The sequence below is a fragment of the Polyangiaceae bacterium genome, from assembly GCA_016715885.1.
In the GTDB taxonomy this organism is placed as follows: Bacteria; Myxococcota_A; Polyangia; order Polyangiales; family Polyangiaceae; genus Polyangium.
The window spans coordinates 692,058-807,400 of sequence record JADJXL010000020.1; the positions used below are offsets into that span (position 1 = coordinate 692,058).

99 protein-coding genes, 1 tRNA gene and 1 pseudogene (1 of these 101 only partly in view) are annotated in these 115,343 nt (G+C 61.4%); 58 read left to right on the top strand and 43 right to left on the bottom strand.

Translation table 11 applies throughout. The features are described 5' to 3' along the window. The first annotated feature begins 155 nt into the window (after nt 1–155). The 3 genes from IPM54_28175 (at nt 156) to IPM54_28185 (ending at nt 2,336) form a co-directional block, all read left to right on the top strand. The gene (locus IPM54_28175) at nt 156–836 is read left to right on the top strand and encodes a hypothetical protein (GenBank protein MBK9263667.1); all 681 of its coding nucleotides are present in this window, start codon (nt 156–158) and stop codon (nt 834–836) included. 688 nt (nt 837–1,524) lie between these two features. Then, nucleotides 1,525–1,881 (top strand): hypothetical protein, encoded by a 357-nt coding sequence (locus IPM54_28180; protein ID MBK9263668.1) that lies wholly within the window; start codon nt 1,525–1,527, stop codon nt 1,879–1,881. Nucleotides 1,882–1,907: 26 nt separating this feature from the next. Then, nucleotides 1,908–2,336: a hypothetical protein gene (locus IPM54_28185; protein MBK9263669.1), complete on the top strand. Its 429-nt coding sequence runs from the start codon at nt 1,908–1,910 to the stop codon at nt 2,334–2,336. Here the strand turns inward: IPM54_28185 and IPM54_28190 are convergent. Then, a complete protein-coding gene (locus IPM54_28190) occupies nt 2,278–3,651 on the bottom strand; it encodes a hypothetical protein (GenBank protein MBK9263670.1) in 1,374 nt (457 codons plus the stop codon). The genes IPM54_28185 and IPM54_28190 overlap by 59 nt on opposite strands. A gap of 124 nt (nt 3,652–3,775) precedes the next feature. Continuing rightward, a complete protein-coding gene (locus IPM54_28195) occupies nt 3,776–4,723 on the bottom strand; it encodes a hypothetical protein (GenBank protein MBK9263671.1) in 948 nt (315 codons plus the stop codon). A gap of 93 nt (nt 4,724–4,816) precedes the next feature. Between IPM54_28195 and IPM54_28200 the strand changes: the two genes are divergently transcribed. Continuing rightward, nucleotides 4,817–5,932, top strand: coding sequence for a hypothetical protein (locus IPM54_28200; GenBank protein ID MBK9263672.1), 1,116 nt, complete (start codon nt 4,817–4,819; stop codon nt 5,930–5,932). A gap of 33 nt (nt 5,933–5,965) precedes the next feature. Here IPM54_28200 and IPM54_28205 read toward each other — a convergent pair whose 3' ends face one another. Genes IPM54_28205 through IPM54_28215 form a run of 3 tightly spaced genes read right to left on the bottom strand, consistent with a single transcriptional unit; the run spans nt 5,966 to nt 9,881 of the window. Further along, complete coding sequence (locus IPM54_28205) at nt 5,966–7,279, bottom strand: hypothetical protein (GenBank protein ID MBK9263673.1); 1,314 nt, start codon at nt 7,277–7,279, stop codon at nt 5,966–5,968. Further along, on the bottom strand, nt 7,279–8,301 hold the full coding sequence (locus IPM54_28210) for a tetratricopeptide repeat protein (GenBank protein MBK9263674.1): 1,023 nt from the start codon (nt 8,299–8,301) through the stop codon (nt 7,279–7,281). The genes IPM54_28205 and IPM54_28210 overlap by 1 nt, the downstream gene beginning before the upstream one ends. Next, complete coding sequence (locus IPM54_28215; protein MBK9263675.1) at nt 8,298–9,881, bottom strand: serine/threonine protein kinase; 1,584 nt, start codon at nt 9,879–9,881, stop codon at nt 8,298–8,300. The genes IPM54_28210 and IPM54_28215 overlap by 4 nt, the downstream gene beginning before the upstream one ends. Before the next feature lie 234 nt (nt 9,882–10,115). On the opposite strand from IPM54_28215, the gene IPM54_28220 reads away from it, so the two are divergent. The 4 genes from IPM54_28220 to IPM54_28235 all read left to right on the top strand — a co-directional run bounded on the left by IPM54_28220 (nt 10,116) and on the right by IPM54_28235 (nt 15,255). Beyond that, a complete protein-coding gene (locus IPM54_28220; GenBank protein MBK9263676.1) occupies nt 10,116–11,273 on the top strand; it encodes a PAS domain S-box protein in 1,158 nt (385 codons plus the stop codon). A 144-nt stretch (nt 11,274–11,417) separates the two neighbouring features. Beyond that, nucleotides 11,418–12,731 (top strand): hypothetical protein, encoded by a 1,314-nt coding sequence (locus IPM54_28225; protein MBK9263677.1) that lies wholly within the window; start codon nt 11,418–11,420, stop codon nt 12,729–12,731. Next, nucleotides 12,728–14,299, top strand: a complete 1,572-nt coding sequence (locus tag IPM54_28230) for a tetratricopeptide repeat protein (protein ID MBK9263678.1) — start codon at nt 12,728–12,730, stop codon at nt 14,297–14,299. Before IPM54_28225 ends, IPM54_28230 begins: the two co-directional genes overlap by 4 nt. Nucleotides 14,300–14,436: 137 nt before the next feature. Beyond that, nucleotides 14,437–15,255 (top strand): hypothetical protein, encoded by an 819-nt coding sequence (locus tag IPM54_28235; GenBank protein MBK9263679.1) that lies wholly within the window; start codon nt 14,437–14,439, stop codon nt 15,253–15,255. A gap of 503 nt (nt 15,256–15,758) precedes the next feature. On the opposite strand, the gene IPM54_28240 is transcribed toward IPM54_28235, so the two are convergent. The 3 genes from IPM54_28240 to IPM54_28250 form a co-directional block, all read right to left on the bottom strand. After that, on the bottom strand, nt 15,759–20,102 hold the full coding sequence (locus tag IPM54_28240) for a CHAT domain-containing protein (GenBank protein MBK9263680.1): 4,344 nt from the start codon (nt 20,100–20,102) through the stop codon (nt 15,759–15,761). Between the two features lie 119 nt (nt 20,103–20,221). Then, nucleotides 20,222–20,575, bottom strand: a complete 354-nt coding sequence (locus tag IPM54_28245; GenBank protein MBK9263681.1) for a hypothetical protein — start codon at nt 20,573–20,575, stop codon at nt 20,222–20,224. Then, nucleotides 20,572–22,083 (bottom strand): hypothetical protein, encoded by a 1,512-nt coding sequence (locus IPM54_28250; protein ID MBK9263682.1) that lies wholly within the window; start codon nt 22,081–22,083, stop codon nt 20,572–20,574. Before IPM54_28250 ends, IPM54_28245 begins: the two co-directional genes overlap by 4 nt. Nucleotides 22,084–22,276: 193 nt before the next feature. Here IPM54_28250 and IPM54_28255 point away from each other — a divergent pair, with 193 nt between their 5' ends. Genes IPM54_28255 through IPM54_28285 form a run of 7 tightly spaced genes read left to right on the top strand, consistent with a single transcriptional unit; the run spans nt 22,277 to nt 27,467 of the window. Continuing rightward, the gene (locus IPM54_28255; protein ID MBK9263683.1) at nt 22,277–23,752 is read left to right on the top strand and encodes a YHS domain-containing protein; all 1,476 of its coding nucleotides are present in this window, start codon (nt 22,277–22,279) and stop codon (nt 23,750–23,752) included. After that, entirely contained in the window at nt 23,728–23,985 is a 258-nt protein-coding gene (locus IPM54_28260) for a hypothetical protein (GenBank protein ID MBK9263684.1), read from the top strand. Before IPM54_28255 ends, IPM54_28260 begins: the two co-directional genes overlap by 25 nt. Beyond that, nucleotides 23,982–24,290, top strand: coding sequence for a Rieske 2Fe-2S domain-containing protein (locus tag IPM54_28265; protein MBK9263685.1), 309 nt, complete (start codon nt 23,982–23,984; stop codon nt 24,288–24,290). Before IPM54_28260 ends, IPM54_28265 begins: the two co-directional genes overlap by 4 nt. Continuing rightward, the gene (locus tag IPM54_28270; protein ID MBK9263686.1) at nt 24,283–24,597 is read left to right on the top strand and encodes an MmoB/DmpM family protein; all 315 of its coding nucleotides are present in this window, start codon (nt 24,283–24,285) and stop codon (nt 24,595–24,597) included. Before IPM54_28265 ends, IPM54_28270 begins: the two co-directional genes overlap by 8 nt. Beyond that, nucleotides 24,594–25,568, top strand: coding sequence for a toluene monooxygenase (locus IPM54_28275; GenBank protein MBK9263687.1), 975 nt, complete (start codon nt 24,594–24,596; stop codon nt 25,566–25,568). The genes IPM54_28270 and IPM54_28275 overlap by 4 nt, the downstream gene beginning before the upstream one ends. Next, complete coding sequence (locus tag IPM54_28280; protein MBK9263688.1) at nt 25,565–27,067, top strand: PAS domain-containing sensor histidine kinase; 1,503 nt, start codon at nt 25,565–25,567, stop codon at nt 27,065–27,067. The genes IPM54_28275 and IPM54_28280 overlap by 4 nt, the downstream gene beginning before the upstream one ends. Nucleotides 27,068–27,089: 22 nt before the next feature. Then, complete coding sequence (locus IPM54_28285) at nt 27,090–27,467, top strand: response regulator (GenBank protein ID MBK9263689.1); 378 nt, start codon at nt 27,090–27,092, stop codon at nt 27,465–27,467. 24 nt (nt 27,468–27,491) lie between these two features. On the opposite strand, the gene IPM54_28290 is transcribed toward IPM54_28285, so the two are convergent. Next, a complete protein-coding gene (locus IPM54_28290) occupies nt 27,492–28,652 on the bottom strand; it encodes a matrixin family metalloprotease (protein MBK9263690.1) in 1,161 nt (386 codons plus the stop codon). Nucleotide 28,653: 1 nt separating this feature from the next. After that, nucleotides 28,654–29,208: a hypothetical protein gene (locus IPM54_28295; protein ID MBK9263691.1), complete on the bottom strand. Its 555-nt coding sequence runs from the start codon at nt 29,206–29,208 to the stop codon at nt 28,654–28,656. A gap of 232 nt (nt 29,209–29,440) precedes the next feature. Between IPM54_28295 and IPM54_28300 the strand changes: the two genes are divergently transcribed. The 5 genes from IPM54_28300 to IPM54_28320 all read left to right on the top strand — a co-directional run bounded on the left by IPM54_28300 (nt 29,441) and on the right by IPM54_28320 (nt 34,136). Then, nucleotides 29,441–31,297: a DUF885 domain-containing protein gene (locus tag IPM54_28300; GenBank protein ID MBK9263692.1), complete on the top strand. Its 1,857-nt coding sequence runs from the start codon at nt 29,441–29,443 to the stop codon at nt 31,295–31,297. Between the two features lie 103 nt (nt 31,298–31,400). Next, a complete protein-coding gene (locus IPM54_28305) occupies nt 31,401–31,799 on the top strand; it encodes a hypothetical protein (GenBank protein MBK9263693.1) in 399 nt (132 codons plus the stop codon). Beyond that, a complete protein-coding gene (locus IPM54_28310; protein ID MBK9263694.1) occupies nt 31,796–32,938 on the top strand; it encodes a collagen-like protein in 1,143 nt (380 codons plus the stop codon). The genes IPM54_28305 and IPM54_28310 overlap by 4 nt, the downstream gene beginning before the upstream one ends. Nucleotides 32,939–33,060: 122 nt before the next feature. Continuing rightward, complete coding sequence (gene tam, locus IPM54_28315; protein ID MBK9263695.1) at nt 33,061–33,831, top strand: trans-aconitate 2-methyltransferase; 771 nt, start codon at nt 33,061–33,063, stop codon at nt 33,829–33,831. Between the two features lie 128 nt (nt 33,832–33,959). Beyond that, nucleotides 33,960–34,136 (top strand): hypothetical protein, encoded by a 177-nt coding sequence (locus IPM54_28320; GenBank protein ID MBK9263696.1) that lies wholly within the window; start codon nt 33,960–33,962, stop codon nt 34,134–34,136. Nucleotides 34,137–34,254: 118 nt separating this feature from the next. On the opposite strand, the gene IPM54_28325 is transcribed toward IPM54_28320, so the two are convergent. Genes IPM54_28325 through IPM54_28335 form a run of 3 tightly spaced genes read right to left on the bottom strand, consistent with a single transcriptional unit; the run spans nt 34,255 to nt 36,988 of the window. After that, nucleotides 34,255–34,986 carry a hypothetical protein gene (locus tag IPM54_28325; GenBank protein ID MBK9263697.1) on the bottom strand — a complete coding sequence of 244 codons (732 nt, stop codon included), beginning with the start codon at nt 34,984–34,986 and terminating at the stop codon, nt 34,255–34,257. A gap of 50 nt (nt 34,987–35,036) precedes the next feature. Beyond that, nucleotides 35,037–36,221, bottom strand: a complete 1,185-nt coding sequence (locus tag IPM54_28330; GenBank protein MBK9263698.1) for a hypothetical protein — start codon at nt 36,219–36,221, stop codon at nt 35,037–35,039. Next, nucleotides 36,218–36,988 carry a hypothetical protein gene (locus tag IPM54_28335; GenBank protein ID MBK9263699.1) on the bottom strand — a complete coding sequence of 257 codons (771 nt, stop codon included), beginning with the start codon at nt 36,986–36,988 and terminating at the stop codon, nt 36,218–36,220. The genes IPM54_28330 and IPM54_28335 overlap by 4 nt, the downstream gene beginning before the upstream one ends. A gap of 158 nt (nt 36,989–37,146) precedes the next feature. Between IPM54_28335 and IPM54_28340 the strand changes: the two genes are divergently transcribed. The 5 genes from IPM54_28340 (at nt 37,147) to IPM54_28360 (ending at nt 41,757) form a co-directional block, all read left to right on the top strand. Then, nucleotides 37,147–37,773, top strand: coding sequence for an SIS domain-containing protein (locus tag IPM54_28340; protein ID MBK9263700.1), 627 nt, complete (start codon nt 37,147–37,149; stop codon nt 37,771–37,773). Further along, nucleotides 37,770–38,390, top strand: coding sequence for an HAD-IIIA family hydrolase (locus IPM54_28345; protein ID MBK9263701.1), 621 nt, complete (start codon nt 37,770–37,772; stop codon nt 38,388–38,390). The genes IPM54_28340 and IPM54_28345 overlap by 4 nt, the downstream gene beginning before the upstream one ends. A 254-nt stretch (nt 38,391–38,644) precedes the next feature. Continuing rightward, nucleotides 38,645–39,487 (top strand): Uma2 family endonuclease, encoded by an 843-nt coding sequence (locus IPM54_28350; GenBank protein MBK9263702.1) that lies wholly within the window; start codon nt 38,645–38,647, stop codon nt 39,485–39,487. Between the two features lie 137 nt (nt 39,488–39,624). Next, on the top strand, nt 39,625–40,275 hold the full coding sequence (locus IPM54_28355; GenBank protein MBK9263703.1) for a transaldolase: 651 nt from the start codon (nt 39,625–39,627) through the stop codon (nt 40,273–40,275). A 6-nt stretch (nt 40,276–40,281) separates the two neighbouring features. Continuing rightward, nucleotides 40,282–41,757 (top strand): methyltransferase domain-containing protein, encoded by a 1,476-nt coding sequence (locus tag IPM54_28360; protein MBK9263704.1) that lies wholly within the window; start codon nt 40,282–40,284, stop codon nt 41,755–41,757. On the opposite strand, the gene IPM54_28365 is transcribed toward IPM54_28360, so the two are convergent. From IPM54_28365 to IPM54_28380, 4 genes are all read right to left on the bottom strand, one after another. Continuing rightward, entirely contained in the window at nt 41,754–42,836 is a 1,083-nt protein-coding gene (locus tag IPM54_28365) for a serine/threonine protein kinase (GenBank protein MBK9263705.1), read from the bottom strand. The genes IPM54_28360 and IPM54_28365 overlap by 4 nt on opposite strands. 137 nt (nt 42,837–42,973) lie before the next feature. Then, nucleotides 42,974–44,068, bottom strand: a complete 1,095-nt coding sequence (locus tag IPM54_28370; GenBank protein MBK9263706.1) for a hypothetical protein — start codon at nt 44,066–44,068, stop codon at nt 42,974–42,976. Between the two features lie 13 nt (nt 44,069–44,081). Next, entirely contained in the window at nt 44,082–45,461 is a 1,380-nt protein-coding gene (locus IPM54_28375) for a hypothetical protein (GenBank protein ID MBK9263707.1), read from the bottom strand. After that, a complete protein-coding gene (locus IPM54_28380) occupies nt 45,461–46,756 on the bottom strand; it encodes a hypothetical protein (GenBank protein ID MBK9263708.1) in 1,296 nt (431 codons plus the stop codon). The genes IPM54_28375 and IPM54_28380 overlap by 1 nt, the downstream gene beginning before the upstream one ends. A 66-nt stretch (nt 46,757–46,822) precedes the next feature. Between IPM54_28380 and IPM54_28385 the strand changes: the two genes are divergently transcribed. The 3 genes from IPM54_28385 to tatC are packed head-to-tail and all read left to right on the top strand — an operon-like array spanning nt 46,823 to nt 49,434. Beyond that, a complete protein-coding gene (locus IPM54_28385; GenBank protein MBK9263709.1) occupies nt 46,823–47,989 on the top strand; it encodes a radical SAM protein in 1,167 nt (388 codons plus the stop codon). Between the two features lie 9 nt (nt 47,990–47,998). Further along, complete coding sequence (locus tag IPM54_28390) at nt 47,999–48,565, top strand: hypothetical protein (protein MBK9263710.1); 567 nt, start codon at nt 47,999–48,001, stop codon at nt 48,563–48,565. Further along, nucleotides 48,562–49,434, top strand: a complete 873-nt coding sequence (gene tatC / locus IPM54_28395; GenBank protein MBK9263711.1) for a twin-arginine translocase subunit TatC — start codon at nt 48,562–48,564, stop codon at nt 49,432–49,434. The genes IPM54_28390 and tatC overlap by 4 nt, the downstream gene beginning before the upstream one ends. Nucleotides 49,435–49,894: 460 nt before the next feature. On the opposite strand, the gene IPM54_28400 is transcribed toward tatC, so the two are convergent. From IPM54_28400 to IPM54_28410, 3 genes are all read right to left on the bottom strand, one after another. Further along, complete coding sequence (locus IPM54_28400) at nt 49,895–50,332, bottom strand: 23S rRNA (pseudouridine(1915)-N(3))-methyltransferase RlmH (protein MBK9263712.1); 438 nt, start codon at nt 50,330–50,332, stop codon at nt 49,895–49,897. A gap of 3 nt (nt 50,333–50,335) precedes the next feature. After that, on the bottom strand, nt 50,336–50,818 hold the full coding sequence (rsfS, locus tag IPM54_28405) for a ribosome silencing factor (GenBank protein ID MBK9263713.1): 483 nt from the start codon (nt 50,816–50,818) through the stop codon (nt 50,336–50,338). A 313-nt stretch (nt 50,819–51,131) separates the two neighbouring features. Then, nucleotides 51,132–52,403: a glutamate-5-semialdehyde dehydrogenase gene (locus IPM54_28410; protein MBK9263714.1), complete on the bottom strand. Its 1,272-nt coding sequence runs from the start codon at nt 52,401–52,403 to the stop codon at nt 51,132–51,134. A gap of 58 nt (nt 52,404–52,461) precedes the next feature. Between IPM54_28410 and IPM54_28415 the strand changes: the two genes are divergently transcribed. The 6 genes from IPM54_28415 (at nt 52,462) to IPM54_28440 (ending at nt 55,751) form a co-directional block, all read left to right on the top strand. Next, nucleotides 52,462–52,797, top strand: a complete 336-nt coding sequence (locus IPM54_28415) for a hypothetical protein (protein ID MBK9263715.1) — start codon at nt 52,462–52,464, stop codon at nt 52,795–52,797. Continuing rightward, the gene (locus tag IPM54_28420) at nt 52,794–53,015 is read left to right on the top strand and encodes a hypothetical protein (GenBank protein MBK9263716.1); all 222 of its coding nucleotides are present in this window, start codon (nt 52,794–52,796) and stop codon (nt 53,013–53,015) included. Before IPM54_28415 ends, IPM54_28420 begins: the two co-directional genes overlap by 4 nt. A 22-nt stretch (nt 53,016–53,037) precedes the next feature. Beyond that, entirely contained in the window at nt 53,038–53,553 is a 516-nt protein-coding gene (locus tag IPM54_28425) for a hypothetical protein (GenBank protein ID MBK9263717.1), read from the top strand. A gap of 39 nt (nt 53,554–53,592) precedes the next feature. Next, nucleotides 53,593–55,152, top strand: a complete 1,560-nt coding sequence (gene guaA, locus IPM54_28430; GenBank protein MBK9263718.1) for a glutamine-hydrolyzing GMP synthase — start codon at nt 53,593–53,595, stop codon at nt 55,150–55,152. Further along, the gene (locus IPM54_28435) at nt 55,149–55,505 is read left to right on the top strand and encodes a PEGA domain-containing protein (protein MBK9263719.1); all 357 of its coding nucleotides are present in this window, start codon (nt 55,149–55,151) and stop codon (nt 55,503–55,505) included. Before guaA ends, IPM54_28435 begins: the two co-directional genes overlap by 4 nt. A 78-nt stretch (nt 55,506–55,583) precedes the next feature. Then, nucleotides 55,584–55,751, top strand: coding sequence for a hypothetical protein (locus tag IPM54_28440; protein ID MBK9263720.1), 168 nt, complete (start codon nt 55,584–55,586; stop codon nt 55,749–55,751). A gap of 130 nt (nt 55,752–55,881) precedes the next feature. Here IPM54_28440 and IPM54_28445 read toward each other — a convergent pair whose 3' ends face one another. Further along, a complete protein-coding gene (locus IPM54_28445; protein MBK9263721.1) occupies nt 55,882–57,192 on the bottom strand; it encodes a hypothetical protein in 1,311 nt (436 codons plus the stop codon). A gap of 146 nt (nt 57,193–57,338) precedes the next feature. Here IPM54_28445 and IPM54_28450 point away from each other — a divergent pair, with 146 nt between their 5' ends. The 7 genes from IPM54_28450 (at nt 57,339) to IPM54_28480 (ending at nt 67,996) form a co-directional block, all read left to right on the top strand. Beyond that, on the top strand, nt 57,339–57,986 hold the full coding sequence (locus tag IPM54_28450) for a hypothetical protein (protein ID MBK9263722.1): 648 nt from the start codon (nt 57,339–57,341) through the stop codon (nt 57,984–57,986). 122 nt (nt 57,987–58,108) lie between these two features. After that, entirely contained in the window at nt 58,109–59,755 is a 1,647-nt protein-coding gene (locus IPM54_28455) for a serine/threonine protein kinase (GenBank protein ID MBK9263723.1), read from the top strand. Nucleotides 59,756–59,767: 12 nt separating this feature from the next. After that, complete coding sequence (locus IPM54_28460) at nt 59,768–60,742, top strand: hypothetical protein (protein ID MBK9263724.1); 975 nt, start codon at nt 59,768–59,770, stop codon at nt 60,740–60,742. Nucleotides 60,743–60,757: 15 nt separating this feature from the next. Then, the gene (locus tag IPM54_28465) at nt 60,758–61,957 is read left to right on the top strand and encodes an alanyl-tRNA editing protein (GenBank protein ID MBK9263725.1); all 1,200 of its coding nucleotides are present in this window, start codon (nt 60,758–60,760) and stop codon (nt 61,955–61,957) included. A gap of 85 nt (nt 61,958–62,042) precedes the next feature. Next, nucleotides 62,043–63,167, top strand: a complete 1,125-nt coding sequence (locus tag IPM54_28470; protein MBK9263726.1) for a hypothetical protein — start codon at nt 62,043–62,045, stop codon at nt 63,165–63,167. A 199-nt stretch (nt 63,168–63,366) separates the two neighbouring features. Further along, complete coding sequence (gene gyrA, locus IPM54_28475) at nt 63,367–66,003, top strand: DNA gyrase subunit A (GenBank protein MBK9263727.1); 2,637 nt, start codon at nt 63,367–63,369, stop codon at nt 66,001–66,003. 619 nt (nt 66,004–66,622) lie between these two features. Further along, complete coding sequence (locus IPM54_28480) at nt 66,623–67,996, top strand: TIGR03013 family PEP-CTERM/XrtA system glycosyltransferase (GenBank protein MBK9263728.1); 1,374 nt, start codon at nt 66,623–66,625, stop codon at nt 67,994–67,996. Nucleotides 67,997–68,042: 46 nt separating this feature from the next. On the opposite strand, the gene IPM54_28485 is transcribed toward IPM54_28480, so the two are convergent. From IPM54_28485 to IPM54_28510, 6 genes are all read right to left on the bottom strand, one after another. Further along, complete coding sequence (locus tag IPM54_28485) at nt 68,043–69,485, bottom strand: protein kinase (protein MBK9263729.1); 1,443 nt, start codon at nt 69,483–69,485, stop codon at nt 68,043–68,045. 188 nt (nt 69,486–69,673) lie between these two features. Next, nucleotides 69,674–71,005 carry a hypothetical protein gene (locus IPM54_28490; protein MBK9263730.1) on the bottom strand — a complete coding sequence of 444 codons (1,332 nt, stop codon included), beginning with the start codon at nt 71,003–71,005 and terminating at the stop codon, nt 69,674–69,676. Nucleotides 71,006–71,053: 48 nt separating this feature from the next. After that, nucleotides 71,054–73,108, bottom strand: a complete 2,055-nt coding sequence (locus IPM54_28495) for a hypothetical protein (GenBank protein MBK9263731.1) — start codon at nt 73,106–73,108, stop codon at nt 71,054–71,056. Further along, complete coding sequence (locus tag IPM54_28500) at nt 73,108–74,127, bottom strand: hypothetical protein (GenBank protein MBK9263732.1); 1,020 nt, start codon at nt 74,125–74,127, stop codon at nt 73,108–73,110. The genes IPM54_28495 and IPM54_28500 overlap by 1 nt, the downstream gene beginning before the upstream one ends. A 50-nt stretch (nt 74,128–74,177) precedes the next feature. Beyond that, complete coding sequence (locus tag IPM54_28505; GenBank protein ID MBK9263733.1) at nt 74,178–75,560, bottom strand: hypothetical protein; 1,383 nt, start codon at nt 75,558–75,560, stop codon at nt 74,178–74,180. A gap of 6 nt (nt 75,561–75,566) precedes the next feature. Further along, the gene (locus IPM54_28510; protein ID MBK9263734.1) at nt 75,567–76,643 is read right to left on the bottom strand and encodes a glycosyltransferase family 2 protein; all 1,077 of its coding nucleotides are present in this window, start codon (nt 76,641–76,643) and stop codon (nt 75,567–75,569) included. A gap of 415 nt (nt 76,644–77,058) precedes the next feature. Here IPM54_28510 and IPM54_28515 point away from each other — a divergent pair, with 415 nt between their 5' ends. The 5 genes from IPM54_28515 to mutM all read left to right on the top strand — a co-directional run bounded on the left by IPM54_28515 (nt 77,059) and on the right by mutM (nt 83,344). Further along, nucleotides 77,059–78,306 (top strand): glycosyltransferase family 4 protein, encoded by a 1,248-nt coding sequence (locus IPM54_28515; protein MBK9263735.1) that lies wholly within the window; start codon nt 77,059–77,061, stop codon nt 78,304–78,306. A gap of 112 nt (nt 78,307–78,418) precedes the next feature. Beyond that, nucleotides 78,419–80,557 carry a DUF4215 domain-containing protein gene (locus IPM54_28520; protein MBK9263736.1) on the top strand — a complete coding sequence of 713 codons (2,139 nt, stop codon included), beginning with the start codon at nt 78,419–78,421 and terminating at the stop codon, nt 80,555–80,557. A gap of 120 nt (nt 80,558–80,677) precedes the next feature. Further along, the gene (locus IPM54_28525; GenBank protein MBK9263737.1) at nt 80,678–81,550 is read left to right on the top strand and encodes an ABC transporter permease; all 873 of its coding nucleotides are present in this window, start codon (nt 80,678–80,680) and stop codon (nt 81,548–81,550) included. A 10-nt stretch (nt 81,551–81,560) separates the two neighbouring features. Beyond that, complete coding sequence (locus tag IPM54_28530; GenBank protein MBK9263738.1) at nt 81,561–82,412, top strand: ABC transporter permease; 852 nt, start codon at nt 81,561–81,563, stop codon at nt 82,410–82,412. Nucleotides 82,413–82,429: 17 nt separating this feature from the next. Then, nucleotides 82,430–83,344, top strand: coding sequence for a bifunctional DNA-formamidopyrimidine glycosylase/DNA-(apurinic or apyrimidinic site) lyase (gene mutM / locus IPM54_28535; GenBank protein MBK9263739.1), 915 nt, complete (start codon nt 82,430–82,432; stop codon nt 83,342–83,344). On the opposite strand, the gene IPM54_28540 is transcribed toward mutM, so the two are convergent. Further along, nucleotides 83,310–84,050 carry an ATP-binding cassette domain-containing protein gene (locus IPM54_28540; protein MBK9263740.1) on the bottom strand — a complete coding sequence of 247 codons (741 nt, stop codon included), beginning with the start codon at nt 84,048–84,050 and terminating at the stop codon, nt 83,310–83,312. The two genes, mutM and IPM54_28540, sit on opposite strands and share 35 nt — an antisense overlap. Nucleotides 84,051–84,119: 69 nt before the next feature. On the opposite strand from IPM54_28540, the gene IPM54_28545 reads away from it, so the two are divergent. After that, entirely contained in the window at nt 84,120–85,142 is a 1,023-nt protein-coding gene (locus IPM54_28545) for an MCE family protein (GenBank protein MBK9263741.1), read from the top strand. 19 nt (nt 85,143–85,161) lie between these two features. Here the strand turns inward: IPM54_28545 and IPM54_28550 are convergent, their stop codons facing one another. Then, complete coding sequence (locus tag IPM54_28550; GenBank protein MBK9263742.1) at nt 85,162–85,374, bottom strand: biotin/lipoyl-binding carrier protein; 213 nt, start codon at nt 85,372–85,374, stop codon at nt 85,162–85,164. 335 nt (nt 85,375–85,709) lie between these two features. On the opposite strand from IPM54_28550, the gene IPM54_28555 reads away from it, so the two are divergent. The 3 genes from IPM54_28555 (at nt 85,710) to rlmB (ending at nt 88,064) form a co-directional block, all read left to right on the top strand. Further along, complete coding sequence (locus tag IPM54_28555) at nt 85,710–86,459, top strand: hypothetical protein (protein MBK9263743.1); 750 nt, start codon at nt 85,710–85,712, stop codon at nt 86,457–86,459. Nucleotides 86,460–86,607: 148 nt separating this feature from the next. Further along, nucleotides 86,608–87,345, top strand: a complete 738-nt coding sequence (pyrF, locus tag IPM54_28560; GenBank protein ID MBK9263744.1) for an orotidine-5'-phosphate decarboxylase — start codon at nt 86,608–86,610, stop codon at nt 87,343–87,345. Beyond that, complete coding sequence (gene rlmB / locus IPM54_28565; GenBank protein ID MBK9263745.1) at nt 87,342–88,064, top strand: 23S rRNA (guanosine(2251)-2'-O)-methyltransferase RlmB; 723 nt, start codon at nt 87,342–87,344, stop codon at nt 88,062–88,064. Before pyrF ends, rlmB begins: the two co-directional genes overlap by 4 nt. A 604-nt stretch (nt 88,065–88,668) precedes the next feature. Here rlmB and IPM54_28570 read toward each other — a convergent pair. Continuing rightward, nucleotides 88,669–89,877, bottom strand: a complete 1,209-nt coding sequence (locus IPM54_28570; protein ID MBK9263746.1) for a cysteine desulfurase — start codon at nt 89,875–89,877, stop codon at nt 88,669–88,671. Next, nucleotides 89,850–91,085, bottom strand: coding sequence for a hybrid sensor histidine kinase/response regulator (locus tag IPM54_28575; GenBank protein ID MBK9263747.1), 1,236 nt, complete (start codon nt 91,083–91,085; stop codon nt 89,850–89,852). Before IPM54_28575 ends, IPM54_28570 begins: the two co-directional genes overlap by 28 nt. A 74-nt stretch (nt 91,086–91,159) precedes the next feature. Here IPM54_28575 and IPM54_28580 point away from each other — a divergent pair, with 74 nt between their 5' ends. Beyond that, nucleotides 91,160–91,744 carry a peptidyl-prolyl cis-trans isomerase gene (locus IPM54_28580; protein MBK9263748.1) on the top strand — a complete coding sequence of 195 codons (585 nt, stop codon included), beginning with the start codon at nt 91,160–91,162 and terminating at the stop codon, nt 91,742–91,744. 101 nt (nt 91,745–91,845) lie between these two features. Here IPM54_28580 and IPM54_28585 read toward each other — a convergent pair whose 3' ends face one another. Beyond that, the gene (locus IPM54_28585) at nt 91,846–93,408 is read right to left on the bottom strand and encodes a proline--tRNA ligase (protein MBK9263749.1); all 1,563 of its coding nucleotides are present in this window, start codon (nt 93,406–93,408) and stop codon (nt 91,846–91,848) included. A gap of 260 nt (nt 93,409–93,668) precedes the next feature. Between IPM54_28585 and IPM54_28590 the strand changes: the two genes are divergently transcribed. The 4 genes from IPM54_28590 (at nt 93,669) to IPM54_28605 (ending at nt 100,350) form a co-directional block, all read left to right on the top strand. After that, complete coding sequence (locus IPM54_28590) at nt 93,669–94,595, top strand: cyanophycinase (GenBank protein MBK9263750.1); 927 nt, start codon at nt 93,669–93,671, stop codon at nt 94,593–94,595. Then, complete coding sequence (gene cphA, locus IPM54_28595; GenBank protein ID MBK9263751.1) at nt 94,592–97,258, top strand: cyanophycin synthetase; 2,667 nt, start codon at nt 94,592–94,594, stop codon at nt 97,256–97,258. The genes IPM54_28590 and cphA overlap by 4 nt, the downstream gene beginning before the upstream one ends. Before the next feature lies 1 nt (nt 97,259). Next, the gene (locus IPM54_28600) at nt 97,260–98,153 is read left to right on the top strand and encodes an isoaspartyl peptidase/L-asparaginase (GenBank protein ID MBK9263752.1); all 894 of its coding nucleotides are present in this window, start codon (nt 97,260–97,262) and stop codon (nt 98,151–98,153) included. Nucleotides 98,154–98,349: 196 nt separating this feature from the next. Continuing rightward, nucleotides 98,350–100,350 carry a S9 family peptidase gene (locus tag IPM54_28605; protein MBK9263753.1) on the top strand — a complete coding sequence of 667 codons (2,001 nt, stop codon included), beginning with the start codon at nt 98,350–98,352 and terminating at the stop codon, nt 100,348–100,350. 30 nt (nt 100,351–100,380) lie between these two features. On the opposite strand, the gene IPM54_28610 is transcribed toward IPM54_28605, so the two are convergent. The 3 genes from IPM54_28610 to IPM54_28620 all read right to left on the bottom strand — a co-directional run bounded on the left by IPM54_28610 (nt 100,381) and on the right by IPM54_28620 (nt 103,466). Continuing rightward, on the bottom strand, nt 100,381–101,769 hold the full coding sequence (locus IPM54_28610; GenBank protein ID MBK9263754.1) for a DUF4215 domain-containing protein: 1,389 nt from the start codon (nt 101,767–101,769) through the stop codon (nt 100,381–100,383). A 263-nt stretch (nt 101,770–102,032) separates the two neighbouring features. Beyond that, on the bottom strand, nt 102,033–102,962 hold the full coding sequence (locus IPM54_28615) for an MBL fold metallo-hydrolase (protein MBK9263755.1): 930 nt from the start codon (nt 102,960–102,962) through the stop codon (nt 102,033–102,035). Nucleotides 102,963–103,016: 54 nt separating this feature from the next. Beyond that, nucleotides 103,017–103,466 (bottom strand): hypothetical protein, encoded by a 450-nt coding sequence (locus IPM54_28620; GenBank protein MBK9263756.1) that lies wholly within the window; start codon nt 103,464–103,466, stop codon nt 103,017–103,019. Between the two features lie 306 nt (nt 103,467–103,772). Here IPM54_28620 and IPM54_28625 point away from each other — a divergent pair, with 306 nt between their 5' ends. After that, entirely contained in the window at nt 103,773–104,495 is a 723-nt protein-coding gene (locus tag IPM54_28625) for a VOC family protein (GenBank protein ID MBK9263757.1), read from the top strand. 57 nt (nt 104,496–104,552) lie between these two features. Here IPM54_28625 and IPM54_28630 read toward each other — a convergent pair whose 3' ends face one another. The 3 genes from IPM54_28630 to IPM54_28640 form a co-directional block, all read right to left on the bottom strand. Continuing rightward, on the bottom strand, nt 104,553–105,245 hold the full coding sequence (locus IPM54_28630; GenBank protein ID MBK9263758.1) for an ankyrin repeat domain-containing protein: 693 nt from the start codon (nt 105,243–105,245) through the stop codon (nt 104,553–104,555). A gap of 8 nt (nt 105,246–105,253) precedes the next feature. After that, nucleotides 105,254–106,150, bottom strand: coding sequence for a hypothetical protein (locus IPM54_28635; GenBank protein ID MBK9263759.1), 897 nt, complete (start codon nt 106,148–106,150; stop codon nt 105,254–105,256). 231 nt (nt 106,151–106,381) lie between these two features. Continuing rightward, nucleotides 106,382–106,633: a hypothetical protein gene (locus IPM54_28640; protein MBK9263760.1), complete on the bottom strand. Its 252-nt coding sequence runs from the start codon at nt 106,631–106,633 to the stop codon at nt 106,382–106,384. Nucleotides 106,634–106,945: 312 nt separating this feature from the next. Here IPM54_28640 and IPM54_28645 point away from each other — a divergent pair, with 312 nt between their 5' ends. Further along, nucleotides 106,946–107,806, top strand: a complete 861-nt coding sequence (locus IPM54_28645; protein ID MBK9263761.1) for a hypothetical protein — start codon at nt 106,946–106,948, stop codon at nt 107,804–107,806. 9 nt (nt 107,807–107,815) lie between these two features. Here IPM54_28645 and tkt read toward each other — a convergent pair whose 3' ends face one another. From tkt to IPM54_28660, 3 genes and pseudogenes are all read right to left on the bottom strand, one after another. Further along, complete coding sequence (tkt, locus tag IPM54_28650) at nt 107,816–109,810, bottom strand: transketolase (GenBank protein ID MBK9263762.1); 1,995 nt, start codon at nt 109,808–109,810, stop codon at nt 107,816–107,818. A gap of 192 nt (nt 109,811–110,002) precedes the next feature. Further along, nucleotides 110,003–110,854, bottom strand: a pseudogene (locus tag IPM54_28655) (hypothetical protein). 165 nt (nt 110,855–111,019) lie between these two features. Further along, nucleotides 111,020–112,525 (bottom strand): hypothetical protein, encoded by a 1,506-nt coding sequence (locus tag IPM54_28660; protein MBK9263763.1) that lies wholly within the window; start codon nt 112,523–112,525, stop codon nt 111,020–111,022. A gap of 429 nt (nt 112,526–112,954) precedes the next feature. Here IPM54_28660 and IPM54_28665 point away from each other — a divergent pair, with 429 nt between their 5' ends. Then, on the top strand, nt 112,955–114,463 hold the full coding sequence (locus IPM54_28665; GenBank protein ID MBK9263764.1) for a L,D-transpeptidase: 1,509 nt from the start codon (nt 112,955–112,957) through the stop codon (nt 114,461–114,463). A 67-nt stretch (nt 114,464–114,530) separates the two neighbouring features. Here the strand turns inward: IPM54_28665 and IPM54_28670 are convergent. Both IPM54_28670 and IPM54_28675 read right to left on the bottom strand, forming a co-directional pair. Beyond that, a tRNA-Met gene (locus IPM54_28670) sits at nt 114,531–114,604 on the bottom strand. Nucleotides 114,605–114,721: 117 nt separating this feature from the next. Further along, a protein-coding gene (locus tag IPM54_28675) for a TonB family protein (protein ID MBK9263765.1) crosses the window boundary here: on the bottom strand, nt 114,722–115,343 show its 3' portion. The gene runs 704 nt beyond the window's last position; the window shows 622 of its 1,326 coding nt (coding positions 705–1,326); its start codon lies off the right edge, out of view; the stop codon is at nt 114,722–114,724.

Here is a 115,343-nt window from a genome sequence, read left to right on the forward strand (position 1 = left end):
AGGTGCCAGCCACTTTGGAGCCCGTTGGCCGGGTCACCCGTTCCCAAAGGTGCCAACCACTTTGGATCGTCCCTACCACCTTTGGCGCCCCCTGCCGTCCCGATCCTCCACAAAATACTTGCCTTCGTCAATCGTTCGCTGTTACCCTCCACCCCATGCGTAAACTCGTTCTAAGCCGTAGCCTTCTCTACTTCCTGGAGGAAGTCGAATACACCGAAGCGGCCCTTCGCGCCGATTCCGATGCCGAGTCACTCGCGCCCGCATTTGAGGACGCCATCGCCGATTGGGAAGCCCTTTTCAAGCGCGAGCGCGATGCGCGCCGCAACGTCGTCCGCACCGAAGCCGTCGTCGCCGTCCGCAATCAGCAAATCGACCGCTTGACCATGAAGTTCGGCACGCTCGTCCGCGCCGTCGCCCCCGCTTTCATGGACCGCGTGTTCAAAGTCGCCCCGCATGCCTTCGTTCGCGCCAATCTGCGCAAGCAATGCGAAGCCACGAAAAACGTCATCGTCGCCGAAGTCGCCAAGCTCGAAGCCGAACACCCGCTCAAGTCTTTCGGCGCATTGCTCGATACGCTTGCCACCGCGACGATCACGGCGCTCGATGACCGCGGCGCTCGAAAAGGCGCCTCGCAGATCGTCGCCAACGATGTGCTCGAATGGAAAGAGGGCATCAACAATTTGCGCACGACGACGTACGCCGACCTCTTGAAGATTGCGACGGCCAAGGGATACCCTCGCACTTGGGTGGAATCGTTCTTCCGCGCTGCCGCGAACGACGAAGAAGAAGCCGAAACGGAAGTCGCCCCGGAATCCGTACCCGCCTCGCCCACGTGACGCTCGCCCACCCCGCGGGCGTCCGCCGGCGCCAAAAAACGTCAACATGGTGCTTGCAGCGGCTGTCAGCGGCATGTTGACGTGCAACTCGCCGCATGCAGGCGCTGCATGGGGCGAGTTTACGCATCAACGAAGGCTTTTCAGAAGTGGTTGGCACCTTGTTGACGGCTCGACACGGTCCTGACAGGGCCTGCACGGACCGAGTTGACGTTTCAACTTGGTGGAAGCAGAGCCAGCATGGACCAAGTTGACGGATGAACAGGGGTCGTGCGGGGGCTGATCGGGGTGGGTTGAGGCGGGGTGGCACGTCGTGCCTCCGTCGCGCGAATGCGGTTGCACCAACCTTTCATCTGAGGATACCTTGGCATTCTCTCTGACGTGCGAGTGCCAGATGACAAGCGGCAAGTGGACGATAGCTCGACTCGGCTTTTGCGTGAGCGCGTCGCTGTTCGGGGGATGCACGAGCACCGTGACCGTGCCGGCATCCGAGCTGCCGCAGCTCAGCACGCAAACGGTCCGCGCCTCGTCGGAGTGGCCTACGGTTCACGCGTTCGAAGGTGAGCGCATCCCAATCGTTGGGCCCATTGAACGCATCGACATCCACAGTGCCCAGAGCACCGTGCCGCTGTACCCGCGGTTTGCTGCGCGCATTCATGGGCCGTACTTGGAAGTGACCAGCGCGAGCGGAATGCGTGGCATCTCGCTCGAAGGCAATCCCACAATCACCATCCAATACGAGAACCTGACGAGGAAGCGCAACATTCTCGGAAGCATACTGATCGTGGCGGGCGCGCCATTTCTGATGGGTGGCGGGGTTTTTATCGTCAACGCAGCGAGAAACCGCGATGCGATCTTCGAAGGGAGCCTCGAACGAACAAGCTCCCTGTTTATTGGGATTCCTTTCGCAGCGGCAGGACTGGGCTTAGCCATTCCCGGTATCATCTTCGTCGCAACGAATCCTAAGAAACGCGCTCACGTCTCGGCAGCGCTTCAGCCAAGGTTGCAGGTCGGACCCGGCGGCGTGGGCATGATGATGGCGTTCTGAGATGCTCGATGTGATATGCTGCACCCATGCACAACGTGTCGCTCATGGGGTTTGCATTGACAGTCATTACGTTCGTCGCAGCGTGTGGCTCGTCGGATGAACGCGTGACGGTCGGGACGAGCGCAGGAACGGGGGGAGCCGCAGGCCAAGCCGGGCAAGACGCCGGAGTGGATATGGGAGAACAAGGCGCTTCGCCGCACATCGCGCCAACTTGGGTCAAGATCCTGCCCGACATCGACGCTGTCGATCTCGCTGCAGACACGACCAATCATCTTCTGTTCGTTGGGTATGGCGGCGCGGATGCAAGCACGTACGCTTGCAGAAACGACGGAATGGCAATGGTCGCCTTGGCCTCGTTGCCATCCGGGCGAAACAGCGCATGCGCAAGGCCGAAAGTCAGGCTTTGGAATTGCGTTCCATCATGCGCTGCTGAATCCTCGGTTCCTCGCGGATGATCGGGTGCACGTCGTACCATTCGTCCCCACTTGGGTAGGTCAAGATCAACCGTTTTTCATAAAGACGCGCAAAAGCCGCCATCTTGCCGCCCGAATCTTGCGGAGGCTCGCGGGCCGTCGCAACCTCGGCCAATACATCCAGGTCCGTTCCGAGGAGCGTGTGTACGTATTCTTGTTTCACGCGGGCAATGGTTCGATCCACGAAATCGGCGCTGACCGGAAAGTCCTTGCCCATGAGGACGATGTCCCGCACCAAACGCACGAGGTCGCGAAGATACCCGCCCGACGCGCGGACGAGCTTGCGCACGCTTTCCGACGAGGCCGAACCAAACACGGCATCCAGATCGATACGACGCTGCAGGACGTCCGTGAGCGCTCGGATACCGTCTTCATGATCCTTCTGCGTGTGCCTGTCGCAGACTTTCACCATGGGAAGCACGAGCGGCGGCGCATCGTAGGCATTCCACATCGCGAAACGATACTTGAGCCACAGAGGAAACGTGTATACGACATGGCAAGGAATTCGCAATTGCGATGCCTGCGTCACGTACAACAGCTCGATGCTTTTTTCAATCGTGTCTCGATCGCGTTCTTGAATCGGCTGAATCTTGTCGAGCCCATCGACGAGCACCACGACGCGCAGATACTTGTTCTTCTTCGCCTTGCGCATTCGCTCGATCGATTGCGTCATGCTGGCCCGCGCAAGATCCAAAAATGCCTGCCCTCGCCGAGCAACGGCCTCGCGGGCAGCATCCCGAAACGAGGGCGAATTTTTGATTTCCAGCATCAGATTGACGCCACCGCCGAGGTATTGTCCGAAATCGATTTTGCCCAAAAAGTCGACCTTGGTGTTCTCGAGAAAAGCGACGAATAGCGGCAAGAAGCCTTTTTTCGGGTCGGGCTTGCCCGTTTCGATGATATTCGCCTCCTCGTCCATGCGGAAGGCAATGACGCGCAAGATGTCTGCAATGCCAACGGGATTGTACAGATCGAAAAATTGCTCCCCGTCGACGAACACGACCGCGGTCGGATACGGATCGTCATCCGGCTTTTTGACAGCAGGATCGACAGTCCGCTCGAGGCGTTCCCGAAGCCGGTTCAGCTCGGTGGTTTTGCCGCTGCCGGGGAACCCTGAAAAGAGGACACAGGCTTCTTCGGTGTTGACCAACGAACGCCAAAGAACGTCCGTGCTCGCGGCACCATCGTCCCCACGAACGGCATCCAGCGGTACATACATGCGATCGTTGGAGCCGTCGACGGGCGTGGTCTTGAGAGCCCTCAGAAAATCAGACGTCTGCTGGCGGGACAAAGACATCGCGGCTCGGCTAACATGGTGCCAGAGCCGGGTCAAGTTTCACGTTTGGGTCGGTGACGGCCTCGCCTCCCAAAGGTGCCAGCCACTTTGGAGCGCGTTGGCCGGGTCACCCCGGCGCTTCTCCTCATCCATCGACCGGCTTCGTCAAGCGAATAGCTCGCTCGATCGCCGCCTCCATTCCTTCCATTCCCTCGCCGAAATCGACGCCCGTGAAAAGATACCACCGCTCCTCGTGCTCGGCCCATCCGCCAGGCGTTATGCGCACGAGCGGACTCAATGTCTCGAGCTCGAGCATGTCGGCATTGGTGAACGTCTCGGTGTTGCACCCAAAATCAGCATGCGGACCTGGCAAAACAGCGTATCGCTTCACGAAAAGCACGTCCTCGCGCCGATAAGCAATCCATCCCTCTTCGCTGTAAAATCCAATCTTCTGCGGCGCTGTGGCTTCGGGATCCTGACGCAACAAGAATAGACGATCCCCGAACGTCCATCGCGGGTCGTGAAGACGCGTGTAAGGCCATAAAACGAGCGGCCGGACTGGCGTGAGTCGCTCCGTATGCGGCTGAAATGGCGCCTGCGGAAAAATCCCCATGCCCAAAGGAGCCATGACCGTGAGCGCCCATAATGCAAGCTCCACGTCGAATGCACCGCAATTCTCCATTCGGTGCACGACCCGAACCTCGCTGCCGCGCGCTCCAAGCGTCACGCGCATCGATTTTCGTAAGCGCGTGTTGTCCTCGATGCCCTGAACCAGCGTGACCGTGTCCCCGTCCGTGGTGACCTCGATCGGTCGATTGTCGGGATAATACGTGCGCTCAGGATGCTCGGGCGCGTGCCATAACCGATGCCCGCCATACGCATGCCATGGCTCGCCGAAAGGCGTTGGTTGGCCTTGGCCGGGCGGCAATTCCGCGAGAATGTTGTCGCCACCAAGCGGCGCATACCGAATGATGCGCGGGCCATAGTCGGTGCTGAGCAAAAGCTCGACCGCGTCGCTCGCCAGACGCACATGGTTGGGAAAACCGAGGTACGATACGTGCAGGTCCATGGTTTGACTCGGAGTGTTGGGCATCGAGCGGCTCGCTGCAAGCCTTCGAGCGGCGCTCGACGCATGCGCACGATTTTTGTTCGGTCACGCAGCCGCCCGTGGTAGAAGCCGCGCGTCATGAATTACGAGCAGCTCGTCGATCAAGGTGATTACAAGGGCGCACTGGATCTCCTTCGCCAAGCCACATCGGGGCCTCGAGCGGATCCGGCACAGCTTCTTTCGCGATTCAGCATGGAAGTGCGCCTGCAAGATTTCGACGCTGCGGAAAGCACGATGCAGCGGCTTTGCGCGGCGGCTCCCGATGTTGCGCCGGTCATGAGCCAACTGGGGCTCGCAGCACGCGCCGAACGTCTTGCGATTCAGCGTCTGAAAGACCCCGCGCTGGCAACGAAACGGGCAACGCCGGGAATTCCGCCGCCTCATGCGCTGGCGCTCGTCAAAGTGGCCCTTGCGCATGCCCAAGGTGACGTGACGAATGCCAAAGCGGCGCTCGCGGAAGCTCGGTCGATGACGCCCGCCACGTCGGGAACGCTCGTGCGAAAAAACGGCGCCACCATTGCATTCACCGACATCACGGATACGGACGACCTCACAGGCGCGTCACTGCCGTGTTACGAAGGCTCGCAACTGCTGGACATCGCCTACAGCGAATTGCGAAGCATCACGTTTCAGGAGCCCAAGACGTCCTTCGACGTGATGTGGCCGCGGGCAGAAGTGGTTCTCGTCACGGGTGAAGCCCTTCGAGTTCGCGTGCCGGCGCTTTATCCAGGCAGCGGATGCGCTGAAGACAGCTTCGTTCGCACCGGGCAAATGACGACGTGGACCCGCGACAAGGGCTACGCCGAAGGCCACGGCCAGCGCGATCTCTCGCTGACGACGGCCGAAGGCAATGCGATCGTGGGCCTCAATAGCATTGCGTCGATTACGTTCGACAATGCAATGCGCGCAGCACCCGGCCGAGGTGGGCAAGCGATAACGACGCAGGAGCGCCCCTGGTCCGCGGCCGAACGGGGCGTTGCATGGGCAGTCGGCATTCTGGGCGCCCTCATGGTGCTTCGCCCGAGCCTGCTTCTGTTCAGTTTCGGAGACGATCCCCGCATTCCCGCCATCGTATTCGGGCTCATCCTATGTGGCGGCGTCGGTTGGGTCACTGCACAGCGCTCGACGAAAGCCATGGCGGCGGTGGCGGTGGTGATCACATTCGTGGTGACGACGCTCAAGTGGGTGTTGTAATGCGCTGATACGACGAAGCGAGCAAAAGCTGACTCAATCTACCGGCTCGTCCGTCCACCCCTCGAATTCCGGACACGTCGCGCCGCATGCGCCAACGAAATTGACCGGCTCGAAAAAGCCATCATCCGGCGGCGCGGCGGCGCCAGATAACCCCGGCGCGCCGTCCACGAGCGAAAAATCGAGCGCCCCCGGCGTGAGCGAGCGAATCCCATGTTTGCCCTCGGGTAGCGCTCGGTTCATGCGCGTCGGGTCTTCGGTCATCAGCCACGTTTGCGCCTGCCACGCACCGGACAACGTCCGCGGATCGAAGTTGACGGGGTTCGAAAAAATCGAATTGCGTACGTCGAGCGTCCCCGCAACCGCATTGTCCTTCGTCGCGTCCAGCTCGATCGATACGCCATAATCGAAGAAATTGGCTACCAAGACATTGTAAAACTTGCCCTGGATCCCCGACTCCAAATTGAGCCCGATGCTGCCCGTGTTCGGATCACCCACGAGCGTCGCATTGTAAATCATAGCATTGGACGGCATATCGTCATTGGGACTCTTGTCGAGCGCATCCATCTCATCCGCGCCACCCTCGAACCCGTCGTCCGAGCTCCACGCTGCCACGAACTGCGCCTTGCCTCGCCAACCATATGCCCAATCGAAAGCATCCTCGAGCCCCCGCGTCACCAGCACGTACTTGAGCTGCACGGTGCCGCCAAACATGACGACCGCATCATCCACCGTCGCATGCACCTGCACGTGATCGACGACCGTTCCACTGCCAACGCCCGCCAGCTCGAGCCCCGCAGATGCCCCGCCCCACGGATTCTCCGCACCCGTGAACTCGATCCGCACGAATCGCACTTCGCCGCTGGAATCCTCCGAAATGTCTCCCCCACACCGGTCCTCTTCCGGCACTTGGCCCTCCCCTTGGTAGCTGGGTATCGTATCCGGCGTGTAACCCGTCGAAGGCACTCCATTGATGGGCGCTCGCCCGCAAAGATACACGCCGTGCCAATCACCGGGCGCCCGCGAGCTCGCCGCGCTCGTAAATACGATGGGCTTTTCCTTCGTCCCGCGAGCAACGAGCTTTCCGCCGCGACGCACATACAAGGCCGCTCCCTTCTTCGCAACGATGCGCGTACCCTCTTCGATGGTCAACGTGGCGCCCGAGTCCACGTACACAATCCCCTCGAGCGTCGTCACTTGATCTGCTTTCCACGTCGCGTCTTTCGACAAGACACCCGATACCGTGCGAATCGGATCGAGCTGTCCCGGATCCATGCCGAGAACGACGTCACAACCCGACGCGCCCAAAAGACCAAGCAGCCCGATCGTGCAACTCTGGTAGGTCTTCATCAGAACGTACCTCGCAATGATACCGCAGCCGGACCAAAACCGACCTGCAACGCCGTCTTCGCAGGCTCGACCGCTTTGCCTCGGGGAGCCACGACGAACATCACCACCCCAGCAGCCGTCGCAATGGCTCCCCCAATGAACACACCCGTCCCAATCTTCGCTTGCCCGATCGCATCAGCTCGAATGGCAAGCCCATCCGGTTGGCACACATTCCCATTGCAAAACGCGTCCGATTCATCGTAACGACTTCGCGCATCGAGTCCCACGCCGACCGATGCGCCCATTGCAACGATTCCCAGCGCTCCCACGACGATACCCCCAATCGCCAGGCCTGGCATTTTCGCTGGAGGCGGCGGCGGTGGTGGCGGTGGCGGCGGTGGCGGCGGTGGTGGCGGTGGTGGCGGTGGTGGCGGTGGCGGCGGCGGCGGTGGTGGCGGCACTTCCTCGAGCTTCTGCACGATGACGGTTTGCGTTTGCCCATCGGGAGCAACTTCGACGGACGTTTTCCACGCAATCCTTCCAGGCGCAGACGCCTCGATTTCGTGTTTGCCGGGGTCGATCGGCAAGGGTCGCCTCCATGAAACCCGCCCGACCTCTTGGCCATCGCGACGAACCACGAGCCCCTCGATCGCTGCATCCGGTGGCACGTCGATGATCAGCTTGGATAGCTTCCCCTCGACATCGGTCGCTTTTTTCCTGGCCGTCTTTTCGCGATCCGACTGCTTTTGTTGCTGTGCCGTATCGGCAGCTTGCGTGTACGCAGCCCATGCCGACGCGGTTTTACCAACCTTGATATAACAATCCCCCAAATGCATCAGCGTGCCATAGCCCGGATCGAGCTTTTGGCTTTCGGCGAGCCGCGGACAAGCCTCGTCGTATTGGCGCTTCGCCATGAGATCGAGCGCCTCGCGAAAGAGTTGCTCGGCTGCGGCGGCATTGTCGTCCGTCGCGTGACTCACTGCCGGAGAAAGCATCGTGAGCGTTAGGAAAAACCCTGCGGCTCGAAGCCCCGTCCATTTCATTTTCGACCACCGTAGTTTGGCAAAACGTCGCGATCACCGGATTTCGAGGGACTTGGCTGCGGCGCTGGCATTTTGGGAACGTGCACCGCCGGGCTCGATGATGGAGCCACCACCGCGGGCATAGCCGACTCGCTCGCGGAAGGAGCCGGCGCAGCCGACGGTGGATGCGTCGGAACCGGCGCTGCCACGGCCGACGCAACGGCCGGTGGCTGCGGCGCGCGCGAAGTTCCATGCAAATACAGCGCAACCACGACACCTCCACAAGCACCGGCGATGACATACGGCGCCCAACGCCGTGCAGCCGATGGCCGCTTGCCCGATCGGCTCTTGGCCCACGTTTCATGCGTTTTCGCAAGTGGCTGCGCGTCTACGTCGCTTGCGGGAGGCGTCGGGGCCTTTTGCGACGGCAGCGTCTTGGAAGACTGCGCCGATCCCACGCTCTTTTCCCCCTCTCCACGGAGCATCACATCGTGATGCGTCGTTGGAGATGGGGCTAGGGGGTGAGGTGCGAGAGCGCTTCGATCCGTGCTCATGTTGGCGCTCTTGGAAGTTGGGTTTGAAGCGCTACGCTCCGAAGGCGCCACGACCGTTCGGTCGAGCGCTTCCAAGAGAGCCGTTCCGCGCTTCGTCGGCATCGTCACGTGGCAATTGGCCGCAATGCGATCCAGGAGCACCTGGCATCGCGCCGGAGCAAACGGTGCGAGCGCCACGGCCAGCTCGAACGTGTTCTGGTATCGATCCGCCGGCTGCCGCTGAAGGCACTTCAATATCGCATTTCCGAGCGCCACGGGAATGTCGGGCCGCGCGGTGGACGGCGATTCGGCATCGTTGTCCATGATCATCATGACCAATTCGGCCAAGTTGTCCGCTTCGAACGGGGGTTTTCCCGTGAGCGCCTGATAAAGCGCCGCGCCAAGCGACCATATATCGCTGCGAACATCGGCCCTTCGCGCAGATTCGAACTGCTCGGGCGACATGTAATCCGGTGACCCCATCATCGCGCCGGTCTCCGTGAGCCCTTTTTCATCGAGCGATCCGGCTTCGGCCTTTTTTTTCGCAATGCCAAAATCCAACACCTTGGTGCAAGGACTCCCATCGGCACGACGCGTGATGAACATATTCGCGGGCTTGATGTCACGATGCACGATTCCAAGGCCGTGCGCCTCCGAAAGCGCCTCGCACGCCTGAATCCCCACCTCACACACTTCGGCAATGTCGAGCGGCGACGCGTCGCGAATCATCCGCTCGAGATCCTGCCCTTCGAGCAATTCCATCACCAAGTACGGGACGCTTTGCGTGTTGGGAATGCTCTGCTCGATCGTACCGAAATCGAGCACCTTCGGAATGTGCTCGCTGTGCAGTTTGCTCGCCGCTCGCGCTTCGTGCATGAACCGTTCGAGGTTCGCTGCATGATCGGCGACCTCGGGAAGCATGAACTTCATCGCAACGCGCCGTTCGAGCCCCAGGTGCGTGGCTTCGACCACGGCCCCCATGCCGCCGGCGCCGAGAATACGCTCGATGCGATACTTGCCGAACAGCACGTCACCGGGATGGATCGGAAGATCGGGGTGCAAAGTCATCGTGGGCCGCGTGCGGATGAACCGGCCCGACCGTATCGAACTTGGCGCCGGATTGCAAAGCAAAGATGATGACGCGTCGCACGGCAGACATGTGAAGCGGTCCACGTTCGTACATCGGGACAGAGTGTGCCTGCATCTTGACATCGTCAAACGTCTGGCGTTTCATGTCGCACCATGCCAAGCGCGCCAGACTCTTCATCCACACCAGACTCGGTGACCTCTACGGAAAGCGCGTTGTTGCGTTTCTCGAACCACGAGCGCTTCCTTCGCGCACTCTTCGACGACGCACCCTATGGCGTTTTCGTGACTCGACCCGATGGTCGCATTGCCGCGTGCAATCGGCACGTCGCCGACATGCTCGGGTACGCGAAGGAGGAGCTCGTCGATCATCATTTCAATGACTTCACCTATCCCGAGGATCGCTCCGTTGGCATCGATGCCCTCCGGGCGCTTCTTGCTGGGCAATTGACGCACGTGATGCTCGAAAAGCGGTACGTACGTCGAAATGGGGACGTCCTCTCGATTCATATCACTATCGGGGTGATTCGCGACGACAACGGAGCGCTCGAGTATTTCATCACGACATTCGACGATGTCACCAAGGAGCGGCAACAAACCCAAGCCTTGCTCGAAAGCGAACAGCGCATCAAAGGGCTTTTGGAGGCCATTCCGTACGCGCTATTTTGTGTGAACTTGGAGGGGTTGTGTGTCTATCACAAGCCGGCGCGAGATCGGGTGCATGACGCGTCCAGGGGTTGCGTAGGCAAAAGGCTCGATGAAATGCTACCGGCCGATGTGACCGAGACCATTCTGGATACGGTCGCGGCCGTATTGTCCAAGAATGAAGCATTCGCCGTGGATTATCAGATTTCGGACGGCGAAAGCATTCGGTATTATGAAGCGCATGTGGCGCCGTACGGAGCGAACGAGGCCATTGTCCTATCGCTCGACGTGACCGATCGAATGGAAGCCGAACGTGATCGGGCCGAGGCGCAAGCGGCGATCATCGAGGGGCAACGCGAAGTATTGCGGCAAATATCGACGCCGCTCATGCCCATTGCCGAAGGTGTCATTGCGATGCCGCTCGTTGGCCCGGTCGATCGGGAACGTGCGCAGCAGATGTTATCCATTCTCATGGATGGCGTGACGTCGCACGCGGCGCGCACGGTCATCATCGACATTGCTGGTGTGCCGAAGGTCGATACGGAGGTCGCCGAGCTCTTGGCGCGCGTCACGCAAGTGGTCAAGCTGCTCGGCGCAGAAGCGCTCTTTGCAGGCGTAAGGCCGGACGTTGCGCGGAACATCATTGCGCTGGGTATCGACTTGACCACCTTTCGGAGCGCAGGCAGTTTCCAAAGCGCCATTGCGATGGCTCTGCGCAGCGGTCGATGAGGCGCTCGTGGCTTGGGCGCAGGCGACGTGGGGGTTGAGAAGGCGGGGGCAAAAGGCGCGGTTGTTCCGAACAGCTTTGTTCCGACGGCAAGTAAAACTTTTAGCTTGCGTGCCTCATGTGCTAACCTCGCGCCCCGCACACACATGACCGCGATCATCCCTCCCTCGCCGCCGCAGATCACGCCCGCTCGGACGCTTCGAGAACTCATCCACAACTGCGACAAAGATGCGCCGCTTCTGAGTGGCGATCCGCGGTTCGAGGACCTATCGCCCGGACGAGGCGATCGCGTCACCGAGATGATCGCGCGGGACATCGAGGGCCAACGTCCGCGCGAGTTCGTCCACATCGCCTTCGTCAGCCATCGCGGTGCAGGCAAGAGCACCGAAATCCGGCGCATCGAAAGCCTCACGGCCGGGCATTGTCAGGCGGTCTATTTGGAAGCGACCGTCGAGATGGATCCCATGCGCATCGAAGCCGAGGATCTTTTGCTCAACATGGCGTTGGCCGTCGAGCGCGAAATGCGCCGCATCGGAAAACCGCTTCCGAAAGATCTGCTGGACCGCGTGGAAAAGTGGTTTGCCGACGCCGTGAAAACCACGAATTGGGCCACCAACTACAATGCGGAGATCGCCGCCGGGGCCGAAGGCAAGATCGAAATCCCGTTTCTTGGCAGCTTGTTCGCGCAAACGAGAGCTTTGCTCAAGCACGAAAGCGATTATCGAGCCGAAGTCAAGCAGGTGCTGAAGAAGTATCCGGGCACGTTGCTCCAAAGCGTCAACGAGTTGCTCGACGCCGCACATCGCTTGCTCGGGGATCGGCGCATTTTGATCATCGTCGACAACTTGGATCGATACGACCCATCGATCATCGACAACCTGCTCGTCGTCGGCGCGGATCGCATTCGCGCCATGCGTTGTCACCTCATTTTGACGCCGCCGATCAGCCTCTTGCTCCAGCCACGTTCCGCGCAGCTCGAAGAATGTTACGATTGTTATGACCTGTTCACGGTGCGCTTGCGCCGTCCTGATCAACGCTACGACGAATTCGATGGTCCGGGACGTGATTTGCTGGAAAAGACATTGGCCAAGCGGATCGATTTGGGCGTCATGATCCCTGACAACGAAATTCGCGACCGCTTGATTGCAGCAAGTGGTGGGGGCATTCGCGAGCTGCTCGAATTGGTGCAGTCGTCGGCGCGGTATGCATCGGGCGAAGTGATTGGCGAAGCCGACGCGGAGCGGGCCATTTCGCGTCGCAAACAACGCCTGCGGGACCAGATCAACATCAATGGTTGGTGGCCGACGTTGCGTGACATAGCGGAGACGAAACAGGTCTCGCATGACAAGCATTGTCTGGACGTCCTGTTTCATCGTTTGGCGTTCAAGTACAATGGCGATGGCTGGTACGACGTGCACCCGCTGATTGCGGAGCTTCCGGAATTCAGGCCGCCTGCATGAGTCGCGCTCCCGAATCGATCCTCGGCGCCGAGGATGGTGCTGCGTACCGGCGATTTTTGGAATGGTCGCCTGGGGCGGGATTCGATTTGGCCATCATCAAAGTGGCTCTTCCCGTGAAACGCGATGCGCTCATCGCGTGGACGCGTGAGCAGATTCCCGGGGCGAGGGAGATTGATTTGCGGCAAGTGGGGCCCGAGCGTTCGCGTTTATGGGATTTGTTGCACGCGGCAGCGCACGATCGTGGCGCGACAATGTTGATTTTATATGGGCTCGAGGAATCTGCCGTGCGCGAAAGGCTTCTAGCGCAGCTCAACGTCGAGCGTGATGAATTGGTGAAGACGTTTGCATTGCCGTGGATCTTGTTCGTGCATCCGACGGTGTATCCGGAGTTGATGCAGAAGGCGCCGGACTTCATTGATTTTGCGGGGGTGTGGCTGGAAGACGCGCACCTTGTAACACCGGCGCTGTCGAAGATGCCCGTCGCGCGCACGGAAGCGGCTGCGGGGGAAATGGCGATTGGAACACCCGAGGCAAGGGATCTGCTGACCGAGGCGGCGCTGGCGATTGCCTTATGGCGTCTCGATGAAGGTCGAGATTTGCTCGCTCGGTATGGACTGGAGCATCCGAGCACTGCGCCGGAAGATCTGGATGGCACTCTCGCAAAGTGCTTGGGGGCATTGATCGACAACCGATTCGAGGAAGCATTACGTCTCTTGCAGGAGAACCTCCTTCCGGCACTCGAGCGCCTTGAGAACGAGCGAGCCGTCACGATGATGTATGTGGCGCGAATTCTTCACCAACGCGGCGAGCTGGATGAAGCATTGTGGATTTTGAGGGAATATGTTCTTCCAATTTTCGATCGCTCGGGGAAAGAGCGCCCGCGAGCCATTGCGCTGTCGCTTGTGGCGGACGTTCTGTTTGCGCGCAGCGACTATGACGAAGCGTTGCGCATCCTCCGGGAAGAAGCACTTCCGGTGATCGAGAAGTTGGGCGATGTGCGTTTACGGGCAGTGACGCTGGGGAAAATGGCAGACGTTCTGCGAGCGCGCGGTGACTATGACGACGCATTGCGTAGTCTTCGAGAAGAAGTACTTCCAATATATGAAAAACTGGGTAGGTTGCGTGACCGAGCGGTGATGTTGGGAAAAGTGGCGGACGTTCTGCAAGCACGCGGTGACTATGACGACGCGCTACGCATCCGTCGGGAAGAACAACTTCCCATATACGAGAAGGTGAGGGATGTGCGTGAGCGGGCGGTAACGATGGCGGAAATCGGCTCGATCTTGTACTCACGCGATGAGATGGATGAAGCGTTGCGCATCCTTCGGGAAGAAGTGCTTCCGGTGTACGAGAAGCTGGGGGATGTGCGTTCGTTGCTCGTCGGTCGCACCAACCTAGCTACGATGCTCGCGACCCGCGGTCGCGCGGAGGACGCCCCCGAAATCGTTCGTCTCCTGGCTTTGGCTTTCGCGGATGCGCGACGGTTGCGCCTGCCCCCTGACGTGCAGCATATCGAAACCCTCATCCGCGAGCTGGGCCTCGACCCCCACGCCCCACCCTTCGTGTAACCGCACCCAAAACTTGGCCTCCCCCTCCTCTCCTCACCCACACTCAGCTCCACAACTTTCTTGCTTTCCATTGTCTGCCAGCATAACGTCGCACCTCGCATGTACGACCCGGACATGCAGGGAGGTGAGCTGGTTCGATGGACGCGACACTTTCGGCACTCTTGCAGTTCTATGTCTTCTCGACCGGTCGGCGCATTTTCGCGTTGACGCAAACCAAAGGCATTGCGACCGAGCTTGGTCACACGGCGCTCGCGAATCATTGCGACGATGCCATGACGCACGACAGGGAAACGCTCCGAATCGAGTCGCAGTGGGCGAGCGACAAGGGTGCAACGCAGTATGCGCCCGAAGCCAAACAAGTGGACATCCTCGTCGATGTCGCGCTTGGTGCCTTGCGTGACTCGCTCGACGCCGACGCCCGTGATGCCGCCCCCGGTGACGCCGTGGGCGCTGCCGCGGCCAAATTGCTGCAAACGCTCTTTCCGAAGGGCCTGAACGCCGTGACGAATGCTCCTTTCGTCGAGCAACTGGCCGAAGTGCAGCGAATCATCGCTTGTTTGCAGTCGCCCGAATGGACGGCCATCGTGAACGACTTGGGGCTCGGGCGGCGCGTCGCGCGCTTGGTGGAGCTGGAGAAGCGGTATGCCGATGCGATCGCGCAGTCGCCCAAGGGCAATACCACGTTTGGCGACGTCAAGGATGCTCGGACCAAGGGCCAACAGCTCATGCTCCAAGCGGTCGCGATGATCCTGGGGCTTCACCCGTCGGATTCGGAGGCCGACCTGGCCGCGAGGGGCAAGCTGCTCGGGCCGATCCTCCGGCAGAACGATGCGATCCGCGCGTATCTTCGGGCGCGCCGGAGCATCGAGGACGTCAACCCCGACACGGGGACCGTGCTGACCCCCCCGGATGCCGTGCAACCCCCGCCCGATCCGGCCTCGCAGGGCAACGGCTGACATCCGAGCCTGCCCGAAGGCCCTCGGCAAGGTCACCTTTTGCCATCGCGGCCTCGACCAAGGCCCGGGGGGGGGGGGGGGGGGGGGGGGGGGGGGGGGGGGGGGGGGGGGGGGGGGGGGGGGGGGGGGGGGGGGGGGGGGGGGGGGGGGGGGGGGGGGGGGGGGGGGGGGGGGGGGGGGGGGGGGGGGGGGGGGGCCGAAAAACACGGGGAGAAAAGGTTGCACACCTACGGCACCACCAAAACCGGCGTTCGATGCACTCGCCGACCCCTCGATGAGGGCCCCATGGGGGGGTCGAACCCCCCCTCCGGGGCCACGCCGAGGGGCTCGGTTCGAGGTCGAACGTCGCCTGAGGCCCTCGAAGTGGGCCTTGGCTGGGGGTTGCTCATGAGCGGGGGCCCTCGGCGTGCAGGTTGGGGGGTGGTTGGGTCTGGTGGTGATTGCGCCAGCGACCCGTGGCCAGCGCAAGCTTCTGGATGGTGGCAAATGCGCGCTTGAGCGCGTCAGTTCGACGACAGCGCTTCCAACAGCATTTGCAATTCCACGGCGACGATCGGCTCCAGCAGCGGATCCGCGGCAAGCGCGGGATCACGGCTGCCCGCCACGATGGCGTCGAGGGCGCGTAGGATGGCTACCCATTCGGGCAGGTCATCGGGCGCATCGGATGCATGCACCTGCTTCATCAGCGCTGCCGCGGCCTCGGGGCCTTGCTGCTGGAGCAACGCACCCACCGCGACGACAAGCCGTGTCGGCCCATTCATCGCCTCGCCGCCCGCATCACGGTACGCCCGGTACGTCTCCATGGCTTGCGCCCGCGCGTTAGCGGCTGCTTTGGCATTGCCCGCGTCGCGTTCAACGTCTGCCAGCGACGACCACGTCTTCCATGGTTCGGCGGCGTGACCGATTTGCATATCGATGCGCGTGGCAATGGTGAGCGCCTCGCGCGCTTCGTCAAGCCGGTTCAGTTTGCGGAGCGTGTCGCCGAGGTTGTATAGAAACAGGGACGCACTCGCAACATCGCCCAACGTCTCATACAGGGCGACCACTTGCCGATACAACGCGACCGCGTCTTCCAAGCGGCCTTGCTCATGGTACAGGTTGCCGAGCTGCCCCAACGTTCCGGCCTCCCCCGCGCGGTTGCCAAGCGAAACCGTGAGGCGCAGCGATTCTTTGTACGCATGCTCGGCCGCGGCGAAGTTGCCCGCTTCCTGGTGAACTATCCCGATTTGATGCCACGCAATCGCCACGCCGGCCGGCTCGCCGAGCGCTTCGAATTGGCGTCGGTTCTCCTGCCACAGCTCCAATGCCTCCCCAAAGCGCCGCTGCATCAGGCGCACCGTGCCGAGTTGGCCGCGACCCGTCGCGACAGCACGCTTGTCGCCACGCTTCTCATGGAGCCCGATGGCCTGCTCATACTTCGCCGCCGCTGCATCGAGCTGCCCCAGCGCACGCAGCGCGTCGCCCCGCTCTTTAATACACACATTCTCCATTCGTACCGCATCCGTATCGCCCGCCGCGGCCAGCGTTGCAAACCGCGTCCGCGCTTCCTCCAGGATGCCGAGCGATTCTTGGGAAGCATGGCCTTCCTTGAGCACACGTCCGAGCTGGGCCCACGCCATCGCGCGATCGTACGCTGCTTCGGGATATACGTCGCCGGCCGCTTCGGCTTGATCACGCAACCGCTTGGCCGCGTCAAACGCCCCCCGCATGTTGCGCACTTCCAAGAGGCGATCGACATGTTGCGCTTCGGCACTGAACCGCGCATGGCTCCACGCCGGTAGCAGCTTCGTGAGGGCCTCGCGCACCGTGCGCACGCGGGAAAGCGCGCGCGGTTGGCCGATTTTGGAGACAAGCTGTTCTAGACTGGTCGCCAATTGCATGGCTGCGTCCACCGACATAATGCTGGCTTTGGCCTGCGCCGCGGTTGCCTCCAAGGCGTCGAGCAAGTCCAGCAAGGCAATGGTGGTCCCTTGGGCAGCAATGCTGGCGTCCTGGAAATGCTGCTCGTACAAGAACCCCGCAAACGCCCGCATCCCCTCACGCCAGCGCGTTTCCGCCGCGGCACGCGCCGCTGCATCCAGCTCCAGCGCCAACACTTCACCGAGCGCCGGATCGGGCAGCAGATACGCGCCGTTTGCATCGGCCAACCCGAGCGCCACGAGCTGGCGGCACAGCTCCAACGCATCATCCGGCTCGATTTCGAGCACGTGCGCCATAATGGGCACAGGTGCCGCTTGCCGAAATACGCACAGCGGCCCGAGCTTCTTTCGCGTCGCCTCGTCCAGGCGCGCCAGCGATAAACGCACGCTCGCCAGCAGCGAGTTCTCGCGGTCCCCCGGGGACCGTTTTTCCAGCGCGACCATTTCGCGCGCCACCGCATCCCGCGTCACCGCAATACCCCGCGTCGCGAGCGTCGGCCCAAGCAACACCAAGCTCCGCGCGTGCCCCCGGACCGCTTCGATCAGGCTCGCGAGCACGTTCTCCATGTCCTCGGCTGCTTTCCCCTCGCGCGGCGGCTCGATGCCCCGATCGCGCAATACGTTCACCAGCAGCTCGCGCGCCTCGCGCCGATCGAGCGAATCCAGGCGCAATTCGTACCCATCCAGGGGCGCAGGCAACGATTCTCGGCTGGTCGTGATCAGCCACGTGCCCGTCACGTCCGCCAATTCGCGCACCAGGTTCACAATGGCTTGCACGGCCTGCGCATTCGTCGGATCCTTCCCCGAAAGCGCAATGAGCGATTCGAAGTTGTCCACCACGAGCAACGTCGGCCTTTGAAGCAGCGCGCTTTTCACGGCGAGCTTGCCCTGGTCCATCCCTTTCGCATCCGCCGTCGCGACGGAAAAACCCGACACGAGCTGCCGGCCGATCGCATCGACCACCGCCCGCGCATCGCTCAATCGTTCCACCGAAACGAATGCGACGCGCTCGCGCTGCTGCGTGAGGAGCATCCACCGCGCCGCCTCGGTCGCGAGCGCCGTTTTCCCCTCGCCTCCCGGTCCCACAATCGCCACGCGACGCTGCCGCACCAAACGCCGCTCGATGCGTAGCAGCTCACGCGCCCGACCGACGAACCCATGCTTGGCCGCGGGCGGCAATTCGCCACGACGAACGGCATCGGCCTGCCGGCGATCTTCGACCACCGCTGGACGCCCATCGCGGCCTGCGAAAATGCGCGGATCGTCGCCCTCCTGAAAAAGCACGGGGACCATCCAATCCTGAAGCTCCAGCCGTCCTTGCGGGCCAAAGTCGAACCGCGAGGGATTCGCTTTCAATGCTTGCTGGGCCTCGACCATGGCCGTGCCAATGCGATGCCCCTGCGCAAGCGCCCCGTACAATGCGCGGACGAAACGCCCCGCCGTCGCCACGAGCACCGAATACCGCATCGCCACGACCGAAACGACGCCTTGCCGAAGCAGCTCTGCCGCGACGCTCGTGTCCACTTTCGCGTCGGCCATGGCCGTTTGACACGCGTCCAGCACGAAAAGCGGCACGCGGCGATCGCGCAAAAGTGAGCCAATCTCCGTGGCGGGCACATTGTGCGCGCGACGCTTGTCGAGGCCCTTCTCCGCATCGTCGGCGTCCTCGAAGCAGAGCAACCCGAGGCCGCGGACCTTGTCGTAAACGCCATGGCCATCGAAATGGACGATTTGATAGGGATCGTTTTCGTGTTCGGCATTTGACAACGCTCGCTGCAAGGCGGCCAAGGTTCCATCCGGGAGCAGGTCGAGCTTCACGCGATCGCCCAAGTCCCGCAGCGTCTCGGCCAGCGGCTGGACGCTGGAACGCGGGTCGAGAAAGCCGGCGCCCTTGTCCTCGGGCCGCGCGCGCACCAGGAGCACGCGCACGCGATCGCGCGGCATGATGGGCGGCAGCACGACGTCGCTCGGCAGCGTGCGGCGCACACGAATGCGGGCGTTGCCATCGAATAGATACGAGCGCTCGTCATGGAGCAGCTCCCAGGGCAAACCAAAGAGCAACGCGGCGGCGTCTTTGCCTTCGGGGGTCGCGTCACGATCGTCGACGCTGACGGTGATGCGTTTGTCGAGGCGCTTTCCGTCGGGAGAGCTCGCTTGGAGGAATGCCTGCACGATGCGATCGTTTTTCCCGGTGGTGATGGCGTCATAGAGCAGCTTGCCCCATTTCGGCAGGTTTGCTTCAATCTGTTTGGCGCGGTCGCGGAAGGTACCGAACGGCCAGCCAACGTAGTCCTCGACGTACCACCGGAGATCTTCCGCTTCGATGGGCCCGAGCGGCGAGACGAAATTCGTGGACGCTCCATCGGTGCCGCGCCCCTCGACGGGGGTGTACGTCAATCGAAGCGAGCCCGCGGCGCGGCGCGTGCCGTCCTTCGTGTGGAGCGTCGGCGCCGTAAACGTGAGGGTGAGCTCGCACATGGGGGGCGCGGGCTCGGGCGCTGCGGGCGACAAACCATCGGAGGGGGCTTTTCCGAGCGCGCGCAGGATGTGGAGGGTGGCTTCGTCGATCCACGGGCCTTCGTCGGGCACACGAAAGCAGAGGGGTTCGGCGGCGCCAAACAGAAGGCGCAATGTGCCGGACTCCATGCCTCGCAGAAGCACCATCAATCGGAATTCGGGCCGCCTGGAGTGTTCTTCGAGCGCCCAGGCGATTTCGCGCTGCACCCAATCCGCGCCGATCGATTTGGGTGACAAGAGCAGAATGAACGCGTCGCTTTGGCGAATCGCGTCGCGCAACTTGGACAAGCCGTCCCCGAGGCGCAGCTCGAGCACGTCTTCCCACCCACGGATGCCGCGATCTTCGAGGGATTTGCGTAGCTTTTGGATGTCGTCTTTCTCGGCGGTCGAGTGGGACAAGAACACGCGCATGGTCGGCCTCCAGCGGTAGCGCGCGCACGGTTGCCCGGAACGGAGGAGGCGTCAAGCCTGGAATGCGCACGACGTTGGGAACCGGATCGGTGCCACGAGCCGGCGTCCTCGAATGCCTGTCACACGTTCAGGAGCGACAAATCCTGCCAAACGTCTTCGTAATCGCCCGCGACGAGAAAACGCCATCCCGGCGGAAGGCCCAGGAAGCGCACGACATCGGGGCACCATTCATCGAGGTGCTCGACGTGGAGCGGTACGAAAAAATCGGGATCATCCGATGGTTCACCGCCCGCCCAGATATACCAACCGGTCGTGTCTCCCTCAGAAGGATGCCGCAAGCCGTGAATAGGAAGAATGCCCTCTCGAACGTTGCTAGCAATTCCCACTTTCATGTTGCCCGGCGCTGGAGCGAATTCGGCCCGATGTCGCTCGCACACCGCGCGTTGTTGGAGTTCGTTTTTTGTGATGGTCATGGCGCTGTATCCTTCAGACGCTGTCGCTGCTCGCGCGAGTACTGACTCATCTCCGCGCCCTGACGTGCGGAGCAAGTCGGGCATTGAGGCTGCACCGCATCGTTGCTCCGCATTCGCGTCTTGTCGATGTTTCCGGTCTGATAGTGCTCTTTCACGAGTGGCATCTTGTGATCCGCGACCTGTCGAGGTGCCACCTTGCCGCAATCGACGCAAGGTTTTCCTTGAACAGACGCACGCTGAGCGGTGGTTGTGGCACCACTTGGTCTGGTATATGGGGCTGTTGCTTTCGGTGCAGCGCTCTGTGGCTCCGCTCCGCTCGCTTTTGGCTTCGTCCGCGTCGTCGTGACCGTGCCATTGCTGCTCTTCTTGATGGTGACGGCCGTTCGGCCCGATGCATCCTTGACCCGCGTCGTCGTCGTGGTCGCGGACGGCGCTTGCGTTGCCGGTTTCGGCTTCGGCTCCAGCAGCTTCACCTGCGACGGCGGAGGCGCCGCTTCCGGCGGAGCACCTTCGCGGAACAATTCCCCGGCATTGCGCACGCCGTTGGCGGCCGTTGCGCAGCCATTGATGGCAATGGCAAACGATTCGGCGATGACCGGCACGCCCACGACGGCCCCGCCGCCCGTGCTGGTCATGCCCGCCCCAGCGCCCATGCCTGCACAACCGAGCGCGATTTGACCGACGCCAACGCCTATTTCGCCACATGCTCGGCCCACGCGCGCCCAATACGTGCCATTGGGCAGCAGTCGCAATTGAATCCCGACCTCGACAGTCGTCGCCCCCAATGGCACGGCACCAGCCGCTGCACCCGCAGCCAATCCCCCGCCAAATTGCACCGCGGGATCCTCCAATGACAACGCTTCGTCTTGGGCGACCGGCTTTTGCACGACGAGCGGCGGCAGGGGCAATATCTGGCGCGCTTGCGGAGCCGCCGGCGCTTGCTCTGGGGTCGGCGGGTTCTCGACGGCCCATTTCAAGACCGCAATGACCAGCTTGTACTCCAAGGGCAACAGGTTATCCCGATGAGTTTGCCCTACGTATCGTGGATCCGGGCGCGCCTTTTCTGCACACGATTGCGCCAAGATCGCCGTGAGCGTTGCTCGCAATTCGGCAGGCATGGCCAAGCGCGCCTTTTCCGCTTCGACCTCCGCTGGGCTGGGTAAACCACCCCGATCGACGCAGGAAAGGCCAACCGATCGCGGCAAAGTCGACGCGCTGCTTCGTGGCGCATCGGCGCTGACTTCGTGGATGGAATCGGCAACCTTGGCAAACGCTTCGAGGCGCTCGCGGTCCTGGTCGCCAATCAGGGTATTCGTCGCAACTTGGTACGCTAAAAACCGCGTATCTGGAGGCAATGCTTTGGGAGCAGCGCAAATGCGACCGGCATACGCGGCTGGATTGAGGGCGTGGAGCGATTCCAGCGTCATCGATCCCGCACAACCGAGCAGCATTGCAGCGAGCAGCAGACCACAAACGAATCGGCAAAACAGGCGAAGGGCAAGCCTCATACGATGATGACAACAGAGCAGGCGAAGAGCGTCAAGTTTTCAACTCACGCATAAGTCATCCTTTTCGCATCATCAATGAACCCATTACACGAAATACCGCATGACCAAACTCACGCATGCGCACGCTCGTCCGCTCCTATGATGCAGTCTCCGTCCGTGCCCACTTGGTGGAAATGGGCTATCGTCCAGTGCAATGGACCATACCGAGTGGCTCGACCTTGCGAGGAAGCTCGACTGGGAATTCTCCTATGTCTCGGAGCGGGACGTATTCCCCGAGGAAATGGCGGGCCGCCCTTTCCTTGACGGCCAAGCGTGGCGTGACTGGGAAGAGCCGTTCCGGACGACGTTTGCCGAATACGTGACGAACCAGCACGAAAAGGATACCGCACTCTACGCCGTCCGAGACGCGCTGGGCAAAGCCGAAGACCTCGAACGACTGCCGCGCGAATGGCTGAACGCATTGAAGCTGCATGCGGCCGCCCTTCCCCTTGCCGAATTCGATGCCGTCGTGGGCAACCTCCGCGGAGCTCGCTTCGGCCGCGATGGCGCGTGGCGAACAGCCGCTTGCCTGGGGGCGCTCGACGAATTCAGACACACGCAAATCCCGCTCGTGTTGATGCACGAAATGGTGCGGCACGATCGCCAATTCGATTGGACACACCGCTTCTATCACTCGAACGATTGGGTCGCGATCGCGGCGCGCCACGTATTCGACGAGCTGCTCTTGGCGTCGAATGCCATCGAATTCGCAGTCGCCACGAACTTCGTCTTCGAGACGGGCTTTACGAACCTGCAATTCGTCGGCTTGTCGGCGCTGGCCCACAAGGTCGGCGATCGGATGTTCGAAACGATGGTGAACAGCATTCAAAGCGACGAAGCGCGCCATGCACAAATTGGCGGGCCAGTGCTCGCGAAGCTCGTCGAGCACGATCGGCGCTATGCCCAGTACCTGCTCGACAAATGGTTTTGGCGAAATTGGTTATTGTTCGCCGTCGTGACGGGCTTCAGCATGGACTACCTGACGCCCGTCGAGAGCCGCACGCAATCGTTCAAAGAGTTCATGGCGGAATGGGTGCTCGACCAATTCGTGCACTCGCTGGATGAATACGGGCTCGAAAAACCCTGGTATTGGGACACGTTCCTCACGGCCATCGACAATTATCACCACATGGTCTATGCGAGCGCCTACACGTACCGAGCGACCGTGTGGTTCGACATGGTGGTCCCAGGGCCGCGGGAGCGCACGTGGCTTCGCCAAAAGTATCCGCGTTCGTGGGATGCGTTCGAACCGGTGTGGGACCGCATCGAAGCTTCGTGGAGAGCAGCGGATCCTGGCAATGACTTTGCGGTGCACGGGACGTCGATCGTCGGGTTTTGCGACCTGTGTCAGCTCGTGCTGTCGAATGGGACGCCCTCGAAGAACACTGCCGTCGTCGTCGATCGCGACGGTAGTCGCTACATCTTTTGCTCGGAGCCCTGCCGCTGGATTTTCGACCAGGAGCCCGAGCGATATGCGAACCACCGAGACGTGGTGAAGCGAGTGCTCGGGGGCGAGGCACCGGCGAACCTGATTGCATTGGTGCGGCGTTATTTCGGATTGGACTACGAGAGCTGGGGCAAAGACGCATACGGAGGCGATTACCCGTGGATGAAGCGGAGGGCGGCATGATTCCGCTGTATGGTTTTCTGCAGGGAGATACGATTGGCGTGGTGATTCTGGCGCGAGGCGAGGACACGATGCGGGACCTTGCCGAAAAGCTCGAGCAAGCGGCGCGGACGCGGGTCGCACCATTGCGCAAACCGGTGGTGCATTTTGCCGGCGAGGATCGCCCGAGCTCGGTCACGGTCGTCGCCGCTGGGATGCAGGTGCTCGACCGATTCGACGTGAGGGAATCGTCATGACGTATCGCAGGGTCATGAAAGCGGACGACCTTTGGGAAGGCGAAACGACGGGCGTGGTCGTGGGCGACACGCCGGTGTTATTGGCGAACGTGGGCGGAGTCGTTCGAGCGTATGCGGATCGTTGTGCGCACCAGGGCGTTGCATTGAGTCGCGTTCGGCCGGCGGGCAAGGTGCTGACATGCTGGGCGCATGGATGGAAGTACGATTTATTGACGGGTGAAGGATTGAATCCGCGCGGAGTAGCGCTCACTCGGTTCCCATTGAAGATCGAGGAAGGCGAGATTTGGGTGGACGTCGATGCCTGAGGACCGGACGCTTCGAGATGCAGTGGGTCCCGTGTTTCATGCGGGGACGATGGCGAGTGCCGTGGTAGCTGCGATTGAAGAAGAAAATGAAAATGTGACCATCGTGGATCGCGGCGCGTACGTGCGCGTGCTCGTACCAGCTCGGTGCCGCGTGACGCGGGCGGCGATTGAACGACATATCGGGCGGTCGATCGCGCTGCGCCCGGAGCTCGAGCGAATCATGACGTCCTTCAAGGGACGCATCGACATCACGATGGACGACGTGACGTGGGTATCGGGGCCATTGGGACACGAGAGGAAACCATGAACCGTCCGCCGCTCAAAACGTATTCGCACCTGGCCACCGAACGGCGGATGCCGTCCGAATACGATATCGCGACGACGCAGCTCCTGTATTACGTCGCCAAAGGGGGTTTCGAGGTAAGGACGCCGGTGGGGAATTGGTACGAGCGGTATCAGCAGGGGTCGGGGCTTCGCGCTACGACCGCACAATGGGCTCGCTTTCGCGATCCGCGCGAAACGACGTATACGAGCTACACGGGGCTGCAAAAGCGGCAGGAGGAGCACCTGGACACCATCATGCAAGCTCGCGACGATGGCTGCATGGATTGCCGGCGGCTGTCGCCCGAATGGTTGACGCTTTTGTCGACGGTGCTGACGCCGCAGAGATACCTTTTCCACGGCTTTCAAATGGTTGCCGCATACATTGGCCAAATGGCACCCGAGGGCCGCATCGTCATCACGGCGGGGCTGCAAGCTGCCGATGAAGTGCGGCGCGTGCAACGGATTGCCTACCGCATGGCGCAGTTGAGGAAAACCGAGGCTTCATTTGGGCAAGAGAGCGCTGGGACATGGCAGAGTCACCCGGCATGGCAGCCCATTCGTTGCCTCGTGGAACGAGCTTTGGTGACGTACGATTGGGGAGAAGCGCTGGTGAGCCTCAATGTTTGCATCAAGCCGGCGCTCGAGAGTTTGTTCGGGCCTTTCCTTGGCCGATTGGCCGAAAGACAGGGCGACTACGTGCTGCATGAAATGACGGCGTCGTTCGCGCGTGATTGCGCTTGGCATCGCGACTGGACGCTTTCGCTGCTTCGAGTGGCCTATGAGGCTCGCGAAGAGAATCGCACGCAGGTAGCTCGGTGGATGGATCGGTGGTCCAAGATGGTGGACGAGGCAATCGTTGGGACGGCGCCGCTATTCGGCGAAGATGGTGAGGCGGCGATTGCGACGGCACGAGCTGCTGCATCGGCTGTCTCCAAGGAGGTCATGCCGCCGTGACGCTCGACGAATTGGGTAGGCTTCCGACGAACCTGGTCGATCAGCTCCTTGCGAATTCGGTCGATGGGCTCATCGCATTCGATGATCAATGCAGGTACACGTTTTGGAATCGGGGGATGGAGCGCATCTTGGGGATGCAGGCGTTCGATGTGATGGGGCAGCGAGCGTTCGATCTTTTCCCATTTTTGGTGGATACGGGTGAAGACGAGCTTTGGCGTCGAGCGCTCGCGGGGGAAGCGACGACATCGAGCGATCGTTTTTTCGCGGTGGCTGCCACGGGAAAACGCGGTTATTACGATGCTTATTACTTCCCGTTGTATGGCGGGGCGGGTGAAGTGGTCGGTGGCATGGGGATCATTCGCGACGTGACCGATCGACGCACGGCCCAGATTGCGCTCGAAGAGACGGAGACGCGGTTCAAGAACATGGCCGATGTGGCACCGGTCCTCTTGTGGATGTCGGGGACCGACGGATTGTGCACGTTCTTCAATCAGACGTGGCTGCGCTTCACGGGACGGTCGCTGGAGGACGAATGGGGCGTCGGATGGGCCGAGGGCGTGCATTTCGAGGATCTGCAAAAGTGCCTGGACACGTACATGGATGCATTCAATGCTCGAAGACCTTTCGAGGTCGAGTATCGGCTGAGGCGCCACGATGGTGAGTATCGGTGGATCCTCGACCGGGGGACGCCTCGTTATGGTCCAGGCGGCATGTTCGCAGGTTTCATTGGATCTTGTGTCGACATCACCGAATTGAAGGAATTGCAGCAAGAGCTGCAAGCCGCGGTGAGAATGCGCGACGAGTTTTTGTCGATCGCGTCGCACGAGCTGCGTACGCCTCTGACGGCGGCGCAGCTTCAAACGGACATTCTCATCCGAAAGCTGACGGCTGGCTCGAAGGGGCCCTCGGCAGCCGTGGACGCACTCCTTGCGAAAACGAAATTGGTTCAAGCTCAGATCATTCGTCTCACTGAATTGGTGCAGGTTCTTTTGGACGTATCACGCATCACGGCGGGCAAACTCACGCTTTCGACGCAGGATTTTGATCTTTCGGCGCTGGTCGCGGACATTGCTCGTCGTTTCGAACCGGAGGCTGCGAAGGTGGGTTGTGCGGTCGAGCTGTTCGTGGAGTATCCCGTTTGGGGAAGCTGGGACCCGCTGCGGCTGGATCAGGTGGTGACGAACCTGTTGTCGAACGCTTTGAAGTATGCGCCTGGCGCTCCCGTGCGTGTCGCGGTGAGCGCGGACGACGGCCATGCTCGATTGGCCGTTGCCGATCAAGGAATGGGCATCGCACCGGAGGCGCAGGTGCGCATATTCGAACGATTCGAACGGGCGGTGCCTGCTACGAATTACGGGGGCCTTGGATTGGGGCTTTGGATTGCGCGCGAAATTGTCGAGGCGCACGGAGGGTCCATCAAGGTCGAGAGCGCTCGGGGGCAAGGGGCGACGTTTACCATCGAACTGCCCTTGTCACATGGGCACGTGAGCCACAGGTAGATACGTCAACCACGGAGGGACCATGACGGATGTATGCCATGGCGTGCTGCTGGTGGAAGACGACGAGGCGATACGCTTAGCGATCGCGGATGCATTGCTGGACGAAGGATTTGTCGTGGAAACGGCATGCAATGGAGCGGAGGCGCTGGACCATTTGCGCCGTCGGAGCAAGTTGCCGTGCGTGGTGCTGCTGGATTTGATGATGCCGATCATGGATGGGCGGCAATTTCGGGCGGAGCAGGAGAAGGATCCGGTTTTGTCGCAGATACCGGTGGTCGTCTTGACGGCCGATGCGAGCGCTGAACGCAAGGCGGCCGAGCTGAACGCGGCGGCCGGGATCGCGAAGCCATTGCGACTGGCGACGTTATTGGATCACGTGGACCGGTTTTGCAGGCCGTGAAGGCCCGTGCGGGGGTGAGGTATCTCAGTGCGAATCGCGCTTGCGGCGGCGGGCCCATGCGAGCGCGAAGGCGCCTGCTGCGAGCAGCGCGCCAAAACGTGCGGGCGATGGCGTCACCGAACATGCACAGCCCGATGCGTCGGTCGTCGTCGGCGGGGGCGGATCATCGTCGCTCGACCATGCGCCCGTCGAACCGCCCTCGCCGCCTGCGCCGCCCGAGCCATTTCCACCGGCGCCGGCAGACGTGGACCCTGCCGCGGACGAACTGCTCGCGGCGGATGAGCTGCTGGAGGACGAGCCGCCGCTGCCGCCGCATTCCATGGAGCATTCCATCGCGCAGACGTTGCAGGCGCAATCGATGAGCGCATCATAGATGCTCGCTCCGTTCGGATATTGATTGGCGCATTGCTCGGCGCATGCCTGGCTGCTGCAATTGGTCACGCAGTTGTAGAATGCGACGCATTGCTGCGAGCTGCCACAAGCGCTGTATTGCGAGCTGCATTCATTTTGGGCAGACGCATTCGCGCATTGGTTGCACGTGCTGCCGCCGCCCGATCCCGAAGTTGCCGCCGTGCCTTGCGCCGGATAGAGCGCACAGACGCCGTCGATGTCGTCTTGTTCGATGCTGGCAATCGCATTGCCGCCGCCATAAAACGCCTCCATCGTCGCTCCGCCGGTGTTGCTATGGCCGAGGCCCAAAAAGTGGCCCTCTTCGTGTGTGGCGATCGACAGCGTATCGACGCAATTCCCGCTGCCGTTGTCGTTCCAGCAGAAACCGACGTTGTTGTACACGATGTCCGCGTCGTAGATGTTGGAGTTGTTGTCCCATACGGGCATCGTCACGCCAATGACCGAATTGACTTGTCCGAGCTGGCTGGGCCACGTGCCACTACGAAACATGAATACGTTCTGGCCATCGTTGTAGTTGTAGTTGGAGTTGGTATCGCCCATGTTTTGCGTCGCCCAAAACGTGCAGCTCGGCGCCGCCCACGCCGCGAGCCCCTCGTCGAGACGCGCTTTGCCAAACGCGGCAATCGAGCTCGGTATCGTGGCTTCGTTGATCCGATACTGAACGGGCATGTTCGGCCAGCGCGGATTCGTACCGTCGAGCCCCGTCCATGCATCGGCTCGGGAGGTCAAGAGCACGAGCGCCGAGGCGCCCAAAAGTGCAACCAAGGTCCTCATTTCATTTACCTCCCGCAAGGCGCTTCACGTCGGTCATGAGCGATTCCACGGTTTCCGGCACTTCGGTCACCAAAATCGGCTTCATCCGGTCACCCTTGCGCTGCACCAGCGTGAGCCCATCCATCGTCCGCCGAGCCATTCCCTTTGCGTCGACGTGATAGACGGACTGCGCAAGTACGGTCAGGTACGCCGTGCCATTGTCGCCCTTCTTCAGGAAGACCACGGCATCTTCGCCCGGCACGAGCTTGCCGTCGCCAAGAACTCGTTGCGTTTTTCCATTGTACGTGCCGCCAAACTGCTCGACGACGAAGCGCGCGCTGCAAGGTCCCTTCAAACACTGCGTCACTTCGATGTCGGTCCGTGTGAGGATCGTCGCCTTGTCATCGGACTCGCGCACAGTCGCCTTACCAACCTTGACACGTACGACGACATCCGAAATACGTACCAAATCCTCACGGCCGAGGAACAGTGCCGTCGTCGCATCCGCCATCGCACTCAGGCCGGTAATCGTCGCCACCACGAGCGCACCGGCAGTCGCCTTGAACCAAGATCGCATCGCCAAACCTCCTGCTCTAGCGATGCAACAATCCGCGCCGCATGTATAGAGGTCTCGCGCACACAGCACCATTTTCAGGACCTCTGGCTGAAGTATTTTCACGGAACTGCAACCGAGACATGGTGGCGCGATTCACTAAGGCGCACGTCATCCGCTTGACGTTTGCCCAGCGGTGTGGCAACTGGCAATCGAACTTCATCCCGGACGAGAATCGATGAAAAGAGAAATATCCATGCGCCCTGCCCTGCTTACAATCGCGATGAGCCTCGGGGCTGCGCTTTCTTCGTGTGCGGGACAGGCGCCTACCGCAACGGTTGCAAACAAATCGGCAGACGGGGTGCGCGACCGAGGGCCTTTGGCGGCCGATGCGGTCGCGGGCGTCACGGACAAGACGCTTGCGACGCTGCTCGAAGACCATTTCGATTGGGAGCTGCGGCAATCGCCGACACGCGCAACGCGCCTGGGGGATCATCGATTCGATTCCGAATTGGGGCGTGAGCGGGCGGAAGACATTGAAGCGAGCCGAAAAGAGCGCAAGGCATTCGTGGCTCGAGCGCGTGGGATCGACGCGAGCGCATTGTCTGCCGACGATCGCACGACGCTCGCGCTGCTCGTGGGAGACTTGGAAGCGGACATGGGGGCCGAGGTGTGTGAAGCGGAGACGTGGGAGCTTTCGAGTTTTTCGAGTCCCGTTTCGGCGACGAATCATTTGCCCGAATTGCATCTGGTTTCGACGGCGGCCGACGCGAAGCACTTGCTCGCGCGATATGGTGAAATCGAGCGTGTCATCCATGAGCGCCAGGACAACTTGCGGCGAGGTTTGCGCGAAGGGCGGGTTGCGAGTCGCGAAAGTGTCAAGCGACTGCTGGCGCAGCTCGAAAGGCAGCTTGGCCGGCCCGTGAAAGAATGGTCGCTGCTCACGGTGTTGTCGTCGCCTGCGGCGAAAGAGCGGCGGAAGTCGTTTACGGCGGCGGAAGAAGCGGCGTTTTTGGATGATGCAGCCAAGATCGTGGAGACGCGCGTGGCGCCGGCGTACCGTGCGTTTCGCGATTTCGTGAGCAAGGAGATTTTGCCCGCGGCGAGGCCGGACGATCGAGAAGGGGTGTCGGCGTTGCCCGGAGGTGGCGCGTGTTATCGAGCGCGGATCGTGATGCATTTGGGATCGGCGCGTGAGCCGGAGGAATTGCACCGTACGGGGCTCGCGGAGATCGAGCGCATCAATGGTGAAATGCGGTTGCTTGGGAAGAAGCTCTTCGGCACGGATGACATCGCTGCGATTCTGAATCGGCTTCGTACGGACAAAGAGCTGTATTTCGATACGCCGCAGGCGGTGGAAGAAGCGGCCAAAAAGGCGCTCGAGAAAGCTCGTGCGGCCATTCCGCAGATGTTTGGCATTCTGCCGAAGACCGATTGTGTGGTGTCGGTGATCCCGGAGGAAGAAGCGCCCTTTACGACGGTTGCTTATTACCGCGAGCCGAACTACGACGGGACGAAGCCTGGGGAATACTTCATCAATACGTATCGTCCGGAGATTCGTCCCAAGTTCGAGATGGAGGCGCTTTCGTATCACGAATCGATTCCGGGGCATCACTTGCAGATTGCGATTGCGCAAGAGCGGGGCGCGTTGCCGGCGTTCCGCAAGTTTGGTCGAGCGACCGCGTTCGTGGAAGGCTGGGCGCTATATACGGAGAAGCTGGCGGATGAATCGGGGCTTTATTCGAGCGATTTGGATCGCATGGGAATGCTCTCGTACGACGCATGGCGAGCGAGTCGATTGGTCGTGGACACGGGTATGCACCATTTGGGCTGGACGCGTGCGAAGGCCGAGGAATACATGCAGAGCCATACGGCATTGACGGCGTCGAATATCGAAAACGAAGTGGATCGCTACATTGCGTGGCCCGGTCAGGCGCTTGCGTACAAGGTGGGTCAACTGGAGATCTCGAGACTTCGGCAGAGCGCCAAAGAAGCGCTCGGGGCCAAGTTCGACTTGAAGGGATTTCACGATGCGGTGCTTTCGAGCGGCCCGGTGACGTTGCCGGTATTGCAGCAGCAAATCGACGCGTGGGTTTCGTCGCGCAGGCAATGATTCTCCTTGATTCGTTCCGTCCTTCCGGGATATCCTGACCGACCTTTGGCTCGCGGTCCGAATGTTTCGGGCATGTCGAGCTTGGGAGAGTGCAGGAGGTTCCGTGATACGCGGAGGGCAATTCGCAGCGCTCTTCGTCGCCTTCCTCATCTTTGGTTGCAGTGACGGTGGCCCCACCACCTCGACTTCGAGCAGCAGCAGCAGTAGCAGCAGCAGCAGTGGTCAAGGTGGTTCCGGGGGCGAAGGCGGCCAAGGTGGTGCAGGCGGCGGTGGTGGTGCAGGAGGCGAAGCCGGCCAAGGTGGCCAAGGTGGCCAAGGTGGAGCCATGCAAAGCCATGGTCCTGGGTCGCAGGCTTTCGTCAATGCGGGTGAGGTTTCCAAGAGTCCGGGATACAAGCTGGTGTGGACGATGGGTCAGTCCACGCAGAACCAATCCACGATGTCGTCGGACGGTTATCGATTGCAAGGTGGGCTCATTGGAGCCACTGGGAGTAAGCCATGAAGGTGAGGTCGCTGGTTTCTTTGCTTTCGGTCGCCGTGATGGCGGCTGGTTTTACGTTTGCGAGCGCTGCCGAAGCGGCGGTGCCGAAGACCGTGACGCATCAGGGACGCTTGTACGACGCTTCCGGTATGCCGGTCGCCGACATGACGACGATGGTTTTCCGCATCTATGATGCGGCGGGCACGGAGCTCTGGACCGAATCGCATTCGGTCACGTTCGATGATGGGTATTACTCGATCGAGCTCGGGAGCAAAGCGCCATTTCCGGATACGCTTTGGGCAACCGAGTCGCTGGAGATGGGGATCACGGTGGGTCCGGATCCCGAAATGTCGCCGCGCGCGCCGATTCGGAGCGTGCCGTATGCGTTCGTTGCGAACGATGCCGTGGGCGACATTCATCCGAATTCGGTGTCGATTGGTCAAACGACGGTGATCGACGCGAACGGACAATGGGTGGGCGATCCGACGGGGCTCGTGGGTCCAGCCGGGCCGGTAGGTCCGACGGGTGCGATGGGTCCGGCGGGTCCGACGGGTGCGGCAGGGCCGACGGGTGCTGTTGGGCCGACGGGTCCAGCGGGTGCAGCGGGACCGACGGGTGCGATGGGTCCGACGGGTGCGATGGGACCGGCGGGCGCAACGGGCGCGATGGGTCCGACAGGGCCTGCGGGCGCAACGGGGCCTGCGGGCGCAACGGGTCCGGCGGGCGCAACGGGTCCGGCGGGTGCAACGGGGCCTGCGGGACCGAGCGGGTTCGTCGCGATTCGCGACTTCCAGGGCGATTGGACGGATACGCTCAACAGCGCGAACTTCACGCTTCCCGCGGTTTGTGCAACGCAGGCGTACGTAGCGGGCGCAGGTGAAACGGCGATCGTGCACATGGACGCGTGGGCGCAATTCGCGACGGATGACTACCTGCAACTGGGGCCGGTGGTGTTCACCAATGGCAACGGCGCGTTGCTCGGGACGCAGGTGAGCGTGGATGGCACATCCCAGACGGTTGGCAATACCGGTTTGACGCTGCGGATGCCGCTCGTCGCGGGTAGCTCGTACGTGTTCGCCGCAGGGTTTGCCACGGGCATTGCGGCGTCGATGACGGTCAGCGGCGGCGGCTGTACGGGCGTGGTGACGATCGTCAAGTAACAGCGTCCTGCCCATCCCCAAAGGTGCCAACCACTTTTGTAGGCGTTGGCCACATCACTCATCCCCCCAAGGTGCCGGGCCTTCCCGTTGCCATCGCGCCATTCGTTCTCTATCATCGGCGCATGCCCACCTGGAACGCCGGCCAATATCTACGGTTTGACTCGGAACGCACGCGACCGTGCCGCGATCTTGTTGCGTCAATCGAGCTTGCCAGTGTGAAGCGCATCGTCGACTTGGGGTGCGGGCCTGGTAACAGTACCGCGGTGCTCGCTGAACGCTTTCCCGATGCGGACATTTGCGGATTGGACAGCTCACCGGAGATGATCCGAACGGCGCGGCAGAATATGCCTACGCAATCGTTCGAAGTTCTTGACATTGCGCAATGGGAGCCGAAGGCGCCTCATGATTTGGTGTTTTCGAATGCTGCACTCCATTGGGTCGACGACCACGAGCGCATCATTCCGCGGCTATTTGCGGCAGTTGCATCGGGCGGGGCATTTGCAGCCCAAATGCCATGCAACATTTCCGCTCCAGCGCATGAAGCAATGCGTCGGACGGCTGCTCGCCCTGAATTTCGATATTTTTTTACCGCTGATGTCAGGCAATGGCACGTGCACGAGGCGGAATTTTATGATGATGTTTTGGCCCCCCTCGCAGCTCGGGTGGATATTTGGAAAACCGAATATTTTCACATTCTTCCGAACGCCGCGGCGATCGTCGAATGGTACAAAGGCACGGGGCTACGCCCGTTTCTCGATCGGTTGCCGGACGATACTCTGCGCGATAGATTCCTCGATGCGTACTTGGAGGCAATTACCGAGGCATATCCTGCGCGACGTGATGGACGCGTGCTCCTACCGTTTCAGCGGCTGTTCGTCGTAGCGTATCGGTGAAGTCCACGCCATTCCGGGAAAGGTGCCAACCACTTCGCGACGAAACGTATTGCAAGCCACAAATCGCAGCGCGAAGATTTTCATGCGCGGTCTTTCCGAACGGCGTCGAATCTGCTACCGTCGCGCGCATGTCAACGTCGCAGAATTCCTCAGGTAACCCGATCCTCGATAATCCTGGCGTTTCGGCCACGGTCTTCGCCATCGTCGTGGCTCTCGGTTTCGTGGGCGCGCTCTACCAAAGCGCCACGAGCCACCACGGCGACGCGCACGGCGGCACACACAACGCCGCACCCGCGAAACACTGACATCTCCGTAATCGATCACACACAACGCGTCGCCGTTCGCCTCCCAACCATCGAGGCTAGGCCATATCGACGGCACGACATTTCTCGAGCACGCGCTCGGCGAGCGCATGCGAGCGCATTAAAATTTCATGCGCAAGCTTGCCCCCGATGGGCCCACGTGCAGGGTCGGCTCCAATTTCATGCTCGGCAGTTTGCGGGGCTTCGGTTTGCTCGGATTGCTGGCAATGAGGATGAGGCCAGGGACCAAAGCTCCAACTCCCAAAACTGTAATGAGACCCCAGGCGGTCGCAGCCGCGGTATCCTTGGCGGTGTTCTCGAAAGCGCCCGCGATGCTGTTCGAGCCGCTGGTGCTCGGCTCGGGCTTTGTCTCGGCGGACACGGTCAATGCCATGATCAGAACCGGCACGCCCACCCCGAGGAGGCCCAGCCCTGTCGCCGTCCGGGTCGCTTTGTCATCCTCGTACGTCACCTCGAAATGAGGCACGTTCGCGAGGGCATACGTTTTCGACGCCTGCAATGAGCTCACCTTCAGCTCCGAGCCTTCGACGACGGCGAGAAATGGAGGCTTTATGGTGTCCACACCATTTTGGGTGTGATGGACGTCGATCTGGGTCACGGTTCCGATGATTTGCTCATTCGATCCGCCGCGCGTCTTGATGACGGGCCAGTTCGGCGATGCCTCGACGACCGCCGTTCTGAGCCTCGGAAGCTCAGATATCGGAGCGCTGAGCTTGCCCATGCAACCGGTCGCGGAGAGCATGAGCCCTGAGGCGGCGATCGAAGCCCAGCCGCCCCAAGCTCGCCGCCGCGCCGACGCTTGGGCGTGTTGCCGATCGCCATTGTGCGCCATTACTCGAGGTTACCACGGCTGGTCCATCCGCGGTCAACAGGAAATGTAACCTAGTCGAGCGGGACGCGTTCGGGCGTGCCCGAGCCTGCGCCGTGCACCCAGGGAACATGCGGAGCCACACCCCAGCACCATAGCTCGGTATCGCGCACGATGGCGCAGGAAGTGCCGGAACCGAGCGACAGCGAATTCACTTGCGCTGGCAATCCTTGGACGATGCCCTGCGCGTGGGGTCGATAATCATTACGGTCGGGCGCACGCCCGAGCTGACCGTAGGTGTTCATTCCCCAGCAATTCACGCGGCCGTCCCGAAGAAGGGCGCATGCATGGTATTTGCTCGCCGCAATGCCTTTGGCGGGTGGAAGTTCCACAGGAATGGGCATTTCGGCGCGCAGCGGGCCATCCACGAGCAAACTGAATGCGCCCGAGCCCCAGCAGGACACATGTCCACCTTTGAACAGCCCACACGTCGTTTCGTCCTCGAGCACGAGCTGCTCGACGTCCGAAAGATCGGCAACCTTCGACGGTTGGATGCTCGCCGTATGCGTCTTCAATGGCGACCTGCCCCAACACCAAAAATCCGTATCGGTTCGAGCGCATGTTTGATCGCGCCCTGCAACGATGGTCGAAGCATTGGACATGCCCGCGACGCGCTCTGCCGTCACGAGCTCGCGTGCGCCTTGCGTGTATTCGACGTCAGCGCCAGTTTGTCCGGCCCAATTCGCGCCCCAGCAGCTCACGCCCCCGTCTGCAAGAATGGCACACGTATGCCAAAGGCCCCCGCCGAGAGCCACTGCGCCTTCGATACCTCGTACAGGCACGGGCGTATCGATACGTTCCTCCATGCGGCCCGCGCCGAGCTGCCCGCGGTCGTTGTTTCCCCAGCAGAAAACGCGTCCTTCGGTTCCAAGCGCGCACACGTAGTCGTATCCAACGACGACGTCGGATACGTCTCCAATGCCTTGTATGGGCGAATTCGCAGTTTTTATAGGTGCGTCGACACCAACCGTGCGACGCCAGCACCACAGCGATGAATCAACACGCAGACACGCCGTACTTTCACCGATTGCGATTTGCAAGCGTGCCTTTCGTGGTGTTTTTGGCTCTGGAGGATCCGCGGGTTGCTCCACCGCTGCGCTCTCGACTGGTTTTGGAATCAAAACCGGCGGCTCGGGACGCGCAGCCGACGAACCACAACCGAATAAAAAAAATGCCCCCGAAATCCAAATGACTTTCATGGGCCATTCCCTGCGGGTGGTATGACGAGATTCACGTTTTGTATGGGACTCCGATTACCAGCTTCGTCGATCGTTGCAATGGCAAGGGTCACGGTTCCGCTTCGAGGTAATGGGAAATCATCGGGATCGCAATAAGACGTCCGCCCCAATTTGATTTTCCCATCGCGCGGGACGAGATATGCGGTTGGCGGCGCCTTCGTATCAATGCCGCCAGGCGATTTCGATGCCCAGACGGCGTAAAGAAGGCGAGCGTCGTCACGGTCGGGATCGCGCGCGTCGCTCAAGAAGATCTCGGCCCATGGAGTATTCACGCCGCAGCTCGTCATGGCCATGGCCCGGTGACCATTGACCGTCGTTTTGCCGATTTTGGCGCGCGTCGGTGCCTTCGTGTCGGAATCATTGGCTGTGACGAACGTGCCAAAGACCAGCGTCGATGGGTGCTCGTCGGGCCTGATCAAAGCGACTTCGTAACGCGTGTCGGCATCGAGCGCCTGCACGGGCGTGAGCTCAACGTGGGCTGCGTTCGGCAGTGGGCTGTCGATGCGCCTTGCGTCGATTTCTCTGCCGCGATGTTTTCGGAGCGCGAGCTTTCCTTTGAGATGCGTGGGGATCACCACACGCACGCTGGAATTCCGGGGAGCCTTGACGGAGCGCGAGGGGGAAAGCAGCCGAGGCTCGGGCTCGACGCACGAGCACGCGTGGGATGCGTGCGTTGCCAGCACGAGGGGCGATGCAACGAGCGCAGAAAAGACGAGGTTTCGGGTCATGGGGTGCTGGGCTGAGGTTGTGTTCGTCGATGATGCCGCAAGCGGACAAAAGGTGCCAACCACTTTTCTAGATGTGAGCCCTCGCCCTTATCCCAAAGGTGCCAACCACTTCGGAAGCCCCTCCCAATCCTCGCGTCTCTGCGCTACAACCCCCTCCGATGTCCTCCTCCACCCACGAATTCGTCGACGCTTACCTTCGCGAAACCGCCGAGATCGCCCTCAGCTCCAGCCGCTCCGACCTCACCGCCGTCATCGAAACCCTTTTCGACGCCTGGCGCAACGACCGCACCATCTTCACCTGCGGCAACGGCGGTAGCGCCGCCAACGCCAGCCACCTTGCTTGCGACATCGCCAAGTTTACCTGGGTCGAAGGTAAGCGCCGCTTCAAGTGCCGCTCGCTCTGCGACAACGCCGCCCTCATCAGTGCGCTGACCAACGATGTCGGCTTTGGCCGCATCTTCCTCGAACAGCTCGACGGAACCATGCAACCGGGCGATGTCCTCGTGTGCCTCAGCGTCCACGGAGGCTCCGGCGCCGACAAAGCCGGTCCGTGGTCCCAAAACCTCGTATCTGCTGCGGATTTCGTCAAGAAGCACGGCGGCAAAGTCGTCGCCCTCGTCGGCTACGACGGCGGCGCTCTCCGCCAAATGGCCGACGCGTCCATCATCGTTCCGCGCACGCCGAGCGGCCACACATCCACCCCGCACGTGGAAGGCTTCCACGAAGTCTACCACCACCTCATTTGCGAACGACTCCGCCAAATGGTCGCCGAGGCCACCTCGTGACCGGACGCCCCGGCATCATCGTCGACCGCGACGGCACACTCATCGACTTCGTGCGCGACGAGGAGCTTGGCGCCGTCGTCAGCGCGTTTCATCCGAGCCACGTGCGCTTTTTCCCCGGCGTCGTCGAAGGCCTTCGAGCATTGCAGGATGCAGGGTTCGTCCTCGCCATGGCCACCAACCAGCCCGGTGCAGCCAAGGGCCAAGTTTCCCTCGCTGCCATTACCCGGACAAACGAAGCCGTCGTCGAGCGCCTTGCCGAACATGGCATTCGCATCGAAGCCGTGGAAGTCTGCTTGCATCACAACGAGGGCGGCCCTGGCGGCGATCCGTCGCTCGTCCAGCAATGTGCTTGCCGCAAACCGCATCCAGGAATGCTCTTGGCGCTCGTGCAAAAGCTTGGCCTCGATCCTGCGCGCAGTTGGATGATTGGCGACGCCGCGGTCGATGTCCTCGCAGCGCGCGGCGCCGGCCTGTTCGCGGGCCTGATTTTCGATGTCGGGCGATGCGAAATGTGCCCCGTCCGCTCGGGTTTCGACGACATTCCGCTCATTCGCCCCGACGCATCCGCCAGCCGCATGGATGGCCTTGCGCGCGTCATTTTGCAGCGGGCTGCTTGAGCGGACAATCGACTGTGACGTCGTCACGCGAAAATGACCGGTCGTCATTGCCGCATTTCTGCGCCTGCACGATCCCAAAGTCCTTCGCCATTTCGTTGATATGGAAAGCGCATGGCGGTGAAACCATGAGCGATCGTTTGCGGGCACGTGAAAATGTCGATGACGCAGCTCGTAATACTTGGACGAACCCACCATCGCCGGAGTTGCTGAATTTTTCTCTTGCACCGCGGGCAAACCCGCACTACGAAAGATTCATGACTCAGTTGGCGCAGGACCGTAGTTTTAGAATTGCGCAACATCGCTCGTCGTATCCTGCCGACTGGTATATCGAGGATGACGAACCCGTGTCGCAGTCAATCGAACACCAGGCGCGTGAGAGACGCATGCAGAGCTCATTGCTCGCGTGGAAAGCTCGCATCGGTCGCGACGATCTCGTGATAGGGTGTGAGCTAGCGTGCCGATGGGACGAGAGCCATCCGGGCGTTGGGGTGGATCCCGACGTGTTCGTGGTGGAAGAGCCGCCGCGGGACGCACATGGGGACGTGCGTAGCCTCCGCACGTGGGAGCGGGGCCATCGTCCGCCGCTGCTCGCCATTGAAATCGTGAGTTATTCACGTCCCAAGAAAGATTATTCACAATCCCCCGAGAAGCACAATCTATTGGGGACGACTGAATTGTGGGTATTCGATCCGGAGCTACACGGGCATTCGAAAGAACAGCCGCCGGTGCGACTGCAAATGTTCCAGCGGGAAACGAACGCCGAGCTGGTGCAGACGTACGCAGGCGACGGGCCGGTGCGCTCGGAGGTGCTCGATGCGTGGGTATCGGTCGTGGACAATGACCTCGTCATATCGAATGACCGCGAGGGGAAGGATCGATGGTTGACGCTGGAAGAGGAAGCTCAGCAACGCGCGAACGAAGCCTTGCAACGCGCAGACGAAGAAGCAAGGCGCGCAGACGAAGCAGCGAAGCGCGCAGACGAAGCAGCGAAGCGCGCAGATGAAGCAGCGAGGCGCGCAGAAAATGAACGAATCGAAAAAGAAAATGCGCTCGCACGCATCGCGCAGCTCGAAGCGCTGCTCGCCCAACGAAAGTAGCTACTCTTCATTGGTTGCCACGCCCTCCTGACTTTCGAGCAACCAGGGTGCTCGAGTGCACGCGACGACAATCCCCTCGCCCGACGCGCCGTTTGATCTATCCTCCCCGCGTCGCACGTCCGTGGCAGAAGGTACGCATGCTTTTCCTCGACAGCTCCGATCCTCGTGAAATCAAGGACATCTTCGCTTGGGGTGTCGTCCAAGGCGTCACGACCAACCCGCTCATCCTCGCGCGCGAAGCCGGCAACGTCGACCTCGAAGAACGCATCCGCGCCGTCATCGAAGTGTCCAAAGGCCCTGTCTCCGTCGAGCTCACGAGCGAAACGGAAAGCGCGATGATGGAAGAAGCCCTGCGCTACCACGCGTGGGCGCCAGCGCGCATCGTCATCAAGGTTCCCTTCAGCGAGATGGGCCTCCGCGTCACGCATGCTCTCGCTACGCGGAGCATCGCCACCAACGTCACTTGCTTGATGAATTTCAACCAAGCGTACTTGGCCGCGCTCGCGGGCGGAACCTTCGTCTCCATCTTCAGCGGTCGCGTGCGTGACATGGGCTACGACGTGCGACCCATCATCGCCGCAACCCGCGCGCAGATGGACCGCGAAAAACTCGCAGCTCAAATCATCGTCGGCTCCGTACGGCACTTGATGGACGTGAACGAAGCGCTCGAGCAGGGCGCGCACATCGTGACCGTGACCCCCACGATCCTCCGAAAAATGCTCCACAATCCGAAAACCGACGAGACCATTCGCGAGTTCAACGCCGCGTGGGCAAGTCGTGCTAAGTAGCCGCGCGTGACCGCGGAGCTCACTCAGTCGCTCAGTGCAAGCGACATCAAATACGTCGTCGAAGAAGAGAACGTCGCGCTCGTGCGCGCCATCGGCCGCCCACGCTCGGTGCTCGACGTCGGCTGCGGCGTGGGCCTGAACGGGCTCGCGGCGCGTCGCAAAGGCGCTCGAGTGACCGGGATCGAGATTGTCGAGGCCACACGCGCCCGCGCAAAGGAACGCCTCGACGAGGTCCTCGGCATCGACATCACGAGCGACGACGCGGTTCGTCAAGGTCTGTCCGGACGAACATTCGACTTGATGCTCTTCGCCGACGTGCTGGAACACGTCCCTGATCCTCAGAGCGTCCTTCGGCGGCTTCTGCCGTTCCTCGAAGACGACGGTCACGTCATCGTGTCGTTGCCCAATGTTGCGGCGTGGCCCGTGCGGCTCGACCTGATGCGCGGGCGTTTCGAGTACACCAAGAGCGGGATCCTCGACGACACGCACCTGCGTTTTTTCACGCGTGAAACGGGCCAGCGAATGCTCGAAGACGCGGGCCTCGAAGTGCTCCGCGTCGAGCAGAACCCGATGGTCGTGCGCGCCGCCAAAAACCTCGTGCTTTCTGCAACGAGCTCGCTCGGGACGACCACCGAAGACCCCGAAAGCCTACGAAAATCCCTGCCCTATAAGCTGTACCAAGGCCTCGTGCGTCCCGTGGAAGACGTCGTCGCAGCGCGCGCACCGGAGCTATTGGCATTTCAGCACGTGTACGTCGCGCGAAAGCCGGTTCGAGCGCGGAAGCTGCGGCTCACCGTGGGCATGCTTACGATGAACGAAAAGGAAAGCGTTGCTGCAATGATTGGCGAAATTCGCCGAGTTGCTCCGGATGCGCAGATTCTATGTGTCGACAGTTCCAAGGACGAAACGCCTGAAATTGCGGCTCGTTTGGGAGCTCGCGTATTGCGGCAAGTTCCGCCGCGCGGACATGGGCCGGCGATGGAGCTATTGATGTACAACGCCGCCGCGCAAAGCGATCTGCTCATCTACCTCGATTGCGACTTCACGTACCCAGCGGACTACATTCCCATTTTGCGCAAGATGGTGGAGGAAGAAGGAATCGACGTCATCAATTGCGCGCGCACGCGCACCAGGCCCGCGGCAATGCCCATGCCAAACTACATTGCAAATCGTGCATTTGCGGCAATGGCGCATGCAATGCACGGCGTGCCGACGTGCGATGTGCACAGTGGCATGCGGGCATATCGTTCGAGCGTGATTCGAGCTTTCGATTTTGACGGCGAAGGCGATGCGATACCGATCGACACGCTACTTTTTCCTGCAAAATGTGGGTATCGCGTGGTGGAAATGCCCATCGATTATCACGAGCGCGTGGGCCAGTCGAAGCTCCGAAAGCTCGCTGGGACCGTGTGGACCATGATTCGCCTCGTGGGCGCATTGCCCGTCGGAAGCCGCGGCGCTCCGGGGTATGACGTGCGTTAGTGATTCATCAGCGACAACCCCGCAATGACGGTGCCGATACCGATCACCGCGAGGATCGCTATCAATAGCGCCGAGCTCGTGCGGTTCTTCCGATTGGCACCAATGACCGTCACCGCTTCGGTCGTCGCAGATCCCGTCCCTGAAAGCATTGCCGCGGATGTGAGCGCACCACGCCCTGGCTTCACCGACATGGGCGGAAGGAATGACGCCCGCACCAATCTGTCGGGATGCTCGATTCCCGCTGCGCGGCCGAATTCATCCGCCAGCTCTTTCGCCCCGCCAAACCGAGCTGCCGGATCGCGCTGCAGCGCCTTCACGAACCACGCATCGATCGCCGGAGGCAAAGTCGGCACGATGGTCGAAGGCGGTTCGAATGCCGCCTTGTCGATCGCCTTTGCGAATGCGTCCGGGTTCGTCGCTCGAAATGGCGTGCACCCCGTCAGAGCGCGATACGCAACAATGGCAATCGCCCACAAATCTGCCCGGAAATCCACATCTTTCACCCCGAAAACCTGTTCGGGGCTCGCATACTCGGGAGGCGCCAAGTCCGCAGGAGCCCCCGTCGGCACCCGCCCTCCCATGGCCAAATCCGAGCTGCTCGACAAGCCCACATCGAGCACTTTTACGTCGAACCCTCCGTCGGGTGCATTGGCGAGAAATACATTCGCCGGCGTCAAGTTCCGGTGGACCAGCCCGAGCAAATGTGCCTTGCCAAGCCCTCGCGCAACTTGAAAAACCAATCGCCCCACCTCGGCGAGCGACATTGGACCTTCACGCTTCAATCGACTCGCCAAGTCCTCGCCTTCGAGCAGTTCCATCACGAGATACGGCAGACCCGTCGCGGTCACGCCATGCTCGAGCACCTGCGCGACATGCGCGCTCTTGATGTGCCCGGCAACTTCCGCCTCGCGCTGAAACCGATGAAGCTGCGGTGAATGGCGTGCGAGCGGTCGATCGAGCGCCTTGACCGCAACTTCCCGGTCGAGCGTGGAAAAGTGCGCCACCCACACGTGCGACCCCGCGCGCCCGAGAGGACGCACCAGACGCAAATTTGGCGTGAGCAGCTCGCCTTCCACCATATTGATTCCCTGATGAAATGCCCGCGACGCACATCGCCGCGACGTACATCTCACGAATACCGACAATCGCTCGACGCCCTGTTACATCACACGAAGGCCAACATGTAAAGCCCTTGCACCGCGAAAAGGTCGGTTTCTCAAGGGCGAAACGGCGCTGGAAGCACGGCATCCGCCGGCGACACTGCGGCTGCAATGGCTGGTATTTGCTCGCTTTTCGTGCGCCCTTCGAGCTGCGTGACGAAAAGCAGCGAGTAGCCAGGACGAACCTCGACACACGGCTCCGACGGACCCAAAGATCCACCGAAAACAGGCGTAGCGGCGCGTTCGAGCGCCCCGGAAGCTGGATCGTATCGAGCAGCCAAACCAATCGACATGCGGCCAAGTGCGTCCCTTCCGCCGTAATACACGCGCAAAATGGACCGCCCCTCCGCCGACTTGCCCAGCACCGGAAACGGCGCAAAAACCGCGACTCCGTCGTAAAACGGATCCTCCAGATTCACGTCCATCCGCGGAGCAAGCACGGGCGCATCACCAACACGCTGCCATGCGACCCCATCATCCGACCGCGCTTCGCCGATCCGCTTCTCGGACCCATCGCCCGCAACTTCGTAGAACATGCGAAACGACCCATCGTCGAGTCGCACGACGCCGGGACTCGCAGGCACCTGCCCACCTTCCCACCCGTTCGGATCCGGCCCCAAAATTGGCCCTGAAACGCGCACGAACGTCAAGCCATCATCGCTCCGCGCAAGGCCAATGCCTCCCTCAGCGGTATAGTAAAGAAAAACCTCTGCGCCCACGCGAATCGCTGCAGGCGCACCCATGGTCGAACCTTCCCACGCCTCTTCCGGCACGAGCACGGTCGTGGGAGATCGATCGAACGACCGGCCATCCTGCGCGCCGTAACGCACGATTGCTCGCGGCAGTGCAGATGGATCCGGCTCGGTCATCCCGTCGTTCGGCGTGATCGCGAAGTAGCCGAAAACGTCGGGGGTCGAAGGATCACCGTCGGCGTCGAGGAGCGCGGGATCTCGAGGAAACGTTTCGTCATCGACGAGCACGTTCGGCGCTGAACGCAGGTTTCCTACTTCGTCCGGCCGGAGCGCTCGAAACGGCCCAGCGCCCGCGTTCGGTAGGTTTTCGCCTCCGGTTTCAGCTTCGGCGAGCGTCGCACACGCCGCGCATAACAGTGCGAGACCACCGAGCAAACAACGAGCTTTCAGACAGCCCATGATGTTCCTTTCGTCAGAAGGAGGCGGTGACCGTCGCGCCGCCGGCGATCATGAGGCCATCGGCGCGATAGTCGCCCACGAAGTCTGCCGCGCTCGCCTTGTACGTCACGCGTTCGGGCAGCACGGAAATCGCTGCATGTGCGTCGACGCGCAACGCACCTTGCATCACGGAAAACGGCGCGTTCAACACGACGCCCGTTCCCACCGAAAACGTGTGCCGATCGGCATCGACGAAGTTCGTGCGGCCCGTCTGAGGCGGCACGGGCGATGCCTCGTACGCGTATCCAACGCGCAGCGGAACCTCCACGGCTTTCGCCGGTTCGTCTCGGCCACTCACTTTACGTTCCGAGCCAAACCCGAGCATGTATTCGACGCCCAAACGAGGCACGAAGCGATCCTGAAATGCCGGCGGAACGACATCGATCGGTTTCGGATCCTCGGGCAGCTCGATGTTCACTCCAGGCGGCAGTTCCGCTTCGAGATGCGCGGTCGTCTTCGCCGTTGGACTTTCGTATGCGGACCAATCGACCCAACCGAGATCGAAGTTGGCGCGGAGTCGCTTGATCATTTGGAAAGAAAAGCCTGCGATGACTTGCTGCGGCTGAAACGCATCGATCGTGCGCGTCGCGAGCGCGTACGTGAGCGGCACGTCGACGCCGGCAAAGTCGACGACGCCCGCGAGGTTCGCTTCGAGGGCTAGATCGAGCTTGGTTTGTCCGCGGTACGCAACGCCCAAGTACCCAAGGCTCCCAAGCTTGAAACGCACTCCGGCAATCGGGTAACGGATCGACGTCAGGTCTGCATCGACTTCGTGCTCCAGTTGCGACTCGTGCGGCCGCAGCACATTGGCTTCGCCGCGAATGCCGAACCGACCACGCGTCGCTGCGAGAAACGCGAGACCTCCGCCGATTTCCAGCCACGGCAGCGGCCGAATTGCTACTTGGACCGTGAGAAACAGGATGGTCGGGCGATCGTTGTAGAGCTCCCACCGCGGCGTTTCTTGTCGCAACGCGCGAATCCGGGACAAACCATCATCCGGCAAGTACGTCGCGATCCCGAACGCAAACGGGAGCTTCCCGATGTGCCCGGGCGCGACGATGCCCGCGGTCAAACCGTGCACGTCGACGACGTCGTTGTCCTTGCCGTTGATACGCAAACGATTGTCCGCGTACATGTAGCCCACGGACAAACCCAGTCCTGGAGCTCCCATCAGCGATGCTGGGTTGTAGAAACATGCCGACGGATCGGGCGCATCCGCCGCAACGGCGCCTCCAAGCGCGGATGCGCGCGAACCAAAGCCATAGGTTCCCGGTGCGCTAGCAAGTGCGTCGGTTGCGCTACCCACGAGCGAGATCGCAGCAAAGCCCAGGGCAACAAAGAATGCGCGTGCCATCAGAAGCCCACCCCCACGGTCGCTGCGCCTGCAAAGACAAACCCGCTCGTACGCACTTCCGGCGCGCCGGGATTGTCCGGTGAAACGCCCGCCTCTTTCGTGTGCGTTTGCGGGTGAAGCACTTGCACTTGCGTGGCGACGTCGAAACGCAAACGCGGCATCGGAGGTTTCAGCTCGATGCCGTACCCAAGCCCGAAGACGCTCCGCGTGTTGTCGTACAAGTTTGCTTCTTTCGTCTGCTCTGGGGCCGGCGACATTTCGAGGAAGTAGCCCGCACGCAGCGTCATCGACACCGTGCGCGCAGGTTCGAGCACACGTTCCACGCCGATACGCGGCACGACGGTATTCGAGTAATTCACGGGCGCAGGCACGAGCGCTCCGCATGGCTCCGTCGCAGGTTCGCCCGTGTCGGGATCGATGTCCGGGCAACGCACGGTCGCTTCGATCGGCCCCGGATAAGCGCTCCAGCGCTTCATCGTCACGCCTGCAACGACGTGCCAAGGGCCCTTGATGCGCGCGACTTCCAGCGCGAACTGCATCGGATCGTACTGCGCAAGGCCCGAGATGTTCAGTGGTGGAACGACGATCTGCCCCAAGTCGCGCACATCGATCACCACGTTGAACCGCCCCGACAGCTCGCCGCGAAACGTCAGGCCTGCTCGATATCCTTTACGTTCGTACGATACGCCCACGAGCGGCCCATACGCAGCGACGAGCGTGTCGTCCACGGTCGTACCGATGCGACCCGATGCATCGGTTGCCACGAGCACCGAGCCTGTGAGCGCTGCGAGCGCTGCAAAGCCTGCGCCTACGCGAAAACCGTATCCAACGTCCACGCCGAGCGCGACTTGCACGGCAACGGATGCCGTTCGATCCGCGAGCAAGAACTGCGGCCTCTCGGGATACAAGATGCGGCCTCGAACAATCACGTCGAACGGCGTGAAATACCCGAGCCCCACGGTGACGCGATCCTTGAGGACGCCTCCGAACGGAACCGGCAACACGGCGCCAATGAAGCTTCCGGCGGTGGGGTGATAGTCGATTCGATCGGGCGCTCGCAGATCGAAGACGGATCCCAAAAATCCCAGGTTGAGCTCGCGTTGGCGCTCGGCGCTGAGCAGCGCAGGGTTTCCCCAAACGGCCTCGAATCCACGACCGAGCGCCGCGCCCGCGCCGCCCATGGCCATCGTGCGCGGGCCGAAGCCAAACACGTCTTCAGGCGATGCATGCGCGGGGCGCGCGACTGCGCACGCGAGCATGGCCGCTGCAATTGCGATGGCACGACGAACGAACATGCGGCCACGACGGTAGACCCAGTCGAGCCGGCCGTGGAAGAGCGAAGCGCCCGGCGTGCTCGATTCATGACGCTCCTTCCGCTAAGAAGGTTTCTTCCAGTGCCCATCGCCCTGCAAGCCACACTTCCGGACGAGCTCGCGCGGGTTTGCAACATCGAACTCGTGGATGCGCGGCGCATCGTGTCCATCGTGCATCGCACGGGGGGTTTGCCCGAGCGTGCGCCTGCAACGATTCGCCGCGTTGCGCTCGATGCAGCGCGAGCCGTGGGTCATGTGCCGACCATCGATGTGGAAGCGCGATCGGCGAGCTTGCAGGATCCGTTTGTCAAGTACGCATTTCGTTTGTCCGATGGTGCGGTCATCGAAACCGTACGCATTCCGCTCGAACAACCAGGCCGCTATTCCGTATGCGTGTCATCGCAAGTCGGCTGCGCGCTCGCGTGCGCGTTTTGCGCAACGGGCCGCATGGGCCTCGGGCGCAACCTCGAAACCTGGGAGATCATCGAACAGGTGCGTCGAGTCCGCACCGATCTTCGCGACGAACCTCCATCGAGCCTCGTCGAAGCGGGCATCAGGCCTCGCACGCACGGCGTACTTTTTCAGGGCATGGGCGAACCACTCGCCAACGTAGAGCGCGTCATCGCCGCGATTCGCGTGATGAGCGATCCCAGCGCCATGGCCATCGACATGCGCAACATCACCGTGTGCACGTCGGGTTTGCCCACGGGCATTCGTTTGCTCATGCGTGAAGTGCCCGGGGTTCGTCTCGGCCTATCGATGGGCTCGGCTCGGCCTTCTCGGCGAAGGTCGCTCATGCCCATCGACGACGCGCATCCGCTTGCCGAAGTTCTCGTTGCCGCGGGCGAGCACGCTCGTGCAACGCGCCATTCGCCGATGTTCGCTTACACGCTCCTCGCGAACGAGAACGACAGCGACGAAGATGCCATTGCGCTGGCCGATCTTTGCCGGTCTTTTGCGGAAACGAACGGTGTGCGCCCTCGGCTCAGCTTGATTCCGTACAATTCCATCGCGTCGGCCGGCGAGGTCGACCCGTTTTCGCCATCGACGCGGTTGGATGCCTTTCGGGCAGCGCTGCTCAGCAGGGGTGTTGGGGCGATCGTCCGCTATTCCGGGGGTGGAGACGTCGGTGCAGCCTGCGGGCAGCTTGCTCGGCCGCTCGTGAAAGAACGTCGCAAGCGGCATGCGGTGGATCCGGACACTGTGGCGCGCTAGTTTCGTCGCGTGTTCGGATTGAGCTTCGGCGAAGTCGCGCTGCTCGTCATCGTGGCCATTGTCGTGGTTGGGCCACGGCAATTGCCAAACATGATGCGAACGGCCGGCCAGTGGGTGTCGCGGATCCGCCGTATGAGCACCGATCTGCGTGCGCAAAGCGGCATTGATCAGCTCATGCGTGACGAGGGCATCGATCGGAGCATCCAGGAGATTCGGTCGCTCTCGAACATCAACGTTCTCGACGGGCTCGAACGCATCGCGCAGCCGACGGCCGCAGCTCCTACAGGTTCCGCTGCCGGTTCGGGCAACGCGGCCCCTGCCGATTCGAAATCGACCGCTCCGGTCGCAGCGCTCGCGGGCACTGCTTCCGCGGACAAACCCGCTACCTCCGACAAACCGGCTGGTAACGAACAACCTGCAAAAGCATCGCGCGAGCGTGAGTATCCGCTGCTCGGATGCGATTCTTACGGTGCGTTGCCGGATGATGCAGCTCCGTATGGGGCCGTTGCCACGTCCGATCCGATGACGATGGGAGTGGTGGCGGAGCCGAGCTCGGGAGGCGCTGCCCCGATATGAGCGCTACGACGCCGAAGGCTGGCGCTTCAGCTCCCAAACAAGAGCCGATCGACGAGGAGGATGGCGGCGCTCCCATGAGCTTTTGGGAGCATCTCGACGAGCTTCGCAAGCGTTTGACCGTTTGCATGATTGCGCTGCTCGTGGGCGCATTTGGGTCTTTCGCGTATGCGCCCAAGCTCCTGAACCTCATGACCGTCCCGTTTCAGACGGCATGGAAAGCGCAGGGGCTTGCGGGCGACGGCACGATGCACTTCAGCTCGCCCGGTGGTGGCGTCATTGCGTACATCAAGCTCTCGATGGTGGCGGGTCTAGCGTTTGCCGCGCCCATCATTTTTTACCAGCTCTGGTCGTTTGTCGCGCCGGGTTTGTACGCGCGTGAAAAGAAGTTCGTCATTCCGTTCGTTCTTCTTTCGACGCTGCTCTTCGTCGGCGGCGGACTATTTGCCTACACGACAGCGTTTCCTTTGACGTTCAACTATTTTTTGAGTTTGTCTGGGCCGCTCGGAGAAGGCGGAATCACCATCACGCCGACGGTGATGATGGGCGAGTACATCGACTTTTCGTTGCAGCTCATCCTTGCGTTCGGTGTGGTCTTCGAGCTGCCGCTGTTTTTGCTCTTCTTGTCAGTTGCAGGAATCGTCAATTATTTGCAGCTCATACGGTTTGCCCGGTGGTTCGTCCTGCTTTCGTTCGTCATTGCTGCCGTGTTCACGCCGCCCGACATGACGAGCCAGATCATCATGGCCGTGCCCATGATCGGGCTCTACATCATCTCGATTGGCCTGGCGTACATCTTCGGCAAACCACCGACACCCGAACAGCGTGAGGCGTATCGGCGGGCGAAGGAGCGGGACAAAAAGACTGGCTGACGGGGAATAAAACGGCGGTGGGCGGCGCCAAAGCGGCGGTGTGCCGCCACGAGCGGCGCCGCCCCCGCCAGGGGCCGCTCTACAGGGCCGAAGGCCATCCGCGGTCTCGCCCCGGTTCCGAAATTCGCGCGGCTGCCCCCCCCGGAACGGTGTTGGCCCCCCCCCGGCGCACCGACGCTCGGCAGGCCCCCAACGCCCCGACCCCCCCGCGCCCCCCCAGCACGAGCAGCGCGCCAGGCGGGCCGGGGGCCCCCCCAACTCACCCCAAAAGCCCCCCTCCCCGGAAACCCCCCCCCCGAACCCCCCCGGCAGGAAGCCGGGGATTTCAATATTATTAAGGTCGTCGCCTGAATTTTTCCGGCGCTTGCGGGGGGCCCCGCTGTTTGAGCCCGCGAAGCGGACGAGTTCGGGGTCCCGCAAGTGTCGGAAAGATTCGGGCGGCGACCGGGCTTGCACCAAACTAATGCGCGTAAGGCTCGCCCCGCAGAATCGTCATCGCTCGGTAAATCTGCTCGACCAGCACCAGTCGCGCGAGCCTGTGAGGAAAGGTCAGCGTCGACAAACTCCACCTATCGTGCGCTGCTTGCGAAATCGCTGCGGGGATCCCATCGGCCCCACCAATTAGAAACGCAACCGTCCCCTTCCCGCGTGAGCCTGCTCTTTCGAGCTCCCGCGCAAACGTCGGGCTATCGACCGCTCGGCCGTGAACTTCCAGCGCAATCGTCGTCGCCCCCTGCGTCTTTTGGCTGAACTTTTCAACGAGCCGGGCAGCCGGTGCGTCTTCGATTTCCACTTCATCGCACGAGACGAACCGACGCACTCGTCCGACGTATTCGTCGATGGCCGCGCGCAAGGGTTTGTCCTTCACGCGGCCCACTGCAACGATGACGATGCGCATCGCTCAGTCGCAGTCGACAGGCGATTCGTCGTCTTCCGCTTCAGCGACGTGTCCATCGCCCGCGGCCGCATGTGATGCTGTTTGTCCGGGCTCATCAGGCACCGACACCCGACTCGCGTCCATCCAAAGTCCTTCGATGTCGTACAATTGTCGCGCGTCCTCTTGGAAGACGTGAACCACGACATCGCCGTAATCGAGCAGCACCCACGTCGACTGCGTCATGCCCTCGATCGAGATCGGCGCGACCTTCTTCTTGCCCAGCTCTTCGTCGATGCCTTGCGCAATCGCGCTGACGTGCCGATCGCTGCGACCCGTCATGATGACGAGGAAGTCCGCGTAGTCGACGCGTCCCCGGACATCGATGACCTCGCAGTTGAGCGCCTTTTTCTCGAGGCCCGCCGCCACGATGTCAAGCGCCAGTTGACGCGCAGCGCTCGGCGTTTCCGGAGCCGTCTTGCGAGGTTGGGCTCGCTTGGGCGTTGCCAGCGGAGCCTTGCGCACGGCAGGACCGCGGCCAGACGGCCCGGGCCCCTTGCTTCGACCGATCGTCGTGCGGCGTGTCGCACCACCTTCCGCCGTGCTCGAGTGCGACGCGCGAAGCTTCGGCCGAGCGGCCTTCTTGCTTGCCGTCGAAACGGCAGTTTCGACCGCACGTCGCGGCGCGGGAGCATCCGAGCTTGCCGCTCGCGAGCGTTTCGTCGTCGTCGTTCGTTTTGCCGGAGCGGGCCGATCGCCCTGTTCGTCCGACCGCTTTCTCGTGACCAAATGTACCTCGCTGCCCCGACCAAGGGGCGAAACTTTACCGGGTGTGCCCCTCGCCAAACACGATCCACTTCCGGGCTGTCAGGCTTTCCAAACCCATGGGACCGTACGCGTGGAGCTTTGTCGTGGAAATGCCGATCTCGGCGCCTAGTCCTAGCTGCCCACCATCGTTGAATCGAGTCGACGCATTCACCAAAACGCAGCTCGCGTCCACTTCCCGCAAAAATCGTCGCGCCGTGGCCACGTCGTTCGTGCAGATCGCCTCGGTGTGTTGTGATCCGTATCGATCGATGTGGCCTACCGCTTCCTCGAACGAACCGACGATTCGTACGGCGAGGATCGGCGCCAGAAATTCGCGGCCAAAATCTTCGGGCGCGGCTGCTTTCACCGAAGGAAGCACCACACGCGTCGCCTCGTCACCGCGCAATTCCAATCCTTTGCTCGAGGCAAACTTGTTCAGTCGCATGAGGAACGTCAGCGCGATGTGTTGATGCACGATGACGCATTCGAGCGCGTTGCACACGCCTGGACGACTCAGCTTGCCGTTTTCCACGAGACGAAGCGCCATGTCGATGTCGGCGTGTTCGTCCACGAACAGGTGACAAACGCCCTTGTAGTGCTGAATCACGGGCACGCGGGCGTGTTCTGCGACGAATTGGATGAGCCCCTCTCCTCCGCGAGGAATCGCCAGGTCAATCATCCCTGACAAACCGACCAAGATCTTGATGTCTTCGCGATCCGTAGGCGGAATGATGATGACCCCATCCTCGGGCAAACCTGCCGAAACCAACGCCGCTCGGACGATGCTGCCGAGCTCTGCGTTCGATCGGGCAGCTTCTTTGCCACCGCGAAGGAGCGTTGCGTTGCCGCTCTTCAAGCAAAGAGCAGCGGAATCGACGGTCACGTTCGGCCGCGCTTCGTAGATCATCGCGATGACCCCGAGCGGGATGCGAACCTGCCCCACTTCGATGCCGCTCGGGCGCTGCTTCATGCCAAGCACTTCACCCACGGGATCGTCGAACGTTGCGATTTCGCGCACCGCCGCAGCCATCGCCGCGATGCGCGATGCATCGAGGTGCAGGCGATCGAGCATGGCTTCGGACAAACCCGCGGCGCGAGCAGCCTCGACGTCTTCTGCATTGGCTCGACGGAGCGCGGAATCATCGTTCGCAGCCGCTTCGAGGCCTTCCGCGATGGCGATGAGCGCTCGATCTTTCTGCGTTCGCGTGGCACGTGCGAGCACACGCGCTGCTGCTCGCGCGCGCACACAGAACTCCTTCAACCGGTCGCTCGATTCGTTGCTCTCCACAGGGGAGAAACCTAACGCGAGGCGGCGCAGCAGGCCAAGGACATGCTAGCGTACACACGTGCGAAGTCGCCTGCGCCCGTTCGCTCCTGCTGTGGTTTTCTTCGTCTCGTTCGCTGGCCTCGGATGCATCGGCGGCGACGAAGAAACGCCCGCTACCGCTGTTCCTACGACGACGGGCATTCCAATGGGTGCTCCTGGAGCGGTTGGCGCACACGTCGAGCCGCCCCCTCCGCCATCGCTTCCGCGCCCTCCACGCTCGGAAGGCGTCGAGCAAAAAATCAACCCCGGGACGGGACCGGAACCGGTCATTCCGCCAAGCCCCTTCGGCTCACCTCTGCACGACGAGCCGCCCTCGACCACCACGAAGAAGAAGCCGAAAGGCACGGCGTTATGAAGTTTGTCTGGGCACTTGCGACGACGGCGATGTTTTTCCTGGCCGCGTGCAGCGGTTCGCCTCGGCCCGCAGGCAAACCGCCGTCAGGTCCTCCCCCCGAATACGAACCGCCCCGCAGCTTCGAATTGCCGAAACCTGCGGGCGAAGAAGCCCCCGCACCTTCTGCACCTGAAGCGCCTGCACCTGCAGAGCAGCAGCCTGGCTCTGCTACCCCGTGACCGGCGTCATGGGGCAAATAATATGAGCACAAACGATCGAAGCTCGACGCGACGACGGCGCGACAAACGACTTTGCGCGCTCGTGCTGCTGTGCGGTTTGTCCGCCAGCACGTTCGCGTGTTCTCGAGCGACGACCGATCCGCCGCCGGCAGCTTCGGCAACCGCCGCACCCGAGCCACCTCCGCCTGCTACGCCGGCTGGCCCGGACGAACTCGCGCTCGTCGCGCCGCTCGTCGTTGGCAGCTCGCTGGGCGACTTCGAGGTGCGCGAAATTCAAGCCGTGCAGAGGGGCGTGCTCAACATCGTTTGTGCCAAGGGCCGATCCGTCGTTCACCTCTTCATCGCGCTCGCATCCGACAAAGGCCCCGAACCACCGGCCGAAGCGGGCAAGTACGCGATCTTCTACTCGCTACGGAAGGGCGATCCGTCCGATGCCGAGCGGCTGGCCAAAGCCTTGGCGGAGATTGTCGGAAAACATTCCGACGTTCCCGTTCCGAAAGGCATGACCGAGTTTGTCCCGGTACCCATTCCCATCTAGTGACCTAGCGACTCGACGAGAAAAGTGCTAGCGCGGCGCATGCTCACTGGCCGTCGGGACACGATCCTGATTCTGGATTTCGGTTCGCAATACACCCAGCTCATCGCACGCAGGATTCGCGAATCCTCCGTTTACTGCGAGGTTCACCGATACGACATCCCCATCGAGCGCATTCGAGCGATTGCGCCTCGGGGCATCGTTCTGTCGGGCGGTCCCGCGAGCGTTTATGGCGACGGCGCGCCGCGTTTGTCCCCGGATGTCCTCACGCAAGTGGGCGTGCCGATCCTGGGCATTTGTTACGGCATGCAGCTCATGTCGCAGCTTCTCGGCGGGCGCGTGGAACGAGGCTCCGAAGGTGAATACGGCCCAGCGCTCGTACGCGTTGCGCGCGCGGCCGGCGTCTTCGACAGATTCGCCGAGGGCGACGTGCTCGATGTGTGGATGAGCCACGGGGATCGCGTGGCCGAAGTGCCGCCTGGTTTTTCCACGCTCGGTACGACTGACACGACACCGTTTGCCGCCATCGCCGACGACGAACGTCGCATGTACGGCCTGCAGTTTCACCCCGAAGTCGTGCACACCAAGCGCGGCAAGGACTTGCTCGATGCGTTTCTCTTCGACGTGTGCGGACTCGAGCCCACGTGGACACCCGCATCGTTCGTCGATGAATCGATCGCAGCCATTCGCGACAAAGTTGGTCCGGACGCACGTGCCGTGTGTGGTTTGTCCGGGGGCGTCGATTCCTCGGTCGCGGCGGTGCTTTGTCACCGCGCGCTCGGGGATCGGCTCGTGTGCATCTTCGTCGACAACGGCCTCTTGCGTAAGGGCGAGGCTGAGCAGGTTGTACGGACGTTCAGCGAGCACCAGCATCTTCGCCTCGTACACGTCGATGCACGCAAGCAGTTCTTGGATGCTTTGGCAGGCGTCACGGACCCCGAGCAAAAGCGCAAAATCATCGGTCGCGTCTTCATCGAGGTCTTCGACGCCGAAGCCAAAAAGATCGACGACTGCCGCTTCTTGGTCCAGGGCACGCTTTATCCCGACGTCATCGAAAGCGTATCTGCGAAGGGGCCGAGCGCGGTCATCAAGAGTCACCACAACGTGGGTGGTTTGCCCGAGCGCATGAAGCTCGGCCTGGTCGAGCCGCTGCGGGAATTGTTCAAGGACGAAGTACGTGCGGTCGGAGCGACGATGGGCATTCCGCATCATCTGCTCTGGCGACACCCCTTCCCTGGCCCTGGATTGGCTGTGCGGTGCCTCGGCACCATCACTGAAGAACGACTCGCGGTCTTGCGTGAAGCGGATGCGATCTTCGAAGAGGAGCTGCGCGCAGCGGGTCAATACGAACGCGTGTGGCAAAGCTTTTGCGTGCTCTTGCCCGTGCGAACCGTGGGTGTGATGGGCGACGAGCGAACGTACGACGAGGTCATTGCGCTGCGTGCGGTCGAATCGAAGGACGGCATGACCGCGGATTGGGCTCGCATTCCTCACGAAGTTCTCGGCAAAACGAGCACTCGGATCATCAACGAGGTTCGTGGGGTCAATCGCGTCGTGTACGATGTGTCCTCCAAACCTCCTGCAACGATCGAGTGGGAATGAGCACCACCGCGACGAGCTCCAGCGTTCTCGAGGCTTTCCGACGACGTTTCTTTCGACAAACAGTCGTCGCGACGGCGTGCGTTTGTCTTGTCGCAACGGCGTGTGAGCCGACGCGACCCGCGACGGTGTCGCTTCGCGTCGCGGGTAACGTGCCCGACGCGCATGTCACGGTTGACGACCAGTATTTGGGCGCCTTGGCATACGTCGCCAAGAGGGGCGTGGCGCTGCCTCCGGGACAGCATCGGATCACCGTCGAAAAGACGGGATTTTTCGCATGGGACCGGGTTGTCGTGGCACGCGAGGGCGATCCGCCCATCAAGCTCGATGTCGTCCTGGTCGAGATTCCCGACTGAGCTAGCGCGTCCCAAGCGCAACAATCACTTGACTCTGCAAAACGATTCGCTACGGTCCCGCCCTTCCGAGGATCCGACATGGCCAACACCCCGAAGTGGAACATCCGTTTGCGTCACGAATGGCTTTCGACCCCGCTCAAGAAGAAGCGAATCAAGCGGGGCCAAAAGGCCCGCATTGGTCTTCTCGATGCCGAGGCGCGTAAGAAGAAGCCCGAAGCTCCGGCGAAGACGGAACAGCAGGGCTGACGGATTGCCGCGGATGATCCGCGGCTTTACGACAGAGTCCTTTCGCTCGCAATTCACGCACCCCTCGTCCCCTCTCCAACTTCGCTACGTGGAGAGGGGAATTTGCGTTCTTGCGAATTTCCTTGCCACTTCAGCGTGGCGTACGTCCCGAAAACCAGTCTCGGTAGTGCTGAAACAGTTTGGCGTACCGAACGTACGAGTCGCGGTCCGACGAAAACCGTCGTTGCCATGCATCGTCTTCGGCTGCGTGCGCGGTGTCCGTAAATCCGTAGCGCTCGCGAATTTCCGCGACGGACGCGGGTTTGACCGCGATCTCCGCGGCAAACGCTGCGTACACATCGAGCGTCAGCCGCGGGCCTGATGCGGTTGCGGTAAAACCCGCCAGGGCAAGTGGCGGCCCCGCAGGCTTTGGAGGCGCTGCATATCCCGGCGATGACGGAGCGCCGCCTTGCGCTGCGATCGCCTGAGCCGTGAGCGGCAACGTCGCGGGGTATCCGCCATAGGACGGCGTTGCTCCTGGAGGCGGAGGTTGCGGATACTGCATCGAAGACGCCATCGGAGCTGCGGGATACCCTGCCGCAGACGGCGAGCGAAAAGGCGCCGATGGAGCCGGTGCCGGGACCGGTTGGCCAGGCACCGAAGGCGCAGGCTGCATCTGCGCTGGAAACGGCAGCGCAGGACGCGAAGGCACGGGCTGAGGTGGATCGGTTTTTCGATCGGCAACCGCTTCCGAGGCTGCTCGTGCCATGTCATCCGGAATGAAGTCCGACCGCGGACGCATCGGCGGGGTCGGTTCTGGCGTGCGCAAAGGTCTTGGTGGCGGAATGTCTGCAAGAGTCGGCGCGGGCATGCCCATGGGCGGCGTCAGCTCGGCATTCGTCTGCGGTTTTGCGAGCCGCGGATCAGCGGGCTTCGGTGCACTGACGCCCATCGGCGGCGTCGCTGACGGCGGCACGTCATCGATCCGCTTTGGTGCAATGACGCCCATCGGCGGCGTGGCCGATGGCGGTGCGGCGTCCTTTGGGTTTGGCGCGGTGACGCCCATCGGTGGCGTCGTCGAGAGAGGCGTCGCGTCGGCGTTCTTTACGTCGGCGGGCATCTCTGTCGGTGACCGTGGCGTCGGATCGGGCGCCATGATGACGGTGCCCATCGGCGCCCGATGCGTCGGGGGATCCTCCAATTCTCCGGGCGGAGGACTTGCCTGGTGAACCGGGGCGCGATCCTTTCGTTTGCGCGCGTGAAACGCCGTAAGGTAGCGTTCTTCGAGCGTTTTTCGCTCGGCTTCGGGCCCGTTCGACATGCGCCCCATCCACATGTCGCGGCTGCGTTCCCAGGTGCTTTCGACGAGCCCCTCGGACCGGAGCACATCAGCTAGCGGCCTTCCTGCCTCCACGTCCGCGCAGAGTGCAGCGAACAGCTCGAGCTCGATCTCCGGTTCCATCCGCATCGGGTGCTGCCGCGGGGCGCAGCGTGACGATACGCCGCATCAGAACGCCGGTCGAGGGTGCGAAGCAGTTTTTCGGCATGCCCTGAACGCTTGGGCTTGCACCTCCCCCGGTAAAGCGTGGTACTAACGCAACAACAACAATGAACTCGACCATTCGTACCTTCCTCGGTCTTGCCCTCCTCGCCGCCCCGTTTGCAACTGGATGCGCCCGCACTGCGCCTTTTGATCAGATGGATCAGGCTCAGATCACGGTCATGCGGTTGACCACGCCGCCGCCCGTTGCGCAGCCTTCGCCAGTCACGGGCCAACCCGGCTTCCCCGGCTTGCCCATTCCTCCCGAGCTTCAAGCTGGAGCAACGGCAGTTCTGCAGGGCGCGCAAGCCGCTGGCATTCCCATTCCGCCCGGTTTGATTCCGGGGCAACCCGGGCCGGTCCAAACGGCGCCGACGCAACCTCCGCCGCCCATGTTCAATGGCCTTGCGATCGTCGCGAGCGTTCCTCTGTCGAACGAAGACATGAAGAACGACCTCCTCGATGTGTTCGGCAAAGAGGACAGCTTCCAAGATGCTCCGCCCTCCCAATGCCCCACGGCGCCGGGCATGGGCATCTCGATGGTTCGTCCGGGTCAACCCAACGTCGACCTTCTCGTGTCGTTTAGCTGCAGCAAAGCGTTTGGCGTTGGTTTTCCCTGGCCATACAAGAAGGACACGCTCACGACCGAGTCGACGCAGAAGCTGGGCCAGATCCATCAGGCACTCTTCGGCGTTCCCGTCGCGCCCGGTTCTTGATCGTCCCGCCCGAGACGCGCATCTGCGCGCATCGCAGCTTCACTAATTACACGTCCAAGCATCACCAGTGCTAGAATCGGTCGAGCGGATGTGCGCCCGATGCGGGCATCTCGCGCTCTTCCATGACCCAACCCGAAAAGCTTTCGCCCGGAATGGTGCTCGGTCGTTACGAGCTGCTCTTGCCCATTGCGCAAGGTGGCATGGCGACCGTTTGGGCTGCGCGGCAAAAAGGCTCACGCGGCTTCCAAAAAACCGTCGCGATCAAGACGATGCTTCCGGCGCTCTCGGACGATCCCCAGTTCGAGCAGATGTTCCTCGACGAAGCGTCGCTCGCGTCGCGCATTCATCATCCGAACGTCGCCGAGATCCTCGATGTCGGCGAGCAAGACGACGTCATCTACATCGTCATGGAATGGGTCGACGGTGAAGCACTCAGCGTGCTCACGAAAACGTCGAAGAAAAACAACGTCACGTTTCCTCAGCGCATAGCTCTGCGCATCGTTCGTCAAGCGTGCAGTGGGCTGCATGCAGCGCACGAGCTGCGTGACGAAAACGATCAATCGCTGGACCTCGTGCACCGAGATGTTTCACCTCAAAACATTCTCGTTTCGTACGACGGCATCGTGAAGATGGTCGACTTCGGCGTGGCCAAAGCGCTGGGTCGAGCAGGTGGAGAAACGACCGCCGGGCAGCTCAAGGGCAAAGTCCCGTACATGTCCCCCGAGCAAGCGCTCGGAAAGAAAATCGATCGTCGCACCGACGTCTTCGCGATGGGGATCGTGCTGTATCGCCTGACGACCGGCCTGCATCCGTTCCTCGGCGAATCCGACATCGTGACGATGAAAAACATCATCTCGCGTCCGGTCCTTCCGCCGCGCATGAAAAACCCGAACTTCCCTGCCGAGCTCGAGCGCGTGCTTTTGACGTGCCTGAAGAAAGACGCCAACGAGCGATATCAAACCATGCTCGAGCTCGATGCGGCCATCGAGCGAGTGCTCGCAATCGCGGGTGCTTCCGTGGTCGACGACGACATCGGAGCGTTTGTCCGGACCGTCATGGGCGACCGCGGGCAGAAGCGTCGAGGAGCGCTCCGCGATGCCATTCGAACAGCGGACGAGCGAGCTGCAGGGATCGCGGCGGCGCCGCATTCGGGTTCGCCGATGATGCACGAAGGCGTGACGGACATCGCGCTCACGGGCATCAAGACAGGATTGACCGCGTACTCGGCGAACCTCAACTCCATGGCTCCGCAGTCGGTCATTCCGCCGTCTCCCGAAGAAGCGACCGGCGCAAGCATCGCACACGGCATGCCCGGCTCGATGCTGCCATCCGAGCCGTACGCATTGCCACGCGAGAAAGGTCGTACGGGCTTGATTGTCGCCCTTGGCGCCATCGGTATCCTCGCGCTTGGTGGGACCGTTTTCGCTTTCCGCAATTCAGCTCCTCAGCCACCTGCGCCCAATGCTGCTACGGGCGACGGCGTTCCGAGTGCAACACCGGCCCCAACGCCTCCGCCCCCGGCAGCAACTCCGACGGAAACTGCATCCGCTGCGCCCGTTGCGGATCAAGTCGCCTCGGCCGCTCCGTCGAGCACGGCGCTCGACATCAACGAGCTGCCCTCCGCCGATACGAAGACCGACACGAAAAAAACGGCGAGCACCAAGAAAAGCGGCGGCGGTCCGACCACGACGACCACGAAGGCCGCACCGACAACCACCTCGACAACCAAGAAAACTTGGGTACCGACAGTTCAGAACCCTGGCTTCTGAACCGCGGCGCACATGACGAAATCTTTGGGTGATCTAGGCATCGTCGTTCTTTGCGGCTTCGTCGTCACGGCTGCGGCCATCCAAAGCGCGGGTGATACGCAGCAAGCGCCGCAGTCGCCCATGCAGCAGCCCGCTACGCCGATGGCTCCGCTCCCACAAGGAGCCACGGAAAAACCCTTCGTCGTCGAAACGATTCCCACCGGCGGCTGCGACTTCCCAGAACCAACCACGGCCGACTACCTCGATGCGCGCACGTTGCCCCTCGGCAAGGTGCTCATCCCTGCCCGCATCACCCTTCCGCCCGACGGTGGCTACGACCTGCTCGTCCACTTCCACGGCGCCGAGCCCGTGCGCAAACTCCTCACGCCGCTGGGCCTCGGCATCGTCATCGGCGTCTTCGACATCGGCACGCTTTCTGGCGGCTACGACCGAGCCTTCGCTTCTCCCGGCACGTTCGACTCCATGCTCTCATCGATCAGCCGCGAGGTGTCCGTCGAGACAAACCATCCCGCCGCTCGCCCTCGAAGCATCATCCTCACTTCATGGAGCGCTGGTTACGGCGCGATCCGTCGCATCATCGCTCCGGGCCGCGACGACATCGATGCCGTCGTCCTCATCGATTCGCTCTACGCGAGTCACGCGACGGGCACGGTAGAACCGGATCCTGCCGAGCTTGCTCCATTCGCCGCGCTCGCTCGTTCGGCTTCGCGTGGCGGTCCCGTATTCGTCGTCACCCACTCATCCGTTCAGACGAGCGGCTACGCATCGACCGTCGACACCGCGACGTTCCTTTTGCAAGACGTCGGCCTCGATGCGGCAATGGACACGCCTCCCGAGGCGGATCCGTTCGGCCTCATCCGCGCACGAGATCGCAATCACTTCTTCGTACGCGGGTATGCCGGCGGTGATGCAGCGGCGCATTGTGCGCAGCTCAGGCTCTTGCCCGATATCCTTCGCCGCCAAATCATCCCATCGCTCACTCAGTAGGAGACACTGCTGCCCGTGGCCTCTCCCCGTTCCATCGAGCTGTACCACGACGATTCGCTTTTACTCACGTTCCGTGCACGCGTCGTCGAGCACGCCGCGTTCGGGGACAAACCCAGCATCATCCTCGATCGCACCGCGTTTTATCCGGAGTCTGGCGGGCAAATGGCCGATCGCGGTACGCTTGGTGGTGCAAGCATCCTCGACGTGATGCTCGACGATGCCGGACGCATTCATCACGTGCTCGAAGGCGCGCTGCCGCCCGTGGGCGGCGTCGTCGAAGGCGTGGTCGACAAGGCTCGACGCCGCATTCACATGGCCCAGCACACGGGACAGCACATGCTTTCGCGAGCGCTCACGGACATCGCCCGCGCGGAGACCGTCTCCTCGCGCCTTGGGGAAAGCGCCTGCACCATCGACCTCGATGTCCCCACGCTCGATGAACGAGCCGCCGCGCAGGCCGAGGATCTCGTCAACTCGCTCATCGACGACGACGTCCCCGTTCGCGCGTTTTTTCCTTCACCCGAAGAGCTACGAGCGTTGCCTTTGCGACGTCAACCAAAGGTGATCGACAACGTGCGCGTCGTGGCCATTGGTGACTTCGACGTCTCGCCTTGTGGCGGAACGCATTGCACGCACGCATCGCAGGTCGGGTTTGTCCGTATCGAATCCGTCGAACGGTACAAGGGAAACGCGCGCATCGTTTTTTCGGCTGGACCTCGAGCACGGCGCAACGTCGGTCGCGAGGCCGCCATCACGCGATCGCTCGCGCGCGAATTCACGTGCGGCACCGACGATGTACCCGCTGGCCTCGACAAACTCCGCCGCGAGCTTGCCGATGCCCGCGAAACGCTCGGTCGCGTGCGGTTGCGTGTCGCGTCGTCCATCGCGGACGACTTCGTGCGCCGAGCCGATGGTCGTGCCGTCGTCGGTGTCGTCGATGATGCGTCGCTCGAGCTCGTTCGAGCCGTCGCGGCGCGCATCACCGCGCACGGCGATCGCGTGGCCATGCTGTCGGGCGCATCCGATGGAGGCACCATCGTGCTCGTCGCGCGCGGCCCGGACAGCTCGTTCGACTGCGGCGCGTTCTTGAAGCGCGTGGCAGCTTCCGCAGGTGGTCGAGGTGGTGGCCGTCCCGAACGCGCCGAGGGCCGTTTGCCTTCGAGCATCGATTGGCCTTCGCTCGTGGCGCGAGCGCTCGAGCAGACGCCCGTGTGACGTGCGCAGTCGAGCTCGTTCCGCGTGCTTTCGCCTGGCAACCAGGTCCCGCATCAGCTACGCCCGGCGCATGCGTCGAATGGGCATGGCCTCGCTTGTGTTGTCCGCTTTTTCCGCACTCGGCTGCGAAGCTTCCTCGGACTCCTCGTTGCTCACAGGCGCCGGGGCCGTGACGAGCATCTTCGTCGACGCGTCGTTCTTCATGGGCGACGTGCCTTGCGCGGCCGTACCGGGCGCCATGCAGAGCTACGTTGCGCATATCTACGACGTCACGTCGCAACAGCCCGTTGCTTTGCCTGCGGCGCCGCCGGTGTCGTGCTCCGCCGGCGTCACGTTTCGCCAGGTCGTCGTAGGTCGCAAATACCGCATCAAAATCGATGGCTACGACGTGGCTCCCTCGGACCTCGTTCCTCTCGGCGGAGCTTCCTCGGGCAGCCGCACGATGCTGCGTCGAAGCAATCCCGACGCGGGCCCCGTCACGCCGCTCTGGACGACGCACTGCAAGGACGTCGACACCGTGCAAGACACGCGTGTCGGCGCGACCGAATGCGAACCATTGACTCCTGCCCCAACGGCAACCGGAATCACGGTCGATCCTCGAGTTGCGCTGAAGCCAGCAACGCCTTCGCTCGCGTGCAAGGAGTATCTCATCGACCCCATGGGCAACCCTGTCGAGACGGGTGACGTACATGCTTTCGATGTTCGTCCCGACGACCCGAGTTTGCCCGCGCTCTTGAACCTGCCGTGTATCGAGGGCGGCGCGGCGCCTCCTGCGTTTCTCCAGGGTGTTACGGCTGGACAAACCTACGGATTCCGCGTCGAAGCGCGGGCATCTGCGGGAGGCCCCGTGAAGTGGGGTACGTCGTGTTTTGCCGAGGCCAAGGAGGGGCTCGTGGTGAATGCCACGTGTGATCCGCTGACGTCCGACGGCGCGATGGAGATCGTGCTTGCCGGGCTGCTTGGGCCAGACACCTGTAGTGATGCAAACGTTGTCACGTACGACGCGTCGTATGCGGGACCACCCCCAAAATCGGTAAAGCCGGTACTGGGTGTGGATTGCGCGAAATCGGTGCGGTTTACGCTCGAGCCTGGCATGCACACGGTCGCGGTCGTGGGCTACCGCAAGGGTGGAGACGTGGCGCTCGAGGCAGCTTGCACGGCGGTGGTCGAGCCTGGCACCGTAACCGTTGCTACATGTACGCTGCTTTGACGGCGAGCTGATCGCTTGGCCGCTGTTCGGGACGCGTCCGGCTTTTTGTTCTCGACGCCTCCCCTGAACATTTGGCGTTTTTACCGTTCAAACCCTTTGCAGAATGGTCATCGGTGGACTACCTGAGAGCGTTCCACAGGCGGCGTGAATGATGCCTCTTTCCCGGCTTCGCTAGCGCCGAATTTCTTCGAAGAGCGGTATGGAAGACAGTTCGACCGTCCAGCAGAAAATCCCCGTCAGCATTCAGGACGAGCTGCGCAACAGTTACCTCGATTACGCCATGAGCGTAATCATCGGTCGCGCCATCCCCGACGTTCGCGACGGCCTCAAGCCCGTGCATCGCCGCATCCTTTACTCGATGCACGAGCAGCACATTGGCCCGGGCGGGTCGCACAAAAAGTGTGCCCGCGTCGTCGGTGATGTGCTCGGTAAGTACCATCCGCACGGGGATCTTGCCGTCTACGACGCGCTCGTCCGGATGGCGCAATCGTTCAGTCTGCGCAATCCGCTCATCGACGGCCAAGGCAACTACGGTTCGGTCGATGGCGATTCGCCGGCGGCGATGCGTTACACCGAAGCTCGTCTGTCGCGTATCGCGACCGAGCTTCTTGGCGACATCGAGAAGGAGACCGTCGACTTTGCGCCGAACTACGACGATTCGGAGCAAGAGCCCACGGTTCTGCCTGCCAAGTTCCCGCAGCTTTTGGTCAACGGTTCGGGCGGTATTGCGGTCGGCATGGCGACGAACATTCCGCCGCACAACCTGCGTGAAATCATCGAAGCGACGGAGCTTTTGATTCGCAATCCGCACGCGACGCTCGAAGAGTTGATGGTGCACGTCAAGGGGCCGGATTTCCCGACGGCCGGGCTCATTTACGGCAAGAGCGGCATCGAGCAGGCGTATCGCACCGGGCGCGGGCAAATCGTCATGCGTGGCCGGTGCATCGTCGAAAAGACGCTGAAGGGCGATCGCGAAGCGATCATCATCACGGAGATCCCGTATCAGGTCAACAAGGCCAAGCTCGTCGCGAAAATTGCCGAATGCGTCAAGGAAAAGCGCATCGAGGGCATTTCCGAAGTTCGCGACGAAAGCGATCGCGAAGGCATGCGGATCGTCGTCGAGCTGAAGAAGGACGTATTTCCGCAGGTCGTCCAAAATCAACTGTATCGGTTGACGGACCTTCAATCCACGTTCGGCGTCATCAATCTATCGATTGCCAACGGCAGGCCGGCGGTACTTTCGCTGAAGGACACGCTGGCGCACTTCATCGAGCATCGGCGGGAAGTCGTCACGCGGCGCACGCGCTACGAGCTCAATCAGGCCGAAGCGCAGCGGGAGCTGGTCGAAGGTCTCGGCATGGCGACGACGGACGTCGACATCATCGTGTCGACGATTCGTTCCTCGCGCGATCCCGAAGAAGCCAGGGCGCGGCTCGAAAAATTGCCATTGCGCGGGCTGGGTGATTTCTTGCGCCGAGCTGGGCGTCCGGAAACCGAATGCGAGGCGGCGGATGCGCGCGGCGATTATTACTTGTCCGAGCGGCAGTCGAAGGCGATTTTGGAAATGCGCCTGTCGCGCCTCACGGGGCTCGAAAGGGAAAAGCTCGCCCGCGAATATGGTGCGTTGTCCGAAGAAATCGCGCGGCTTTCGGGCATTTTGGCCGACGAAGGCAAGCTGCTCGACGTGATCATCGGCGAGCTCGAGGACATCAAGACGCGATTTGGCGACGAGCGGCGGACGGAAATCGTTCCGGCGGAAGCCGAGATTCAGGTCGAGGATCTCATCCAAGAAGAGGACATGGTCGTCACCATTTCCCACTTGGGCTACGTCAAGCGGACGCCGGTGACGACGTATCGCGCGCAAAAACGCGGTGGAAAAGGCACGCTGGGCATGGAGGCGCGGGACGAGGACTGGGTGAACCAGCTCTTCGTTGCGTCCACACATAGCTACGTGTTTTTCTTCAGCGAAAAAGGCAAAGTGTACGTCAAGAAGGTCTACGAGATCCCTCTTGCGGCACGAAATGCCAAGGGCCGTGCCATCGTCAACTTCGTCGGCATGGAGCCGGGCGAAAAGGTCGCGGCCATTTGCCCCGTCACGAAGATCGAGCCTGGCTGGTTCGTCGTGACGCTCACGCGGCGCGGGCAAATCAAAAAGACGGCGCTCGAAGAATACGAAAACTTCCGCGACAAAGGCATCATCGGCGTCCGCATCGAAGAAGACGATCAGCTTCTTTCCGCGGCCATTACCGACGGCAAAGCAGAATTCCTCATTGCCACGCAAAAAGGCATGTCGATTCGCTTCTCCGAAGAAGAAGTGCGGGCGACGGGGCGCGCGACGATGGGCGTAAAGGGCATCGAGCTCAACGAGGGCGATGTCGTCGTCGGATTGTGCGTCGCGGGCAGTGAGCGAGATCGTGTGCTCGCCGTTTGCGAACGTGGTTATGGCAAACAAACGGCGCTCGATGAATTCCGTCTCCAAAGCCGCGGCGGCAAGGGCGTCATTCTCATCGATGCCAGCGAGCGTAATGGTCCCGTCGTGGGCGTGGCGATGGTTTGTCCGTCCGATCAAATCATGCTCGTGACCGATCGCGGACAAACGCTACGCACGCGTGCTTCGGAAATTCGCGAAACCGGCCGTAACGCCCAAGGCGTGCGCCTCATGAACGTCGACGACGGCGAGCGAGTCGTCGCGATCGAAGCGTTTGCCGAAGCCGAAGAATCCACGGGATCGACTGCGCCTCCGCCGCCGGATCCCAATGGCACCGTCATTACCATGCCCGATCCGTCCACTACGAATGGGACGAGTCACGGCAATGGGAGTGATTTGCCGAACTGAATACCGGGCCTGCGTTTGTGAGACCGTCTCAAAACTCGGAACGCGTATCCTCGCCCAGCCCCGCGCGGGGTTGAAACCCCGCGCTACACGACAAGAAGTCCTCGCGCTACCGCGCTCGGACTGACGTCATGGCTGCATGGCGATGCCTGCAATCTATGCGAAATGGTTGAGGATTCGCGATGACGATCCGAAATTCCACAAGGCCAGTCCCGAACGGTAGTGAGGGACTTTTGAAGGTGTAGCGCGGGATTTCAATCCCGCGCGGGCGTTCGGTGACACACTACGGCTCGAGTTTTGAGACAGCCTCTTCAATCCACCCCGGGGTCTTATGCCCCCATTCCCCCGTCCCAAGATCAAATCGCGCGCCGTCCCAAGCTCAAATCGTACGCCTGCAGCGCATCTTCCTCCATAATCAATTTGTAACCAATTCGCCCATTTCCTCTGAACGGATCGCATTACGATTTGTTCCCTGCTCGAATCCCTCCACTGGCGAATCGCGCTCGCTCGGTACAATGTAGTCCAGAGCACATCACATCCGAGCTCGGCCGTGAAAAGTCGGTCGTGGCGTTTACGTCACGAGTCGACGGAATTGCAGCCGATTCGGTTTGGGGGGACGTCCATGCTCGAGCTGTTTCGGTCGCGCCGTCGCGCGGTCGTGTGGTTCATCGACGCGGCGCTCTTCGGGACGATCGTGATTGTCGCTGCTGGTCTCATGCTCGGCTGGGATCGGGCCACGCAGGTCGATCACTTGTTCGACGCCATGACCATTACACTCGTCGCGCAAGTTTCTCTTTATTATCACGGTCTCTATGAGAGCGTCCTTGGGCAGCGATTTTCGGCCGTGTCGTTTCGAATCGTGCAGGCGCTCGTCGTGGCGTGCCTTCTCGTTTGGTTCGTATTGCCCTGGACGCTCGCGGACGCCGAAGATCGTCCAATGGCGCTCTTGGCGACATTCGTTTTGGCGGGCCTGCTTTTGCCGCCGTCCCGAGCGATACTTGCCGAATGTTGGGCGCTCCCTCGTTTTCGCCCGCGGCTGCTCGTCATTGGATCTGGGCCGCTCGCGGCGGCTTGCGCAGAAGCGGCGGCAAAGCCGGATTCGGGATTTCGTTATGAGGGGCGACTCGTCGCGGACGAGGAAGCGTTTCTATTTTATGACAAGCCCGATATCATTGGAACATTTTCGCAATTGCGCCTCGTCGCGAAAAACCACGACGTTCGCCGCATTCTCGTCTGTCAATCCGATCGGCGCGGGAAATTGCCGATAGAGGAACTGCTCGAGCTCAAGTTTCGCGGCATCGAAATCGAGGAAGGCGCGGACTTTTACGAGCGGCTCACGGGCAAGGTTTTTACTTTCGGGCTACGTCCGAGCCAGCTCGTATTCGCAGACGGGTTTCGCGTCACGCGTGCAGCGTTGTGGACGAAGCGGCTGCTCGACATCGTGGGAGCCGCCCTGGGGCTCGTGCTTGCGCTGCCGCTGATGCTGCTCACGGCGCTCGCCATCAAGCTCGAGTCACGAGGCCCCGTGCTTTATTCGCAAGAGCGTGTGGGAGCGTTTGGTCGCCGGTTTTCGATTCACAAGTTTCGTTCGATGCGAATCGATGCCGAAGCGGACGGTTTGCCCAAGTTCGCGTCGGAAAACGATCCACGCGTAACGCGCGTCGGAAACTTCATTCGTCGTACGCGTATCGACGAATTGCCGCAACTATGGAATGTGCTCGTGGGCGACATGAGCCTCGTTGGGCCTCGTCCCGAACGGCCTGCATTCGTCGAGCAGCTCGAAGATCAAATACCCTATTTTCATCAGCGACTTTTCGTCAAACCGGGCGTGACGGGGCACGCGCAAGTTCGGTGTCGGTACAGTGCGGCGATCGAAGATCATCAAGAAAAGCTGGAGCACGACTTGTTTTACATCAAAAACGTATCCGTTCTTTTCGACCTATCGATTTTGATGGATACGGTCAAAGTCGTGCTCTTGCGAATTGGATCGCGATAACAGCAGGCATGGCTGAGCGAGCGTGCAGATCAAGACGCTGCATCAATCAATCATTGTTCCAGATGGCGCTGCCTGCAGGCTTTTTCGTGGTCGTCGTGGGCGCTGCCGTCGGACGAACGACTGGTTTGTCGGCGGTCACCTTGGGCTTGGCCGTCGTGGTCGTCTTCGCCGTGGGAGCGGCCGCCGCCGATGCGCTCGGCGCAGCGGAAGCCTCAACCGGCGCCACCGGCTTCACATCAGGCTCCGCTGCCGCCAGAGCCGCGCTGACGCTCGTGACGGGAAGCGGAGCCGCAGGCTCGGGCGCCGCCGCAGCGGGCGCGGATGCCGTTGAAAAAAGCTGGTAGATCACGATCGAGCCGATGAGCATCGTGACGACGGCTCCGGCAGCAATCGCCACGATAGACTTGTTGCGACCAGCCGCGGACGGTGGGCCGGCGTTCGTGAGGCCACTGCCGATGGGCGTTGGAAGCGACGGCAGAGGCGTGTTGCTGAATCCAGGCGGCACGGATTGCATTGGAGGGCGGTATGGTGCGACAACCCCAATGCCGGACGAAAACCGGGCGCCTGGCCCCGTTCGGCTCGCGGACGCCAAGTCTGCGTGAAACGGCACACCAAGCGCCTGCGCAAGGTCGACGACGGCGGCGCTCGCAACCTGGTAACGATTCGCTGGGTTTGCTGCGGTTGCACGGAAAAACCACGCATCAAAGGCCGGCGGGAGCATCACGCCATGTCGTGCAGCACGCGCAACCGCACTTTCCTGCGGTCCTCGCGACGCGTGGAGCGCAAAAGCGACGGCCGCCCCCGCCATCCGAGACTCCTCGAACCAATAGGATTTGCCCACGAGCATCGTGTACGCGATGAGGCCAAGCGCAAAAACATCCGTTGCAGGCGAGATGTTGTTCGTCATCAAAAACTGCTCGGGCGCCATGTAGAGCGGCGTTCCGAGCGATTCCCGCGTCTGCCCATTCATCGTGCCGTCGGCGACGATCTTGGCGATGCCGAAATCGAGCACCTTCACACGCGGCAGCCCGTGCTCGCGCTCGGTCAAGTACAAGTTGTCGGGCTTGAGATCGCGGTGCACGATGCGGGCTTGGTGTGTTTTGTCGAGCGCCAAGGACGCCTCGAACAAGCACCTGACAGCTTCTTCCGGTGGCAGGGGTCCTGTGCGCCGGATGCGTTCACGGATGTCTTCGCCGCGAAGCAGTTCCATCACGAGAAACGGCATCTCGGTGGCGGCATCGATGCCGGCGTCGAACACGTCGACGATGTATTCGCTCTCGATTTCGGCGGCGACGCGCGCTTCTTGGCGAAAGCGAGCGCGCAGCTCTTCGCTTTGCACGAGGTTCGCGTGCAGGACTTTCAGCGCGCGGCGTCGGTTTGTCTCGAGATGAACGACTTCGTAGACGGAGCCCATGCCGCCTGACGCAATACGCCGCTCGATGCGGTATCGCCCCGCAAAGACCGCACCAGGTGACAAGTCAGACGACAATACCCGCCTCCCTCAAGCGAAGATGCGCACCGATCGAGCGTTCGACGGTTTCTCCCGACGAACGCTCGGAGGATGCCCCGAGTAGACCGGGGATTGCCAATGTTGTCAACTGTCTCGTGTAAGTCACCGTTTACTGTCAGGATTTCGCTCAAGTGTTCCAGCGCGCCGTATGCAGCGGCGTGCGGACGTCACCAGATCTGCGTGGCTTCGGTCATGTTGATGTACACGACGGGGCCTTCCAACTTCGATGCGAGGAATTGATCGGCGTGCGAGAAGAAGAGGTCGAGCCGCTTGAATTCGTCGGGTGAATAATATTGTGTCGTGGCGGGATGCAATCCCGTCGATACTTGCGTCGGCGCTTCTAGCGCTCCGATGTCCCAATTCCAATTGGCGTCGAATATCGCCTGCATTTCTTGGACGGACCAATAATCGACCATGCACCCATTGTCAGGAACTTCGAGCAGCCCGATTTCTTTGCCGGAACCACCAGCCACGATGCTGTCTTCGGTCGGCCAATAAGGTTGACTCGTCGGACCAATCGACGCCCATTGCATCTTGTTGAAGTCGTAAATATCGTAGCCAATCCACTCGTCCATCAATACCCAATTGTTGGCGGACGAATCGACGACGAAGCCCGTATCGACGAGCGCCTGTGCGACGTGCGTTTCGAGCGTCCACGCGCCCGCGCGAAACGACGTGGGCTTGCCAAAGCCAACCATATTCCAAATTTCATTGGCTTTGCCGAAAAGCGTATTCCATTCTTCTCGCGTGTATGCGCCGAGGCGCACGGAGTATCCCGTGGGATCACCCTGCGGATACGCTACGGATGGCTCGGTCTTGCACGTAACGCCCGCAGCTTCGACGAAATTGCAATAAGGATGAATGTGCAGGCCAATTTCGTCGCCGTACGTGTCGCGCATCGATTTGGCCCACTGCACGATGACGTCGCGACGTGCCTGGGATACGGTCGCGTCGGTGAATGTGTACGGTCCAATGAGATGCGTGATTTTCAGCTCCGGATGGAGCATGTGAAGCTCGGCGTGATGCTCGAGCACTCGGTCGTCGACATCGGAAAAATCCCAATCGGTCGAAATAATGACGTAAAGGGCATGGCCCTTGATGAATTCGGCTTTGAAGAAACCATTTTTGGCGCCGCGCGTCGCGAGCATCAACGAATGCGTACCGATTCCGAGCGGCAAGGCGTCGACTTCGACCTCGAAGTCGGCTCCGTTTTTTTCGAACGGAATGGCATCTCCTTCGTCGAGCCACAAATCCACGGCGGTGGTGCCTGCAGGAGGCGTCACGCGCAAAGAAAAATTTGCCGTTGCCGGCGTGCGGTCATCGCCCGAAAGCAAATACTTCGGAACGCCCGACACGACGAACGCCGCATCGTTTTGCATCGGATCCGCGGGGCGAACGATGGTTTCATCGGGGGGCGTTTTGGTATCGTCTCCGCTGCAAGCAACGGGAGAACAAAAAGCGAGAGCTGCAAGCAACGAAAAAGCAATCGAGTGGCGCATGAAGCAGCCATATCACGATTCGCTACCCGTGGCCAGATCCGAACGTCTTCAGGGCGAGCAAATACCGATGCTGTTGCAATTGATGGTGCCCGTGCATTCGTTGTCGGGATCGGTGCCGGCCAGGATGTTGCTGCACGTGCCCGTCGTCCCGCCCGTCTTCGCCGCCGTACACGCTTGGCACACGCCCGAGCACGCCGAATTGCAGCAAACGCCATCGGCACAGTAGCCGCTGATGCAATCGGATGGTAGCGGCGGACATGTCGATCCATTTTTGAACTTGCATGAGCCAGCGCCATCGCACGCAAGGGATCCAGAACATGTAGGCGGGTCGGTTTGAAGCAATGGAAGGTTCGTGCACGTTCCCACGGAATTCGGGAGGTTGCAGGCCTTGCAAAGGCTCGTACACGACGAATTACAGCACACCCCGTCGACGCAGAATCCGCTCAGACAGTTGGAATTGGCCGAACAAGCTTGCCCGTTCTCCTTGTCGCACTCGCCAGCATTACAGGACACGGTCGATCCGACGCACACGCCATCATCCGTGCCCTTGGGGACGTTCGAGCATGTTCCAAGGCTGCCCGACACATTGCATGATTTGCACGTCGCGGTACACGCGCCATTGCAACAGTAGCCATCGACGCAAAATGTGCTCACGCATTGACTACCCATCGTGCACGCTTTGCCGAGCGATTTTTTGCACGTCCCATTGCCATCGCACGCGTCGTTTCCATTGACGAGGCACGGCGAATTGACCGCAGTTGGCGGATTCGACGGGTTACCTTGTATACTGCACAGATCCTGCGTGCATGCATTGCCATCAACGGGGACGTCGCTTTGAAGCACCGACGTGATGATGTTCCCCATTCCGTCGCATTCGAGTACTTTGCAATCACCCGCCGTTTGCCCCATGGGCAGGTCCGCGCCGGCCGCGGCAAACGAAAAACCGCATTGGTTGTTATTGCACGTTCGCGTCTTGCAAAAATCATCGGTGCCGGCGCATTGGCTCGCCGTGTTGCAGCCGACGCATTTGCCTGTCGCATTGCAAACGAGCCCAACCCCGCAAACCAGATTTTGCGGCTCGTTCGGATTCGACGGCACGCCGTTCGTACAAATGTCCTTCGTGCACGGATTGCCATCGACGGGCAGATCCGTGTTGTCAATGGCACTCGCCGTGCCACCAAAACCATCGCACACGGCGATTCGGCAATCACCCGGCTTCTGGAGTAATTTGCCGGCGACCGTGGAGGTATCCATGTACATGGGCTCGCACTTGTTGTTCACGCAAGTGCGCTTCGTGCATTCGTCCTCGACGATGTTCACGCAATGAGATGGCTCCGTACATTCGACACATGCGCTCACGCCGTCGCATACATTGGTATCCCCAGGCATGCAAGGCGTACCCGCAGCTTGTGCGGGGTTACTGGGTACACCATTCGTACAAACATCGAGTGTGCAGGTGTTGGCGTCGTCGGGAATATCGCTATCATCAGCAATCGCGGTATCCTTGCCAGCCACACAAATGGAAAGTTTGCAGTCACCGGCGAGTGGTGCAGCGCCAGGCGTCGGGGTGCCATCGAGCGGTACGAAGGTGCAGGAGCCGATGCTCGCATTGCACAGATCTTCGGTGCAAGGATTCGAATCTTCGCATGGATTTTGTGCATTGCACTCGATGATGCAGGTGCCGGATTTGCAAGACCCAGGGGCTTCGCCGATGGTGCACGAGGTATTCTCGTCGAGCGCCGTATGCACGGGAAAACCGTTTGCGCAAGTATCGGTCGTGCACGATTCGTCGTCGTCTTCGACGTCCGCATCGTCGATCATTGGAACGACGACTCCCTCGACGCAATCGTCACGCTTACAATCACCCGCAATTTGGCCTGCAAGCGGGCCATCCTCCACGTGCGACCATCCGCAGACGCCCTCGGACAAACACGTGTCGATGGTGCACGGGTTCTGATCGTCGCAATTCGCGTCCGCAATGCAAGGGGTCACCGGATCGGGCGCCTCGGAGACGTTGCGGTAAGGCTTGTCCGCGTCCAGAATTTGCACGCAGCTCGCGCCCGTCAGTAGCATTCCAAGCCAAACCCATTTTCGAGCGCGCATTAGAAAGTCCCTTCCAGCGCAAAATTCGCCATTCCTGGAGAAAACGCGGTCGTCACACGCACGTTCGCGCCCACGGCTTCGGGCGTACGATTCGACACCAAAACGAGCGTCACGCCCACGCCTGCAAGAAGCCCACCCACGATGAACGACGCCGTGCTGGCGTTACCCGCAGTGTGCAATCGATCGACCGCCTCCATCCCCTCGTCGTCACAGAAATACGAATCATTGCAGTGCGCATGCAATGTTTGCTTTTCCGATATGGCCATGGCGCCCGTAATGGTCCCCACCACGAGCCCCGCAGCACCGACGCCAACTCCCACAAATCCCGCGATTTTTGCCGGATCATGCTTGCGAACCGCTATAGGCCGCGGCTTCTTTTCGGCGCCGGTGCCATTCTGCGTCACGACGTGCGAAACATCGACCGCCGTTGGTTTTGCTGGGGTGAGATCAATGATCGTCGATCCACCTTTGGCGAGCGTCACGGTGCGCGTCCTATCCGGCTCGCCTGGCAACTGCACCACGATACGATGCGTGCCCGGATCCAACGGCAAAAGCACATCCAACGTCGCCGCGCGAAATTCGACATCGTCCACGATGATCTTCGATTCCGGTGGCGGCGGCGTTTCCCAAACGAATTTCACCTTCGGCAAGACCGGCTCGATGGCCTCGATTTGCGCTTTCGCCGTCGCCGCTCGCTCGGCGTGGTTCTGTCGCGTCACGCCCGTCATTGCGGCAAACGCCCGCAAATAAGCTCGATAATGCCCCACGGCCGCCACGAGCTTGCCTTCGTGATCCCGACAATTGGCGAGCGTAAATAACGTTCCGTCCTTCGGGTCCATCTGATAACTGCGCTCGAGCAGCGGACAGGCCGACGCGAAATCTCCCGCTTTCATGTAATCGACGGCTTGGTGAAACAGCTTGTCCGCCACCGCCGAAGCTTGGCCGAACGAATCAGAAGGCCATGCGAGCAAACAGCAAGAGGCCACGATCGCCCAAGTCCACGCACGCGCACGCATCACGAACCCCGGAATAACGCGAAACGAGCGCCGGCGTCAAGAAATTGCCGCGGTTACTCCGATTCTTCGTCCCAAAAGTCTCCCACGTCGTTGGGCTGCGGCTGCGAACCCGTGCGAGCTGCCGCCCGACGCGCCGCGGCACCTCGAGGATCGCCCGGCAACTGGAATGGATCACGCGGCAAACGGCGAAGAGGATCGGTCGACGTTATGGCAGTGAGGCCCACGGTGAAAAGCGCTCGAAAAATTTCCCGAGGCTGACCACCTCGCGGTTCCGGGTCGACACGGGTCGAAACGAGCTCCAAATCGATTCCCGCGCTGAAATTCCAACCGACTCGAATCGGCGACGTCACCGCGGCGCCCAATGCAAACGCCGTGGTCGCGAGCTTTCCGGTCTGCGAATTGCCGATGACAGCCCCATCGCTTTGCGGCGCGATCGCGAGGATCGAGTTTGCTCGGCGAGCCCGCGCGACGACATGCGCCAGCACATCGCGATAATTGCCGCCAGAAAACGGTCGAACCCAGCCATCTAGGAACCCCGAGTAATCCATGCCAAACCCAATTCGAGGGCCGAGCGATCGGTACCCGAGTGCGACGCCCGCACTGCCCCCGACCCGCGGGCCGAACGATCGGAGCTCGAATCGGGCATCCGGCGATATCAGCGTCGACGTATCCTTGGTTTGTGGCGGAGCCGTTGCCGCCGTCAATCCAACGACGGCGGTTGCTTGCGTGCGCGCAGTGATATCGTAACGCGCAAGGCCAAGCACCGAGGCGGACATCACATCCGCGTGACCTCGTGTCAAATTCACGTCGAGCAGCGCGTGCTCGAAATGCGTCATGGCGATGCGTGCAATGGGCCCGATCGCAATCCGCGGAGCAAGCTGCATCGTGGCCGTCGCATTTGCCGTCAGCGCATGCGTGTCGATTCCCACGGCTTCGGGCGAATCGGCAGAAACCGCCCCCGCCTGCGCATATTGCACGTCGAACCGAAAGGACGTTCGTGGTGACGTGATTGCTTGAAAACTCGGTTGTGCGCCAAATCCGTAGAGAACGCGGTTCGTCATGAATGGATCGCGTACGACGAGGTCATCGTCGGCGCGCAGCCCGATGCGTGACGAGACAAACCCGTTCGACATGAACGTGAAGCGCGTTCTCGATGATGTCGTCACGTCGAGGCGCGCGCGTGCTCGCGCGGCGATGTCCTGCTGAGCTGGTATGGTATCCGTCGCAGCGAGCGCTCTTCCGTATCGTCCCGAAACGTCGAAAATGAATGCGTTTCGCGGCCTTAGAATTCGCGCCCACAGCGATACGTTGGCGGACGCGAGCACCATGGCATAACGCGAATCGCCGATCGTGCCGACCATGGCGGTCGTCGTCGGCGTAGCGGTTGCCAATACGTCGACTTCCGCGGGAAGTGCCGCGAGAAATGGCGGCAGCATGATGCACTACCGCACAGCGAGCCGCTCGGGCTCTTCTTCACGCGTCACACGCCCCGCATACATGAGTAGCCCCACGGCAAATCCGAGGCCGTGCGCTGCGTGCATGATTGGAAAAATGCTGGCGACGCGAGGAAACAGGCCGAGCGTCGCACGTTGCGACGTCCGTAACGCCTCGCCGATGACCGCGATGGCATAAAGCGCCACGGCGCCCCAGAGAAACGGCACGAGCTTGGATTCGAATGCCGCCGTCACAGCAAGCGTCAAAAATGTCGTCAGCGCAATGAAGGGCACCATGGGCCTCGGCGACAGAAGCCTTCCGTGGCGGCAGAACGTGCGCGCTCGTCCATTCCCATAAGCGAAATATTGTCGAAAGAGCGCACCGACGGATTTGCGAGGGTAATAATGATTGATGACGTGCCGGCATTGATAAACCCGCCCGCCCCGCTCGATGATGCGTTGACACAATTCGGCGTCTTCGTTCGTCCGTGCCATCGTATCATAAAGTCCCACCAATTCGAATGTCTGACGCCGGAAAGCTCCACCCCAGACGCTCTCGACAAACCCATCACGCCGCGGATCCCACACGCCCGATCCTCCCATGCCGAGCGGACTTTCGAGCGCCAAACAGAGGGCTCGTTGAAATGTCGTCGTTGCCCGCAAACGCACGGCGCCTCCCACGTTGAGCGCCCCGGTACGCCGTAGCGCTGCGACGGCCGCTGCTACGTATCCCTTGTCATAATCGGCATGCGCGTCCATTCGCACGATCACGTCCCCGCGGGATCGCACGATGGCCAGATTCATCGCTGCAGCCTGCACGCGCGCTCGATTGTGGAGCAGCGTAATGCGAGAATCGTTGGCAGAGAGCGCCTCCACGATTTCACACGTGCGATCGACCGAACCACCATCGACGACGAAGATTTCCACTCGATGTTGCGGATAATGTTGCTCGGCCGCTGCTTTGACGACCGCTTCGATATGTTCTTCTTCTTGATGACACGGAATCACAATCGATACGAACGGCTCTGGCCCGAGCGGCGGCAATACCACGCCCAGACGTCCGGACTTCCACGCCCATTCATCCATCCCGCTCTCCCGTCGTCACGATATGAACAGGATCGCGCCCCCCGAGATCCCGCGACACGCATCATCCCACGTCTTGGTTGGTTATTCAACACATTTCGTTGAATAGACCGTGCGTCCAAGTAGAACTCGAGGGATCAATTGATTGAACGCCGGGCCTGGAGTTGGACGCTCGCTTCGCGCGCGTGGGACGCGCGCTGCGCGAGGTTTGGTCACGATGGGGGGGCCCGAGGCTCGCCTCCCGGTGCTTTTGCTGGCGCAAATGCACGGCGAGGCTCGGGCCCCCCCATACCCCCCAGAAATTCCATTCGCAACGAATTCATTGCTGTTGGAACCCGCTCCCATTTCGTTCGTGACGTTGTTATGAATTCGATCGGCTCATGCTTGCCCTTTGGCCCGTTCATGCAATGAGTTGCCCGTGTTTTCAATTCATCGCAGTTTCGAGCCTGCGTCCGGACGGCTCCGCGTTCTTGCGGTAACTCGCATTTTCCCGAATCGCTTGGAACCTCTGGCTTGTCCATTTCAGCGAAAACAATTCGTTGCTTTGGCTCGCCATGCGGACCTGACCGTCGCCGCGGTCATTCCGCATTTTCCAGGTGCTCGGCTTCTGGGGGACAAGACACGCGTCGGAAAACTGAGCCGCTTGCCCGCTCGCGACAGCATGGATGGTTTGCCCCTCTTGCATCCGCACGCGACCTACGTGCCCCGCGTGGGACCGCTGCTTTCCGCAATCAACGCGCCGCTTTATTTGACGGGCCTCTTGCCGCTGCTACCCGAATTGCGGAATCGCTTCGACGTCGTGCTCGGAACCTATTTGTTCCCTGATGCTTGGGCCGCTCGACAGGTCGCCATGATGCTGGGCCTGCCGTACGTCGTCAAAGCGCACGGCACCGATGTCAATGTCATCGCTCGATCGCCCTCCGTCCGGCCATTCATTCGCAGCGCTCTTCGCGGCGCCAGTGCAGCAATTGCCGTCAGTCGACCCATGCTCCATGCCCTCGTCACCCTGGGCGCCCACCCCGATAGCGTGAAGCTCGTCCCCAACGGCGTCGATCGTCGACTCTTTCAACCTCGCAATCGATCCGATGCCCGCAAACGTCTGGGACTTCCCGAACAGGGCAAATTATTGCTATTCGTCGGCAGAATCGAGCGCGAAAAGGGACTCGATGAGCTCTTGACAGCATTTCACCAAATCACGACGAAATGGCCCGAACCCATATCGCTCGTTTTCGTCGGCGAAGGTTCGCAGAGCGATCGCTTGGCACGACAAACCAAGGGCGACAGTCGAATTTTGCTCGTGGGAGCGCGCCCCCCGGACGACGTTGCGCATTATCTCGCAGCCGCCGATGCTTTGGTATTGCCGAGCTGGGCGGAAGGTACACCCAATGTCGTACTCGAATCGCTCGCTGCGGGAAGGCCCGTCGTCGCGACGCACGTGGGCGGAATTCCCGATGTCGTCCAGCACGATCGCACCGGCCTGCTCGTGCCTCCGCGGGACGAGATCGCCCTTGCTTCGGCCATGCAATCCGCGCTTCGTCGATCGTGGTCCGAAGAAGAAATCGCGCGAACAGCGCCTCCGGATTGGGAGCATAGTGGGCAGCAGTTATTCGCGATATTGGAAGGTGCCCGTACCAAGCAAGAGCAGGCACCCGCCGCGATATCGTGACCAACGCTAGCTGAAAAAACGCGAGACTTCGGCTCTGGACGAACACGACTCTCTTGCGTGCCAAACGGAATCGTGGTTGTTTTTCCGATCAACTTTGGATTGGAGAACGACCATGAGGCACGGAAGAATTCTTGGGGTACTTGCAGCAGCGGGGCTCGTTGGCGTATGTGGGCAGGCCAATGCGGGCATCATCACGCAGAACACGGATACGACGAGCATCGCCGCCGGATCGGCAGTATGCAACAATGGTATGGTGCATTTGGAAAATTCGTACTACCGAATTTTTAATCTGTCGAACCTCGGCATTACGTCGGGTGAGTTCAAGAGCGTGCAGATTGCCGTAGAAGCGGCGCAAGGAGGCCCGCAGCCGATCGAGCTGCGACTGCATACGCTGGCAGGCGTGCTCGATACGGCCAATTTGGTGCCCCTCGTCGCCCCGATCCCGGTGCAGGTGCAAGACCAGGCATCGCAACTGCTCACGATTCCAGTCATGCCCAATGCGTCGTTCAACACGAGCGACGAAGTGGTGGTGGAAATCTTCGTTCCTAGCGGAATAGCGGGTGACGAGGTCTTCGTCATCGGTTCGAACACTGGTGGGCAAAGTGCTCCGTGTTACATTCGTGCGCCGGACTGTGGGGCCCCTCAGCCGGTTGACCTCGCCACGGTTGGGTTTGCCACCATGCACATCGTGATGAACGTCGACGTACGTTATTGCGGCGATGCCATTTCGGAAATGCCCGAAGCGTGTGACGACGGCAATGGAACGGAGGGCGACGGCTGCGATTCCAATTGCACCGCGAGCGCCTGTGGCAATGGCATCACGGCTCCGGACGAGGTGTGTGATGACGGCAACACCATCGACGACGATGGATGCGATTCCAATTGCACCGTGACCGCCTGCGGCAATGGTATCATGACGATGGGCGAAGCGTGCGACGATGGCAATACGACCGAAGGCGATGGGTGCGACACCAATTGCACCGTGAGTGCCTGCGGCAATGGCATCACGGGCGGCGCCGAAGCCTGTGACGACGGCAACATGATCGACGGTGACAATTGCGATTCCAACTGCACCGTGACCGCGTGTGGCAATGGCGTCGTGACGGACGGCGAAGCCTGCGACGACGGCAACATGCTGAACGGCGACGATTGCGACAACAATTGCACCGTGACCGCTTGCGGCAATGGCATCACGACGCGGGGCGAAGCGTGCGACGACGGAAACATGGTGAACGGCGATGACTGCGACAACAACTGCACCATACCCGGCTGTGGTAATGGCATCGTGACCGGGACCGAAGTCTGCGACGACGGCAATATGATCGACGGCGACACCTGCGATTCCAATTGCACGATCCCCGCCTGCGGCAATGGCATTACGGCCGGCGCCGAAGTCTGCGACGACGGCAATTTGGTCGACGGCGACAACTGCGATTCCAACTGCACCGTCACCGCCTGCGGCAATGGCATCATGACCGACGGCGAAGCGTGCGATGACGGCAATGACATCAACGGCGACACCTGCGATTCCAATTGCACGGTCCCAGGCTGCGGCAATGGCATCGTCACCCCTGGCGAAGCGTGCGACGACGGCAATGACATCAACGGCGACACCTGCGATTCCAATTGCACGGTCCCCGGCTGCGGCAATGGCATCAAGGCCAATGACGAAGACTGCGACGACGCCAATGCCACCGAAGGCGACGGTTGCGACTCCAATTGCACCTTCACGGCCTGCGGCAACAACGTCATAAGCAACGGCGAAGAATGCGACGACGGCAATACCAACGACGACGACGGCTGCGATTCCAATTGCTCGGTTTCGGCTTGCGGCAATGGCATCATGAACACGGGTGAAGAATGCGACGACGGCAATACCAACGACGGCGACAAGTGCGATTCCAATTGCACCGCGACGGGTTGCGGCAATGGCGTCAAAAGCAACGGCGAAGAATGCGATGACGGCAATCCCACCGACGGCGACGGCTGCGATTCCAATTGCACGGCCACGGCGTGCGGCAATGGCATTCAATCGGACGGCGAAGGCTGCGACGACGGCAATACGAACGGTGGCGATGGCTGCGCAGCGGATTGCACCGTCGAACGCCCAGGCGATGACACCACGACGGCCGGCGGATGCGATTGCGGCATCGCCGATGACACCGACCGCTCGACCTCGCGTGGCTTTGCACTCCTCAGCTTGCTCGGCTTGCTCGTCGGCCGCATCCGTCGGCGACGACCAGCCGCGTAAGGCTCGTCCACACATACGACGCGTTGCGACAATCACCACGTCTAGACGCGTAGCGTCATTATTGCTTCCCTGCCCCAAGGGCCACGCGTTGCCGCACGTGGGCTAACATGGCGCCCCTGCATGAGCCGTTCCCCGGCAAACCCCGCGGCTGCGAAACTTCCGCCGCCTCCAAGCACACGCGCAAAGCGTCGGACGGCTCCGATCGGTCCTCCGCCGACCGATGTCAGCCTCGCCGAAGAGGTTGGAACGGGTTTTCTGAACGTCGCAGGCACCGTTGGCGGTATGGCCGTGCTTGGTTTTCAGATTCTGCGCAGGCTGCTCACGCTGCGGATCGACGGCGAAGAGGTGATGCGAAACCTCTACAAGATGGGGGTCAAGTCGATCCCGATCGTGATCGTCACGGCGCTTTTTACAGGCTCGCTCGTCGTGATTCAGGCCGCGCCGCTGGTCGTGCGCATCGGTGCACATGGGCTGCTCGGATGGGCCGCGGGCTTCAGCATTTTGCGCGAAATTGCACCGCTCTTGACCGCGCTCATGATCAACGGTCGCGTCGGCGCAAACAACACGGCCGAGCTTGGAACGATGGTCGTGACCGAGCAGATCGACGCACTACGCGTGCTCGCGATCGATCCCATCGCGTTTTTGATCGCGCCTCGTTTCATCGCGATGGTGGTCACGCTGTACTTGTCGACGATTTTCGCCGACACGCTGGCGCTCCTCGGAGCGTCCGTCGGTGGTTATGCGCTGCTCGGCGTGGAGCCCAAGACCTTTTACAACGGCGTCACGATGGGCCTTCTCGGCGTGAACGACGTGCTCAGCGGAATCATCAAGAGCATCGTGTTCGGCATCGTGATTGGCTTATCGAGCTGCACCTACGGCCTCAGCGTGAAGGGCGGCGCACCTGGCGTGGGACGAGCGGTCAATGCCACGGTCGTCACGAGCGCTGCTGGGATCTTCGTCGTCGACTACTTCGTCTCGTTCACCCTCGACTGACGGGCTTGCGATGCAATCGGCAAAAACTCCCGACAATGCCGCTGCAAACGCCAGCCATGAAGAACTGCCGGGCGAAGACGATCCGTCGTTCGTCGAAGCACTCGGTCGACAAGCGCTCGGCCTGATACGAACGGGCCTCGAGATCGCGTCAGTGCTCATCCGAACGATCTACTACTGCTTTCGCGGCCGCCCGGACGTCAAAGCCGTCATCAACCAGATGTTCGAGATCGGCAACCGATCGCTCGTTTTCCTCACCGTGGTGATGGGTTTCATCGGGATGATTTTGGTGCTCCAGGGCGGCCTTCAGCTCAAGCGCGTCTTGCCGGAATTCAGCATGGTGGGCGCGTCGTATCTCGAGCTGCTCATTCGCGATCTCGCCGCGACGATCGGGGGCCTCATGCTCGCCACGCGCGTAGGTGCGGGCATCGCTGCCGAAATTGGATCCATGGTCGTGACCGAACAGGTCGATGCGCTGCGCATGTGCGCCGCCGATCCTATCGACTACCTGATCAAACCGCGCTTCATCGCCAGCATCGTGATGACCGTCGTGCTCATCATATGGGTGACGGCCATCGCGATTTTGACCGGCATGATCACGGCCTACACCACGTTCGACGTCCTTCCTCGAACGTTTTTCAATCTGCAACTCGTCGACAAAGGCGACCTCATCGTGGGACTCGCCAAGTGCCTTGCGTATGGAGCGGCCGTTCCGATCGTCTCCGGACACTCGGGCCTCACCACGCACGGCGGCAGCGAAGGCGTAGGTTGGGCAACGACACGCGCCGTCGTAAATACGTCCCTCGCGGTCATCGCACTCGACCTCGTTCTTTCGGCCAGCGGGTACTTGATCTTCGGGCCCTGATCGTTTGTCTTGGCCATGTGCCGGAGCTCCCCGAAGTCGAACATTGCGCGCGACAGCTTCGCCGCTGGCTCGAAGGCCACATCATCGAGCGCGCGGAAGCCGACCCCACGCGTTTGCTTCGGGGGAAAACCACCCCGAGATCCTTCGCCAAAGCTTTGTCGGGACGAACGGTCGTCAATGTGCAGCGGCGAGGCAAACACTTGCTGTTGCAACTGGACGATGATCGCTGCTTGCTCGCGCACCTGGGCATGAGCGGCAAGTGGGTTCGTCGATCGGCTGCGGATCCAGCGCCTCGATCATCCCGAGCGCGGCTGTTTCTTTCCGATTCGTCGGTCCTTCACGACGTCGATCCGCGCATGTTCGGGGTCCTGATGATCGTACCAAAGGACAAACTCGCGAAGTTGCCCGAGCTCCGCGATCTCGGCCCCGATCCGCTCACGGATCGCGTCGATGCGGATGTCTTGCGTGCGGTTTTTGGAACATCACGCAGCCCGATCAAAGTGCTGCTCATGGACTCGTCGGTCATCGCCGGGCTCGGAAACATCCAAGCGACCGAGGCGCTCTTTCGAGCTCGGATTCACCCTGCCCGCCCGGCATCGAGTCTCACGCAGGAGGAGCTCACACGTCTCGCCAAAGGCATCACTGCATCGATCCGCCACACGCTCGCGGCGCAGGGACCCGACGAGGAGATCGTCTACTTGTCGGAACGAAGAGGCGCGTCCAATCCATTTCTCGCGTACGGGCGCGCGCGTGAACCTTGTCCGCGCTGCAAGACGCCACTGTTGAGCGTGACGCTTGGAGGTCGTACGACCGTGTATTGCCCGCGCTGCCAGCCTCTTTCTCCCCCTCTCCCTCATAGGGAGAGGGGGTCGGGGGGTGAGGCGTCGGGGGGTCAGGCTACTCGATCGGCCCCTCGGCGCGCCCGTGGATGAATTGCTGGATGACCGCGTCATCGACACGTTTGAACTCGTCCGGTGTGCCGATCATCCGGACAAACCCTTTGTAAAGCATCACGATGCGATCGGCGATGGAAAATATGCTCGCGAGATCGTGGCTCACGACGATGCTCGTCACACCGAGCGTATCGCTGAGCTCTCGGATGAGTTTGTCGACGCGCCTTGCGCTGACGGGATCGAGGCTCGTGGTGGGTTCGTCGAAAAGAACGTATTGCGGATCGAGCGTCAGGGCGCGTGCGATCGCGACGCGTTTGCGCATGCCGTCGCCGAGCTCTGGTGGATAGCGGTTTGCAAACTCGGCCATGTGCACTTGTTCGAGCCGTTTTTGAGCTTCTCGCAGGGCTTCTTTCGGCTTCAAGCCTTTGTGTTTGCGCAGCGGCAGCGCGACGTTCTCCGCGCACGTCATCGAATCGAACAGCGTCGAGTGTTGGAAAACCATCGCGCATTTCATGCGCACCGGGTACATGCGCTCTTCGTCGAACCGGCTGATCTCTTCGCCGTCGAGCCAGATTTCGCCGGCGTCGGGATAGAGCAGCCCGACGAGGTGCTTGATGAGCACGCTTTTGCCGACGCCCGACTGGCCGATGATGAAAAACACCTCCCCGTCCTGCACGTCGAAGCTCACGTCTTCGATGACTTTTTTCGGGCCAAACGACTTGGCTAGGTGGCGGAACGAGATCATGCGAATCCGGCGCAGTGCGTCGTAACGACTGCGTGTGATCCTACGCGTAACTGAGGCATAGTGCGTGTCATGGCGAGCTCGCGTTCGATCGAGGTCAAAGTCGGCATTCTGATCCTTGCGGCCACCGTGCTGCTTGCAGTGTTCATCCTCGTCATGGGTGGGATCAACTTCGAGCCGAAGTACGTTCTTTTCGTCGACTTCGACAACCCTGGCGGTCTTCAGGCTGGCGCGCCGGTGAAGATTGCTGGTGTGAAGGTAGGTAAGGTCAGCGAGATCCAATATCGAGGTGGTGCGCCGAGCCCGAGCGGTACGCGACAAACGCTCGTGCGGATCAAAGTCGAGCTGGAGAAGAAATACCAGCCCGGCATCCACGACAACGCGGTCTTTTTCGTGACTTCGGCGAGCGTGCTCGGCGAGCAGTACCTGGCGGTCGATCCGGGCAGCCCCGATCGCGAGGTGCTTGCTGAAAACGCGATCGTGCGCGGCATCGATCCACCACGTTTCGATCTGCTCGTCGCGGAGACCTACGAGCTGCTTCACGTCGCGACGACGGCGCTTCGAGGGAACAAGGACGAGATCGGCGTCATGCTGAACGGTTTGTCACGTACGCTGAAAGGCACGGGCGACTACTTCGAGAAAAACGGCGGGCGGCTCGATCGCATCACGGCGAACGTCGAACAGATCACGGTCGACACGCAGGACACGGTGCGTGAAGCGAAGCAAAAGTACGTGGAGAATCCCGCGATCGATCGGATTCTCGTGAACGTGGATCACGCCACGGGTGCGCTGGCGAAAGATGCGCCGTCGCTGCTTGCCGATGCGAAGGAAACGATGTCGGCGGTCAAGCGCGTGAGTCAAACCGTTGGAGCTGAAAGCGAACAGGCGAAGTTGCGGCAGATGATGTCGGATCTTGCCGAGGTCGCGAAGAACACGAAGGGTCTGACGCAGGATGCGCAAGCGATTGCGTCGGGGGTGCGTCGGGGCAAAGGCACCGTGGGAGCGCTCGTGGCTGACGAACAGCTTTACGATGACCTCCAAGAGCTGGTGCGGGATCTGAAGCACAACCCATGGAAGTTTTTCTGGCGCGAGTGATCGCGCGTGAAGGCTTCGACTATTCCAATTCGACGAGCGGTTGACCTTCGGTGACCGATTGTCCTTCCGACACGAGGATGGCTTTGACGGTGCCCGAATCCTCGGATTCGACGGGCATTTCCATCTTCATGGACTCGAGGATGACGACGGTGGTGCCTTCGTCGACGGAGTCACCGACCTTGACTTCGATTTTCCAAACCGTGCCCGTGATGTGTGCCTTGATGTTTGCCATGGGCACGCGACGCTAGCGGAGCGCAGAATGGATGCCAAGTGGAGTGACGTCGATGCTGGAAATGGAGCTATCGTCAAGCACGAAAGGGCACTTTGCGTGTTCTGAGCCGCTACGTCGACTTTGGATCGCGTAAACTTGCCCGAACGCTGGATCGGGAAGAAAATTCCGAAGCGACCCAATTGACACCCTTGGTCGGGGGTTGATACCGACAGGCGCCGCGATAATCTCACCCCAGCGGGTGTCCTCGGATAAGGTTCCGCCGATCTGACTAGCAGTGGCGGTCCTCCTCCGGATAAGAATGGCGAGCGCGCAGCTTTTGAAGGAGCCACGACGTCATGTCCGAACAGAAGGAAAGCTCGGTCCTGTTCTCCCTGAAGGAGCTGATGAGCCTCGAGGAGGACCGAATCAAGCAGGAGGAGGATGCGAAGGCGGCGGCTGTAGCCGCAGAAGCGCAGGCGAAAGCCGACGCTGAACGCCGCGCACGTGAAGAAGAAGAAGCCCGCATTCGGGCCGAAGAAGAACGGCGTCGCGACGACGAGCGCCGTGCTCGCGAAGAGGCCGCGCGCCTCGAAGCGATTCGTCAAGCCGAGGTCGAAAAGGCACGCGTCGAAGCCGAGCAGAAGGCTCGCCTCGAAGCGATGTCCGCGCAGCAAGAGCACGAGCGAAAGCTCGCAGCGCTGCAGCACGACGAGTCGAAGAAGAAGCTGCGCAAGACGCTGTATGGCGTCGTTGCCGCAGTGGTCGTGATCGGCGGCATCACGACGGGCCTGCTCATCAAGAAGAGTCAGGACGACGAGAAGGCGCGCATGGCGCTGGAGCAGCAAGCTCGTCAGGCCGAAGAAGAAAAGAAGAAGGCCGAAGAGCAAGCGAAAGCTCAACAAGCGAAGATCGACAGCCTGCTGTCGCAACTCTCGAGCGCCCAGGACGAAGCGACCCGCGCCAAACTCCAGAAGCAGCTCGACGAAGAGCGGGAGAAAGCAGCGGCAGCGAAGAAGGGTGTCGGCGGTCCGAGGCCCGCGGGTGGCGGTGGTCCGTCCCCGACATGCAAGTGCGCACCTGGCGATCCGCTCTGTAGCTGTCTCTGAAAGCAGGCATGGGGGGCTCGCGCCTCACCCCCTAACCCCCTCTCCCCACGCGCCTACGGCGCGGCGGAGAGGGGGAACTAGCTGCTCTGCCCCCCATACCCCCCGATTTGCCCTTGTTCCAATTGGGGCGGCGCTTTAGGACCCTCCCATCGTGACTCCTGACCGCATAGCTGCACGGCAGCGTCTGGTTTTTCCGCTCGACTACGCGTCGCTCGACGAAGCACGCGAAGGCGCTCGCACCGTCGCGCCGCACGTCGGCGTGCTCAAGGTGGGCCTCGAGTTGTTCATGCGCGAAGGACCAGCATCCATCGCGGTTTGTCATGACCGCGGCCTTGACGTGTTTCTCGATCTGAAACTGCACGACATCCCGGAAACCGTAGGCCGCGCAGTGAAAGCCGCCGCATCGCTCGGGATCCGATACCTCACCGTTCACGCCCACGGCGGTCACGCAATGCTCGCTCGAGCCGCCGAAGAGGCCTCACGCGCGAGCACGCCACTCACCATCCTCGCCGTGACCGTGTTGACGTCACTCGATGCGGCGGATCTCGCCGCCGTTGGGATCGACGCAACGCCCGCCGTACAGGTCGAACGCGTCGCGCGTGTTGCGTGGAACGCGGGCATTCGAGGGTTTGTCGCGTCGGCTGCAGAAGCGACGAACCTGCGCCAAACCCTCGGCCCAGACGCACTGCTCGTCACGCCGGGAATCCGCCCTGCTGGAAGCGAAAGCGGCGATCAGAAACGAGTCGTCACGCCCGCAGACGCGATTGCCAAAGGTGCCGACCTGCTCGTCGTCGGACGGCCGATACGTGATGCGGCCGATCCGTGTGAAGCTGCCCGTATGGTCGTGCTGGAAATTGAAACTGCACTCGAGGCTCGAACGTCGTGAGTCGTGTGATCTTCGGCGTTCAACCCGTCCGTGAAGCCATTCGCGTGCATGGCAGCGCGATCGAACGCGTGGTCATCGAACACAAGCCGAACCCCAAGCTCCAAGCGCTCGGGAGGTTCGCCGAAGGACGCGGGATACGCGTCGAATCGGCGCCAAGAGGCGAGCTCGATCGAGCCGCTGGTGCTGGACGACATCAAGGCGTGCTCGCCGTAGCGCCGGAGCTCGTGCTGCGAAACCTAGCGGACGTCCCGATTGTCCCGACAAGCATCTTCGTGGCGCTCGACGGCATCATGGATCCGCAAAACTTTGGTGCGATCGTACGAAGTGCCGTCGCGCTTGGAACGTCCGCGATCGTGTGGCCCGAACACAGCTCCGCACCGCTCTCACCGGCGATGTTTCGCGCATCCGCAGGGGCGATCGAACACGCAGTGCTGTGCCGCGTGCACGCCCTGCCCCAAGCAATGCACGACTTGGGCCAGCGGGGTTTGACCGTGATCGGCCTCGATGCGCAAGGGCCCACCGAGCTTGGGGCGCTCGATCTTCGGGGTCCCGTGGCGGTCGTGATCGGCGCCGAGGACAAAGGCGCGCGGCGGAGCGTCTTGCGCGCTTGTCATCACGTCGCGCGTTTGCCGATGGCAGGACCCATCAGCTCGCTCAACGCGTCGGTCGCAAGCGCACTCGCGCTCTACGAGATACTGCGGCAACGACAAACGGAGTGATGCCGACGCCAAGGATTTGGCCCGCGCGCGTCCTTCTTGCGATGCTGATCCTGACAGAGCGGTTCGAAGCGCAGCCCGCACGTGGCTCGGCGTAGCGGCATTGCTTTGCGCGCACCGCATGACGATCCGAATCCCAAGTTCGGACACTCGACGTCCACCTTTTCGGCGATCGAGACGGCTCTCGACTTGTCAACAAGATCCCGCTTACACAGATCGATATATCAATTATTTCAATCATTTAAACTATATCTTCATACCTTTTGGTTGAAGAACGAATTCATCTGAACACGCTTCCAGCAGTCGCTCGTTGTCGTTCCATTCAGTGGATCGCTTCGCGACCCGCGCAAGTGCTCCGAAATGTTGATCAATTTCGCGCACTTAGATCATCACCTCCGAGACGCCACTCGCACTTGGAGCAAATCGTTCAGGTACCGCTTGAAGGGCCCCCCTCACGCGGGCAAACGCGCGACGTGCCGTCGTTTTTCCCGCGGAACCGGTCGAAGCGAGATGGAGCACATGCGGTTCGTGAGGACAAACCTCACACGCGCAGTCCTTCAATAAGTGCTCAATAAGTACTCGGTGCTGCCGCTCGCTCGACGCTTGTTCAGGTCATCCCAGCGTGCGTCGCGGCACGTGCAAGCACGCGCTCCCACCGCACGAGCGCTTCGCGAATGTCGTCCGGTGTCGTGTCTTCACCCAGCGACACGCGCACGGCAGACAGAGCACGCTCGCGCCCGACCATCGCTTCGAGCACCGGTGATGGCTCGGCCGTTCCCGCACTGCACGCGGAGCCGCTCGACACGGCCACGCCTTCCAGATCGAGCGCCGCGCAAAGCTCGGGACCAAGCCACCCGCGGAACGACACGTTCGTCACGTGAGGCGCTCGTTCACCGTCACCATTCCTGAACGTTGCAACGCCCGCAGCCTCGCCGATCCGAGCAAGGTCCGCCTCGAGCTGATCGCGCAGCGGTGCGATCGCGGCGTAACGCTGCGGCATGTCGAGCGCTCGATCCGCAGCCACGGCAAACCCTGCACACGTCACGGGATCTTGCGTGCCCGGCCGAAGACCCTTCTCTTGCGCCCCGCCAAACAGCATGCGCCGCAGATGTACCGTCGGTCGCGTCGCGAGCGCTCCAACTCCTTTGGGACCGCGGATCTTGTGCGCGGCGACGCTGATCAGATCGGCCACGTCGTACGTTTCACGCGGGAGTTTTCCCACGGCCTGTACCGCATCGACAAACAAGAGCGCCTTGCGCGCGCGACATAGTTGCGCAGCCTCGACCACCGGCTGAATGACGCCCGTTTCATGGTTCACCGCTTGCAACGCTACGAGGCGCACCGTGGCTCCTGCAGATGCAGCGCGATCCATCGCATCCGCGATGGCCGCTGGATCCACGCGACCCGATGCAGAAGGTGCAACCCATTCGACGAGGACACCTCGTTCCGCAAGGTGCTCGGCAAACCGCACAACGGATGGATGCTCGGCGCGACCCACGACGAGAGCGTTCCGTCCTTCGTCTGGCCTGGACAAACCATCGGCAAACGCATGCCACAGCGCCAGGTTGTTCGCTTCGGTGCCGCCCGACGTCAGGTATACGTCACGCGGATCGAGCCCCACGAGCGTCGCTACGGCCTCGCGTGCGTCCTCGACACGCGCCCGCGCCAAGCGGCCCGTTCCGTGAACGCTTGCAGGGTTGCCCCATGCGTTGCGAGCTGCCTCGACCATGGCCGCAACGACATCGGGATGTGGTGGAGTTGATGCGTTCCAATCGAGATAAATCTGACTCACCGATCTTTGTCCCCGTCGGCGGATAGCTCCCACGGCGCTCGTACCGCAACCGTAAGGTAAAACGCTGCACCGCCAAGACGAACGGCCTCGATGATTTCGTTGCAAGGCGAAACGATTCGCAAGTCGCCACCGAGCCCTCGAGCCGTGCGCCGAGCGATCGCGAGACCCACGCCCACGCCGCCATGCTCACGCGTGACCGACCCGTCCACTTGGTAAAACGGATCGAAGATGCGCGCCTGCTGTTCATGCGGAATTCCAGGTCCCGTGTCCGCAACGCAGAGCTCGTAGTGTCCCGAGGGCAAACTCTTCACGCGCACACCGACCGTCCCTCCGGAAGGCGTGAATTTCGCTGCATTTTCCAGCATGTGCACGATGGCCCGCCGAAGCCTTTCTGCATCGCCCCACGCCGCGAGAGGTCCACGTGGAAGACTCTCGACGAGCTGGATCCGGGCCTCGGCGAGACGATCCGCGACCTGCGCCATCGCGCGTCGCGTGGTGTCGAGGAAGTCGTAGTCGCCGTGCTGAAAGTGCATGCGACCCGTCTCGAGACCCGTCACGTCGAGCAAGTTGTCGAGCAGCGATCGCAGGCGACGGATGCAGTCGTCCATCGCTCGAAGCGCTTTGCTTTGCGCTCGCGTGAGCGGCCCGAGCTCTTCGTCTTGAAGAAGCTTCACATACCCGACGATCGGCGTCATGGGCGTCGCGAGCTCGTGTGAGATGTTCCGGTAAAACTCTGTTCGTGCTGCATCGAGCTCACGCAAGCGCGAGTTGGCGCGGCTCAGCTCCGCTACTTTTTCTTCGAGATGCTGCACGATCCGCGAGCTTTGTTGCCGCAGGCGCATCGCTCCGGCCGATGCAGCGTCGATCTCGCGCGGACCTTGATGCATGAAACGTTCGATCTGGCTGACGAACGATCGCGCATCGATCGGCTTTTGCAGAAACCCGTCGCAACCGACGGCGAGGCTCGTTTCGCGGTCGCCTTCTGCAGTGATGGCGACGATGGGCACGCCTGCTAACTGCGGTTCGCCGCGCAAACGCAGCGTCACTTCGAACCCGTCGAGGCCGGGAATGTTGAGATCGACGAGCACCAGGTCGGGCCTTGCCCCGCACGCAAGCCGCACGCCTTCGAGCCCATCGGCTGCGTCGATCACTTCGTAGCCGGCCTTTTGAAGCAGTTTGCGAACGAGCAGCCGGTTGGCCGGATCGTCCTCGATATGCAGGATGCGGGGCATTCTCGGCGCCATCGTACCGCGCATCGGAGCTACGCGCAGTTGACGAAAGCCGCGGTGTCGGCGATACGAGCCCCATGCGTTCGCTCGTCCTCTCTGGCAGAAAACGCGCCCGTGCCATCATCGCCATCGTTAGCGCGTGGCTCATCACTGGCTGTTGCGCATCGGGCAGCACCGATGCGCCCGCCCAAGCCGATGCCGCTCCCGCGATGTCCGCTGCGGCGGTAGCGCCGACGACGACACCATCGTCGGCGGTTCCCACCGGGGATCAACCGGCCCCAGGCGCAGAGATCGATCGTCCTGCATCTGCGGCCGCATCCTCGGCTCCAGAAAGGCAAATCGCCGGGGCCTCGCACATCCTCGTTGCTTACAAGGGTGCCGAAAACGCTCCGAAAACCGTCACACGGTCCAAGGATGACGCCAAGAAACGCGCAGCCGAGGCGCTCGGGAAGCTGAACTCGAAGAAGGCCACGTTCGAAGAGCTCGTCAAACAGTACTCGGACGACCCCGTCTCCAAGCCGGCAGACGGCCGCCTAGGCAACTTCGAGCGCAACGCAATGCCGGCTGCGTTTTCCGATGTCACGTTCGCCATGAAGGTCGACGCGATCTCGGACGTCGTCGAAACGCCCCGCGGGTTTCACATCATCAAACGCACGAAGTAGGGCCTCACCCCCTAGCCCCCTCTCCGCAAGCGGAGAGGGGGAACATGCCTCACCCCCTAGCCCCCTCTCCGCAAGCGGAGAGGGGGAATAAGAGAGCGTTTTCAGTACGACTTCGCGAACACCACGCGTTGATCGCTCGGCGCACCGCACTGCACACAGGCGCCGCGATCTTTCAGGCCATCTGCATCGGAGACGCCGGCGATCCCATGCTCCGGGATGCAACGGATCGTGACCTTGAGTCGGTCTTTGATCGACGCTTCGCACGCCGCGTTTCCGCACCAATGAGACAGGGCAAACCCGCCGTGGATCTCGGGTTTGTCCTGGTTCTTGGGCGTGAAGAACTTGTCGAACGCAGTTTTGTCGTCGATGCGTTTGGCGTGATCTTTGCGATGTGCGAGCGATTTTTCCAGCAGCCCCGATTGGATGTCTCCGAGGATGTCGGCGATTTTGGAGACGAATTCGGCGCGCGACATGGACGTCTTGTCTTTCGTTCCGCGATCGCGCCGCGCCACCATGACGACGTTGCCGTCGACGTCTCGCGGACCGATCTCCACGCGAATCGGCGCTCCCTTTTTGATCCACTCCCACTGCTTGTCGCCGCCGCGAATGTCGCGTTTGTCCACTTCGACTTCGATGGGCCGTCCGCCATAGCTCGCATTGCGTAGCTCGGCCGCCACCGCATCGACGTACTCCATCACCTTCGCGCGCGTGTCCTCGCCGCGAAGAACCGGCAGGATCACGACGTGCGCGGGAGCAAGGCGCGGGGGCAACACGAGCCCGTCGTCATCGGCGTGCGTCATGAGCAGCCCGCCGATGAGACGGGTCGACACGCCCCATGAGGTTGTCCAGGCAAACTCTTGGGTTTCTTGCTGCGTGTGGAACTTGATGCCGCTTGCTTTCGCGAAGTTTTGCCCGAGGAAGTGGGACGTACCTGCTTGAAGCGCCTTGCGATCCTGCATCATCGCTTCGATCGCGTACGTGTCGACGGCGCCCGGGAATCGTTCGCTCGCGGTCTTGGGGCCTCGAATGACCGGCATCGCCATGAACTGTTCGGCGAACGTCGCGTAGACATCGAGCATCTTTGCGGTTTCTTCGCGCGCTTCGGCTTCCGTCGCGTGTGCCGTGTGGCCCTCTTGCCAGAGAAACTCTGCGGTTCGGAGAAACAAACGCGTGCGCAGCTCCCAACGAACCACGTTCGCCCATTGATTGATGAGCAGCGGCAAGTCTCGATAGCTCTGCACCCAGCTCGCGAACGCCGCGCCGATGATGGTCTCCGATGTGGGACGCACGATCAGCGGTTCTTCGAGCTTCGCTTCGGGGTCGGGGACGAGGCCGCCTTCGGGTCCAGCGATGAGCCGGTGATGCGTCACGACGGCGCATTCCTTGGCAAATCCTTCGACGTGCTCGGCTTCTTTTTCCAAAAACGACTTCGGGATGAACAGCGGGAAGTACGCGTTTTTGTGGCCCGTCGCTTTGAACATCCGATCGAGCTCGCGCTGGATGTTTTCCCAAAGCGCGTAGCCCCACGGCTTGATCACCATGCATCCGCGCACGGGCGAGTTTTCCGCCAGGTCTGCAGCTCGGACGACCTGTTGGTACCACTCCGCGTAGTCTTCGGTTCGCGTAGGGGTGATTGCGGTTCGCGGGGTTTCGTTCTTGGCCACGCTCGTTCCTCCGGCGGCCGGCTCTACCACATTTTCGCACCAGAATCAGATTGATGACTCGCTTCCAGTTCGTCCCCCGGGGGGTTTGGGGGGGCCGAGCCTCGCCGTGCTTTTGCGCCAGCAAAAGCACCGGGAGGCGAGCCTCGGACCCCAACGTCAACCAGCCTCGCGAAGCGCGCGTCCAGATCCGGGCCCGGTTTCAAACCCGCCTTTCCAAATTGTCGGCGCTTCCGCTGAACCGTGATATCGCCTTGCCCAACGTGGCGCACGACAAGCCCGAATCCGGCACGCACGCCGATGCCTCTTCTCACGCCCATGCTGCACACGCGCACCCCCATCGCGGTCCCCTCATCGCGATAGGCGGAGCCGAAGACAAAATCGGAGCCCGCGCCGTCCTCCGCGACGTCGTCAAACACGCAGGCGGCCCGAAACGCGCAAAGATCGCCGTTTTTCCAACCGCATCGAGCATCCCGCTCGAGATGGCGAATACCTACGAATCCATCTTCCGCGAGCTTGGCGCCGAAGTGCACATCGTGCGCATCGCAACGCGAGCCGACGGCGAAGACCCGGACAAACTCGCCCTCATCAAACAAGTCACGGGCATCTTCTTCACGGGCGGCGACCAAGGCCGCATCGTCACCATGCTCGGCGGCACCGAGCTCGCACGCACCATTCGCCGCGCACATCGCAGCGGCGCCGTCGTCGCAGGCACCTCCGCCGGAGCAAGCGTCATCTGCGATCACATGATCGCTCAAGGCCGCAAAGGATACGCCCCACGTCGCGAGCTCGTCATGCTCGCCCCAGGCCTCGGCCTCACACGCAAACTCGTCATCGATCAACACTTCGGCCAGCGTCATCGCATCGGACGCCTTTTTTCCGCCGTCGCCATGAACCCGTTTCTCATCGGCGTCGGCATCGACGAAGACACCGCGATCGTGCTCAAAGCCGACAAAAAGCTCCAGGTCATCGGACGAGGCTCCGTCACGATCATCGATGGGTCGAAAATTCAACACACGGACATCCACGAGGTAAAACGCGAATCACCCGCTGCTCTGCTAGGTTTGTCCGTGCACGTACTTACCCAAGGTTGTGGCTTCGACATCGATCATCGAACGCCGTCGTGGCCACGTAGCGACGTAGAACAGGCGCCCGAGTCTGCCCCCATCAGCCCGCGAGTCACACCATGAAGCTGCTCGAAACACGCGTTTATCGTGGCCCGAACCTCTATGGATACCGGCCCGTCATTCGCCTGACCATCGACCTGGAAGAGCTCGAACAGTACCCGAGCGACAAGATCCCAGGCTTCACGGATCGGCTGATCGCCGGCATTCCGACGCTGCACGAACACGGCTGTTCCTACGGTGAACCGGGCGGCTTTCTCAAGCGCCTGCACGATGGAACGTGGTTCGGACACATCACCGAACACGTCGCGCTCGAACTGCAGTGCCTCGCAGGAACACCCGTCACGTACGGCAAGACGCGCACCGCGCATCGCGAAGGTGTCTACCACGTCGTCTACAGCTTCGAGGAAGAGTCGGTCGGCCGGCGTGCCGGAGAGATCGCGATGCAATACCTGCGCGGCCTCTTGCCGGATGGGTTCCCGGACAAACTTCCACCCATCGATCTCCAGCCCGAAATCGACAACCTCGCGCGGCTCGCCGAACGCATGGCGCTCGGCCCGTCCACACGCAGTCTCGTCGACGAAGCCAAGCGACGCGGCATCCCCACCATGCGGCTCAACAAACAGAGCCTCGTGCAATTTGGTTGGGGCACGTATCAAAAGCGAATCCAAGCAACGGTCACCAGCGAAACCCGGCACATCGCCGTCGAGATCGCTCAAGACAAACAGCTCACCAATTCACTCCTCGAACGAGCCGGTTTGCCCGTGCCGCGCCAAGAGCGAGCCTACTCCGCGGACGAAGCGGTCGAGATCGCCGAACGCATCGGTTATCCGGTCGTGGTCAAACCCATGGATCTGTCGCACGGGCGCGGCGTGGCGCTCGATCTGACGACGGCCGAAGCCGTGCGCGATGCGTTCACCAAGGCGTACGACCTTTCGAATTACGTGCTCGTGGAGACCTTCCAGCACGGCAAGGATCACCGCGTGCTCGTCGTGAACGGCGAAGTCGTCGCCGTGTCGGAACGCGTTCCGGGACATGTCGTCGGCGATGGTGAAAGGACGATCAAACAGCTCGTCGACCTCGTGAATACGGATCCGCGGCGCGGCGTGGGCCATGAAAAAGTGCTCACGAAGATCGAAATCGATCACCAGGCCGAACGCCTCCTGGCGCAAGCCGGCTACACGCTCGATACGGTGCTGCCCGCAGGCCAAATGTTCGCCCTGCGCTCCACCGGCAACTTGTCGACCGGCGGCACGGCCATCGATCGCACCGACGTCATCCACCCGGATAACCTCGACATTGCCATCCGCGCCGCGAAGGTCGTCGGCCTCGACGTCGCAGGCATCGACCTCATCTGCCCCGACATCTCCAAGAGCTGCCGCGAACACGGCGGTGTCATCGTCGAAGTGAACGCCGCACCCGGCTTCCGCATGCACGTCGCTCCCACCGTCGGCACGCCGCGAAACGTCGCCGCTCCGGTGCTCGACATGCTCTTCCCGCGAGGCGTTCCCGCGCGCATCCCCGTCGCAGCGATCACCGGGACAAACGGCAAGACCACGACCAGCCGCATGGTCGCGCACATCCTCAAGATGAGCGGCAAACGCACGGGCCTCACGACGACCGACGGCATCTACATCGACGGCGAACGCGTGCTCAAAGGCGACATGACCGGCCCTTGGAGCGCTCGCGTCGTGCTCACCGATCCCACCGTCGAAGCCGCGGTCCTCGAAACGGCACGCGGAGGCATCCTGCGCGAAGGCCTCGGCTGGGACAAATGCGACGTCGGCGCGGTCCTCAACGTCTCCGCCGATCACCTCGGTCTTGGCGGCATCGAAACCGTCGCGGATCTCGCCTACGTCAAACGCCTCATCGTCGAAGTCGTACGCGACGGCGGCACCAGCGTCCTCAACGCCGACGACGAGCTCACGCGTGCGATGGCCGAAAACGCGAGCGGCCGCATCATGTACTTCTCGCGTTCCCCGACGAACGAAGTCGTACGCAAACACGTGCGCGACGGCGGCCGCGCAGTCGTGCTCGAACAAGGCGTCAACGGCGAGATGATCACCATCTACGACGGCGACCGGCACATCCCGCTCACGTGGACGCATTTGGTGCCCGCCACGTTCGAAGGCAAAGCCAAGTTCAACGTGGAAAACGCGCTCGCTGCCGCGGCCATCGCGTACTCGATGGGCATCAGCCTCGAGCACATTCGTCAGGGCCTACGCACGTTCACCACGTCGTTTTTCCAGGCACCTGGCCGCTGCAACGTCTTCGACGAGCACCCGTTCCGCGTCATCGTCGACTACAGCCACAACCCCGCAGCCATGGCGAAGATGGCCGAGTTCGTCTTGGGCTTGCGCCGCGAGCGAGCGATCGGCGTACTCATGGCCGCAGGCGACAGACGTGACGACGACATTCGCGCCGTCGGCCGCGAAGCAGCGCGAGCATTCGACATCGTCATCCCCAAGGAAGACGGCGCGCGCCGTGGCCGCAAGAGCGGCGAAATCAGCTCGCTATTGGCCGAAGGCGCACGCGCGGCAGGCAAGAGCCCCGAACACATCTTCCCTCGCACCGACGAACGAGAAGCCGTCGACCTTGCCATGAGCATGGCCAAACCCGGCGATCTCGTCGTGATCTTCGCCGACGACGTCACGGCCGTCTGGAAACAAGTCATCTATTGGGGCAAAGAACGCACGTCCCAAGTTCCTCCCCTGCCCCACGAGGCGTGACATGAAGTACGCAATTTTGACGCATGGCGGCGCGGCATCGCCTCACGCCTATTCGGACGGGTGTGTGAAGGCCGCCGAGGCGGCTCGGGCGGTGCTCGAACAAGGTGGCGATGCAGCGGCGGCGGCGCTCGCGGCGACGGTCGTATTGGAGGACGACCCGCGATTCAATGCCGGCACGGGATCGAATTTGCGTTTCGATGGGCAAACCATTGAAATGGACGCATCGATCATGACGAGCGACGCTCGGTTTGGTGCGGTTGCATGCATCGAGCGCGTAAAAAACCCCATTATGGTGGCGGCGAAGGTCATGGAAACGCCGCACTTGATGCTCGTGGGCGACGGAGCCACGGCATTTGCGCGTGTTGTGGGTTTTCCCGATTATGATCCGATGACCGAGAAAGCTCGAGACAAACACGCGCGGGCCATGGCCGAGCTTCGAGGTCAAGGGGATGGCGATTACGCGACCGATGCGGCTGCGTGGTTGCACCTTGATTGGCGAGCATTGTGGAATTTCAGCTCGGAGCCGCCGATCAAGGATACTGTTGGAGCCGTCGTGCGCGATGCACACGGTCGTTTTGCGTCGACGGCATCGACGGGCGGAACGGTGTACATGCTTCGAGGTCGCGTGGGGGATTCGCCGCTCATGGGATGTGGCGTGTATGCGGGACCTGCGGGAGCCGTCGCGGCGACGGGCGTTGGCGAGGAAATCGTGCGGCGCTTTTTGGCGAAAACGGTTTACGATTGGCTCGAGGAAGGCATTCCGGCGGCGCGGGCGGCGCAGCGAGGCATTGCGAAGTTTCCAGAAATCGTGGACGTCGGGTTGCTCGTCGCATCGCGTGATGGGCAAGCGATTGCATCGAATCGGAACATGGCGAGCGCGCTGCTCGTGGGTTAGATCGCGTTATAGAGCTTCAGTTCAACAGTACGAAAGCTCCGTTGGAGCAGCTTGCATGTCCATCTCACGCCAACGGACAGCAGTTGGACCACGTTGCATTCGCACGGTCACATCACCTCACTTCATCGTTCACAACTTGGCCCACCGGCGTCGGTCGAGGTACGCCTGCCCGGCCCTCGCACGGAAGGATTTCGCCATGCATCGAACACTTCGCCATCCCACGCTCGCGCTGGTCGCGCTTGCCAGCTCTTCGCTGTTTGGATGCAGTGCGCCAAACCCGGACGTCAAGGCGCCGCAGGCTGCGGTTTGCCCCGAAGCAAAGGCGCCGCCAGTCGCAAGTGCGGATGCACCCGCCAAACCCGTTTCCCAGGCACCGACCGTGCCATCCGAGACCGAGCGATTGGTTGCCGCAATGGCAAAAATTCGCCTATCGACGTGGCCGAGCTTTTCTGCCGATGGCAAACGAATCGCATTCCTTTCCGATTTGAACGGCATTCCGCAGGTCTGGACCATGTCTGCGAGCGGGGGTTTTCCCGAGCTCGTCACGAACCTCGACGACCCGGTCATGGGCGTGCTTTGGTCGCCCGATGGTCAATGGATTGCGTTTGCGGTCGCGCCCGGTGGCGGTATGAATCGACAAATTTACGTTGTTCGGCCCGATGGAAGCGGCTTACGCAGGCTCACCGACGGCGGCAAAGACAACAATTTCATGGGCGATTGGACGCACGACAGCAAATCGATCCATTTTGCATCGAATCGGAAAAACCCATCGTCGACCGATTCGTTCCTCGTCAATGTCACGACCGGCGAAATAACGCTCGTCGCAGAAGGCCGGGGCAGCAGCGCCGTAAACGACGTGAAACGAGACGGTTCAGCGGCCATCGTATGGCGATCGGCGCAGCGCGGGGACAGCGATTTGTATCATGTTCGTCATGCCGATAAAAAAGAAGTTAGATTGACGCCACACGAAGGACCAGGCAATTTTTGGGGTGGTACATTTTCGCCCGACGGAAAACACATTTATTTGGCGTCGAACAAAGATCGGGACCTTGGAGCTTTGGCCCGAATCACGCTTGGGAAAGACGATGCGCCGGGGCCCATCGAAGTGCTGGCTTCGCGCGACGACGCGGATCTCGATTCGCTGGTGATGAATGCCGCGGGTACGATGCTGGCTCTGATTTGGAACGTGGGGGGCAAGAGCGAGCTTGCATTTTACGACGTCAAAACATCCAAAATGACCGCGGGACCCTCGCTACCGGCGGAAATTGCAGGCGGTCTTCGATTCTCGAACGATGGCAAGAGCCTCGCCATGGCCGTGAGCGGTTCGACTTCGCCGGCAGATATATGGGTGCTCGATATCGCATCGAAAAAATTCGCGCAGCTCACACGGAGCCCTCGCGCGGGAATCGACGTAGCGTCGCTCGTTCGTCCGGAAAAAATTTCCTACAAGGCGCATGATGGAGTGGAACTATCGGGCTGGCTGTATCGGCCGAAAGGCGCGAAGGGCCCGGGGCCGATGGTATTGAGTTTTCACGGCGGGCCGGAAGGTCAGGAAAAACCAAGCTTCAATAGCACGTACCAGGCGCTCTTGGCGCGAGGCATTGGGGTGTTCGCGCCAAACGTTCGAGGGTCGGGGGGATTTGGCAAAAAATTCGTGAACCTCGACAATGGAGCGCTGCGGGAAAACGCAGTGAAGGACATCGAGGCCACGGCGAAATACGTGATCACGGCGGGCATGGCGGATCCGAAACGGCTTGGTATCATGGGTGGATCGTATGGGGGATACATGACGATGGCCGGGTTGACGCAGTATCCGGACCTGTTCGCGGCAGGCGTGAATCTGTTTGGCGTGGTCAACTTCTTGACCTTTTTCAAGCACTCCGAACCTTACATTGCGGCGATATCGAAGATCGAATACGGCGATCCCGACAAAGAAACGAAGATGCTCGAGAAGTTATCGCCGTTTTTCAATATCGATCGCGTGAAAGCGCCGACGCTCGTGCTTCATGGGGCGAATGACACGAACGTGCCGGTCATCGAGGCCGAGCAAGTGGTGGATGGGTTGACCAAACGCGGAATTCCGGTGGAATACGTGCTCTTTCCGGACGAAGGACACGGCTTTCGCAAAACGCCGAACAAGGTTCGTGCGGCGGTGGCTACGGTGAGCTTTTTCGAGAAGTATTTGACGGGGAAGTAAGGCCGCGGGGACGATGCCGGGCCTCAACCGTCACTTGATGCGACGAATGACGAAGTTACCGGCATCGACGACGAAGAACGAATTCGACGGCCAATGGAACGCGATGTCCCACGGGCCGCTCCATTGGGTTGCTGCACCGACGCCTTCGGCATATCCACCCATGGGCGGATTCATGCCGCAGGAGCAATTGAGCGAGCAAGGTGCAGGCGTGCCTGAGAACGTGCCGATTTGTTTCGTCGCGACGACACCTTGTCGAATGGTGTGCGCGTTGAATTCGGTCCAGTAAATGCTGGTGCCGTCGGACGTCATGCCGCGAGGACGGTGGATCTTGGCGGCCGTCCCGACTCCGTCGGCATAACCGCACGTTGCATCGCCGGCAAATGTGGTGACTTCGTTCGTGACCGTATTGAAGGCTCGGATGGTGTTGCCGTTGGTATCGGCGATGTAGAGCATTCCAGAGCCGTCGTTGGCGATGTAGCGCGGGCTGTTGAATCGCGCGGCGGGGCCGATTCCGTCGGCGGATCCCTTCATATAGGGCGTGCCCGCAATGGTCTTGACTTCGAGTGTCGTGGGATTGAACGTGCGCACGACGGCGGCAACGGCGTCGACCATGTAGACGAGGCCCTTGTAATACGTGAGCCCTCGAGCATCGTCGAATTGCGCCGCGGCACCGATGCCATCCTGGATCATGCCCATTTGGCCCGAGCCTGCGACGGTCGTGACGCTGTAGGGCGGCAATGCCGATACTGCACGAAGAACTCGATTGGGACCGTCGATGACCCAGACGGTGGTGCCATTGGTGGCAATCGGACCGACCATGCCGAAGCGGGCATTGGTGCCAGTGGGATTGTCGACGTAGCCGGGGCCGGCGCCAGCCATGCCGGCGACCGTGGTGACGGCGCCCGTTGCAATGTCGATTCGACGCAGCGTGCGCGCGGCGGAATCCCCGAACCAGAGCGTCGTCGCGTCGACGGCCAGCGAGCCATTGCCCGAAATGCGCGCCATATTGCCGATGCCATCGAGGATTCCGCCCTGGCCCGGCGATCCGACGAAGAGCGTCGAGGTTTCCTTCGAATTGCACGTGGCATTGCAGCCATCGCCGCTCGCCGTATTGCCATCGTCGCAAACTTCGGGAGCCGTAATCGAACTATCGCCACAAGCTTGACCGACGGGTTCTAGCTGACAGGAGGCGCTGCAACCGTCACCGCCCATCGTATTTCCGTCGTCGCATTCTTCATTGTTGACGATGTCCAATTTGCCATCGCCACACGTGGCTGCCGCCTCGATTTTGCACGCAGAGCTGCAACCATCGCCGCTCGTCGTATTGCCATCGTCGCATTGCTCGCCTTGTAAGTAATCGACGACGGAATCGCCGCAGTTGGCGCTGGATCCGCCGCCCATTCCACCGGCGCCGCCCATTCCGGCCGTTCCCCCACCACTGCCGGCGGTACCGCCGGTTCCTGCTTCGCCGCCAGCACCCCCGCTGCTGGTGCCCGTCGAGCTGGTCGACGACAAATTCGTATCGCCGCCGCCGCAACCGGAAAGCGCTGCACTTATTACGAGTCCCAAACCAAGCACGAGTCCACGCTTCATGGAAACACCTCCAAGGAAACAAGAAAGCCCGACAACGCGACGATACGCGGGTGACGAGCGATTGTCACGAGGAGTCGTGTCGGTGTCGATTACGCCCGCAGCTTGGACGCAGCGTACGCAAGGCCTTGTGCATTGAGCCCGATGTCGAGCTCGAGGAGCGCGCGGTCTTCGGCATCGAGGACGATGCCCGCGTCGTTTACAGCGCGCTGCATGGCGGCTTCGAGGCCCGTTCGAATGTTTTTTTCAGCTTCGGCCGGGTCGCCTTCGAGGGATTGGTTCATGAGCGACGCGGAAATGTCGAGCCACTGATGAAGCTGCGCCGCAATCACGTCGAGGTCTCCGACTTCGCCGAAATGCGTGAGCGCCGCTCGCTCGGTGCCGAGGTTTCGGACGACATCGACGCTTGCATGCGCGGCCGCGGCATCGAAGTCCGTGGGGCTCGTGGAAGGAAAAACGAACGGGCGGCCTCGCTGGAGACGCGGGTAGGACAAACCGAAGGTATCACCTGTGAATACGCTGCTGCGTGCAGGGTCGTGCACGATGAAATGATGATTGGCGTGCCCGCGGGTATGAATGAAATGGAAGTTGGTTTCGCCGAATGGAACCACTGCGCCATCGTCGAGCGAGCGCACGCGCGCAGCGTCGATGCTTTCGATCGTGCCATAGAGAGCGTCGAATCGTTCGGCTCCGTAGACGGCCCGAGCGCTTGCTACGAGCTTGGACGGGTCGATCAAATGCCTGGCCGCTCGCGGATGCGCCAGCACGGTGGCATCTGGACATGCTTTGGCCAAAAGCGACGTGCCGCCGGCGTGATCGAGGTGCACGTGCGTCACGATGATGTAACGGACTTGCTTTGGGGACAAACCTTCTTGTTCGAGGGCAGCCAAGAGCTTCGGTACGGCATGGTTCGTGTTTGTCTCAACAAACGCCGCTTCATCGCCTTGGATGCGAAGGTAGGCAGCCGCGACGCCAGGACCGAGGTAGTCGCAATCGATGGTGACGAGGCGCGGAGAGGCCATGACGGGATCGTAACCTTTCTTGGGAGACGTCGGTAGAGTTTGTCGCAGGCGAGCTCAGATGGCAAAAGGGTCGAGCATGAGCTCGCCGAGGCGTGCGGGCGATATGCCTGCCGCTGACGCAAGGCGCTCGATACGCGCTCGCTCGACGGTCGAGATACCTTCGCTGATGGCGGCGATGAACACGGCGAGGCGGACTCCATCTTCGGCCGCGCCGTGCCTTGCGAGCTTGCGTCCGATGGTGTCTGCGCTGAGCATTGGCCCGACGCCTCGAATGCGCGCGCGACTCTCGTCGACGACGACTTTGACGAGGCGCGGTGCGACGTGGGCGACGAGCATCGTTTCGAGCGACTCGACGAGCGCCCGGGTCTCCGCCTGGTCGATGATGGCGTCCGCTGCGGCGATGAGCACGATGAGGTCGGTGAGAGCGGCGAGCCCTTCATCGCGATCGACGAAGCGCGCGCAGAGCCTGTCGATCAGGGGACGAACGGGCGGAGTTGCGGACACGAATCTGCCCCTTACTCCACGTCCAGCCGGGGCTCAAGAGGGACGACGTAGACATTCGGACCACTGAACATATGATCCCTATCTCAAACCACGCATACTCGGCACAGTCAATTGGGGGAATTCATACTGAGGTTGTCGGAAGAAAATGCACGATGACAAACCCATAGGAGTTTTTCCGGTTGACCTGGGCGATGTGTCGGGTAGGGTCGCTGCGTTGCGACGACGGGGTTCGTCGTCACGAATAGGGGAAAACCAATGGCCAAGGTAGAGACGCGCGTAGCGGGCGAACCCGCATGGTTCGATCTGATGACTCCGGACTTGGAGGGCGCGCAAAAGTTTTACGGGGCACTGTTCGGTTGGACATTCGATGTCGGCGCTCCTGAAATGGGCTATTACACGATGTGTAAGCTTGGCGGGGCAAACGCCGCCGGCATGGGCAAGCGGCCACCGGATGCGCCGTACCCGACGGCATGGAGCGTTTACTTCAAGTCGGACGATGTCAATGCGTCGGCGGAGGCGGTGCGCGCCAATGGTGGCCAAGTGATGATGCCTCCAATGCAAGTCGCGGACAAGGGCCACATGCTTGTTTGCATGGATCCCACGGGTGCAACGTTTGGCTTTTGGCAATATGGTACCCACACGGGCGCCGAGGTCGCAGGCGAGCCCGGTGCAATGGCGTGGACCGAAGTCGGCACGCGCGACGCCGAAAAGGCGCGTGTTTTTTACACAAAGGTGCTCGATGCCGAAATCCCCAAGATGGAGGGCATGGACTACTGGATGCTGCAAAAGAAGGGCAGCACGCCCATGGCCGGCGTAATGCACATGGGCAAAGAGTTTCCGCCTGAAATTCCGCCGCATTGGATGGCGTATTTCGCAGTCCCGGATGCCGATGCGTCGTGCAAGGTCGTCACCGAAAACGGCGGACAGGTAAAACACGGTCCCTTCGACACGCCCTACGGCCGAATCGCCGTCGTGGCGGATCCCTACGGCGCGGTGTTTTCGATCATCAAGCTGGCAATGCCGGGTTGATTGATTGCAGCCCGACAAACTGATTTGAGATGGCGGGCTGGCCTTGTTGAGGGGTCATTAGGGTTTTGCAGGGGGGTCGCCGAGCAACCGGCGAATCTCCCGAAGACGGTCCTGGTCGGCGGGATCCTCGGGGACACGACCAAACTTATCCATGAGCCGGAGATGATCGAACACGGTCATTCGGTCAGCGTCTTCAACGCGCGGATCTGCCCCGTGCGCGAGCAAGAGCTTCACCATCTCGACATCGAGCCCGTACGCGGCCAGCCCGAGCGCATTCATGCCAGCGGCCCCGCCTGCGTCGTGGATGGTCTTGTTCGCCCCGCAGAGGAGGAGGAGCCGGGCCATCTCCAGGTAGCCTTTGTCCGCGCAGATGCGAAGCGGCGATCTGCCTTCGTCGTCCTTGAGATTGGGCTCCGCCCCCGCCGCCAGGAGCAGCCGGGCTGCTTCAATGTCGTTCCTCCGTACGGCATCCCAGAGCGGATCCTCGTCGTTGGACGTGCCCCAGCCCGTAGCTCTGGCGCCGTGACGAAGCAGCAGCACGACCAGATCGATCGGACCGGCAGGCTCCGGGCCGTACGGGCCGATGGCTTCGAACGCTTGGAGCTCGTCGATCGCAGCTTCCAACGGCGGAATATCTCCGCCGCCATAGCGAGACTTGCCAGGCTCGTTTGGATCCGCGCCGGCGGCGAGGAGCTTCGCCAGACGATCGACGTCGCGCGTCTGGATGGCCTCGATAAGTGCGTCAGACATGGGTCACCTTACTTTCCTGCCATGGGATGATCTTTGGCGCAATTGATCAGCTTGAATGCTTCGCAGTTGTCGATCGCGTTCTGCTCTTGGTCAATCGCCGTCTTGTGTCCGGGGTTCGGGTTACCGCCAAAGCACTTGTTCTGAACCAGCCATCGCGCGGCCTTGCATGCCTGCCGTTGCTGGATGGCGAGCAGGATCAGCGAGCAGGGAATCTTCGCATACTCCTTCTTTTTCAGAGGGTTCTTGGGGCAGTCGGTGGCAAACCCCTCCGGGGGCTTGCAAATCTTGTCCTTCTCTGCTTCCAGACGATCCAGCTCCGCGTCCTCACACGTCTGCCCCGGCCACCTTCGCGGCACGGCAATCGGAATCGGGATCGGCGGGGCCGTCGTCGTCGTGGTGGGTTTGACCGTCGCTGCGTGCACCATGAGCTGTACGGTGATCACCGAAGCACCCATGACCATGGCCAACGAAAGCAAACAAGGTGGCGAAGCAAGACAAGCGGCAAGCGGGACTGCGGGATTGCCGAGCAAGTTGCGCGATTCCGGCGGTGCAAGCTCGCGATCGAAATTCTCCGACCGGTGGCGCAGAAGATCGTATTGGGTGAGCGAGCGGATCGAGGCTGCTATGCATTGCTCCAGCTCTTCATCGCCGACGGTGGAATCCATGAGCGCAATGGTGTCGACCTCGCCGTTGCTATCGAGCGTCACGTCATACTTGACGATATGGTCCGCATCTCTGACGTGATGCGTGTGCTCGAAAGCGCAGCCTCGGATCGGCGCTGCAACGTGCTCGGGTATCTCCGCAACAGGATGCTGAACGCCCCCGCATCCCTGAGGCACGAACGCAAGACCCAATCCCATGGCAAAGCCCAATGACAATGTGAGTCTATTGATAGTGGGAACCATGGTGCGATGGCACCCGATACGTTCTCCGTGATCAAGGTGAAACCCCATGTGTTCCTCGTACAACCACCGGGCGTCTGCTTATGCGTAGTCATATACGCAGATCAACCGCGAGTCCGACGACGCTCCAGACTTCCATTTGATCACCAAAGGTCCGCCTCGACCAACCTTCACGCGCAACCCGTAGCGCGGCGCCGCCCGCGTGCACAACCGCGTAGGCATAGCAAGGGAAAATCAACGCAGAGCCACCTCTCGTTTCGCGTGCAGACCCGACCGACCCGCTTCAGGCCACCGTTCGCTCCGCTCGACATCCGAAGATGCCACCTTGTGCCACCGATCGCTCGGATCGACATCCGCACGACGCCATCCGAGCGAACGTTCACTCGAATCGTCATCCGCGCGAACCACATCGAGCGAACGATCGCTCGAATCGACATCCGTCCGAAACCACGTCGAACGAACGCTCGAGCAAAAGAACATCCGCACGAGGCCATCCGAGCCATCGTTCGCTCAAATCGAATTCCGCGCGAACCACATCGAGCGAACGGTTGCTCGAAAGCACAACCCGACTGAGCCACATTGTGCCACCGTTCGACCAAAGTGACATCCGCACGAGCCACATCGAACCACCGTTGGCTCTTCGCGCATTCCCACCATGCTCGTGCGCACCCAGCACAGTACACATTACAAATGTTGTACACTCACTTCGGTCCTTATTTCCTAGTCATTGCACCCCAATAAAACTTGCAACGCCACATCGGGCTTGAACAATGCGTGGAAATCATGTGACGTAGGGGAATGAAACTACCTTCCCTGACGCATTTCTTCACGATATCCAGCTTCCTCACGTGCCTTGGGCTGCTTGCGACGGCGTGTGGTCCGACCGATCCGGATACGCCGAAACCTCCGGAAGCCAAATACACGCTCGCAAACGTTTGCGAAAAAATCGCAGCTCCAACGTGCGCCATGCGCGAGAGTTGTTGCACGCAGGCCTCGGGATATGACGAAACCGGCTGCATGACCAACGCGACGGCCGAGTGCGAAAAGAACGTGGCCGATGTCGAAGCCGGTATCATGACGTTCGACGGTGAATTCGTCGATGCGTGCATTGAGGCGTCGCAACCCTTTTCGGACAAGTGTTTCTTGGAGATACCGGATCTGTTCAAACTGCCGACCGATCTCGAGCCGTGCACGCGCGTGTTCGCCGGTCAGCTAAAACAAGGAGATACGTGCGAACGAACGGAGCAATGCGCATCGTCTCTATCGGACCGTGAAATCGTGCAATGCGACGAGATGACCAAAAAGTGCACGGCTACGCGGTTTTTGCCAATCGATTCAGCGTGCAAACTGGGCCAGAACGTCAAGGAATTCTGCGACCAGGGGCTCTATTGCGATTTCGAGATTCTGACGATGAAGGGCACGTGCAAAACGGCGACGCCTCCAGGCTCGCCGTGCACCCCCGGCGCGCTCAGCTTCGAATGCGGGCTCGGGTATATCTGCGATAGCATGACGTCGACTTGCATAGAGGCGCGTGACGAAGGCGGGATGTGCTCCACGGCGCTCGATTGCAAGTCGGCGACGTGCACGGGCGGGATGTGCGTCAAGGCAAAGCCCATTTTCAATGAAACGCAATGCAAGGGCACCGCTGCGATGCCCTGACAGTCTCGACTAGCGCCGCATGCTGCGAACCTTTGCGGCGACCACTTCGGGAACGAAGCCAAAGGCCTTGGCCAAGTCCTTGTCCGGCGCCGATGCTCCAAAATCGTCACGCCCAATGACGAGCCCCCGATCGCCAACGACCGAATACCAAGGCGCCGTCACACCCACCTCAATGGCAACGCGAGGTATACCCATTGGCAATACGTGCTCGCGATACGCCTGATCCTGCCGGCGGAATTGCTCGAGGCACGGCATCGATACGACGCGCACGCGCTCGCCATCCTTTTCGAGGAGCTTCTTTGCATCGACCGCAAGGCCCACTTCGGAGCCCGTCGCAATCAATATGACCGACGGAGCGCCGCCCTTCGCATCAGCCAAAATGTAACCACCTCGCAACATGACATCATTGTCGAATCCCTCGGCGCGAGCCAACTCCGGCACTTTTTGCCGCGATAGCGCCAATACCGTGGGACCATTTCGACGCGTCATCGCATGCGTCCACGCAGCCGCGCATTCGAGGCTATCCGCAGGACGAACGACATCCACATTCGGAATCATTCGCAATGCCCAAAGATGCTCGATCGGTTGATGCGTCGGCCCGTCCTCGCCAAGGAAAACACTGTCGTGCGTGAATACGAATATCGAGCGCAAGTGCGACAATGCCGCCAAACGAATCGCTGGACGCATATAGTCGCTGAATACGAGGAACGTCGACCCGAATGGAATGTACGCTCCGGAAAGCGCCAATCCATTGACGAACGCACCCATTGCATGCTCGCGCACACCAAAATGGATGTTTCGCCCGTCGAATTTGCCCTTCACGACCGGCCCAGACCCTTCGATGTAGGTCTTCGTCGACGGGTTCAAGTCGGCCGAACCTCCAACGAGCGACGGTACGAGCGCCGCTGCGCGCTGCTCGATGACGCCCGCATGCACGCGCGTGGCCGCGTCCTTGCGAGGCGCTGCCGCGCAAAGCTCGGTGAACAGGTTCGCCGGAACTGCGCATTCGAGCAATTGGCGATACGCACGTGCCGCTTCTGCATCCTCGCGCTCGAACTTCGCCACGGCATTTTGCCACGCGGCGCGTGCGCGACGACCTTCCTCGGCACGCGCCGCAAAGAGCGCGCGCACGTCGTCCGGCACGTGAAACGTCGGCTCGATCGGCCAACCAATGGCACGCTTCGTCGCCTCGACCTCCTTCGCACCAAGCGGCTCACCGTGCGCTTTGGAGCTGTTGGCCTTGTTCGGCGAACCGTTGGCAATGATGGTACGTGCAACGATGATCGACGGACGCGACGACTCTGCAACAGCCCGATCGAGCGCGTTGCGAATGGCGTCGTGATCATGTCCGTCGATCGTCTGGACAAACCATCCGTACGCCTCGTACCGGCGCGGCACGTCTTCGCTCATGGCGAGGTCGGTCTTGCCGTCGATGGTGATGCGGTTGTCGTCGTAAAAGAAGACGAGGTTGTCGAGCCCGAGGTGCCCGGCGAGGCTGGATGCTTCGTGCGAAATGCCCTCCATGATGTCGCCGTCGGACGCGATGCCGAACACGCGCGCGGATGCGACGCCCGTGCGACCGCCTGCTCGAGCTGCGTTCATTTTGAGTGCTGCAGCGATGCCAACTGCCGTCGAGATGCCTGCACCGAGAGGGCCCGTGGTGACTTCGACGCCTGGCGTGATGCCCACTTCGGGATGCCCTGGCGTGCGTGAACCGAGCTGTCGAAATTGCTTCAGCTCGTCGAGCGACAGAATGCCCGACAGATGCAAGAGGCTGTAGAGAAGCATCGACGCGTGGCCCGCCGACAGGACGAAACGATCGCGATCGGGCCATGCAGGATCGGCAGGATCGAAGCGCAAGTGGCGCATCCAGATCTCGAACGCGATCGACGCCAGACCCATCGGAGCTCCGGGATGCCCCGAGTTGGCTTTCTCGACAGCATCCACTGCGAGCATCTGGATCGTCTGAACTGCCTTGTTCTCGAGCGCCTGATCGATCTGCATGCATCCTCCACGAGACAACCGAACTCGGTTGCGAGGGAGTCTCTAGGCGAGATCGAGCCAGAAGAAAAGCAGGCGAGCAGGTTCGGGATTTACCGTGCCGTTCTAGGCCGAATGGGCCGACGCGGACGCAACTCGATCCGCTGCCGAGAGCGTCGGTGGCGTAATGAACCGAGCGCCGAGATCTTCGCTGGGCGGGGGAAGTTCCGTGTAGCCGCGAAATGGCGCGAGCATGTTGAACCTGCGGGCCATCCAGCCGGGGATCACGAGCGAGTACGTACGCGCCAAACGCCTGGGATCATCGAGCGTACGAAGCATGGCTTGATACGTGTCTACGCCATACGCGGCCTTGAATGCAGCCGCCTGCTCCGGACGCGAAACCCAGTTCATTACGCCCGGCCGATCGGCTTCCGGATGAAACTGCACCGCTTCGATGCCTGCGGTGACATCCAGCCCCAAGATCGCTCGACCCTTCGAGATTCCATCACGACTTTCGCGCGCCAAGAGCATGCCACCGAGCGACTCGAGCTTCGCGGTGTCGAGGTCGACCGCCTCCCAATTGCGATGCTCGAATGCGAAGAGCCGATCGCCGAATGGACGCAGCAGTGGATGCGTTTGGCCTTCGGGCGTCGTGTAAATGGGCATCACGCCGAATTTGCGTTCGGCTCGAGGTTCGATCGCGGCAAGCCTGAAATGCCGGACGACCATCTCGAACGAGTAACAAATGGCGAAGCACGCACTTTGTGTTTCACCGCCGCAAATGGCGGACTCTGCAACGGTATCGAGGAAGCGGGAATAGTCGGAGACCCAAGGTTGTCCATCGCCATCGAAAGGAGACCCAGGTCCACCGGTCGAAATGTAGAGGTCGTAGCCTTCGGGAACGGGAACGTTGGTGTCGCGTGGAGAAACTTCGCCAAGTTCACAAACGATCCCGGGGTTTTCACGCCTTACGCGATCGAAAAAGCTGGCAACGATGCCACGCAAACAACGCATCGCTTGGTTGACATGGCCGTTGTTCATGTCGACCAGACAAACCCGCAAAGGCATCCAATGCGGTGTTGTGCTCATCGGGTCCCCCTTTCGGAGTGCGGGTTCACCGAGCTGGCGACTGATTCATAACGCATCGTAAGGGTTACCTCTCCACCAACCCCCAACACTCGACGCACCTACCCTACCAGCCCGCGCGAACCTAGTGAAGATTCCAGAGCACGACTATTTTGTGAGAAGCCGCTCTGCCACATCGCGCACCACGGAGTTGGTCGTTGCGGATAGCACAATCGATACCGAACGCGCGCGCGCAGGATCGAAACGCGCAAGCGTATCGAGCGCGACAGCCCGAATATCCGTACTTTCTGCGTCGCGACGCACGAAGTCCTCCGCCAGATCGAGCGCCCGCGTTCGCTCGGCACCCTCGGCAGCACGTGCATACGCGGCAAGCGCACGCGCTCGAAGGACGTCGTTGTGCGTTTCATCGAGCGCGAGGGCACGCATGACGCCAGGGGCAGATGCGCCTGCAACGCGGACGGCGAGCGCTTCGTAGTCGGCTTTTGCGTGCGCACACCACACACCGCCGAGGACACGTTCGACAGGCGTGGGGTTCTGCGGCATGGGTTTGTCGGAACGATCGATGAGCGATGCGTAGTCAACCTCGTACGATGGCTTTTGCGGCGCAGCGCTCGACGGGGCATCGGGCATGCCGCCCGCGGAAAACACGCCACGATACAGCGCGCTGCCTTGGATCACGCGCACCTGCGCCGATGTCAAATCCGTGTGTCCAAACGCGATGGGGAACATCGTGTTCATCGCGTCGGGACAAGTTTCAGGCTTCGACTGAATCGTCGCGGCAGCACATTCCAGCGTGTCGCTGATCGGATCCGTGTCTTCCGAAACGAGCTCGGTCGTGTGGAAGAGACCAGCGAGATGTCCGATCTCGTGGCGCAAGACCGCTGCGTCATATCCAGGGTTGCCAGACGGCTGATACGCAACGCCGCTCATCGTCGTGCCATGCACCGTGGCGCTGCCCGGGATGCCTCCTGCAACGCCGATCGCTTGGCCAAACTCGTTACCGAACTTGTTGATGACGAACATGTTCAAGGCAGGCGTCGCGCTCACCACGAACGACGATGCAAGAAGTGCTCGGTACTTCTCGTACGTATCGATGGTCGAGAATGCGGAATCGAGCGAAAGGAAGTTGACGTTGCCGAGCTTCAAGCCGCCGTAGTCTTTGAACAAATCGGCGAAGACCGTATCGAGATAGTTTTGGGTCGTAGCATTTGGCGCGATGAACACGTTCACGTCGACGACACCGCCGTGAAACACACCATCCTCGGTTTGGCGGATCCACACACGCACGTTCGGCGCTTCGAGAGGTCCATCGGAGCCGAGCAGAATGCGCCACAAGCCTGATTGCACCGGCCATGCCTGAGGCAGATCCGATTGCACGGTCGCTCCACCTACCCAGCCTTGTTTCACGAACGCGTAGTTCGTCTTGCCGGCAACCGAATAGTCGAAGATGACCGGGTCACCCTTCGGCGGACGAATGCGGGAGATGCCGATCACGTCATCGATGCCGGGTGCTTCGACGATCGCCGTGATCCCGAGCGCATGTTCAGGCACTTCGAAACCGTGAAATACATTGAGCGTGGTGGGGCCGAGGTCGATTGCCGTGAGCGTCGGCGATGCTGGGACAGGCATGCCGCTGCCGGTACTGCCATTCATCGAACCGCCAGCACCAACACCAGCACCGGATCCTCCGGCACCACCCGAGCCGCTTGTCGAGGTCTGAACCGATGGACCGCAAGCGATGCACGCTGCGCTCGTCAGGGTGGCTAGTGCGAGCGCTGGTAGATCGTGCGCGCAAACGTTTTTCGTAAAGGGGCGAAGGCGAGAAAAGAATCCGAGGTGCACCTGTGCAGTGTGCAAAATTCGGCTCCATTGGGCTCGTTTTTTCCTCGGACGAGAAAAGTTTCACCGTCGTCGCCGCTTTGCGTTGCGAGCGGTATCCCGTGCGGTTTTTCGGGCTGACGACGAACCGCACGTGACAACAAAGGCCAAAGACTTGGCCCAACGCGTCGACTTTTGCCAAGGGTCGTCTCGATGCCGCTCCACCGTTCAGTACTCGGGCTGCCCCTCTTGTTCGCCGTCGCGATGGCCGCGCCAGGTTGTAAGGCTGGAAGCACTCCAGCGCTTGCCAAAGGCGAACCTGCCGACGAAGCACCGCCGGAGGTGCAATCGCCGCCCGCGGACGGTCCGAAATTGTTGGTGCTCCAATCAGGCACGGTCGTCTATGATCGCCCGTCGACGACGGGTCGCGTGCTGGGAGAGCTTCGCGCAGGCACGCAGGTCGCGCGATCGCGAGAGCCGTACACGCGTCGCGGATGCAGCGAAGGATGGTACGTGGTGCGGCCGAAGGGATTCGTATGCGCAGGCGAAGCCGCAACGACGGATCTGTCGCTCGCCGCAGCGTTGCCTCCGGGTCCGGACCTCGAGAAGCCTTTGCCTTATCGCTACGGGCGTGCGCGGACGGAAGGCGTGCCGATCTACACACGGCTACCGATGCCTGCGGAGCAAACGGCAGAAGAACCGGATCTCAAACGATTCCTGTCGAGGCGCGGCGACGTCGACGACGAGCTCCTTGGCGCCACGGCAAACGATGTGCCGCTCGATGCACGCGGCGTACCGCTCGGGCCGCCGGTGCTCATGCCCGGTGTCGATGGAGCGGATGAAGCATCGAAGCGGCGTGTCGGAACGTTTTATTCGTTCACCAAAGAAGTCATCGCGCCGCTTGCTCCACTGGCCGCGAAGACGGGCGAATTGCGAAGCGGCGTGCTCCGAAAGAACAGCGGCGTGGCCATCGCAGGTTCATTCGCGACAAACCTTGGGAGCGAAGAGCGCCGGTTCGGCGTGACGCCATCCGGATCGGTCGTTCCGATCGATCGTCTTCGGCCTGCACTCGGCACGATATGGTTTGGCATGGACATCGAGAAGATCGGTTTGCCGGTCGCGTTCGTCCACAAGTTCGGCGCGCAAGGTTGGATCCTGCGCAGAGGTGAAGCTGAACCCAACGACGACGACCTCGAAAGACGCTCGGCCATTCCGCTCACGGGCAAGTTCCGCACGGTGAGCGGCGTTCGGTACGAGCACACGCGTGAGGACTATTGGGTTCGAGCCACGGACGTCGTGGTCGTCGTTCGGAGGACGAAGTTCCCCGAGTTTGCCAAGGGCACTCAAAAGTGGCTCGACATCAGTTTGGCAAACCAAACTCTCACGGCGTACGAAGGTCAAAAGCCTGTCTACGTGACGCTCATCTCATCGGGGCGCGACGTGCTCAAGGATGCTCCGGATGCAGCTTCCACGGCACGGGGAACGTTTCGAGTGCAAAAGAAGTTCGTGACGCGAGCGCTCGACAGCCGTGAGGTTCACGGGGAGTTCGATGTCGCCGATGCGCCGTGGGTGATGGAGTTTGCCCCGAACAACGCGATCGCCGGGACGTACTGGGGCGATGGGCTTGGAGAAGCGCACATGTTCCACGCGGTGGCGCTGTCGCCGGTCGATGCGCATCGGATCTGGCGCTGGGCCGATCCGGAGCTGCCGGAGGGCTGGCACGGCGTCACGGACGCGATGGGCGAAGGAACGTACGTGGTCGTCCGACCCTGAAAATGCGACCGGCCCCGACAAGGGACCCGGTGGGTCACATGCGGAGCCGGAGGGTTGTTCTCGTGGGTGCCGAAGGAGGGAATCGAACCCCCGACCCGGCGCGTATGAAACGCCTGCTCTAGCCAACTGAGCTACTTCGGCAAAAAGTGGCGCGCACTATGTCGACGGAGGGCAACTCTGTCAAGCGAGCAATCTTGTCGGGACGGCCGTTCCCACAAAGCGCTCCGGTTTTCCGCGACTTCAAGCGGCAGCGAGCGTTCATGGATTTGCGGGATCTCGCGGCCGAACGGCTGGATTCTGGGCCGTAAAAGGCATCGACCATGCAAGCTGCGGCCCAAGCTCGGCAGGAAGCGGGTCGAACGGAGCTGCTCGAACCAGCGCTCGGCGACAATTCTCGTCGAACTCGGCAATCGTGCTCGAACGACTCACGCGCACACCCGTGACCGAGCCATCTCGTTGGATCACAAACGAAATGATGACAGTGCCACCTCGTCCCTCGGCAATCGCCCACTTCGGAAATGCGTTTTTCCACAGCGGTTGAATGCGCGAAATGACGCGGCGAAGGTAGTCGTTGCGGCGCCTGTCTCGCGCGATCTGATCTGCATCGGGACCTCGCCCATCGCCATTCGGACGCGCGTCGGATCCGGCGCCCGTTTGTCCTCCAGAACCCGGTGCCGGCGCGGGTGACGTTTGTCCTCCCGAACCTTCTCCCGCGTCGCCCCCAGCCGTACTTGCCCGGACGATCGACTGCTGTGCCGGCGCTACTTCTTGCTCGCTGTCCACGCGATCTTTCGGCTTGCCGTCTTGTTCGGCAGGCACCGACGGCACCTCCGCCGCGACCCATGGCCTCGCGAGCGGCACGGGCGCGCGCATCCGCGCG

What these genes read in the sequence shown, in the direction of transcription:
- IPM54_28175 (MBK9263667.1), top strand. Translation starts at nt 156, where the DNA reads ATGCGTAAACTCGTTCTAAGCCGTAGCCTTCTCTACTTCCTGGAGGAA.
- IPM54_28180 (MBK9263668.1), top strand. Translation starts at nt 1,525, where the DNA reads ATGCGTGGCATCTCGCTCGAAGGCAATCCCACAATCACCATCCAATAC.
- IPM54_28185 (MBK9263669.1), top strand. Translation starts at nt 1,908, where the DNA reads ATGCACAACGTGTCGCTCATGGGGTTTGCATTGACAGTCATTACGTTC.
- IPM54_28190 (MBK9263670.1), bottom strand. Translation starts at nt 3,651, where the DNA reads ATGTCTTTGTCCCGCCAGCAGACGTCTGATTTTCTGAGGGCTCTCAAG.
- IPM54_28195 (MBK9263671.1), bottom strand. Translation starts at nt 4,723, where the DNA reads ATGCCCAACACTCCGAGTCAAACCATGGACCTGCACGTATCGTACCTC.
- IPM54_28200 (MBK9263672.1), top strand. Translation starts at nt 4,817, where the DNA reads ATGAATTACGAGCAGCTCGTCGATCAAGGTGATTACAAGGGCGCACTG.
- IPM54_28205 (MBK9263673.1), bottom strand. Translation starts at nt 7,279, where the DNA reads ATGAAGACCTACCAGAGTTGCACGATCGGGCTGCTTGGTCTTTTGGGC.
- IPM54_28210 (MBK9263674.1), bottom strand. Translation starts at nt 8,301, where the DNA reads ATGAAATGGACGGGGCTTCGAGCCGCAGGGTTTTTCCTAACGCTCACG.
- IPM54_28215 (MBK9263675.1), bottom strand. Translation starts at nt 9,881, where the DNA reads ATGACTTTGCACCCCGATCTTCCGATCCATCCCGGTGACGTGCTGTTC.
- IPM54_28225 (MBK9263677.1), top strand. Translation starts at nt 11,418, where the DNA reads ATGACCGCGATCATCCCTCCCTCGCCGCCGCAGATCACGCCCGCTCGG.
- IPM54_28230 (MBK9263678.1), top strand. Translation starts at nt 12,728, where the DNA reads ATGAGTCGCGCTCCCGAATCGATCCTCGGCGCCGAGGATGGTGCTGCG.
- IPM54_28235 (MBK9263679.1), top strand. Translation starts at nt 14,437, where the DNA reads ATGGACGCGACACTTTCGGCACTCTTGCAGTTCTATGTCTTCTCGACC.
- IPM54_28240 (MBK9263680.1), bottom strand. Translation starts at nt 20,102, where the DNA reads ATGCGCGTGTTCTTGTCCCACTCGACCGCCGAGAAAGACGACATCCAA.
- IPM54_28245 (MBK9263681.1), bottom strand. Translation starts at nt 20,575, where the DNA reads ATGACCATCACAAAAAACGAACTCCAACAACGCGCGGTGTGCGAGCGA.
- IPM54_28250 (MBK9263682.1), bottom strand. Translation starts at nt 22,083, where the DNA reads ATGAGGCTTGCCCTTCGCCTGTTTTGCCGATTCGTTTGTGGTCTGCTG.
- IPM54_28255 (MBK9263683.1), top strand. Translation starts at nt 22,277, where the DNA reads ATGGACCATACCGAGTGGCTCGACCTTGCGAGGAAGCTCGACTGGGAA.
- IPM54_28265 (MBK9263685.1), top strand. Translation starts at nt 23,982, where the DNA reads ATGACGTATCGCAGGGTCATGAAAGCGGACGACCTTTGGGAAGGCGAA.
- IPM54_28270 (MBK9263686.1), top strand. Translation starts at nt 24,283, where the DNA reads ATGCCTGAGGACCGGACGCTTCGAGATGCAGTGGGTCCCGTGTTTCAT.
- IPM54_28275 (MBK9263687.1), top strand. Translation starts at nt 24,594, where the DNA reads ATGAACCGTCCGCCGCTCAAAACGTATTCGCACCTGGCCACCGAACGG.
- IPM54_28285 (MBK9263689.1), top strand. Translation starts at nt 27,090, where the DNA reads ATGACGGATGTATGCCATGGCGTGCTGCTGGTGGAAGACGACGAGGCG.
- IPM54_28290 (MBK9263690.1), bottom strand. Translation starts at nt 28,652, where the DNA reads ATGAGGACCTTGGTTGCACTTTTGGGCGCCTCGGCGCTCGTGCTCTTG.
- IPM54_28295 (MBK9263691.1), bottom strand. Translation starts at nt 29,208, where the DNA reads ATGCGATCTTGGTTCAAGGCGACTGCCGGTGCGCTCGTGGTGGCGACG.
- IPM54_28300 (MBK9263692.1), top strand. Translation starts at nt 29,441, where the DNA reads ATGCGCCCTGCCCTGCTTACAATCGCGATGAGCCTCGGGGCTGCGCTT.
- IPM54_28310 (MBK9263694.1), top strand. Translation starts at nt 31,796, where the DNA reads ATGAAGGTGAGGTCGCTGGTTTCTTTGCTTTCGGTCGCCGTGATGGCG.
- tam (MBK9263695.1), top strand. Translation starts at nt 33,061, where the DNA reads ATGCCCACCTGGAACGCCGGCCAATATCTACGGTTTGACTCGGAACGC.
- IPM54_28320 (MBK9263696.1), top strand. Translation starts at nt 33,960, where the DNA reads ATGTCAACGTCGCAGAATTCCTCAGGTAACCCGATCCTCGATAATCCT.
- IPM54_28325 (MBK9263697.1), bottom strand. Translation starts at nt 34,986, where the DNA reads ATGGCGCACAATGGCGATCGGCAACACGCCCAAGCGTCGGCGCGGCGG.
- IPM54_28330 (MBK9263698.1), bottom strand. Translation starts at nt 36,221, where the DNA reads ATGAAAGTCATTTGGATTTCGGGGGCATTTTTTTTATTCGGTTGTGGT.
- IPM54_28335 (MBK9263699.1), bottom strand. Translation starts at nt 36,988, where the DNA reads ATGACCCGAAACCTCGTCTTTTCTGCGCTCGTTGCATCGCCCCTCGTG.
- IPM54_28340 (MBK9263700.1), top strand. Translation starts at nt 37,147, where the DNA reads ATGTCCTCCTCCACCCACGAATTCGTCGACGCTTACCTTCGCGAAACC.
- IPM54_28350 (MBK9263702.1), top strand. Translation starts at nt 38,645, where the DNA reads ATGACTCAGTTGGCGCAGGACCGTAGTTTTAGAATTGCGCAACATCGC.
- IPM54_28355 (MBK9263703.1), top strand. Translation starts at nt 39,625, where the DNA reads ATGCTTTTCCTCGACAGCTCCGATCCTCGTGAAATCAAGGACATCTTC.
- IPM54_28365 (MBK9263705.1), bottom strand. Translation starts at nt 42,836, where the DNA reads ATGGTGGAAGGCGAGCTGCTCACGCCAAATTTGCGTCTGGTGCGTCCT.
- IPM54_28370 (MBK9263706.1), bottom strand. Translation starts at nt 44,068, where the DNA reads ATGGGCTGTCTGAAAGCTCGTTGTTTGCTCGGTGGTCTCGCACTGTTA.
- IPM54_28375 (MBK9263707.1), bottom strand. Translation starts at nt 45,461, where the DNA reads ATGGCACGCGCATTCTTTGTTGCCCTGGGCTTTGCTGCGATCTCGCTC.
- IPM54_28380 (MBK9263708.1), bottom strand. Translation starts at nt 46,756, where the DNA reads ATGTTCGTTCGTCGTGCCATCGCAATTGCAGCGGCCATGCTCGCGTGC.
- IPM54_28385 (MBK9263709.1), top strand. Translation starts at nt 46,823, where the DNA reads ATGACGCTCCTTCCGCTAAGAAGGTTTCTTCCAGTGCCCATCGCCCTG.
- tatC (MBK9263711.1), top strand. Translation starts at nt 48,562, where the DNA reads ATGAGCGCTACGACGCCGAAGGCTGGCGCTTCAGCTCCCAAACAAGAG.
- IPM54_28400 (MBK9263712.1), bottom strand. Translation starts at nt 50,332, where the DNA reads ATGCGCATCGTCATCGTTGCAGTGGGCCGCGTGAAGGACAAACCCTTG.
- IPM54_28420 (MBK9263716.1), top strand. Translation starts at nt 52,794, where the DNA reads ATGAAGTTTGTCTGGGCACTTGCGACGACGGCGATGTTTTTCCTGGCC.
- IPM54_28425 (MBK9263717.1), top strand. Translation starts at nt 53,038, where the DNA reads ATGAGCACAAACGATCGAAGCTCGACGCGACGACGGCGCGACAAACGA.
- guaA (MBK9263718.1), top strand. Translation starts at nt 53,593, where the DNA reads ATGCTCACTGGCCGTCGGGACACGATCCTGATTCTGGATTTCGGTTCG.
- IPM54_28435 (MBK9263719.1), top strand. Translation starts at nt 55,149, where the DNA reads ATGAGCACCACCGCGACGAGCTCCAGCGTTCTCGAGGCTTTCCGACGA.
- IPM54_28440 (MBK9263720.1), top strand. Translation starts at nt 55,584, where the DNA reads ATGGCCAACACCCCGAAGTGGAACATCCGTTTGCGTCACGAATGGCTT.
- IPM54_28445 (MBK9263721.1), bottom strand. Translation starts at nt 57,192, where the DNA reads ATGGAACCGGAGATCGAGCTCGAGCTGTTCGCTGCACTCTGCGCGGAC.
- IPM54_28450 (MBK9263722.1), top strand. Translation starts at nt 57,339, where the DNA reads ATGAACTCGACCATTCGTACCTTCCTCGGTCTTGCCCTCCTCGCCGCC.
- IPM54_28455 (MBK9263723.1), top strand. Translation starts at nt 58,109, where the DNA reads ATGACCCAACCCGAAAAGCTTTCGCCCGGAATGGTGCTCGGTCGTTAC.
- IPM54_28460 (MBK9263724.1), top strand. Translation starts at nt 59,768, where the DNA reads ATGACGAAATCTTTGGGTGATCTAGGCATCGTCGTTCTTTGCGGCTTC.
- IPM54_28470 (MBK9263726.1), top strand. Translation starts at nt 62,043, where the DNA reads ATGGCCTCGCTTGTGTTGTCCGCTTTTTCCGCACTCGGCTGCGAAGCT.
- gyrA (MBK9263727.1), top strand. Translation starts at nt 63,367, where the DNA reads ATGGAAGACAGTTCGACCGTCCAGCAGAAAATCCCCGTCAGCATTCAG.
- IPM54_28480 (MBK9263728.1), top strand. Translation starts at nt 66,623, where the DNA reads ATGCTCGAGCTGTTTCGGTCGCGCCGTCGCGCGGTCGTGTGGTTCATC.
- IPM54_28490 (MBK9263730.1), bottom strand. Translation starts at nt 71,005, where the DNA reads ATGCGCCACTCGATTGCTTTTTCGTTGCTTGCAGCTCTCGCTTTTTGT.
- IPM54_28495 (MBK9263731.1), bottom strand. Translation starts at nt 73,108, where the DNA reads ATGCGCGCTCGAAAATGGGTTTGGCTTGGAATGCTACTGACGGGCGCG.
- IPM54_28505 (MBK9263733.1), bottom strand. Translation starts at nt 75,560, where the DNA reads ATGCTGCCGCCATTTCTCGCGGCACTTCCCGCGGAAGTCGACGTATTG.
- IPM54_28510 (MBK9263734.1), bottom strand. Translation starts at nt 76,643, where the DNA reads ATGGATGAATGGGCGTGGAAGTCCGGACGTCTGGGCGTGGTATTGCCG.
- IPM54_28520 (MBK9263736.1), top strand. Translation starts at nt 78,419, where the DNA reads ATGAGGCACGGAAGAATTCTTGGGGTACTTGCAGCAGCGGGGCTCGTT.
- IPM54_28525 (MBK9263737.1), top strand. Translation starts at nt 80,678, where the DNA reads ATGAGCCGTTCCCCGGCAAACCCCGCGGCTGCGAAACTTCCGCCGCCT.
- IPM54_28530 (MBK9263738.1), top strand. Translation starts at nt 81,561, where the DNA reads ATGCAATCGGCAAAAACTCCCGACAATGCCGCTGCAAACGCCAGCCAT.
- IPM54_28540 (MBK9263740.1), bottom strand. Translation starts at nt 84,050, where the DNA reads ATGATCTCGTTCCGCCACCTAGCCAAGTCGTTTGGCCCGAAAAAAGTC.
- IPM54_28545 (MBK9263741.1), top strand. Translation starts at nt 84,120, where the DNA reads ATGGCGAGCTCGCGTTCGATCGAGGTCAAAGTCGGCATTCTGATCCTT.
- IPM54_28550 (MBK9263742.1), bottom strand. Translation starts at nt 85,374, where the DNA reads ATGGCAAACATCAAGGCACACATCACGGGCACGGTTTGGAAAATCGAA.
- IPM54_28555 (MBK9263743.1), top strand. Translation starts at nt 85,710, where the DNA reads ATGTCCGAACAGAAGGAAAGCTCGGTCCTGTTCTCCCTGAAGGAGCTG.
- IPM54_28575 (MBK9263747.1), bottom strand. Translation starts at nt 91,085, where the DNA reads ATGCCCCGCATCCTGCATATCGAGGACGATCCGGCCAACCGGCTGCTC.
- IPM54_28580 (MBK9263748.1), top strand. Translation starts at nt 91,160, where the DNA reads ATGCGTTCGCTCGTCCTCTCTGGCAGAAAACGCGCCCGTGCCATCATC.
- cphA (MBK9263751.1), top strand. Translation starts at nt 94,592, where the DNA reads ATGAAGCTGCTCGAAACACGCGTTTATCGTGGCCCGAACCTCTATGGA.
- IPM54_28600 (MBK9263752.1), top strand. Translation starts at nt 97,260, where the DNA reads ATGAAGTACGCAATTTTGACGCATGGCGGCGCGGCATCGCCTCACGCC.
- IPM54_28605 (MBK9263753.1), top strand. Translation starts at nt 98,350, where the DNA reads ATGCATCGAACACTTCGCCATCCCACGCTCGCGCTGGTCGCGCTTGCC.
- IPM54_28610 (MBK9263754.1), bottom strand. Translation starts at nt 101,769, where the DNA reads ATGGGCGGCGCCGGTGGAATGGGCGGCGGATCCAGCGCCAACTGCGGC.
- IPM54_28615 (MBK9263755.1), bottom strand. Translation starts at nt 102,962, where the DNA reads ATGGCCTCTCCGCGCCTCGTCACCATCGATTGCGACTACCTCGGTCCT.
- IPM54_28625 (MBK9263757.1), top strand. Translation starts at nt 103,773, where the DNA reads ATGACTCCGGACTTGGAGGGCGCGCAAAAGTTTTACGGGGCACTGTTC.
- IPM54_28630 (MBK9263758.1), bottom strand. Translation starts at nt 105,245, where the DNA reads ATGTCTGACGCACTTATCGAGGCCATCCAGACGCGCGACGTCGATCGT.
- IPM54_28635 (MBK9263759.1), bottom strand. Translation starts at nt 106,150, where the DNA reads ATGGTTCCCACTATCAATAGACTCACATTGTCATTGGGCTTTGCCATG.
- IPM54_28645 (MBK9263761.1), top strand. Translation starts at nt 106,946, where the DNA reads ATGAAACTACCTTCCCTGACGCATTTCTTCACGATATCCAGCTTCCTC.
- tkt (MBK9263762.1), bottom strand. Translation starts at nt 109,810, where the DNA reads ATGCAGATCGATCAGGCGCTCGAGAACAAGGCAGTTCAGACGATCCAG.
- IPM54_28660 (MBK9263763.1), bottom strand. Translation starts at nt 112,525, where the DNA reads ATGAATGGCAGTACCGGCAGCGGCATGCCTGTCCCAGCATCGCCGACG.
- IPM54_28665 (MBK9263764.1), top strand. Translation starts at nt 112,955, where the DNA reads ATGGCCGCGCCAGGTTGTAAGGCTGGAAGCACTCCAGCGCTTGCCAAA.